The sequence below is a fragment of the Alteromonas sp. G4i35 genome, from assembly GCF_054960375.1.
Genome location: NZ_JBHNZD010000023.1, coordinates 1 through 98,627, shown reverse-complemented (window position 1 = coordinate 98,627; position 98,627 = coordinate 1). Strand labels below are relative to the sequence as shown.

The following is a 98,627-nucleotide window of genomic DNA, read 5'->3' as shown; positions in this document are numbered from 1 at the left end:
AACGGGATAAATCCATATCTTTGTATAGTGGCGCGACTTCGCTGTAGCCGTTGAACATTTGGGTGTCGATGCGATTTCTGGCAAGTAGCCCACCTGTGGTTATTCTACGCTCACTGGCTTGGCTCCACCTTGGGTGTGACACGTTTGGGTTCACATTAGCGTAAAAGCCATACTCGTTGGCGGCCAGTCGACTCCATGTGGTAGGAGGCTTCTTGTCGGTCAGGCGAATTCTCACAATAGACTTAATGCTTTTAAAACCATACTTCCACGGTACAACAAGCCTGATAGGCGCGCCGTTTTGAGGTGGCAAGGTCTTCCCGTAAAGACCAACCGACATGAGCGTTAACGGGTGCATAGCTTCATCAAGACGCAAACCCTCTACGTAAGGGTAATCAATACCACCACCGGTAAAGCGGCTTCGTTGACCGGGCATTTGCTCAGGGTCGTATAGGGTTTCAAATGCCACATATTTGGCTGACATTAATGGATCGGCTTGTTTTAACAACGCCCCCAACTCAAACCCAATCCAAGGCACCACCATCGACCATGCTTCCACACAGCGCAAGCGGTAAATGCGTTCTTCAAGGGGAAAACGCTTTGTCAAGGCATCGTGATCAAGCTCAATGGGGTTTTTAACCATCCCGTCAACTTTTAACGTCCATGGATTAGTTTGAAATTCAGTCGCATTTTTGGCTGGTGCATCTTTAGATGTGCCAAACTCATAGAAGTTGTTGTAGCTGGTCACTTTATCTTCAGGCGTTCGGGTTTCCGTTATTTGAAACTTAGGGGGCTGACTAAACTCCAGCGCCTTTCCCTTAAACACTGCCTTCTCTTCTTCATCTTCCCAAAACCAACCGGCAGCGCCTGCCGACTTCGCCAACAGCGTAGACGCTCCCACAAAGCCCATAGATTTGAGCAATGAACGGCGACTCTTGTAAACGTCTTCATTAGTTACGTCGTTATCAGTTAATTTTACTGAGGGTTTAAATGGTTTTGGCATTACGTCACCTAAATTATGATAAGACTATGAGAAATGGTCGTCACTTCGCCCAGTACATTTAGCTACGTTAATGTAACGAGTAAGTTCAACATAATAAAAAAGACCGAGAGTACGGTCTTTTTATTTCAATTAATTTGGAAAAACAAAACAATCTACATATGCAGACTATCTTGAATACCGCCTTGTTTAGGTGAAAAGATATTGCTGTATAGGCGAGATGCGAATTCATCGGTCATACCCGATATATAGTCAGCGAGAACGCGCATACCATTGCCGCTCTCACAGGCCTTACGCCAGCGAACTTGGGTGTTTTCGGGAAGTAAGCGGTCAGGATCTGATGCAAAGGCTTCAAAAAGCTCCATAACCACCAGCTGTCCTTTGTATTCAAGAAGCTGCACATCGGGGCGGCGTATTACTTTGTTAAACACAAAGCGTTTGAAAAGCTCCAAGGCTTGTGCAAAATGTTCAGGCATTACGGCGTTGAACGCCAGTAACGGGTGAGCGAAACCCTCAACGCCTTTTATTTCAATAGCTGTAATAAAGCTATTTACCAGCGCGCCTATGGCATTTTTTCTTTCGTGATGTGCAGCGCTAAATAGCTTATTGGTTAGCACTTCTATATTGTCTGACAGCCACGGTACATCTAGCGCTTTTAGCGGCGTGGTTACATCCTCGACAAAGTGATGCTTGTCGACCATATCCATTACAATGGCATCTTCTAAGTCGTGAATGCCATAGGCGATATCGTCAGACAGCTCCATAATTGAGCAGTCGAAGGATTTAAATTGCGTTTTACTGTGTGCATTCAGTTTTGCAGTAAACTGCATAAACCCATCTTTATCTTCATTGCTAAATGGCGCAAGTAGCCAGTCGAATAGGGGCTCATCGCAGCGAAACAGACCTTTTGGCGGATGCCAGTCGTGGGCCTTTACCTGACGAAGTGAAACAGGGCGCTCTGGCGTAGGTCCTTTACTATGAAGGGCATCGATAAAATTCGGATATTTAACCAAGCCTAACACGCTTCTTCTGCATAAATTCATGCCGTGTTCGGCGGTATAGGGCTCTAGCTGAGTGATGATCCTAAAAGTTTGTCCGTTTCCTTCAAACCCGCCGTATTGGTGCATCATGTAATTAAGCGCAATTTCACCACCATGGCCGAATGGGGGATGACCAATATCGTGAGCCAAGCAGAGGGTTTCGATTAACGTAGGATCAAGCGCCAACGTAGTGGCAATATCCGGAAATTTTCCGCAAAGCTGGGCGGTAATACCGGTGCCAATTTGGGCGGCTTCTAGAGAGTGGGTTAGTCGAGTGCGATAGAAGTCGCTCAGCCCCACACCGAGCACTTGGGTTTTTGCCTGCAATCTACGAAAGGCAGCGCTGTGAAGAACGCGCGCTTTATCACGTTGATACGGATTGCGATGATCGCCGTCTCTTGTTTCGCTACGGGGTAAACGACGCTCGTGTAATGCTAATTCCCAATCGCTTGTTGCCAAAAAAACCTCGCTGCCTTGCTGTGTATGCTACTTCTTTTCGTCAGTACAGTGATTTAAGCGCTGTTAATCGCCTCGCTCACATATCGTCTTGCGTAATTTCATCAAGACTTAAAGAAAAGCTTGGTACGTAACGCGTTAAGAAGTAGTCTACTTCTTCAGAATGATACTCTTTAAGGGTTTTATCTAATCGTTTTTTAGCCAGCTTAAACTCTTGGTTACCAGCAGCTAATTCTTCAAGCGTTTTTAGATAAGCGCAAAGTACGTCTGCTGCTTTCACAATAAAAGCTTCTTCTTCACTATGGTAGTGATGATCAATAAGCGCCGCATAGTCTTCTCGAAATGCCTCTGGTGCCATTTCAATTAGCTTGTTCTCTGCAATTTTTTCGATCTTTTTATATTCTTCTTTAATCGCAGGGTTAAAGTATTTCACTGGGGTAGGGAGGTCTGTACTAAATCTCATTTTACTCAAAGTGTACAAATTTGAAGTTTTATAAAATCGCTTTGTCACCCGTCCCATGTAGTGTAGGGTTGAGTTAGTCAGATTAATGTACACTTCTACCACAGATTGCACTCAAAATATTGAATATGTACGCTTATATACTACATTCATCCTACTACAGTGTACGTTAGAACTGAACACTTCCTTATTTTGCTATAAAAGCATTAACCTAACGTTCCCCAGAACTCATCATCAGCTACGCTGTAGTCAAACTTGCCGTCCAGTGTTTCGAGGATAAGTGAAGCGACTTTCACATAATGTTTGTATGTTGTTTCAAAATCCTCGTGGCCGATCTGTTCTTTAAGTATTTCGGCAACTGTTATATCAAACACATGATTTGATATCTGCTCTCGCGTTAAGTGACGAATTAAAAAGCGAGTAATGAACCATCCCCGCCCATCATGAAAAGTGAATTTGAAATTTTCTAAGTGCTTTTCCTTTTGTGCCCATGTAACCTGACTGATTTTTTTCGGAGTTACAGGTTCACCTTTCTTGGTTAAAAAGAATATTGAATTGATTGGCGGGCGTTCATGCTCTGGAAGAGTTTTACGGTACTCCAAAAACTTAACTTTTCGTTCATGGTAAAGTGGCAAATAATTTTCGCATATCGCTTTCCAAGCAGCGAGGTTCACTTGAACGGTGCGCTTTTTGCCTTTTTCTCTGATTGAAAACTCGAATGTTTTAGATGAGTTGGGTATGGTTGCTAAAATATCAGGATAAGTGCGTATGTGGGCGTTGTGCCCTGTACCAATATAAGGGAATTGACAAACTCCTTCTTCTCGCATGCCAGTAGCCAGGCTAAGCATTAAACAAGCGCCATAGACTGGGTCAGAGTAAGCGCCTAAAAGACTGGTAATATCTTCATTTGACATACAGTACAACTTACGGGTTCTTTGATATTTGTTTTTTTCCGTACTGATGTTTTCTAGCCCCGAATCTTGAGATACTTGTTGTGTTTTTCGTTTCTGCTTACTGTATTTTTTGAAATCTAAACGCCAGCTTTTGCTGTTACTTTTGTCGTTTAACGATTTCTTTTGAAATCTTACTGGTAGGTCGTTATCTGCTGCCCATGTATAAAATTCCATTACAAGCGAAGCTTGATTGTAAATAGTTTCATCTGACGGCGATGTCTTCTTGAGTTTGTCTCGGTTTCGGACCCGATAACGTTGCCATCGCTTTATGTACGTCGTTGAGGCGCTAAGCCAAAAGTCCGAAGAGTATCTAATTTCCTTAGGAAGTGTTTTATATAGATAGGTGAAAAAGTTCTTTAGATTATTGGCATAGTTTTCACTTGTTTTTAAACTACTTGTGCATTTTTCTTTCAAGTAGATATTAACGTAACTCAACAGGTGTTTTTCATTGCCCAAGTTTGCGATTAATATGTGGTGCTGAAAGGGGGCGTTATCGTAGTTGTAACTAATGAGCTCTTTAGTGATATGCATAAGCAACAGAAGATTATAGGCAAGTCAGAATTTAACTATAAAACACTGGTAATAATTTTGCTCGGATAAGCAGGTTACTAGTCAATCGAATCTACTGTTGATTTGGGTAGCAGTTCATATACTTCACATTTAAGTACGAACGCCAATCTGTATAGTAATTCGATAGAAATATTAGCTTTACCTCGTTCTATCCTACCCATATAACTTCTATCAACCTTTGCGAGCAGAGCAAAGGCTTCCTGAGTCATACCTGACTCAACTCTTTTCTCTTTAATTAAGCGTCCAACATCGTACCTAATACTGTTCATAGATATACTGAAAGTGATGTAAACGTCAGACTATCTAGTCTTGTTGCTTAATCGTCCACGGACTATAATCCTCATTAGGTGATTTAAAGTAAATCAATCGGGTACTTGGTTTTATAACGACTGGATAGCTAAGTGAACAATTCTTATGTAAACGAGAAAAATTATTCAGACAAAAATAATCTACCTATTTTCGCGTTGGTTGCAGCTAATGTATGTGGCAAAGATGTTAGCAACATCTCTTTAGCTGCTGATGAGTATGCAAACTTTATTGTTGAGCAGACAAGCCACCTTTTCATAAACAATCCACAAAATGACTGTATATCTTCAGCCATGGTGTGCCAGATCAGTGAAATTGTTACACCAGAATATGCCCTTAGTGCAGGCAATATCCATAGCTATAAGATGAGAGGTGTGGATCTAACATCCATAATTTCTAAAAAGCTGTCAGTATCTGTATGTAAATCTGTCAAATGTAGATTCATTTCAGATAGAGGGGACCTCACGCTTGTAAGCACGTCCGAACATGTGAACTATTTGGAAAACCAAATAAATTCCTTTGTCTATAAACAGTTAAGCTTCAATAGCAGACGTCAACTTATTGGTGTGATTTGTGTAGAGAATTCAATTCCACTCAAAGTTATCCCGACTTTGTCTGTTATTAATCATCTTGTGAAATTTGGACTGAAGTTGACGATTCCTTTATCAATAAGATATCCAGCAAAACTACCAGACATTTGGAAATGTATTAACCAAACAAAACCAAAGACATCGAGTGAGTTGGATAGATGTTTAGCTTCTCTGGCTAAACGAGTGTTGATGACTTCAACATTTCCTAATCTACCATCTAAATCTATTCATTTTTATCCTCAGTTGCCTGCAAATAGAGCGGTTCCTCCATTGTTTTATATTCGAACAGGAGTTAATGGAAATGGGAGTAAACTTGGATTTCAAGTGTCGATGACAACCTGCCGTCCTTTTGTGAATGGAAGTTCAGATGTTGTTGTTTTTAGGTTGACTAATGAATATTCTAATGACGCACAACGCTTTGAAAACAAAATCAAGTTCGCGTTAATGCAAAAGGGTATAACACCTATTGAAAGAAACTCAGATCACTACAGTCTTACTTATCATGAGTTAGTCATTGAGATTCTTGGCGTTGTTGATACACATGCTGAAATTTTGAATTCCGTCACTAGCTTTCACTTTAGCGACTCTCTAACGATATACTCGGCACCTCGGTTTGCGAAGGCACAAATCTTAAGTGACAAAAACCAATCTGGTAAGGTCCCACCTAAAAATGAGATAGATGTAGCACAAGTTATTGAGAGAAGTACATTTGACTGGCTACTAAAAATGTTAACTTATCATTCGGCAACATTTGGATATGATATTACCGTAAATAAAAAACGGGATAACTAATCATTATCCATATGTGTGGGACGTTAACATATCAATGTTGGTAGCTAGGGAAAAGTAAAGTGAGAGATTTAACCAGTGTGTTGCATCTATCGATTGAATTCATAGTGAGAATCGGACAGCCTGCAAGTAGTCTGATAATCTGGATTTAAGCTGGCTTTCGATCTACATAGGATTTTGATAACAAAGGAACAAGGATGAAATTACAGTCAATTCGACTTTCAAATTTTCAAAGTTTTGGTGCAGAACCAACAGAACTGACACTGGAAGATGTTACTTATCTGATTGGCCCCAACGGCTCAGGTAAGACTGCTGCACTCCAGGCTTTGTGCCGACTGTTCGCATTTGATCCAGCATTACGTCGTATTCAGCGCTCAGACTTCCATGTCCCGCACGATGAACAAGAAGCGCCAGAAGAAAGGCTGTTATGGATTGAGGCGGACTTCGTGTTTCCCGAGTTGGAGGGTGAAGAAGATAACTCAACCGTTGCTCCTCATTTCAGTCACATGCGCCTTGATGACCCTGATGGAATCCCGAGGGTACGGTATCGCCTAAGTGCCACTATGGGCCTAGATGGGGATATTGATGAGACTTTTGTGTATGTGCTTGAAGCTAACCCGGATGGTTCACCTCTAAATCCCGAAGCTGTACCCCGATCAGAACGAAATCACATACAAGTCCACTATCTTCCCGCAAGAAGAGATCCTACTGACCACATTGCATACGGAACGAGCGCGCTGCTTGGCCGATTGCTACGTGCCGTGAACTGGCAAAATGAACGAGAAGAGGTCAAAGGGTTCACTGACCAGATTAGCGAGAGTTTGGCTGCTAACCCATCGGTCAATGCTTTTAGTGCCCACTTGAAGAAAACATGGAGCACCCTTCATAAAGGTAGCTACTTTACAGATCCCAAGATTACTTTTGTGGCATCTGAGATCGAGGCGTTGCTTCGTCATTTGTCCGTTTCATTCTCGCCTGGACATGATGAAAACTTTGTCGATTTTTCTCGACTCAGTGACGGCCAGAAGTCAATGCTATATCTGTCATTGGTTCTTTCATCTCAAGCAATTGGGCGTTCTGTCCTTGCCGGTGAGGACGTCTCTTTTGACCCAGAAAAATTGCGTCCGCCAGTCTTCACTTTGATTGCCCTTGAGGAGCCAGAGAACAGCCTCTCGCCTCACTATTTGGGGCGGATTGTCAGCGCTCTGAGCGCCATGACGAGCAACGAGGATGCTCAGGCCCTAATCGCTACGCATGCTCCGTCAATGTTACGACGTGTTGATCCGGAACATATTCGATATCTTCGACTTACCGAAACCCGGCAATCAAGAATTAAGAAAATCCAATTACCCGCTAAAACCGATGAAGCGCACAAGTTTGTACGCGAGGCTGTCCAGGCATTCCCTGAAATCTACTTCTCGCGTTTGGTTGTGTTGGGTGAAGGGGATAGCGAAGAAATTGTACTACCGCGCCTTTTTCAAGCAAAAGGAGCCCCAGTTGATGAATCAGCGGTTACGATTGCTCCGCTTGGAGGTAGGCATGTAAACCATTTCTGGCGTCTGTTATCCGCACTGCAAATCCCATTTTTGACTCTTCTAGATTTAGATGTGGGCAGATATCAAGCGGGCTGGGGAAGAATAAAGTATGTAAATAACCAACTTGGTTTGTATCAACCTGAAAAGGTACTACCAACTACTTTTTCTTTATCAGATTGGAATGATGACAAAGTACCTGTTCGTACACATCATTTCTTTGAAAACGGCACTAAGAGTGTATTTTCAGAGCTGGAAACACGTGGTGTTTTTTTCTCATTTCCAATGGATTTAGATTTTTCAATGCTTCTTGCTTTCTCTAATGCGTACGGTGTTCAGCGGGAGGTTTCAGATGAGTCTACGATTAAAGCCGTTTTGGGCAAGAGCCATCATGGCTCATACCAATACAGCGGAGACGAGTTAAATCTTTTCTCTACGTATCACAAGCTTTTTAAACTGGGTAGTAAGCCCGCTGCGCATATAGATGCTCTTGCTCAACTGAGCAACGAGGAATTGCTGGCGAACATGCCAGGATCATTTGGACGACTTGCAGATGCAGTGATAGCCAAGCTTGCGGAGCTGCCCGAGTGATTGCTGTAGATGCATGGTTGCCTTCGGATGGGCTAACACTTGAACCTAATGCTCTGCTGGCTGCGAAGGAACAAGCGCGCTGTCTTGCACTGACAGCGGGTCCGGGAGCGGGCAAGACGGAAATGCTTGCACAGCGAGCTGACTTCCTCCTCCGAACCGGAACCAGCCGTTATCCTAAGAGAATACTCGCTATTTCTTTCAAAGTTGACGCCAGCAAAAACTTGAAGGAGCGAATCCAGCGACGCTGTGGACAAGAATTGGCTTCCCGTTTTGAGAGCTACACATTTCATGCGTTTGCAAAGCGTATTATTGATCGCTTCCGAGTAGTGCTTACTGGTAATGATGCTCTGGATATGGATTATTCGATTGGCGAAAGAAAAGTCACAAGAAGGCAAATTACATTTCATGATCTTGTGCCGCTAGCAATTCAAATTCTCAAGGCCTCTGCTGTCGCAAGAAATGCCATACGCCAAACTTACAGCGATGTTTTCTTGGATGAATTCCAAGATTGCACGGATCAGCAATATGAGCTCGTGAAGGTAGCCTTCCAAGGTACGAGCATTCGTCTCACTGCTGTCGGTGATACCAAGCAGAAAATCATGGGATGGGCAGGTGCTTTGGACGGAATTTTCCAAACGTTCGCTAGGGATTTTTCAGCGGTCCCATTAAACATGTACCGAAACTTTCGTTCAAAACCACGCCTGCTTAGGATGCAGAACGAGATTATTCGCGTGCTCGATCCGGCTTCCGTCATGCCAGCTCACCAACTTGCTGGTGAAGAGGGAGAGGTCTTCGCGTGGCAATTCGAGAATGCCCAGGGAGAAGCTGAGTACTTGGCCGATTTGATTGCCGGGTGGATAAGAAATGAACAGGTTCCGTTATCCGAAATCGCCGTATTAGTGTCCAAACAACTAGATCTTTACGCCAATCAACTGATGGTGGCATTGGAAGTTAGAGGGATACCGTACCGGAACGAGCAGGAGATGCAGGATATTACTGTCGAACCTGCCGCAAGGCTCGTTGTTGACTATTTGTCCTGCCTCTATGGCCAGCGAGAGCCCAAAGCCTGGATTCGACTGATGAATCAATTGATTCCCTTTGCCGATGATGAGGTGCAATCTAGCGCTAGGCAAAGCTTCCAACGCTTCTTCAAGGAGCAGAGAAAAATCATCGCCATGACCGAGCTGTTGGATGAGCCTTTTTCTGGATGGTGGGATTCTGTATGTAGCTTTCTGAATAAAATAGGTATGGAGACTCTTGTTGCTCTCTCGCCTGACTATGAGTCACATGCCAGGTTAGGTGAAGTTGTGAGAGATACCAAAGCGCGCATTGAAGAATTGCTTGAACTTGAGCCTGATTTACCCCAGGCATTGACTCGTTTCTCTGATGATCAGGCTATACGGATACTGACTATCCATAAGAGCAAAGGACTAGAGTTCGACTCAGCGATAATTATGGCCATTGAGAACGAAATTTTCTTTGGCGATCATGATGCTAATCGGTGTGCTTTCTTTGTTGGTGTATCGCGAGCTAAACGACGTTTGGTACTTACATATGCTATTGAAAGAGAAAGACCACACAATCATGGCGGTCGTTGGGTTGTGCGTCGAACTCCCCAGCAAGAATATATTAACTTTGCTCTGCCTTTTGTAAATGTTGTAAGTGGGAGTTAGTGTTAAATATAATTCTAACCACTAAACCATAATTCGCTGGTAGAAAGTTGAAATATAATGAGTATTAAAATGGAAAAACCGATGTCAACGTGGGAGCTGTTTGAGGATTTAGTAAAGCGAATTCTCGAAGCAAATGACTTTCAAATAACGCCCAACTTGACAAGGGGTGAAAAAGGATTTGATTTTCTAGGACAATTCGGTGGGGAGAGCTGGGCTATAGAGGTTAAGTACTATAGAACGGCAAAGGTTAGGTCATCTTTAATTGAATCCGCAGCATCGCGAGTAATCAATAACGGAATTGGCCTTAATACTGATAAAGGAATGTTGGTTGTATCAAGCTTCTTACCTAGCAATATAAGGCTTTTTCTTGAAGATAAATTTAAAATTATCTTTGTAGATCAAGTGGATCTAAGGAAGTTTGCGTCTGCGAAACCCTCCTTAATTGATGAGCTAGACGCACTTTTAGAGCTTGGGCCGGAATTTGTTGAAAAGAAAAGCTCAAGTAAATCTGATCTACGTGATTCTAGTGTCAAATTATCTGAGGCTACGAGTCCTCCTGTTGATAAAAAGGGAACGGATCTCTGCGAGGAACTCAGGTTGTTAAAAAGGGGAAAATCTACTTGGTCTAAATACGAAGATATCTGCGAAAGAATTCTCAAGTATCTCTTTCCAAATGATCTCCAAGGATGGCACAAACAAAAAAGTACAGATGGTGGAACTAATCGGTATGATTTTGTTTGTAGGGTTCGTCCGAATACAGAGTATTGGCGCTTTCTTGTAGATCACTTAAATAGCCGTTATGTAATATTTGAGTTTAAGAACTATTCAGAAAAGATTAAACAAGGCCAGGTGCTTACAACAGAGAAATATCTTCTTGAAAGAGGGTTAAGAAAGGTTGCGATAATGTTTACTCGCCTCGGAGCAGACAGAAATGCAATGAGTATGATGCAAGGAGCTATGCGAGAGCATGGAAAGTTGATCCTAGCCTTGGATGATGAGTCAGTATGCAAAATGTTGCATATGAAGGAGCAAGGGGAAGATCCGACAGATTTCTTGTTTGAGTTGACTGATGACTTCCTGTTGTCTCTGCCGCGCTAGATTCCAAACAATTGAGTCTTTATGGATATTCGCAAGCTTGTGCCTATTAATCGGCACTGGCTATCGGTTAAATTCAATATTGATTCCTCGATCCAACAAACATTACCGTCCAATAATGTCACAGAACCGCCCGTCGACTCTAACTCATAAATGTCCATTAACAAGCTAGAGCGGCCGTCTTCTTTACGTTCACAGCGGCCATTTTTAATTATTCAGTATCAACGGCTGCTATTGGCCCAAACTTACTGGCTGATTTAGTGCCACTCTATAATGAAAACTGTCAGATGAAGTTGTGTCTAGTTAACGTTAAAGCCTCATTTTCCACTTTGGTATATCAGTGCTGATGGACCGCTTTCCTCACTATATCACTAATCAATCCGCGTTAAGCTTTCGAGGATTGAAAATCATAATCCCATCGAACTTATCGTCACTACCAGCGAACTGTCTATGTTCGTATATGTCCTCCACAAGCTCTTGGGATATACCTAAGCGAGTCGACTTTAAGAAAAGCTTTGCCCTGCTGGCGCTGGAATCAGCTGCGATGTATATGCAAGGGAACTCAAGTAAATCAATAAAACTTTTTCGTTTTAAGGGGTTGATAATGTTTGTTTCCACAATGACAATATTGCCATCTCTCGGTACAAAGGGGAATTGCTCAAACTTACAGCTGAAGAAGGGTTGAAAAAATATGACCAGGCTAGGCTTTGTAAGCTGAATGTGTGTAATTGCCCTTTGCAATAAAGCATCTTCTGTCTCAACTAATAACTTTTTTAGCTCTTTAAGTGGATATGTTTGTTCACTGGCTTTGAGAAGCAACGAGTAATCGGCACTCAAGTGCTCAACTTTCGCACCGCTACCTAAGATAGTAGTATTTATCTTTAACTCTGCTAGTTCGAATTCGAGGTTAGAGTGTTTTCTAATCAATTCTTTGTTTTGGCTTATCAGCTCTCGGCTTTGTTTTCGAAGTTTATGCAGTTCAGCTTCGTCAGTAATTACTGAAAAATTATTCAGATCCGCTTTCATTAGGGTAGAAAACGTTTTATTTCGTTCTTTTTCGATAATGTCCTGTGTTTGCTTGTCTTTTTCTATCAATTGTTGTTTGAGTTGTCTTATTTTAGACTCAAGTTGCATCTGATCGCTGATAGATTCTGAATCTGGGAAGTCTTTTAAGACACTTTTTTTACCTTTTATGTAGTCAATGAGGTCAGAATAATCTTCGTAAATTGAAGACCGACTAACATGTGCCTCTCTGGCAACTTGAGTGATCCCAAACTTTGTTTCTCCAGTTTGTGCTTGAAGCAATTTGATCGTATTGATGATCTTATCGTGATTAGTGTTAGTGTTTTTCCGAGGGAGTAAGTGGCTATAGTGTTTGTTCAGTTTTCCTAATGAAATCCCTAATTCACTGGCGACTTTGGTTGAAGAAAAGCTGCGTTCGTTTTGCACTAACTCTATCATGGCCAATACAGTTTCTTCAGTTGGGAGATAGTCCTTCATCAATTAACCATTCTTTGCTTAACAAGGTTTTGCTCGATTGAAGTTGCCAGTGCAATGTTTTCTTCAATTTCACTTTGGTAATACCGGCGTAAGACTTCACTCGCCGTATCAGGTAAGTGATTCAATTTGACTCGATAGTAGTCAGCTTGTTTTCGAATATTTTCTGCGGATTCCTCCGAATGAAGTATGTTGGGGCAATTTTTGTAATCGCAGAATTTGGGCTGTGGAGTAAGCTGATCATTTTTCAGTGTACAGGGGAGTTGCTTATTTTTTAGTTCTCCCTCTGTCAGGCAAAACGCGCCGATTGGAAGTTTGCTCACATAGACTTGCACTCCGGATGATTGCAGGTCATCCAAGAAAGTTTCTAGTTTCGTATTTAGGATCTGGCCTTTAAAATGCTTGTTGTTAGCCCGAGAGTGTATTGATTTTTCGACGTTGCCAACTAACTCTCCTTCAAATATTTTGTCAAAAACCTCTAGGAGTTCTTCTGCATAATTGTGCTCTATTAGTTCAATTATATTGGACATCAATAGCTTATTGCTCAATATATAAGTCAATGTCATTTTGAAACTTTTGTGTCCAAAAAGCTGGCGGATTAAATCTATGTTTTTCTCATCCCTTGATATCAGAATCCAAGCGATTGATTTTCTTAGTTGATGTGGATGGCCGCATTCGGTTGAAAATTCGGTGGTAAAGCAGCGGATATCTTTAGTGATGGTTGCTATTTTGATCTTTTCATATCGTTTCTTCGTCAGCTTGTCACTAACGATTAGGTAGTTACTACACAGTTCGTCTCTTGTATGTTGAAAAAGCTTGTCTAATACGTTTATCGCGTCGGCGACTATTTTAGGAACAGGAATTATATCCTTACGCCCCTCACTAATAGGTTCATCCTCGGTCTTGAATCGCACAATATTTATCCACCAATATGTACCATCGTAGTGGGGTGTTTGATGCGGAAGTTCAGCAATTTCTCTTCTTCTTAAACCAGCAAAAAAAGCGATAATATAAATGCATGCCCGTTTTAGCTGAATGACTTGAGGCCGTATTTCATCAATGTTCAACCAGGTTCTGGGTTGAAATCCACTTGCATAACCTTTAGACCGAACCATTTTGCTATTTTCTTGTATCGCAAACAGCGGTTTTCCGTTTTCTCTTTGTTTTGGTATTTCAAGTTTTTGAAGTTTCTTGAAAGTGCCTTTAGTCATTCCGTCCTTTCTCACAAGAGTGAGTTTGCATTCTTTATCATTATGTCGAGGCCGATTTTTAATAATGTTATGAGCTTCAATAATATTTTTAGAATAGATTTCTACGTAGTCTTTTGCTTTATCAAAACAGCTCTTTAACGTATCGGGCTCCAATGGTAACCACGTTCCTTGTTCGTTGTCGCGCAGCTCGTATATTCTTTTGCGGTCTTTCTTATCTATGATTTCATGTGAACTGTAGGCTAGTTTGCACCAGGTAGGTAACATCCTATATTGACTAATTTTGTGCCAGTTGCTGAGCAGCCTGATAGTACTTTCTAAGAAGTAAAAGTTTCCATTTTTGGGGTTCAACTCGGCTAGACGTATCGAGTCACGAATTAGATCAATCCATTGCTGCTTAGCTATGTTTTCTAGCTGAGTTTTATTTGTAATTTGCTCGTGGTATAGAAACTTAATAACTAAATTTTTTACGGCAACGTAAAATGACTTTGTTGTTTTGTAGCTTTTTATCCTGTCGTTCAGTAGGTGGGGCATGAACGAATAAGTTAGGTTTTTATGGAGAGTTTTTAACGCTGGAAACCTGTTGATCGATACCCCTTGATCAATGTTGTAAGAAAAATTGAATAGCTCATGCTCACTCTGATTATATTGTATTCTCCAGTCATCTGACTTTTTAAAGAAGATTCCTGGTGCTATTTCAAAGTCATCTGCATCCGGCAAAGTAGCTAAATTTACTAATTCCACCTCAGTTTCCTTTTACCAAATGTAGCCAGATTAAAAACTTTCGGATATAACGGGAGGAAGCAAATAGCCTTCGACAAATGTCCTGTCCATAGCTTCCTGTATTTGGTCCTGATATGGCCATGACTCTATAACTTCTTTTGATGCTATAAACTCATCCTCGTAAAGTTTGCCGAATACATCTTCTCTTAAGGATGACCGCTGCTGCTTTAGATAGAGAAACCTATCTACAATAAATGGGATATTGTCTTCGAATACCGTTGCTTGACTACAGTTAAGGCACTTGTTGAACATATGACACGGCGTGTCAATTTTGCTGTCATTAGACCAATCGGGCTTATTGGGATCTTTACAGACTGAAAGCGGTGATTCGCCAGCATGTTCGGTAAAAATTGTTATGATTTGGTCTTGCAAAGTCTTTTTAGAGCGCAGCGGAACAAGAGTTGCTCGGAAGCTGTTATCCTTAATACTTCTCTCTATCGCGTTAAGCTCCTCTGCCAGCTTTTCTTTTCTGATTTGCTGAAAATGAGCATCATCTTTGTAATATTCATCTGTAAGCGATGAGTCTGAATGCCCAAGCAGGGCAACTTGCATTATGGGAGATAAACTCTTGTTCTTCTCAGTTAGGTATAAACTCGTCGGCTTCAATTGTCTTTCGTCAAAACTGAAGCCAAGCACTTTCTGTTGATACCGCTTCCTTGTTTCCGGACACTCACTATTAATAGCTTTTGGATGCATCGCTAACATTGTACTTTTGGCATTATTGAAATTTGAAAAATCATTCAAATAAATAAGGAAAGGGTCCGCTCCTATTTGATCAGTTATATTTTTGTAGTGGATGCCTTTACGAAGTCTGGAAGTGCGCTTAATCCAAAGCTTAATCAAATTGATTGCACTATTCAGGTTCTCTTTGTTGCTTGGCCATACAAGAGACTTATCAATTACATCGATGGCACTTTCAGATTGCTGTCCTTTACATTTGCGGCTATGTACTAGAGTTGTTTTGCTTGAATTGTTCGGAAACCATATTTCAAAGTCGTTGATATCAATATTTTTAACGATATCTGGTGTCCATGCGGCTTCTAATTCGATAGCCCAGCGAATGCAATAAGCTTCTGAAAAGCCTGGGTACAGGTAGTTTAAAACATCGTTAAACACCAAGTCTGGATGGTCAGGCAAAAAAGAAGAAGCATTTTTTAGTTTTTGTATTCCCATTCTCTTATAGATTGTGATGAAGGTATTGTACATTTCCTCACATTTAACATTCTTCACTCTCCCATAGTGTTTTCCTGGCAGTGTTTCCTCTGTATCTATAGAACCCGGAAAATCTGGAAATGCTGTATATAGAGTGTAAATCACGTTATTGATTGACTCTTGCCATGTGTAAAAGTACTTCTTGCTGGGAGATTTCCCGAAAAAGTCTGCTCCTGTCTCTTTGATGAGCTGACCGGACTTCAAGGCTTGCTGAACAGTTCGTTCCTTTTCGTAGATTAGATCTATCTCTGTATTCAGGTACTTTTGCAAAGTATCTCTTTTGCGCTGTTCTAAAACTTCAAAATGAGCAGGCGTTGGCTTTTGAGGGACAGGCCAGTACTCAGCGCGGTCGGCAAATTTTACATTTGATAGTTCATCGGTTTGTAATGCTATACAGATCCTACGTACTGCAACACTTTGGGTGTAAACAGCTTTATAGGGTTTGTGTTCCCTCAACCAGTTGAAATATTTTCTAAATTCTATGGCGCCAAAATAAATCGGAATATCAATACCCTTTGAAAGCTCTAGAAATTTAAGAAACCAACTCAGTGCAAGGTAATCAGGCTTTGACTTCTTTTTGTCAATAGTCGATATGAATTCTGATATAACCATCGAAAGAGATTTCATTTCCAAAACTCGGTCAGTTGAATACTTAATATACAGGTAGCATATGAATCTCAAGGTATCAATTTATTTGTCGGTAAGGGGCTGATTATATTGGATTTTGTTATATGTAACGCTCGGATTCTGAGGTAGATAAAGGTTCTAAATATAATTATATTTAAGTGTTACATATAACGTGTTTTACAGAGGATTTTTTAAAGCCAAAGGTGTTTTTAAGGGCCTGGACTGTAGGGTAAATAGGATGAGTTTTAATCAGTGGTTTAGTTTTTAGTATTGTCGAATTTCGATTGTGCTCGTAACCAAAAGTCACAAGATATTCCTGACAATGATTCTAGTTTTTTTGCTAAATCGTTTGTAATATGAAGCTCTTCACCGAGGAAATCAGTTAATTGCCTTTCAGTCAGAGATAAACGTCTAATGATGTCTTTTTCATTTGCACCGTTAACTATGGATTTAAGTAAAAAAAATTGCTCAAAATACCTAGCAGGATGCAACGCAACCTTATCATTTGGGACGCAAATGAAGTAACCACTTTGGTCGTCATCAATAGAATTAGAACCATCTATCAAAGCATCAACATTTAACTTCTGACAGTCTGACATTGTTACCCCTGGAATCAATCATCTTTGGTAGCTACCTTTGGAAAAGGTCAGAATAAATCACTCAAAATCTTCAGGGTTAAGTTCTTCTACACGACATAAATTGCCGTGAGCTTTAATTTGTTCATCATTTAAAGATTGATCTGAAAATTTTTCAAGCTTAATAGAGCGTTTATCTTTCATAAGTGTAAAAAGCAGGATGTCACCAATTTTCAATTTGTTTTCTGCACTGAAATCTTCGTCTGGTGGAAGGGGAATCGCCCCGTTTTTACCAACAGTTACAATCATATCTTAACCTGTTTTTATAGCGTTCAGCTTCTATTATATTGCAATTCCTATTTGTTTTAGAAAGTCTCGTTTTAATATATCGCCTACGCTATGTGGTTGCTTTTTTGTCTAACCTATTCAAGTTGTTTCGTATGTTAATTATATACTGCTTAGAACCCCATCAGTTATCAATTAAGCACAACTTCATGGTTGCTCCATAATCCATGATTAATAATTCTCACGATTGCTTATGCATTGCCAAATTGGCTCTTCATCTTCCCACCAGACCAAGCTCACAAACTGGTCGTCATGGTAATGAAAGGCATGTTCGTAAACCGTCGCATCATCTGCCCAACCTTCACGGCACCATACATTGCCATCTACCTCACCGGGGCCAGAACTTACGCCGTTGACAATCAAGTCATAGATCTTTGAACCCTCAGGAACTCTATCTCTTGGGTAAAAGCATCCAGGTAATTGACTGTTTTTATCAAACAGATACCTGCTTCCGTCTTTGCGGTATATGACAAAGCATCCCATATGGTGATCACTTTTAACCACGCGACGTAAGGTCATCATGAAGCTAGTGTCGAAAGTGGTTTTAACGGAACTCATCAAGTCTAGATTGAAACGACTTCCTGTCAGATGTTCCTTTAACAAATAGGAGGGGACCAATAGCTCGGACGCGTAGCTATTGGCCACATTTTCACGATTGCGTGATATTCCACTGGGGTTTTCCATATCTTTGTGGGTACATAAGTTGCCTACTTTTCCGCGATCTTTAAACCAATGGCCCAGCTCATGGCCGACAGAAAACCGTTTTCTTGGCGCGTCGCTTCCAGAGTTTACAGTAATCGTCGCTCTGTCACCTGCACCAATTATCATTGCTTCACAGCCGTTGAGTGGCTTCTCTAGAACAATAGCTTGTTGTTCAAATGCTATAGCTTCTATATCTATTTCTTTTGCATCTGATATCGCAAATTCGTCAATATATAACGATTCGACAAAATCCTTAATCGCCTTTATCGTCAACGTCGATTACTCCCATAGCTATAAGGTTTGCGATTATTTGATTCGCATCTTCATCCGTGAATTCTGTACCTTCTCTATGCGCGACAGTAAGGTTTTCTGGTAGCTTTTGCTGTTTGAGTAAATCAATCAGGATTGCTTTTGCGTCTTTCCCTTTTTTTGCTAAAAACGCTGCAACGTCCACGGCATCGTGCTTTTTCTTTTCCGCTTCTAATTGTACTCTGGCATCTTTCAATCTGTTCTTTTTTAGTTGTTGTTTGTGCTTTTTCACACTGTCTAGAAATCGAGATTGAGTGGTTTGGATCTCATCAGCCGTTATATTGTATTCAGCCATAAGCTCACTAACGGAAGCACTGGCAATTTTCTCGATCATGATGTCGTCGAGTAAATTGTTCATCTCTTTGTTAGCCATCATCCAGCCTCCTTAAGGTATTTTTGTCCGTTTCTTACGATGCGCCTACGCGTCGTATCATAGGCTTTTTCATCACCAGCAAATACTGACTCTACGATTTCTGACTTATGTTGGCCTTCTTGCGTGGCAGCCAAAAAACGTATCGCGACATCATCCTGACTGAAGTTATTCATCAATACTGTCCATCGTGGGTCGGCAATGCCGTCATCCTCAATGCTCTGGACGTTATCAACTTCTTCATATTCATCAATTGATTCTGCGTGTTTGAAAATCTTTTCTTGATTCCGTTCAGCCATTCCATTGCAGATACTCCGAATCACATTACAAATGGTAACTGTAAGGGGGATATCTTTTGGTACATGCCGATCATCTTCAAGAATTCGCAACAATGCTTCGTTAAACACTTCTTCAGCTTCGATTGCGAGTCCTGATTTTCTAACAATGCGTTTCGACCAGATAACTGCTTTTGTAAGCACATCGTCAGTGTTTGACTCTAACGCCTGCAAGATCTCATCGACCGTGTAGTAGTCGTAGTCCTTCATTTGCTACTCCCTTAGACGGACAAAAAATAATTTCTGGACATTGTCCAGTTTTTTAACTGAGTTCCGCCTTATTAGATATAGGGCAAAACTGCGCGTTTGGATGTTACCGAATTAAACAGGACAAAAGAAATTTTCTCAACAATGTCCAGTTTCTGACCAACGCTCGGCCTTAAATAATAAGGCCGAATTGAATAATTAGATATTACCGAATTAATAAGGATAAAAATATATGCCAAACGCCAAGACGCATATGTTGGTTGGTGCTGGAGTAGGTTTAACTGCCGCATTACTAGATAACAACAAGCATCCAGCCAGCCACAATGTTGCAGTTGCTCCTGCTTTAGGTGCCTTCATGGGAAGACTGCCCGATATTTTAGAACCTGCATTGCATCCCAATCATCGGCAGTTTTTCCACGGTATAGCTGTGTTGACGTTGCTTTCTGCTGGATTACTTAAAGCGTATCGGTGGTCGCCTGAAGATCCATTTGAAAAATTTCTCAGGGGGCTGATGTTAATTGGTGGCGGAGCTTACCTTAGCCACTTAATTTGTGATGCATCAACGCCAAAGGGTTTACCTTTAGTTGGTAAATTATGATGGAGTTAGGCTATGAGTTCACTATTTAGCAATGCCCGTGCTCTAAGCGAGCAGAAGAAATCCATGTTGGTGGAGATGTTGGACTCAGTGTTCGACAATCTCGACTTGACTAAAACCCAACGAGAGCGCATTGAAACGGCCTATAACGCCGTAGGTAGTTACTTAGCAAGTTGTGACCATCCGTTGCTGGAAGGAGCACAGATATACCCTCAGGGATCTATGCGACTTCGGACCACGAATAAGCCCTTGGGCCAAGAAGAGTTTGATGTTGATCTCATTCTGTTTTTGCCCAACGCAGCTTATGTAACACGGGACGAAATCGTCAGCGTGGTCAAACGGCATCTGTTGGACAACGATGTATATGAAGAGTTGGTAGAAGACCTGCCTAGAGGACTACGCATCAACTACAAAGGCGATTATCACTTAGATATCACGCCAGCAAAAGGGTATGACTTGCCGGGATTGCAAGGCCATCCGCTTTGGGTAGTAGATAAGCGGACTGGTTTTAAAGAGTCGAATCCTGAGGGTATGGCTCAGGGGTTTGATAAAGCCTGTTCCATGTTACCTGTCATACGCAAAGCGCATGTGTTTATGGAGGCATTGTCCAACCGCTCTGTAACCGAATTGCCAGACCAGTCAAAAAAGAAACCGCTTAATCGGATTACTCAAATTTTAAAACGTCATCGCGATGTTTGGTCTCAACAATACGACAACATACACGCCGATTTTCGTCCCATTTCGGTGATCATCACAATGCTTGCCAGTCTGGCCTATGTTGAAGTTGTAAAGTCCGGTAAGGCGTACGACAACGAGTTTGATTTGATCTTGGATGTTATCGAGCTGATGCCGCATCACATTGAGACCAATTTTGATGAAGTTCTCATCACAAACCCGACAATGAAACCCGAAAATTACGCTGAGAAGTGGAATCGAGTTGAAGGACAAGAGGGACAGAAATACCGCAACGCCTTTTACGCTTGGCATAGTGCAGCCGTTGACACGTTTGAGCATTTAGCGAGTGCAAACAATCAAGGTATAGATACCGTGTTCACTGCTTTGTCGGGAGCTTTTGGTGAACGTCCTGTCGTCGCCGCGAAAGACCGGATCATCGAAACGGTTAATGCGAATAGAAGCAACGGAAACTTAGGTGTCGCCCTTGGGACTGGCGCAATAACGACAGCCGTCGCCGGAAAAGCGAACGCTGCTTCACGTGTCGTCACCCCAGTGGTGCCAGTGAAAGGAAACCAATTCTATGGCGACTGACAGAGCGTTTTTGAAGCGTTTGGAAAATCCTGTAGTTGGGATACGCGACCAATATCTGGCTTTGAAGAAATATTGTCCGGGAAAAGTTGAGATCTTAGACAATGATAAAACGGTACAGTGGGAAGGAACTCTACAGCCGACCCCGGTTTCAAGAGAGTATCAGGTGGTCATTCGATATACGCTTAGCCATCCTCCTGTCTGCGTTGTTAAATCCCCTGATCTAACTGCTTTGGCTGAAGGCGAGAAAATACCTCACATCTACCAAAACCAAACGGGTATCAGAGGAACACATCTCTGCCTGTTTTTACCCGTTATCAAACAAAAAAACAAAGTCAGCGAATGGCAGCCCACCATGTTCTTGGCAGATACAATCTTACCGTGGGCGTCGATGTGGTTGCTTTATTTTGAGTTTTGGCTGGCGAGCGGCAAGTGGGACGGTGGCGGTGTCGAACATAATGAAAATGATGGGAGCGAAAGATGAAAAAAGCTATCAGTTACTTTATTGAAAAAGCCGCAGATTGGTTTTTTAGAAGGCGCTCATCTGCGCTGATTGTTTTCAGAACTGGCGGTGTGCTTTTGTCCATGACTCTATTTGGAAGCTGGGGCGTATCGCTATCTTACTCAGATGCTGCAAGAACTCTGGCATTTGGCTATCAATCATCGAGTACGACACAGCTCATCCTTAATATCGGTTTTGTTGTCGGAATTTTGCTGACGGTCCTAGGGACGGTGTGGGAGTACCAGCGTCATAGAGATGAAAAGAAACGGAATGAGAAAAAGAAGACCGTCGTTATTGAGCAACGAGGGTTGGTCGATACGTCTGATTCTCCGCTGAGTGAATTCATCAAAAATAAATGCACATGGCAAGTCGATTCAATCGTCCAAGATATACGTGAACGGGTTACCGAGAACGTGATCAGTAGACCTGATTTGGCGTTAGCCAAGGTTAATAATCTAAAGTTGAGCCTCGCTGAAAAAACGGCGCAGTCGGCAGCCTCAGATATCTCAATTGCTTATGGTGGTGTATTTCCGGTTCCCTTTACATTTTATACGGGCTACCTGCTAGATGATGAAAGTCGTATCACAATTCAAGACTGGGACCGCGATATCGGGGACTGGCGTGATTTAGATGAAATTGATGACGGTGAAAAATTCATCGTCGAACAGACGCCAGCAATCGGCAAGTCAGTTGTGCTGGCTGTATCAGTGTCATATCCCGTTGATAGACAGTCAATCGCCAGCGTTTTCGCTGGCCTACCAGTTCATTACTTATCTTTGCCTACACTCGACAGAAACAACCACTGGTCAAAAGCAAAACAAGATCGTCTTAGCGGAGAGTTCTTTGAATATTGTAAAAAGCTGCTGGCTCTGGACGTAGAGCACATACACCTAGTGTTAGCCTCACAAAATAGTATTGCCTTCAGATTCGGCCAGTCTTATGACAAGCGCAATCTGCCAAGCGTTTCAGTGCATCAGTATGAGCGACACCAAGCTGTCAGATATCCGTGGTGCGTTCAAATACCGCATGAAGATGGAAAGACCGTTGAAGTTGTTCAAACCGAATTCAAGCATGTTGCTTGATGTTAAATCGAAAAAGAAGGAGTCAATTATGACTAATAAGAAATAAAGCTCATCCACGTTGGCATCATTGGCTTCGTCTGTTTTGACGGATAGTGGCTCATCACAAATCCAGAAAACCTTAGCTGGTTCTGTTCTAAGTCAAGCCAGCTCTTCACATCAGACTGGCGCTGAAATGGAGGGGGTTGCCTCTGCTGTTATGCAAAGTGACAAGTACAGTGGTAAGACAAAGTCTCTGGCTGCGTCTTTGTTATATCAGTCAAATAAAAAACGGTAATAAAGTGGGACTGCGTAAGCCGTCTCATTTTTTCATCCTCTAAAAAATCGTCAAACATTGCGCTCTCAGGGAAGCGTAAGAAGTTGTTAATCATTGAAAGGAGAGTCGCGTGAATTTCCACGAAGCTAAATCGAAAGTATGGACTTACAAGATTATTGGTGTCCTCATTGCCTTACCGGCGATCACATCTACCATTATCTCAATGCTGAAAATGTTGTATTTCCGTTTGGAAGACGGCACTGCAATGGGATCTGCTATTGCGAGGCCGTTTAAACAGCTAGTCTCACTAGTATATGAGAATACCCAGGCCCTGGTCTTGTTTTGGCAACACTCTCCAACGCCTATATTGAACGATTTGATGAGCAGGCAGAATGCTTACTTTTTAGCTGTTTATCTTTTGTTTTTTGTTGGCCTGGCGTTTTACTCTTCTGGTGGCAGGTTAAATCGTCGCTTGAGAAAGATTAATCAAAAAATTGAAGATCAACTTATTGCTGAGTCAATAAGTGAAGGTGGAGGCCGAAATCGACAGCAAATCGAAGAGTCGATTGAAGTGCCGCCTTCGACCATCTTCTCACAATTTCACCAATTATACCTTGCTCCAATTGTTGTGGCTGTTGTTGGCGGTGTATTCCTGAAATTAGCGGGTGTTTGAGCCGCAATTGGGAAATTCAAAGTAAAAAAGAGCATAAGGGCAGTAGAAAAAGGTGTTAATTGCTCTTTATAAACATATTGTAACTATATTCAAAATAAGGAGAAATATCATGGCAAGATGTACTGCTCCGGTAAGAGGGCATAGTTCTGCGGCAGCCGCAGCAAGTTGTCCAGCATGCCGCTATAAGCATCGTGGGTACGGCGGCTATAGCAGTTATAGCCCGTCATATACGTCGTACTCTGGTACGACTAGTTCTTCATCTAATATTGGTGGAAGTAATTCCAGAAGTTCAAGGCCACGCTGGTCTAAATCGAGTTCTTCGGTTTCTTATACTTCGTCTCAAATTCAATCATTAACCCCGATTAGAGACGCAGTTGAAATTAAAGCTGCCGTAGAACCTGATATTCGAGATGCATTTTTATGTCATGCTTGGGCCGACAGGAAGGATTCGGCTAAGGAGTTGCACGATTTACTAGAAGCTGCCGGTGTAAAAGTCTGGTTCAGTGAAAAAGACCTTGGTCTGGGTGTTCCGATGATGAGAGCCATTGATAAGGGCTTAGCAAATTCAAAAGTAGGACTTGTTCTGGTTACTCCAGCAATGTTAGAGCGTCTTCCAAAAGAGAGCGTCGCTGATAAAGAACTATCTGCTTTACTAGCAGGGAATAGACTAGTTCCTATCGTCCACAACACAACCTACGAAGCTCTTCGCAATGTGAGTCCATTACTGGCGTCAAGATCTGGCTTAGACTCCTCTGAAGATTCAATGGCCGAGATAGCTGAAAAGGTCGCCGAGTTGGTAGCAATTTAATGTGGTGCAGTGCGTTTTTTAACTTCAAAATGGACTTGAATGAACCTCAAGCAAATAGATGCAAAAGAGCTCTTGAAGTTACAAACATCAATTGTGAAAGAGCTTAAAAGTGACGGAGTGGCTCGTGGCAAAAATTCTAGAAGTTGAGCTCGAAGCTGTTTCTAAAGCAGGCTATGATGACATGTTAACCCCACACGAAGTTGGGATATAATTATTAGTATGTATTAGGTTTGAAATTGGTGAATAAATGCCATCGCATAAGATCACAATTCGGTTCAATGTTGGAGACGCATCTCTTAGCATGGATGAGATAGATAATCGTCTTTATGAAGCAGGGTTTGATGATGGGTTTGTTACACACAATGGAAACAGCTTAGTATCCATTTCTGTTGAGAGAGATAGTAGCAGTAAGAGTGAACTTGAAGACTGTCTGAAAAAGATTCTAATTACGATATTTCCACGGGCTATCTGGCTCTAGTGTTGGAGTTGAATTTTCTTATTGGCCAAAATGAAAAGATGTCAGGGTATGATAAAGGAGAAAAGTGGTCTTCCTTTGGTCATGTGCAAAGCTTTGGGTTCAATATAGAGAACTTGGTGGTACTGTGGATCAGCAGTACCAGTATAGACTCATATACGATTTGACTGTTTTGGATTTTGATATAGACCAAATCAGACAGTCATCACTGATAGTATGAACTACCGTTTTAGACAAGGACGAACAGGCTGATATCACTGCGTTTCTGCCATGTGCCAGTTGGTTGGAGTCCTTGTTACTTATATTTGCTCCTAGCTTTCTTTCGGAGGGAAGAGGCCGAAACGACCATGTTTAGGGTTCTTGGTAAATACCGTCAGCCCGAGTTGCCCCTCAAAGGCTTCTGGAGGGTGCTCGTTTTCGACTATAATGACTTGACTATCAGAATGCTCTTCGATCAAATATTTATAGAATTTTTGCTTAAGTGCAGAGCCTTGAAGGCTATCGCCATCTCCCTCAGGCTTATAGTACGCGAGCAAAGGTGAATCAAGGACAACAATCCCCGGGTGAGGGAGAGCTCGCTCTTTACAAAACTCCAGTAATCCTAAAGTGGCGGCGGCGTGTGTAATTGCTCTGAGACCCTTGCCCCTGTTGCCGCGAAGCTTGCCATTGATAACAAAGTCCATTGTTGTTTCATCAAAATAAACACTACCTGTATCCGGGAAGTCCCACGCCTCAAGTATTCTTTCTACTGTTTTAGAAAAATCATGCAATACTTGCGTAGACAACTTCGTTGCAATTTTTTGTTCAACGCCTTCTCCTTCCTCTTTATCTCCAAATAGTTCTTCTCTTTGCGCAAGAAGTTTGTCTAACTTAGCAAAGAGCGAAAGGCACGAAACAACTTTGCTTCGGGTATCTACAAACTCGGAGTACTCATATTGTACATCTGACAATTCTTGAGCAATGGCGCTTTTAATTTCATTATCCACGCTGTTGAATTGGCCCTCGATCACAATCAATTCTTCAGATAGACGGCCTGACTCATCTCTCAATGCTGAAACTGTAGAATCAAGATCACTTGCAAGCCGCTTTATCTTTTCCATTTCTGCTACCGCAGCGATAACTATCGACTCAACATCACCATCGCACTCTTCGCCACTGTGTTGATTTTCGGGAGATGCGCCACAAAGCGGACAAGGTACTCGTTCTTGGTGCACAAAAAGTGAGCCGGATTCTTCAATAGCCATTAACCGATGCAAGTCGGTTATATACTGAATCCTTAGCAACGAAAATCGTTCCAGCATGTTGGCTATGTCATCTATCCTATCCTTAATGGATTCACGGTTGTTAACAATTTCCCGCCTTTGGGTCGTCATTTCACTGAGCTGAGACTGCGCCAATTGAAGCTGTTCTCTACTAGACAAAATCGACTTATTAAGCTTATCGAGTTGCTCCTCCAGCTCCTCACGCGCAAAACCATGCTCGGTAATTTCATCCTCTGCATCAGCTATCCATTCTTCGAGCAGCTCAGCTTTAGCTTGATCATTAGATTCTGAAGTCTTACGAGCATCGACGGACACTATGGCACTATCATCAGACCCCGTAAGCATGAATTTCAAAGTGGATTTTTCGGCAGTTTTGGAAACATATTGACCTGTTAAGAAAGGAGAATCCTGGCGGATAACTTCTTGCTCGTTCACTATAATTAGCCGGGCAACATCACGAAAACTTAAAGATCGACAATCACCATTTGCGTTCTTTCGAATATATTTGCTAAGCATACCTATAGCGCTAAGGAGCCAGCCAGAAATATTGTCCTCCTTGCCAGCTGCGTGTTTCATCTTTATCGTACCGCTTTCTCTAGCATCAGTCGCAGTTTCAATATTCCCTTCAAATATTCGATAGTTACCACCCTCTATACTACGTTCGAATGTCCAAAGGCCTTTTTCCGAGGATTCGATGGTAATACGGGCTTTGTCATATCCATTAAGCTCTGGAATTCCTCGTAGTTCCTTGCCTCCAAGCAGGAAATCGATAGCCTCTACAAGAAAGGATTTTCCAGTATCAGATGCGCCGCATACAACGCTGAGGCTTTGATCAAAAGAAATAAAAGCAGGATCTACCTTTGTACCCAAAAAGCATATATTTTTTATTAGAATTGATTCATTCATCTTGTTAGCTGCCTTCCAAACCTCGTGAATGATGGAATTGGGTCGTCCATTTATCAAAAAAGCTGCTAATTAAATAATGAAGCTCTTTTGTGTCGATATTGCCAAAGGCTGTAGCAACCCAATCTGCTCTATCTATCAATGAACGTATATATGGTGTAGCCAATGAGTCGACAAATGGCTTGGCGTAGTCACTGGCCTGATAAAAAATTCCTTCTACGCCTGCTATCCTGGAGACTAGCCCACGGCTCATCATCAAAGAAAGACCTGATTCAATAATCTTTCGCCTAACAAGAAGCTCTCCTTCTCTCATAGGAAGAGGAGGATGGAGACTCTCCGGCCCATCAACATCGCCCGAATGGACGACCAAATAGTCAAAGTCGACTAGGCGCTGCAAATCCAAAGCGGTGGGATAATTAGCGGTAAGAATGACCAGTGAGCGAATCCCCGTCTCAAGGGTACTGTTAAATACAGTGACATTTCGTTGGCGCTCGTCAATCATCGTGCTCACTCCAATTCAAGCGACTGTCATTTACAAGTTGGTGACACATCCCTTGTTTGTCCCGCGGGCGAGTAACACTGGCGAGTGGGCTTGAGTCAACATTAACACTAACGGCCTGACTCATCGTAGCGTTTAAACGATCCATACCACAGTCGTTCTGGGACTCACACACTTCCACAACGCCATCAAAAATATCGTCTTGGAGAGCTTCGTAAATTCCTGGTGGAACAGTATCTCGAGAAAAGTTGCGTAATGATTCCGCATGGTAAAAACGCTCGCGTTGCCTTCGAAAGTTTTTGCGCAAGGCATCATTATTGTCTAATAGAGAAAGATCGGGCGATTGCGGGCCTTGACCAATGGATTGCGCATATACGCTAAGAAGCTGCCTTACATAACGGTGATCCAGTGACACCGTATTCTCCGGTGGAATTTCTGGTTCGGGACGGACACCAAGCCCTCCACCAAACCTCACAGCATGAAAAGGAGTGGAAGCATGCTGTTCAACCATTTTAACTAAGGAAACTGAATCAAATATTGTGAAGTCAAAACCATCAAAGTGATCAAGAAGAGCACCCTCGAGTTTTATTTTTCCCGTGGAGGTTATGCCTTCCTCGCAATATTTCTCCCAATTCTTTCTGAGCTCTTCTTTCAAATTCGAAGCATTAGCAAGTAACTTGCCTAGTTTTGTACCAATTTGTTTCGGCGCAACAAAGTAGTATTTCCGTGGTGGTGTGTATTCACCGCTATAAGTAAAGTAAATAATCTTGGCGAACTCGACCCAGACATCGGAAGGCGCTAAAGGTTTATCATAAAACTTACACTGATAGTTATCCCACCCATCATTAAATTGGTTGGAAAAAATAAAACCCACAACGTCCAGCCCTTTGTCGCCAGCCCCGGCAAAGCGTTTAACGCTATGATATGAATTTTGAAGAGATGATGCCCATTCCTCAGTAAATTCCTCCCACTCTTCTGCACCAAATAACTGCACGCGCTGCGTTTTCGGGACAGGTATGCCTGAAATCACATGAGTAGAACTATATGACCCTTTCTGAGGATTGGGAGCGAGCTCTTTAAAATTATCTTCTTCCATTATTTTCCGAAATCAATGTTTGATTTAAACGTCCTTTAATTCTGTTTCAAACCCCGATAGCAGTTTAGCTAATTATGTCCGCTTTGATCCGAAAACTGACCTAAATTTAGATTATCAGACAAGTTCCAATATGTCTGCTTAACACAGCGGCCATTTTATTTATTCTGTTCCAACGGCTGCTACTGGCCTGAACTGACGAACCGATTTAGTGACGCTCTGTAAAGAATAGTGTCAGATGAAGTTGTGTCTGATCCACAGTACAAATCAGTACTAATTAACTGATTTTTGTTATGTGGCCATAGCAGTAATGTCAAGTATCTTGCTCTGTCAGTTCATCTACACTTGCCAAACAATTACGCTCAAAAGTATCCAGGAAATATCGAACTTCCGGCATATCTTGTTCGAATTCAGCCAACATTTTTGCAAGTCTATCTTTAACCGAGTTGAACTCGGCATTACCAAAGCGAATTTCATCGTTTGCTTTCAAATACGCTGAAATAATATCTGCTGCCTTAACTAAGCGTTTGTAGTCTGGATCGACGTCGTCTTGGACGAGCAATTTAGCAAATGGCTGTTGTAACTCTTTGGGTAATGACGCAAGACATTCTTGTTCTGAGATTTTTTCTAACTTTTTAAACTCTCTGGTTATTTCTGGGTTGTGATATTTGGTTACATGGTTAATGTCTTGCAATTTGGATTCAGATATCTCGTGATAGAGTGCAATGGTTGCTGCTTTCTCTGGTGAAAGTGAACCTCCGAAAACTTCTTTCTTTATTACTGCAAGTAGATGCGCAATTACTGCTACCTGATGAGAGTGTTCTGCAATGTTTTCACGCTTTACCGTATGCATCAATGCCCATCTTTTTATCAATGGCATACGTAAAATCCAAGCTAAGAAGGTACTTTGTTTCATAAACGCTCTACTAATAATTAATGGTGTACATTTTTTGTGGAATAAGAATTAACTGTTAAATGAACAGAACTTAACAAATAAGAATTAATCTCCGGTGAGTACCTCCGACACGTCGTGAAATATTGCCATGGTAGCAATACGATCAGGGTTTAGTGTGCCGCCAAAAAACTTATTTTTTATTAAAGCAAGTGCGTGGGCAACCATGGCCACCTGCAAACTGTGCTCCTGCACATTTTCTGTGCGCACGTTGTGCATTAGCGGCCAGCGATTAATAAGCTTTAAGCGCGCCAGGTGCGCAAAAAAGTGACTTTTATCAGACACATTACGCCCCTTGCTTATACGTTCTAAAGAAGTTGCCAATACGATGCAGAGCAGGCACCAATACATCGCTGTGCGGTAAAAATACTAATCTGAAATACGTGCCTTCAGTAAGGTTAAACGCGCGACCATGTACCAGCAGAATTTTTTCAGAGCTTAATAAGTCCAGCACCATTTGTTCGTCGTTTTGAATGTTAAATTTCTTCTCGTCCACTTTAGCGAAACAATACATGGCACCTTTAGGTTTAACGCACGAAATACCGTCAATGCCGTTTAGCATATCTGTAGTCACGTCGCGCTGAATGCGAAGACGCCCGTTTTCTTTCACCAAGTCGTCAATGCTTTGATAGCCGCCTAACGCAGTTTGAATAGCACTTTGACACGGTACGTTAGCGCACATCCGCATGGAAGACAGAATATTAAGCCCTTCAATATAGTCAGACGCTAATCGCTTATTGCCGCTGACTACAAGCCAGCCAGAGCGGAAGCCCGCCACACGGTAGTTTTTGCTTAAACCGCCAAAGGTAACAAAAAAAACATCGTCAGCCAGTGAAGCAATACTGGTGTGTTTTGCTTCATCGTAAAGAATTTTGTCGTAAATCTCGTCGCTAAATACAACAAGTCCGTGTTCGCGGGCGACTTCAACCACATCTTGTAAAAGGGCTTTGTCGTAAACTGCGCCGGTTGGGTTGTTAGGGTTGATCAGTACGATCGCGCGAGTTTTACTGGTGATTTTACTTTTTATGTCGTCAATATCTGGGAACCAGCCTGCTTGCTCGTCGCAGCGATAATGAACGGGTGAACCTGACGAGAGGCTAACTGCTGCTGTCCAAAGCGGGTAGTCAGGGCTTGGAATAAGCACTTCATCGCCATGATTAAGTAGCGCCTGCATTGCCATCATAATTAACTCAGATACGCCGTTACCAATATAAACGTCGTCTACACGGATGTCTTTAATGTTGCGCTGCTGGTAGTACTGCATCACGGCCACACGGGCAGCATAAATTCCTGTCGAGTCTGAATATCCTTGAGACGTAGGCAGGTTATGAATAACGTCTTTTACGATATCGTCAGGGGCTTCAAATCCAAATGGGGCAGGGTTACCGATATTCAGCTTTAATATGCGGTGTCCTTCGTCTTCCATTTTGCGTGCTTGCGCAGCGATTGGGCCTCTAATGTCGTAACAAACGTTATCTAATTTATGTGAGCGAGATACAGTTTTCATGGTCTATCTGGTTGATTTACATACCCTGAGAGTATCGCAATACAATGCCATATGCGATGGCCTTTTTGCAGTATTTCCGCTTTAAGTACGACTTTTTTCACCAAGTGGCTATTTATTGACCACATAACGAGATGAATGATCCGCTTGTCACTTAAGTATGAAATTTATGTTAATAGCTTGTGAACTTTTCATTCAGCGCCTATCGTAGTAGTAAGGCGTGTATAAAAAACGCGTTAGTAACAAACAGGCTAACAAGCAGAGGTGATAAGAATATGTCGCACCATTTCAAAGAAACACCAGAGAATGCAATCACGCAAAGTGGTATAGCACGCGTTATTCCCTGTAAAGAATTAGACGTTGGCGACCCTATAAAATGGTTGTCATTGGCATTACGAGACGCTATGCGCGCACCAGGTCTCACATTGTTTTATGGCGTTCTCTTCGCGGTTATTCCGTGGTTTATTATGTACTTGGTTGAAATGACAGGTTGGCACTTGGTCATTCTACCGGCCATTGTTTGCTTTATGTTGGTAGGTCCATTTCTAGCTGCTGGTCTTTATGATGTAAGCTGGGAAATGGAGAAAGGCCATAAGCCCACGTTACGCCATTCTTTACGCGCAATGCGCAGAAATGCGTTTAACGAGTGGGGCTTTGCCATTTTACTTATGGTGATGATGATATTCTGGTTGCGTGTTGCATCGCTAATCCATGCACTTTATCCGCCTTATATCGAAAACGATTTAGAAAGCTTATTACCATTTTTAGCGCTAGGCACAATTGTTGGTGCGGGTTTTACATTGGCCATGCTTTTCATTACGGCGTTTACCCAACCAATTTTGATGGAACGCAAAGTTGACCTTGCTACCGCCGTATTAACCAGCGTTAACGCAGTATGGCTTAATAAGGTTCCCATGCTTATTTGGGGGGCGATCATCTTTACCACCGTTGCGATTGGTTACGTAACCGGGTTTATTGGTTTTATCGTGTTAATGCCTATAATCGGCTACGCGTCATGGCATGCTTATATTGATGCCATTGAAACTAAGCGCGAACGCAGATATGAGTAATCGCTCACGCTTTCTGTAATTTAATTACGGAAATGGTGAGGTTTTCTGTACATTAGATGCGCTTTATCATTATATATTTTGTTAAAATTACAGTTTTAAGGCCCCAAAAGGGGCCTTTTTATACTTAACTCTTATATTTCTTTCTTCCTACAAGTTCCATCGCTAGATATATTAGTAATATGTAATCTAAATTAAACTCGATAAAACAGTGATTTAGCCTAGTAACAATGGTGTAACAAACTGATTTACCACACATTTACCCCCATTACACAATCATTCAACAGAAAAGTTTTGATTCTTGATACATAAATAAAGGGCGTTGAGCGAATTGTTGATTGTTCAGCTTTGTTCAACCAAAAACTAAGAGTTTGCCACAAACTTGATTAAAGCCTTTATCTACACATTGAGGAATTAAACATGAAACCAGTTAAATCGAAACTAGCCAACGCGGTAAAAGTGCTAGCTGTAACTGCAACCGTAGCATTTAGCGTTAACGCAACTGCCGCAGCACCACAAAAAGACATACGCTTTGTAGGCGAAACCCAATTCGCAGGGTTTTGTAAAGCTGTGATAAATGATGACGTTAGAGTACTTCGCTCTAGTCTTTCACGTAACGTAGGACGCATTGGTGCTAGTCAGCGTGAAGTGTTGCGTATGGTAACGTCTGAAGAAGGGTTGACGTGCAATGGCAGTAGTCTAATTGAGTTTTCAGTAGAGCGTCACGCTGATGCCGTACATGAATACTTAACGTCGCGTAGCTAAGGCGTTGATTGCGGTAACGATAAATCCAGAAAAAGCGGGCTAGCTTGCACTCATCGTCAATCACGTTGACGTAAATGGTGAAAACTAGACCCGCTTTTTGTCTTACTTTTTTTAAAGTATGCGCCTTAATTAGCGATTTTAATATACGTGGCTACACGCGCTTTACTGGTTTTAAACAAACGTTGCGTTTTAAACCTAAGCCTTAGTAGCAACACGTAAGCAAGTGGTACTAAGAACAAGCTGGTTAGTGTTGAGAACACCAGCCCACCAATGATTGCAATGGCCATTGGCGAGTAGGGAGGGCCGTCGCCGCCAATTCGAGTACTCCCCATCGCAAGTGGAATAAGCCCTAGAACTGTAGTGGCTACTGTCATCAGAATAGGCCTGATACGTGTCATACATCCTTCAATCACTGCGTCATACAGCGACAAACCTTCATTGATGAGCTGATTAATTCTGTCTACCAATACGATGCCATTGTTAACCACAATACCCATCAGAATCAGCATGCCAATCATCCCCATGATAGACATAGATGTGCCTGTAACCATGAATGCCCAAAAAACACCTGTGAAGGAAAACAGTAGTGACGTAATTACAGATGTTGGAAGAATTAGCGATTCAAACAGCGCGGCCATCACAACGTATATCATGCAAAGCGCTAATAGCATATTCATTTGCATTACGGCATTGGCTTCATCCTGGCGAGAGAAGCTGCCGTCTAGCGTCCACTTATAGCCTGTCGGCAATTCGATATTAGCTAATGCTTTTTCTATGCGCTCACGAGCTTGTTCGGTGGTGGTTTCACCCTCTAAGTTTGCACCAATAGCTAGCGCGGTTTGACGATAGTTGCGGTTAATTTGCGAAAGCTGTGGCACCACAGAGAAATCTGCAATCATGTTCAGCGTTACCGATTGACCCTGCGTAAACCCAATATTGATGTTCTTAAGTTCGCTTAGCGAGGCTTGAATATCGCTGCCAAACTTAAGCTGCACCGCCACTTCTCCGGCGTCACCATAGCGGAATGTACGTAAATTACTTCCGCGTAGTGCCGTCGAGATAAGTTTAGCCACATCGTTTACTTGTATGCCGAAGCGGTTTGCTTTCTCTCTGTCTATGCGTATTTGAACCTCATCGCGGGTAGATCCCGTGTCGGCTTTTACATCTTCCAACCCATCTATGGTGGAAAGAATAGGAATGATTTGCTCTGAAATAGTGAGCAAGGTTTCTGAAGATTCCCCCAACAGCGTTACTCTAACGCCACCACCGTTGCCGCTATCCCACTGGAAAGAGGGGCGAGCACGCACAAATGAAGGCATGTTTTCGCGAATATCCTCCTTGATTTTTCCTACACTTACGGGCAATTCATCATTAAGCGTGATACCACTTACCGCATGGCCGGCAGTAAAATAGGTATACACCTGCTTAATATGAAAGCGTTCTTGGTTTTCATAAAGATATGCTTCCATTTTATTTACGGTTTTTTCCACTTCATCCAAGGTGAAGTTTTGTGTCACATGGTAATTAAGCCAAATGCGCTCTTGGTTGTCGTTACCCTCATCGTCAGACGTTACCACCTGCATAGGCACAAAGGTCGACGCGAGAATAAGCAGAGCAATAACACAAGTTACACCCTGGTGTTTCAACATCCAGTTAAGCGCACGACCATAGCCTTTTATGTAGGACGGTGTTTGAGGCGTTTTTACAACAGGGATCTTTACCTTAGTTGTCAGCAAGGGAATAAGTGTTTTAGCAATGAAAAGCGACGCGAACAGAGATATACAGATAGCCACAGCAACGTGCTCTAAGAAAATAGTCACGTCTATTTTTACCCCAATAATATTAGGTAAAAACACTATTGCCGTGGTTGCTGTTCCGGCAATGACCGCAAGACTGACTTTGTTTACACCAATCTGGGTGGCTCGCTTAATGTCTCCCTCTTGTTGGCGTTCTTGAAATACGCTTTCAGTGATCACCACGGCGTTGTCTACCAGCATACCTACCGCTAGCATGAGGCCCATTAACGATAAGATGTTGAGTGTATAACCTAATAGATACATCACACCTAAGGTAATACAAATTGAGAATGGCACTGAAAGCACGACGATTAAGGTGGTGGTAAGCTGGCGCAAAAATAAGTACAGCACAATAACTGAAAGTAACGCACCTAAAAGGCCTGCGTTTAGCAAATCGCTCAGCGACGAAGTCACGCTTTTCGCGGTGTCGTCCATTACAAATAAACTAATGCCTGTAAACTCAGGGTCTTCCTTGGCTTTTTCGATAACCTTCATTACCGCGTCGGAAACTTCTACAAGATTGCTGCCCGATTCGCGAAATACGTTAAAGCCTACCGCAAAGGTGCGATCTAAATGACGTCCTTCATTGCGTTGAGGAAGCTCGTAAGTCACGCTGGCAATATCAGACAAGCGAACGCTGCGGGTAACCCACATATTTTTAAAGTCGTTTACATCGGTAAATTCGCCAGTTGGGTTAACCAGAATTTTTTCACCGTTATTGTACATATAGCCCGCGGTTAGCGAGAAGTTGGCGTTTTGAAGCTGCTGCTCTAAGCGTGTACCGTCTATTTGGTAGGCCGCCATTTTCTTAGGATCTAAGCGAATAGTAATTTGACGCTTCATGGTGCCGTATAGCTCAACTTTCGATACACCCGGAACACGCTCTAGCGGTCGCTTAAGGTTGCGTTCTAGCAAGTCGTAGGCATTTGATAAGTCGCGGTCGCTCGATACGCGAAGCTGAAATATAGGCATATCGTTGGTGTTAAATTTATACACCATGATCCGCTCTATATCGTCAGGAAGTTCGTGGCGAATAGCGTCAATCTTCTCCCGCGCTTCAATACTTTTGGCTTTAAGGTTTTCATCCCAATCGAACTCTACAATGACCTCAGCCATATTGTCGTACGACCGTGCCCTTAATCGCTTTATCCCCGACATGGTAGCAACGGCCTCTTCAACCGGGCGGGTGATCATGGTTTCAATCTCAACTGGCGTTGCATCAGGGTAGGGGATCTGCACTACCATTTCTGGAATATCAATCCCAGGGAATTTCTCTAAAGGCAATAAGCGGCCAGATACAATGCCGAACAGCAACATAGACAAAAACAGCATTCCGATGGTAACGGGCTTATTTAACGCAAAGCGTGCAAGCGAGGCGCCTAAACCTGCAATTTTTGAAAGGTGCGGCTGTGGAGCTATGTCTGTCTCGCGTTGATTCGGGTCACGTGTTTGGCGCTTGTCAGTGTGGGTTTCAGAACTGTTATTAGCGTTGTGAGAAGGTGTACTCATAGTACACCTCCTTTCGACATTGCTCCTTCGTCACCAAAGCCCGCATTAGTATTAACAGACGTTTTCTGCGCAACGTTTTTCTTCACGTCGAACAGGCTGTAAAGCACTGGCAGTAAAATGAGGGTGAGCAAGCTTGCAAACAGAAGGCCGTAAATGACAGTGATGGCCATTGGCGTGCGAATTTCAGCACCTTCACCAAAACCAAACGCCATAGGCAATAGACCCAACACCGTAGTAAGTGTAGTCATCACAATAGGGCGCAGGCGGGTCTTTGCAGCATCTAGAATAGCAGTGTCTTTATCTACTCCTTGGCGGCGTAACTGATTTATACGGTCAACTAATACAATAGCGTTATTCACTACAATACCGCACAGCATAATCAAACCGATAAATACCACCACGTTTAGCGGCGTATTGGTAAGCCACAACCCATACACAGAACCAGCACCGGCTAGCGGCACTGCGAACAAAATAAGCAGAGGGTGCAGCAACGACTCAAACTGTGACGCCATAACCAAATACACCATAAACACTGCAAGTGCCAGGGCAAACTGTAGCGAATGGAAGCTGCTTTGCATGTCTTCGCTCTGTCCGGTTACCTCTGCACTTAAAGATAGAGGAAGTTGGGTTTCAGCAATGACTTTATTAGCAACGGCAACTGCTTCATCAAGCTTACCCTTAGCTAAATTCGCAGATACCAGCGCTACACGTTGCTGTCCAACGCGGGTGATCTCGCTAGGACCTACACTCATGTATACGTCTGCAACGGCACTTAATGGAATAGGTTGCGCAGAGCCTGGATTAACAACAATGGCGCGCACGCTGGCGATGTTATCTCGCTGGTTTTCTTGGGTTCTTACCAGCACATCTACCTTTCTGTCTTCAACACTATACTGTGTCGCGACACGGCCACCTACTTTGGCCGCAATAAGCTGAGAAACGGTTGATGCATCAAGCTCAAGGCGAGCAAGTTTGGCGTGATGGAAGGCTATTTTAAGCTCTGGGTTTCCGTCACGAATGCTGGTCGTTACGTCTGCAAAATTATTAAAACTGGCTAGCTTGGTAGCAATGGCGTCGCCATACTGCTGTAATTGATTGAGGTCGTAACCCGCAATTTCAATTTGAATAGGCGATGCAAAGCTAAATAGCTCAGGCTCTGAAAACGTTGCCTGAACCTGAGGTTTAAAGGCTAGATGATCGCGAAGGGCACGCTTTACCGCGTCCATATCGGAAGCTGTCGCCGTAGGCTGCATGACAATGTTTAAGCGGCCCCAATGATCGCCACCCTGATTAGGCGCAGCGCTTATAAGGCTTCCCGTACCAGACATGGCATAGGTGCGAAGCACCTTGGTTTCGCCGCCATCATTGTTATTTACTGCAACCGCAGCAAGCTCGCTGATAATAGCGTCGGTACGCGCTAGTGGCGAGCCCGCAGGGAGGGTCACTTCTACCGAAAATTCTCCTTGTGACAGGGTAGGAATAAGTTCCATACCTAGTTTTGGTACAAGCATTATCGCGCCAGCAGCAAGAATAAAGGCAGTAGCTAACACCAGCGCTTTGGCTTTAAGACTTACGCGCAGCAGTTTTTCATAAGCAGAAGCGAGAAGGTCAAACCCTTTGTTAAATACCCAGATAAGTGGTTTAAAGGCAACGCTTAATAATTTGCTGACGATATGCCATGCACCTATCACCAAGGTGACCAAGGCTGCAGGTAAAAATACAAAGATAAGTCTGAATACCCAACGAACTGGCAGGGTAACGTAATACATAACTTTGCCAAACGTCGACGTAGGAGGGGTAGGCGCTGGTGTAGTAAACACATCTTCGTGGTCTAGCTGTTGCTTTTTCTTCTTATGTGCCATCGCAGGGATAAGTGTGAGCGCAACAACAAGCGATGCAGCTAAAGCGAACGACACGGTTAACGCTTGATCTTTAAACAGCTGACCTGCAATACCTTCTACAAATATTAGCGGCACAAACACGGCCATAGTGGTCAGTGTCGAAGCCACAATTGCGCCAGAGACTTCTTTTGTTCCTTCGCTAGCGGCAGATGCCTCAGTGTCTGTGGCTTCTGCCGTCGTTTTTTCATTAGCTGTAGCGTTATCACTCCCAGCCACTTTTAATTTTTTATGGCGATCGATATTTTCAAGCACAACAATGCTGTTATCTACTAATAATCCAACAGCCAGCGCGATACCACCTAAGCTCATCATGTTTAAGCTTATATCGTTGGCATACATTAGATTAAAGGTAGCAATTACTGATACCGGAATAGAAACCGAGATAATAACGGTAGCCCAGAAGTCTTTAAGAAAAAGATACAGCACTAACATGGCTAAAATACCGCCCATCACTGCCGCTGATTTTACGTTATCTATAGCTTGCTTAATGAACACGCTTTGGTCATAAATTTCGCTAAGCGTGTAGTTTGAAGGCAAGTTGTTGTTGACCTCATTTAACCGGCTAGCCACTTTTTGCGCTACGTTAACCGCATTAGCATCGCCTTCTTTATAAATGGCAATTTCAATGCCTTCATTGCCGTTAAAGCGCGTTACCACATCACGATCTTTATAAGCACTCTCAACCGTTGCCACGTCTTTAAGTTGAATGTTTCTGCCTTCAAAACGCCCAATGAAAAGGTTTTCGATATCACTCAGTGTTTCAAACTGATTCAGGGTTCTGACCAAAAACGCCTGGGCTGCGTTATCAATTCGACCGCCGGCCGCGTTTATGTTTTCGGCACTGACCCGGTCAATAATTCGGGTAATGGGAATAGACAGCTGACTGGCTTTCTGCTGGTCGATAAGAATGTGTATTTCGTTTTCTAAACCACCGCCAACGCGCACGGCTGCCACACCCTCTACTGATTCTAGAGCTCGTTTTACTTGCTGTTCGGCATACAAACGTAATCGCTTCATTTGCGCTACGCTTAAACTTGACGTATCGCTTTGTGCCGTCAGCCCCAGTTTAATTACTGGGTCTAAACTTGGGTTAAAACGAAGGAGCCTTGGCTTTTCTATATCAAGGGGAAGTTGTAATACATCAAGTTTCTCGCGTACTTCTAAGCTCGCGAAATCCATATCAGTACCCCATGCAAATGAAAGCACTACGTCAGACTGGCCTGCGCGCGATGTGGACGTAACTTTACGTACGCCTTTTACTACGCCAATGGCTTCTTCAATGGGTTTTGAAACCAGTTGCTCGACTTCGCCTGGCGCTGCACCGTCGTAGTCAGTACGAATGGTGAGAGTAGGGTAAGATAAGTCAGGCAGTAGGTTAACCGACAGTCTGCCTAACGACACCATACCAAATAGCAATACCGCAAAAGTGAACATACTAACGGCAACAGGGCGCTTTACAGCAATATCTACAATACGCATTGTGTGAGTTCCTTGTTGGGCCGAATTAGCTGTTTACTACTTCAACAGGGGCGCTGTCTTTCAAGTTTTGGTGGCCTGCGGTAACCACTTCTTCATTACCGTTTAAACCATTAATAACTTCAACGACTTCGTTGTTTTCAAAACCTGTAGAAATATCAACTTTTTTAACTTTGCCGTTGTCGACAACGAATACACTATGATTATTATCGATGGTAACAAGCGCTCTACGAGGCAACAACGTGGCGTTAGCATGTGTTGCGTACTCAAGTGACACATCGGTAAACATGCCGGCTTTAAGTTTGTTATCTTCGTTAGGTACTTTTAAGGTTACTTTGAACGTGCCTGTGGTCGCATCGATGACCGGGCTTATACGTTCAACACTCGCGGTGATACTCCTGTCGCCTAAAGCCGCCACGGTAAGCATTGCACCTTGTCCAATCACTACGTTAGGTAGCTCATTTTCAGGCAGATACACAATGCCTTGAAGATTACGTTGCTGAACGATATGGAACATTCTCTCCCGTTGGAACGATTCGGTTAAGTTACCTACTTTTGCGTTTCGCTCTGCAATGTATCCATCAATTGGGGCTGTGATCGTTGCTTCTTTCAAATCAAGTTCAGCCAAGCGTACAGATGCTTTTGCTGATTCAAATTGCGAAGTGAGCTTGTCGTAAGTGTCATCGCTGATAAGCTTTTTGGAATAGACTTTGTTGACCTTTTCTAGTTCGCTTTCAATGCCAGCTAAATCAGCCAAAGCTTTTGATAAGTTCAGCTCGTAGCGGCGTTTATCAAGCTGTGCTAGTACCTGGCCTTTTTCAACATAATCACCTTCTTCTACGAAGATTTCTTCGATAATTCCAGACGCTCGCGCAACCACAAATGCTTCTTCACGGGCCTCTAAAATAGCGGTTGTATCGTAAGTGGACGTAATGTCGCCAGTAACAATGGTTTGGGTTTCAACGGGAATAGCAAAAACGGTTTCTTCAACTTCGGTGGCGTTGGCTTGGTCATTAATGGCATCAGCATCAGAACATGCTGTCATCGAGAGAGAGAGGGCAACAATACCGCTTCCAACAAGTAATTTGAGTGATGTTGGCGAAAACGGTAATAAAGAATGTGATGGTGAAAAAGAGGTGTTGCTGTGCGTTGTAGTTTCCATGGTCAATAACCCTAACGTAGTTGTCGTTATATAATAATGACCATATACAGCAGCTAATATGCCAAAGATGTTAACTAATGTTAATTGTTAATAATATCAATCACTTATGAGTGTAACAAACAGTTTCAACGAAAAAGCCAACCCAAGTGGTTGGCCTTTTCTACTAATGCTTAGCGAGAATCGCTAAAAAGAGGCTGGTTCTACTATAGTTTATTAAACCAAAGTATAGCTTGTAGTGATCTCAACATTACCCGTTAGCATTAGCATGACGGAACAGTATTTTTCTGCAGAAAGCTGCACGGCGCGAGCAAGGGCCTTTTCACTAATGCCTTCACCTGACACTGTGTAATGCGCGTGAATTTTAGTAAATACACGAGGCGGCTCTTCAGCGCGTTCAGCTTCTAATTCACAGTTACAGGCTTCAATGTTAAAGCGCCCTTTTTTAAGAATATCTACCACGTCAATACTTGAACATGCACCAACTGCCAACAGCACTGATTCCATCGGAGATACAGCCTTACCGCTGCCGTCCATCACCGTTTTGTAACCGCTGTCTGTAGTTCCTGTAAAAGTTAAATCTTGATCCCAAGAAACACGTGCTTTCATTGTTTATCCTAATGTCATAAAAATAAAAAAGGAAGCTGCAAGACAGGCCAGTTTAGCGCTTCAATGCAGCTGTGACATGTGCGTTTATTTGTTAAGGCGAACAGCATCTGGGCTAAGCGTGATTTTCTTTTGCTTATATAACGCCCCTAACGCTTTTTTATACGCCGCTTTACTCACGTTAAAATGAGAGTAAATGGCTTCTGGCGCACTCTTATCTGTTAGCGTAGAAATGCCACCGTGGGCTTCTAAGTCATCCAAAATGGCTTGTTGAAGTGCATCACGGCCACCTTTGTCTACGCGCTGAAGGGCTACATCCACCTTGCCGTCGTCACGAATTGTTTTAATTACCCCTTCAGTAGCTTGCCCGACTTTAAGTGGCTTAAAGGCATCGCTATGGAAAATAAGACCTAAGCTTTTTTCATTGATAACGACCTTAAAACCTAAATCAGTTTTGGCATAAACCAAGCATTGCACTGTGTCGCCCTCGTTGAGATAGGCACTACTTTCCTTTAGAAAATAGTGAAGCTTGGTAGCACCTAAAATACGCTGGGTTTTATCATCAAAAAAGGTGTGAACAACATAGTACATACCTGGATTGACAGGTTGAGCTTGGTAGTCGTTGGGCATTAAAAGGTCGTTGTCTAAACCCCAGTCGAAAAATGCACCAAAGTTAGTGGCAGATACCGCTTTAAGTACCTTAGTTTCACCAACTTGAATCAAAGGTTTCTTCATGGTGGCATAGAGATCGCCGCGCTGATCTGTGGCTACAAATACGTCTATCTGTTGTCCTTCTGCGAGGGAAGTTTCTACTTCGTCAATCGCAAGGGTCACAGTTTGCAGCTCTTCAGCATCATCTATTTCTATTACGCAGTCGTTTTCGTCATTGTTTTCGACAAGTGGCGCTAAAGCGTAGCCAAAAGGGTATTGGGCTACCACGCGTAATGTATTAATTTTTCCAATATTTATCATCAGCACTGACTTTTTAAAAAGAACAGGTAACATGATACTGGAATGAACGTAAGAGCTAAACCATTATGAAGTTAAATTGCGATTTAGGTGAGAGTTTTGGCGCATGGTCTATGCCGGTGGAAGCGGCCATTATGGCAGAAATTGATCAGGCCAACATTGCTTGTGGTTTTCACGCTGGTGACCCATTAGTGATGAAGCAGGCTATTCGGTTAGCCAAACAACATGATGTGGACATAGGTGCCCATCCAGCCTATCCAGACTTACAGGGATTTGGTCGCAGAAGTATGGCGATTGCTGCTGATGAACTCAGCGCTATGATCCAATATCAAGCGAGTGCATTGAGTGGAATGGCAAAGGCTTGCGGGGCCAACGTAAGTTATGTGAAACCTCATGGTGCGCTTTACAATGACATGATGAAAGATACAGCTGTCATGCGCACAGTAATGCGAAGCATAGCTGAAATAAATATGCAGTCGTTAGATTCGCCCCTTGCGCTAATGGTACAGGCTACGTCGCAAAATGCAGCGCTTAAAGACGCTGCGCAAGAGTGGGGGCTGCCGTTGTATTTTGAAGCGTTTTCAGACAGGCGTTATACCGATGAAGGTTTACTGCAATCTCGCTTGATCGAAGGTGCCGTGTTAAGCGAGAGCGACGCATTGCTTCAAGCTAAACAACTTATATCATCGGGAACAGTAACGACAGCTTCGGGAGCAACACTTGCAATAGAAGCGGATTCTCTGTGTGTACATGGCGATACTAAAGGGGCGGTGAATATTGCAAAGAAAATCAGAACATTTCTATAAACCTGCCTCATAAAAAACACATTTTACAAGAACAATACAAGAGGCTGTTACCCATTGTTGTGCTGAGAGTGGTATATCTAAAACTAAGTACTCAGAACCAAGCACTGACAGCCGTTTAAATAACAAGGACAGTAGATGCAAGCTTTCGGTCGCATTAAGCGAATAGTTACAGCAAGTGCAGACGCCATTATTTTGTACTTTGATGGCGCAAACCTGGACGACGCGAATAATGCCTGTCATCACGTGCTGGCAGCGATAGATAGCAAAAAGGGAAGCGATTCGTGGGCTTGGCTGCGTGAGTGTGTGCCTTCCTATGACAGCCTGTTGATTATTTTTGATATGGCATTAATTGATAGCCACGGTGTATACCGTGCCATAAGTAATCTAAGCGCTGAAGACATGAGCCTGCAATCATTCTCTTTGCAAGCAAAAGAGAATGAAAGTAGCGCCGTGATTGAAATTCCTGTTTGGTACGGTGCGCCTAATGCAAGTGATTTAAGTGTAGTGAGTAAGAAAACGTCACTGTCTATTGAAGAGATTATCGAATTGCACACTAGCACGACTTATAAAGTATACGCAGTGGGTTTTTCTCCGGGCTTTGCCTATATGGGTGATATTCCAGAAGCGCTCAAATGTGCGCGACTAGGCACACCGCGCAAACGCGTACCTAAAGGTGCGGTTGCAATCGCTGACAGGCAAACTGCTGTCTACCCCAGTGAATCACCTGGAGGATGGAATTTATTGGGGCTTACGGCATTCGACATGCTCATTCATAAAAATGAGCAAAGTGAAGCGCGGTTAAAAGCAGGTGATGTGGTTAGGTTTGTTTCAGTTACTGAACAGGAATATAGAGCAGGATTGCAGGTTGAGCGATGAGAATTGAAGTACTCAGTAAAGGATTGTTTAGCCTTATCATAGATAACGGACGGGTAGGGCGACAACGGGATGGATTTTGTGAATCAGGCCCTATGGATAGTAACGCCTATGATTGGGCCAATTTTCTAGCCTTCAATTTAGACGGTACGCCATGCTTCGAAGCGATTGGTGAAATGCGATTACGGGTTGATGAAGATTGTATTATTGCTGTGACTGGCAGGGAACCGTCACTCGACGTAGATGGAAACGTTAAAGCAACATACCAGAGCCAACATGTACCGGCAGGTGCAACTATTACGTTTGGCAGCGCTCTACTTGGTAGCAAAGCCTATTTGGCAATAGGTGGAAATTGGCATGTGCCAAAAGCGGTAGGGAGTGCATGTACGGTAGTACGCGAACAACTTGGTGGGTTGGATGGTAAGGGATGCGCGTTAAAAGATGGCGATTGCATCGACATTTCAGCTAACAGCAGAATTAAAAGCACCGCTAGAATGCGCACTCTCTCGCGGCAGCACATAGACAACTATGGTTTTTTAGAGTCTATTCGGGTTATTCCCGGGTATCAGTTTTCGAGTTTTAGCGCTGTTGCTTTACGCACGTTTGAAACAAGCAGCTATACGGTTTCATCGGCTATCGATCGCATGGGCTTTAGGTTGACCGGTGAATCAGTTACAGCCGATATAGAAAACATGCGCTCAGAGGCAATTCATTTAGGTGCAATTCAAGTTCCCGGCGACGGGCAGCCTATTGTAATGATGCGCGACAGACAAACATTAGGGGGTTATCCAAAACTTGGCTGTGTAAGCCCCTGTGATATAAGTCGCTTGGCCCAAGCCGTGCCAGGCGAAAAAGTGAATTTTGTTTTTCAACATGAAGAAGAAGCAAGGGCAGACTGGCTACTGATGACAAGTAGGCGTCGCCGACTACAAGGAGAAATATTGTGACGATTGCGTTTTTAAACGGTGAGTATTTGCCTCTTTCTGAGGCTAAAATTTCTCCGATGGACAGAGGCTTCCTTTTTGGTGATGGTATTTATGAAGTCATTCCAACGTATTCTGGTAGCGCAGTAGGCTTCAAGGGGCACACATCGCGTATGGCGCAAGGCCTTAAAGCTATTGAAATCGCTAACCCTTATTCAGCAGAAGAATGGCAAGACATTTTGTCCAGCTTGGTCGAAAAAAACAAAGCGTTTATAGAAAGCGGAAACATTGGTGTTTATTTCCACGTAAGCCGTGGCACCGATACAAAACGTTTTCATGCATACCCTAAGAATATAGCACCCACTGTATTCGGGTTTGCTTTTGAAATAGCGCCACCACAGCCTACAGCAAAATCTGAAGCAAGGCCTTTCAAAGTTGCGCTTCAACAGGATAAAAGGTGGCAACGCTGCCATATTAAATCCACATCCTTGTTAGGCAATGTAATGCACTACCAAGCAGGTGTTGACGCAGGCGTTAACGAAACTATTTTGTACAACAGCGAAGGTATGATAACCGAGGCAAGTTCATGCAACGTGTTTATGGTGAAAGACGGATGTATATCTACGCCCCCCTTAAACCATGAACTTCTTCCCGGTATTACTCGCGCCATTGCAATTGAAGCATTTAAACAGGCAGGCCTGGTTGTTACTGAAACTTGGTTTAGCAAAGATGAGTTGCTGGAGGCAGATGAAGTATGGTTAACCTCTTCAAGCAAAGAAGTTGCCCCGGTAGTTGAAGTAGACGGGAAACCTATTGGCACAGGGGAAGTGGGTGACGTGTGGGAGAAAGCAATTAAGGCTTACCACGCATATAAGTTTAAAGCGTAACGAAAAAAGGCCCGCTTAAAGCGGGCCTTTTGCTAGAATAAAACTGTTACTTATTCAGGTAAGTTGTCGCAGTTACCGTCTGTACACTCACCGTATAAGTAAAGGCTGTGATGCGTTAGCTTCATCTTGTGTTGCTTTGCAATCATCTCTTGGCGTTCTTCGATAATGTCATCTTCAAACTCAATGACCTTGCCACACTTCAAACACACAAGGTGGTCGTGGTGATCTTTGTGACTGATTTCAAATACAGATTTTCCACCTTCGAAATGGTGGCGATTAAGAATGCCTGCATCATCAAATTGGTTTAACACGCGGTACACGGTAGCAAGACCAATTTCTTCACCCTGTTCGATAAGGATTTTGTAAACGTCTTCAGCGCTGATGTGTTGGTTTTCTGGCTCTTGCAGAATTTGTAAAATTTTAAGGCGAGGCAGAGTGACTTTTAGCCCTGCTTTTTTCAATTCTTTATTTTGATCCATTACAACCTACTAAGAACGAGTGAATAAGTATTTGGTGGTTATTATAGGTAAGTTGAAACAATTTAAAAGCAAAACCGTGGAAACTTTGTTTTCTCGCTGAAAATTTATCCATTGCACTGGTGCGATAAAAATTGTTACTTCGCTACAGCCCGCATGGTGTCTGGCCTGACCAGATTGTAAGTGCAAGATTTATCTAACAAATGTGCAAAATAAATAAAACTTTTGATGCATTGAATTAACATCCTGTTAAACTAAACTTAAAAAGGCGATACAACCCTTTTTATTTTTTGGCATGTTTTTTTGGTGGAAGTGCCCATGCAGTTAACAATTATAAATAAAATCACGTTAGGCTTTGGCTTATTCGGCTGCTTATTATTACTTACCAGTATTCTTTCCTATTTTGGTCTTAGCGGAATAAAAGATTCTGCACAAGACGTTGTAGAGCAAAAGATGCCAGTTCAGACCAGCATGGTAAAAGTAAAGACTGAGATCCTCTCTTTATCAGTGATTACTGCCAACGGATATCATGTCGAAAATAGAGAAGAGCTGGTCGCAAACAAAGAGACGTTTGATACTTTATCTTCCGCATTCTCTGACGACTTGTCTCGTTTAAACTCACTTATGCCAAATAACGCGGTAGCCAGTAACGCTGTCGACGTTAGTCTAGCCTACGTTAATAGTAGTAACGACATGTATACCGCTATCAACGAGCGAATGAATATCGAGAAGGCTCTTGCTGCACAGCTTGAAAAAGTCTTAATGACGGCCGATGAGGCTAGTGCGTTAATGCTAGATCTTTCCTATTTAGAGGGAAATAACCCCAGTATTGAAACGCTAATTGGTGCGGGTACTGCAATAGACAACAAATTGCTCACAATGAATGATTCATTCATTGAACTGGCTGAAACCGATAACGCTACGCAAAGTGCGAGTATTATTGAAGATTTAGAATACCAATTGAGTAATTTGCAGGTAGATAAAGACTATGTAAATCGTTTGGCCACAGGGGTTGATGATGGCGGTACGATAGCTTCTTTTAACGAACAGTATGATTTACTGATGGAAGCGGTAAACGGCACAAATGGATTAATTGCTTTGCAGCGACAAAAACTTTCTGAAGTAGACAAAGCTGCGAAAGCTCAGAAGGAAGCAAAAGAAGCGTTAGAAACCGCACTTGCCGACATTAATACTTTGTTTGACGCTGTCCAGAAGCAATCTCTTGATGGGCAGAACGCCATTCTTGAATCTGTTCAGGCCAACCTTGTGCGCAATATCATTGTCGCGGCACTGGGCTTGGTTGCTGCAATATTTTTAGCGGTTATTGTAACCCGTAGTATTTCCAAGCCCCTTGGCCGTATCAATAAAGGCTTAAGTCAGCTAAGTAAAGGGGATTTAAGCACCAAATTGCCTCAAGAGGGCAATGATGAGTTTTCTGCCCTTTCCGCAAAAGTGAACAGCCTAACCGATAGTTTACGAGAGCTAGTGGGCAATATATTAGAGCAAGAAAAACGCCTTATAGACATTACAAAAGAAAGCGTAGAGCTGGGTAATAAGAGCTTATCTGAGGTAGACAAGCAACGTGAGCAAGTAACGGTAACGTCTACGAATACAAAACATGTACAGGAAAAAAGCCGCAGCAACCTCGCCCAAATTAATGAAGCAATGGACGCCCTACGCGATATAACAAAGCAAAGTACAGACATTGGTCAATTGGTACAAAAAAGCAGTCAGCAGGTGGGTAATCAAGCCAAACAGGCGGAGTCTTCGGCGCAGATCATTAATCGTTTGGACGACAACTCTCGCAATATTGGCAGTATCTTAGACGTGATTAAAACGATTGCAGAGCAAACCAACTTGTTAGCATTGAATGCAGCCATTGAAGCTGCAAGAGCTGGTGAACAAGGTAGAGGCTTTGCGGTCGTTGCGGATGAAGTGCGAACGCTAGCCAACCGCACCCATGACTCTACGGAAGAAATTGAGCAGATGATTGGGAACTTACAAAAAGATGCTGCGCAGGCAGTAAAAGCAATTAATGCAGGGCGCGAACAAGCGCAAGAAGGGGTGGAAATTACCCAGCAAGTATCTCAACAAGTAGAGAGTATTAGAGAAATCATTGAGCGGTTAAGCGATATTAACGAACACATTGTGGCTGATACCGAACAACAAGATGTTTTACTTGGCGATGTTGCGAAAAGTTTGAACCGCATAGTTGCACTAGCCGACTCCAGTGCGCAAAGCACGCGCCAGTCGAACGAGTCGACAATGTTGTTGGACGCGCAAACTGAGAGCTTGAGAAAAGCAGTAGAGCGGTTTCACCTGTAATCGCTGAATTAGCGTAGCTGACAGCAGGCGCAGCTGATTAATTATCAAAAAAAACCGCTCATCAGAGCGGTTTTTTGTATTCTTTTTCGCGGCTGTGCTTAAGCAAGTTCTGCCAAGCAAAGTTCATCGTGAATTTGCTTGCACCACGCTTTAACGCGCGAGTCAGTTAGTTCTGGTTGACGGTCTTCGTCAATACCCAAGCCAACAAAGTGATTGTCGTCAGCCATGCCTTTAGACGCTTCAAAGTCGTAGCCTTCAGTTGACCATTGACCTACTAAAATCGCACCTTTGGCTTCAACGATGTCACGTATCATGCCCATCGCGTCTAGGAAGTACTCTGCATAGTCTTCCTGGTCTCCACAACCAAAAATAGCAACTAGCTTGTCGTTGAAGTCAATTTGCTCTAGTTCAGGAAAGAAATCATCCCAATCGCATTGCGCTTCACCGTAGTACCACGTTGGGATACCAAAGATAAGCAAATCAAATTCAGCGATGTCTTCTTTACTGCTCTTGGCAATGTCTTTAACATCAATTAGCTGTTTACCCAATTCCTTCTGGATCATTTTCGCAACATGTTCGGTATTACCCGTGTCACTTCCGAAAAATAGGCCAACGCTTGCCATATCTAACCTCTATTAATCGTTACTAATTAAACGCCTGTGCTTAGCCAAAACCATTCAATAATGCCCTTCGCAAGAAACCCTAATGCGCCTAAACCTAGCACACCGTACGTTACCACTCGTCCAATAAGTGGCACATCGTTCTTACGCAGTACATCGTGTACAGCAAAACCCATCAACCCAAAAAGGATAGATAAGCCGCCATACAGCATGATGGACTCAATGAGTTCGTAATTTTCTGCAAGCATAGTGTTGTTACTTAAAAAAATCTGACGCAACTATATCACAGTATATACGCCTGTAAGAGCCTAAAACGTTCAAAAATAGGTAATAATAGTCATTCTCATCTTAAATGATGATGAAAACCCTTCTTTAAGACGATTTATTGAGCGTTCTTTCTACAACGGCGTTAAAGACCGCTGGCTTTTCTGCATGTAACCAGTGGCCAGTACCTTCTATTACATGTGCTTTAGCCTTGGGAAAATAACGCGTTATTTCATCGCGATAGGCTGGCGTAATATAATCAGACTCACTGCCCTTGATGAATAAGGTTACGCCATCAAATGTTTGATTTGTTTGTTCCCAATCAATAATGTGTGAATAACTTGCAATTAATCCATCGACATTAAAACGCCATTTCCAATCGCCATTTTCATCTTGATATAGGCTCTTCAATAAGAATTGTCGAACGCCTGGCTCTTTCACATGTTTAGCCATTTCTTTTTCAGCATCTTTTCTACTTTGAATTGCATCTAAGGGAACGGCCTTGAGTCCATCAAATACGGTTTGGTGGCTATGGTCGTAAGATACTGGTGCAATATCGGCGACAATGAGGTGAGAAACAACGTCGCCGTGGTTTAAGGCTAATCTCATGGCTACTTTGCCGCCTAATGAGTGGCCTAAAACCGCGCTTTCTCCAATATTAAGCGATTGCATAATCTCGAACACCCCATTTGCAGCATCGTCGACAGAAAATGAAGATGTCCATGGGGATTCACCGTGGTCAGGTAGATCAATGCTGATCACGTTGTAATTAGACTCAAAGTGGCGCTTAATGCCGGCTAAATTATCGGCATTTCCAAATAGTCCATGAATGAGAATCAGCCAGGGAGAGGTAGAAGCGCACTCCGAAAGTTTGTAGTTCAACTTCACAATATACTTATCCGTTTCTGAACATGCTGTTCAAACAAAATAAGGCCTGTAAAAACAGGCCTTGTTTAATTCACAATTTCAATTAATTAATGGCGTAATCGTCGAGTGACTTACCACTATCTAGCGCTTCTTTATAAACGCGAGGCATGCGTCCAATACCTGTCCAAAGGTGTTCTTCACCTTTGCTATCAACAAGCTTGTATTTAACCGGACGTTTTTTGCCAACCTTTTTGTTTGTTTCTACATTTAATGCCTGTAGATCTTCAACATTTAAACCCGCTTCTTCCATTTGCTTTTTAATAGCAGCGAGCTTCTCTAATTTTTCTTTCTCAAGCTTTTCTTGTTCTACTAATTTTTCTTTTCTTTTCTCAATTATACCGCTAAGTTTTTCTTGAATTTGTTCAAGTTCTTCAATGCTTAATTCCTTAACAGCACCTTGTAAACGTCTTCCATGGGTTAAAATATCTAAAAAATCGCTCATTAATTAACCTTAATACGTTGTACTTAATTTCTATTGGATAATAAATAAAAGTAGCACAAAAAAAAAGCGAGCCAAGCTCGCTTTTTAAAAATATCCGTTAAATAGCAAATTAATACTTTAAATTACATGTTCGGGTAATTTGGTCCGCCGGCACCTTCCGGAACTACCCATTTAATATTTTGACTTGGGTCTTTTATGTCGCAGGTTTTACAGTGAACACAGTTTTGTGCATTAATTTGGAACCGTTTTTCACCTTCCTCTTCAATTACTTCATATACACCAGCAGGGCAGTAGCGCTGTGCTGGCTCTGCAAATTTAGGTAAATTAACCTGCAAAGGAATAGACGGATCTTTTAATTTTAAGTGGCAAGGCTGGTCTTCTTCGTGATTTGTATTAGATAAAAATACAGAAGACAATTTATCAAAGCTTAACACGCCATCTGGCTTAGGATATGAAATCTCTTTTGCATCTTTCGCTTCTTTAAGCTGTGCGTAGTCTTTATGTTCGTCTTTCATGGTGAAAAACAAATTACCATTAAAGATATTTTGCTCTAGCGTGTTAAATGCGCCACCCCAGAAATTTCCGAGTTTGTGGATAGCGGGGCCAAAGTTACGAGAGCGGAACAATTCGTCGTATAGCCACGATGATTTAAATTTCTCTGTAAAGCTTGTTAACTCTTTTACTGGTGCCTCAGCATTTTCTGAAATGGCTTCAAAAATACTCTCTGCTGCAAGCATGCCCGACTTCATGGCCGTGTGATTACCTTTAATTTTGGCAAAGTTTAGCGTTCCGGCTTCACAGCCGACGAGTAAACCACCTGGGAAGGTCATTTTAGGCAACGAGTTAAACCCACCTTTAGCGATAGCTCTTGCGCCATAAGAGACACGTTTACCGCCTTCAAGGTACTGTTTAAATACGGGGTGGTGCTTTAAACGTTGAAATTCATCAAACGGGCTTAGGTATGGATTGTCGTAGTTTAGGTCTACGATTAGGCCAACGAACACTTGGTTATCTTCAGCGTGGTATAAATAACTACCGCCTGTTGCATCGTCAAGTGGCCAGCCTGCACTGTGAACCACAAGCCCTGGCTGGTGCTTGGATGGGTCTATATCCCAAATCTCTTTAAAGCCAATAGCATAATGTTGCGGTGAACTGTCTTCGTCCAGCTTAAAGTGCGAAATGAGGTCTTTTCCTAAGTGACCGCGACAGCCTTCTGCAAACACTGTGTATTTAGCGCGTAGTTCCATACCTGGCATGTAGCCGTCTTTAGGTTCGCCGTTTTCACCCACGCCCATGTCGCCGGTAAGTACACCGCCAACACTGCCATCTTCATTGTAAATGACTTCAGAGGCCGCAAAGCCAGGGAATACTTCAACACCTAGTTGTTCAGCTTGTTCTGCCAACCAGCGACACACATTACCCATAGACACAATATAGTTGCCATCGTTGTGCATGGTTTTCGGGGTAATAGCGTTTGGTAACTTTTTCGCTGAAGTCTCATCATTAAGTAGGTAAATGTGGTCTTCAGTTACGGGTGTATTGAGAGGTGCGCCTTTTTCTTTCCAATCAGGGAAAAGTTCGTTTAGTGAGCGCGGCTCAAAAACGGCACCAGAAAGAATGTGTGCACCTACCTCGGAGCCTTTTTCGACCACACAAACCATTAGCTCTTGGTCTTTTTCATTTGCAAGCTGCATAAGCTTACAAGCCGTTGATAATCCAGCTGGGCCGGCACCGACGATGACTACGTCAAACTCCATCGATTCTCGTTCCACGGGAGGCTCCTTATGTTTGTATTTTTATAATGCACTATTGATGAAACAAATAATGCTTTGTGTCAAAAACATGTAAATTAATTGTCGTTTTGCAAGGTAATGCAGGTTGACGTTTACGTCAACAGTAAGTACATTGCAAAGCAGTTTACGTTAACGTTAACTGGCAGTGTATTATAACTGCTCGTAAACGTGGTGTTAACGGCGTTTTAAGGCTAGCCTTTAAAAAACGTACGTTCCACGGATTCTTTTTTAACGTAGAGCACATTGTTAAAGTTTCAAAAAGCGTGGTGAAGTAATACGTTTTTAATTATTAATAGTTAATTATTAATGAAACGTAATAGACACCGACGAACTCAACAATTGAGGTAAATATGAAAATACTCGTACCGGTCAAACGCGCGATCGACTACAACGTTAAGGTAAGAGTGAAGGCCGATGAGTCTGGCGTAGATCTTACCAACGCAAAAATGGCCATTAACCCTTTTTGCGAAATTGCTGTTGAAGAAGCCGTTCGATTAAAAGAAAAAGGTGTGGCCACTGAAATCGTTGTTGTTTCAATTGGTGATAAGAGCTGCCAAGAACAAATACGTACAGCATTAGCCCTAGGTGCTGACCGTGGTATTCAAATCGATACCGACCAAAATCTTGATTCACTTCAAGTGGCAAAGCTGTTATCTAAAGTAGTTGAAGAAGAGCAACCACAGCTTGTTATTCTTGGTAAGCAGAGTATCGACTCTGACAATAACCAAACAGGACAGATGCTTGCAGCACTTACTGGTATGCCGCAGGGGACTTTCGCGTCAGAAGTCGTTGTTGACGGCGAAAAAGTAAATGTAACCCGTGAAATTGATGGCGGTCTTCAAACTGTTGCACTTTCGCTTCCAGCGGTAGTAACCACAGATCTTCGCTTGAATGAGCCGCGTTATGCATCGCTTCCTAATATCATGAAAGCAAAGCGCAAACCGTTAGACGTTAAAGCGGCTGCGGATTTTGGTGTTTCACTTGACTCAAACGTTAAGGTGCTAAAAGTGACGCCTCCGCCTCAGCGCGAGGGTGGCATTAAAGTGGCAGATGTTGCTGAGTTGGTAGACAAGTTAAAAAATGAAGCAAAGGTGATCTCATGAGCGTACTCGTATATGCAGAACACGATAATGCAAGCTTAAAGACTGAAACGCATAAGCTTGTTAATGCCGCGCAGAAAATGGGTGGCGATATTCACGTGCTAGTCGCAGGTGAAGGTTGCCAAGCAGTAGCTGAAGCTGCGGCGCAAATTGACGGTGTTGCAAAAGTACTTGTTGCTGACAATGCTGCTTACAAGCATCAGCTTGCTGAGAATACGGCTGATCTAGTTGTAGAACTTGCTGCTGACTACAGCCACATTGTTGCTGCTGCAACCACGACAGGTAAGAACTTCATGCCTCGCGTAGCAGCTTTATTAGACGTAGCGCAAATCTCTGACATCATTGGTGTAGAGAGTGAAGACACGTTTGTACGCCCAATTTACGCAGGTAACGCTATTGCTACCGTACAATCATCTGACGCGAAAAAGGTGATTACTGTACGAGCTGCATCATTTGATGCTGCAACAACAGGCGGCAGCGCAGAAGTTACGTCTTTAGACGTTGTTAAGGGGAGCGAGAAGTCTGATTTCGTATCGGCAGAGCTGACTGAGTCTGAGCGACCTGAATTAACTGCAGCAGAAGTGGTAATTTCAGGTGGCCGTGGTATGCAAAACGGTGACAACTTCAAGCTTCTTGAGGGCATTGCTGACAAGCTAGGTGCTGCTATTGGTGCATCACGCGCCGCAGTAGATGCTGGGTTCGTTCCGAATGATATGCAGGTAGGTCAAACAGGTAAAATTGTTGCGCCTCAGCTTTATATCGCGGTAGGTATCTCGGGCGCTATTCAACACCTTGCAGGTATGAAAGACTCTAAAGTCATTGTTGCTATCAACAAAGATGAGGAAGCGCCAATTTTCCAGGTTGCAGACTACGGGTTAGTAGGCGACTTGTTTGATGTACTTCCAGAGCTGGAAAATTCGTTGTAAATCGAATTTTAAGGTTTAGCAAAATGAAGATAAAGGCTGCGTATACGCAGCCTTTTTTGTAGGGAATCGTTATAAAATACCTAGAGTAGTTACGGGTATGTTTTTTAATGGAACAATAATTTAAACGCGCACCACTGAGTTGTCTTCTATGCTCACAGGTGAGGGAATATAAGCATCTGCTTCCCAATCGTTTTCCCATTTTTCACCATCAATGAGATAGCGAAACTGGTACTCGTGATCCTTCTCTAAATCCACCGTTAACGTGAAGTCTCCACTTTTCAGTTTCTTCATCGTTAGTGGCTGTGATTTCCAGTCAGTAAAGTCACCACACAACGCTGCTTCTTTGGCGTCTTGCGCCGCTTCCGCATTTAGTCGAAATGTCACTTTGCACAGAGGTTTTGATTTAAGGTATTGTTTCTTAAGACTCATAATGTGTTTTCCCTTCAACGTAGCGAAATCATTCCCGAGGCTACTTCGCATTAAAGACTAAGCTCAAATAACAACCGCCGGTTAACTCATAACCAATGAGTGATTAAATAATCAACGAAAATCTGATAATTATCAATCTTACTTTGTATTCTTTTGATAATTTTTTATATTAGGGCGGCTGATTTTTATGTGTATTTTAAAAACAATTAACAGACACAAAATTTAACAATCTTAAGTGGGCACAATAACCACAAATCAGTACACTAGTGTTGAAACAATAATAATAGATTTTCGTGGGTTATCAGGTGGTATGTGAAAGTGCAATACATCGTTGCGTCCGTTTCACTCGCGTGGATTTCCTTCGTTCCTAGGGATAGTAAATGAAAAACTCCATCTTGATGAAAAGTGGCATTCCACTAATCATAGTTTTGGTCGCGTTTATCGCCGCGACAGTCATGATCAAATCACGTAAGCCACCAGAGCAAGTACCCGTGGAAATTCCAGCTTTTTTGGTTGAAGCGAAAGAAGCAACAGCAGAGGCCGTGAGCTTTATCGTAAAATCTCAGGGTAACGTTGTTCCACGAAATAAAACTGCGTTAAGTGCGCAGGTCAGTGGCCAAGTAGTGAGTTTGTCTGATGTATTTATAGCTGGCGGTACATTCAAAAAAGGGGATGTGCTGGCAACACTTGAACAAGATGATTATCGCACGGATCTTAAGCTTGCAGAGGCTGAATTAGCTCAAGCGCAAGCAGCGCTTCAAGAAGAAATAGCTCGCGGCAAAGTAGCAGAGCAAGAATGGCGATCGGTGAGTAGCGTTGCACCGCCTGAGTTGGGTTTACGTAAGCCGCAACTGGCAAAAGAACAAGCAAACGTTAAAGCTGCAGAAGCCAAACTAGAGCGTGCAAAACGCAACTTGGCAAGAACGCAAATTACAGCCCCTTATAATGGCATTGTGGTTGAACGTAATATTGACCTGGGTCAGTTTGTATCAATGGGCGCAGTACTTGGTACAGTGTACTCCACCGATACTGCAGAAGTCAGGCTGCCTATTACTGACAGCGATTTAATGTTTATCAATATTGCAGGACAGTCCAATGACGGCGCTCCGGTTTCGTTAACGGCCTCTGTGGGCGGTGTGAAACGTACTTGGGAAGGTAAACTGGTGCGTTCAGAAGGTATTTTAGATACAGGCAGCCGAGTAGTATATGCCATTGTGGAAGTACAAGATCCTTACAATCTGAAATCTTCACACAATGCCCCCCTTCGTTTTGGTCAGTTTGTAGAAGCAGAAATCACATCTCGTCAGAATGAAGAATTGGTGGTGTTGCCTCGTAGCATTTTACGTTTAGACAATACCGTACTGACTGTTAACGATAATCGTGAGATTGAAATAAAGCCTGTTGAGGTTGCGCGTACAACCGCTAAAGAAGTGTTTATTCGTTCTGGCATTGAGCATGGAAGCCTGGTAGTGAGAAGTGCCGTACCAAACCCGTATAATGGCATGAAGGTTCGTCTACCAGGTGATGAGCCAGTGCTATCTGATGCCGCTGAATCGGATGCTAGCGAAGATAACGATAAAGTAGAGAGCACGTCCACCGAAGGTGAAAGCGAATGAGCCGTATTGATACCAATAAAGGGCTTATTGCCTGGTTCGCGCGTAACAGCGTAGCTGCAAACCTTCTGATGTGGTTGCTTGTAGTTGGCGGATTATTTGGTGCCTTCAGTATTCAGAAGCAAGTATTTCCCAATTTCGAGATAGACGTTATTAATGTTCGCGTACCGTATTTGGGGGCAGCACCACAAGAAGTAGAAGAGGGCGTACTGCTTAAAATTGAAGAGTCAATTAAAGACTTAGAGGGTATTAAGCAGCTTAATTCCACAGCCGTTGAAGGTATGGGTACGGTAAGTATTCAGGTGGAAGAAGACTATGATGTTCAATCTTTACTTGATGAAGTAAAAGTACAAGTTGACGCTATTCCGAGCTTCCCCGCAGACACTGAAAAGCCCGTTATTTACCGTCAAAAAATACAACAAGACGTAATTTGGCTCTCGGTTTACGGTGACGCGTCTGAACGGGAGTTAAAAGAGTTTGCCAAAGATTTGCGCGACGACATTGCTAACCTACCTGGTATTTCAAGTGTTCAAGTTGTTGGGGCAAGGGACTATGAGATTTCCGTTGAGCTTTCGGAAGTCGATTTGCAAAAATACAACCTTACATTCGCCGATGTCGTTGCGCGTTTAAGTCAAACCAGCGTCGACTTACCTGGCGGCTCAATTCGCACTGAAAATGGCGATATTCTGCTTAGAACGAAAGGGCAAGCCTATACAGGATGGGATTTCTCGCAGATTGTATTAGTAACAAACGGTAACGGCACGCGTGTGACATTAGGCGATGTGGCGTATATCAACGATGGTTTTATTGAAAATAACCAATATGCACTATTCGACGATAAGCCCGCTGTTAGTTTGCGAGTGCGTGCGGTAGGTGATCAAAACGCATTAGAAATCTCTGAGCAAGTTAATACCTATATTGAGAGTCAGAAATCGGAATTTCCGGCGCATATTACAGCTGATACCTGGGGCGACAGTTCGTTTTACTTAGCTGACCGACTCAACATGATGCTGGAAAACATGTTCTTCGGCGCGCTTCTGGTATTCTTGGTACTTTCTTTATTTTTAAAAATTAAGCTCGCGTTTTGGGTTATTGTGGGCTTGCCGGTTTGTTTTCTTGGCACCTTGTTAGTTATGCCGCTAGATATGGTTGGTGTGTCTATCAACATGCTTAGCCTGTTCGCGTTTATTCTTGTGCTGGGTATTGTGGTTGACGACGCCATTATCATGGGGGAATCGGCGTATTCTGAAATAGACAAAAAAGGCCATAGCGCTGAAAACGTGATAGCGGGCGTCAAAAAGGTCGCTATGCCAGCAACATTTGGCGTGTTGACAACCATTGCCGCATTCTCGCCCATGCTGATGGTATCTGGGCCGTTTGGAATTATTTGGAAAACCATCGGTATGGTGGTTATCGTATGCCTTATTTTCTCGCTCATTGAGTCCAAACTAATATTGCCGGCTCACTTGGTACACATGAAGCTTAAGCCTTACGATCCTGAAAAGGCGAATAGATTTCAAAAGTTCCGAGATTTCTTCAGCGAAGGTATTAAGACGTTTATAAACAATAAATACGCGCCATTTTTGGCTACAGCTGTACGAAATCGCTACACCACGGTTGCTGTGTTTATGGCTATGCTGATCCTCACAGTAGGCCTGTTCGGTGGTGGTATTGTACGTTTTGTATTTTTCCCGAATATTCCTAGCGATTTTATGATTGCAAGTTTCGAGCTTGAGCCAGGCTCATCGCTTGAACAGCGTGATAATGTACTGACTACGCTTCGCGAGGCCATGCACCGCATGGACGACAAAGTAGCTGAAGAGTCGGGTGAAAACGTTATAAAGCACGCCATTGCCTTTGATAACGGCAATCTTGGGGGCGAGATTTTCGCAGAGCTCACCAAAGGTGAAACGCGAACGCTGACAGACTTTGAAATTCAAGACATGTGGCGTCAAGAGTTACCAGAAATCCCAGGTGTTAAGTCGTTTAATATTAGCTCTCCGGGTGGCCCAGGTGGTGGTTCAGACCTGAGCTTTGAATTTAGCTCAAGCGATATTAAGGCCCTTCGTTCGATAAGTGATGAACTTAAAGAAGCGTTGGATAAATACGAAGGTGTTACCGACATTAACGACACCTTCTCAGGCGGAAGCGAAGAAATTCAACTCGCGCTGAAACCTCAGGCTGATGCGCTAGGTATTTCTTTGCGTGATTTAGGTCAGCAGGTTCGCTTTGGTTTCTATGGTGCGGAAGTACAGCGTATCCAGCGTGACGATGAAGAAATCAAAGTGATGGTGCGTTATCCGAAAACGGAACGTAGCTCTATAGAGCATCTTGAAAACATGCGTATCCGCGCGCCAAATGGGCAAGAAATTCCGTTTGAGCAGGTGGCGACATTTACAGTTGGTCAGGGCTTTGATTCAATTATTCGTGTCGATGGTAAACGCTCGGTAACCGTAACTGGTGCAGTGGATAAAGCGTTGCTTGACCCGTCAGAAGTAACCAATGATGTGATTGAAAATCTGATGCCGGATCTATTAGCGCGGTATCCCAAGGTGGACTTCCAGCTTCAAGGTAACTCGAAAGAGCAGGCTGACGCTATGATCAGCCTAATGCAGGGGCTTCTATTTGCACTCTTTGCCATTTATACCTTGCTTGCTATTCCACTTAAATCGTACAGCCAGCCTTTCATCATTATGTCGGTTATACCTTTTGGTATCGTAGGCGCCATTGTGGGGCACTTGGTATTAGGTATGGCGGTAAGCGTACTTTCTATCTGCGGTATAATTGCGTTGTCTGGGGTTGTAGTTAACGACAGCTTGATCATGGTGGATTTCGTTAACCGTGCGCGCAAAGAAGGCATGTCGCTAATGGATGCTGCTATTAGCGCAGGTACTCAGCGTTTCAGAGCAATTATCCTCACGTCACTAACAACGTTTATGGGGCTTATGCCAATTGTTTTTGAGCGCAGTTTACAGGCTCAAGTTGTGATCCCAATGGCTATTTCATTGGCCTTCGGTATTTTGTTCGCCACGGTGATCACCTTGCTGCTTGTCCCAGCGCTGTACCTTATTTTAAATGACCTTAAAAGCGTGTTTAAAGGTCGAAAACATACGTAAGTTACGACAGAAAGCTAAATAGAAAATGCCGGTTGAAACCGGCATTTTTCGTTTAAGGAATAAAAATGAAGAAAAATCTAATATACGCTGCCATAGTAGCGGCATCAGCAGGTTTAACCTTGGCGTGTACAAGCTCGTATACCGAATCTACTAGTTCAGTGCAAGGTGAATCACAAAGCGGCGGCATGCCAAAAGTGTCTGACTATCCAGAAACCAAAACTGTGACTCAGCAAGACAACTATCATGGCACTGTAGTGAGCGACCCATACCGCTGGCTAGAAGAAGAAAAGAGCGAAGAGGTAAGTGCTTGGGTTGAGTCTCAAAACACCCTTGCTCGTCCTTATCTGGCTGAATTGCCCTCTAGAGAAAGATACAAAGAACGTCTAACAGCGCTGTGGGACTACGAAAAATATTCAACGCCTTATATGGTAAACGGCAAGCTGTTTTATTCTTATAACGACGGCTTGCAAAACCAGTATGTACTTTACATGGCTGACGGCGTTAACGGTGAGCCTGAAGTACTGATTGACCCAAATACATTGAGTGAAGATGGCACAGTGTCTATGGCGTCAACTGAACTAAGCCCTAAAGCCTCGTTCTTGGCCTACATGCTTTCTGACGGTGGTACAGACTGGAAAACTATTCACGTTCGTGACACCAGTAAGAAGTCGGATTTAACTGACACTATTAAAGGCATTAAGTTTTCAAATATCGCGTGGTTGCCCGATGAAAGCGGCTTTTTCTATTCACGTTACCCCCAAAATGAAGCTGGTAAGTATGATGATAGCCAAACCGTATCTATCTATTTTCACGCAATAGGTACAGCGCAAAGTGAAGACAAAAAGGTTTTTGCGTTTGACAATAAACCTACATGGAACCCTTATCCTTCGGTTGTTCAAGATGGCAAAACACTGCTCATTTCTGTGTTCGAGGGATATCAGGCGAATGGTGTTTATGCTAAATCGCTGGTAAATGATGACAGTGAGCTCGTTTCGGTTTTCGACAAATGGGATGGCCGTTACGACCTAATTGGCGAGCATGACGACGAGTTATTTTTCACATCTACAGCAAATGCCCCTACAGGTAAGGTTATTAAGGTTGATTTCGATGGTGGCGTTAAAGCAACGGAAACCGTAATTGAAAGTACATCTGATACCTTGTCGAGCGTTTCACTATTGGGTGAAAAACTTTTTGCTCAGTATCTAAGAGATGTAAAAGGGCAGGTAAGTGTATTTGATTTAAACGGCGAGAAAATAGATGAAATTGCGTTTACTGATATTGGAAGTGTAAGCGGGTTTTACGGAAGCAAAAATGCCGATACAACGTTCTATAAACTTACGGGATTCACAAATCCTGGCCAAGTATTTGCGTACGACGTAAAAAGCGGCGAGTCATCATTATTTAAATCCATCGATACCGGTGTTAATTATGATGATTACGAAACAAAGCAAATTTTTTACACCAGTAAAGATGGAACAAAAGTTCCCATGTTTATCGTGCATAAAAAAGGCTTGAAGTTAGATGGAAATAATAAAACGTTACTGTACGGGTATGGTGGTTTTAATATTTCACTGCTGCCCCGCTATTCAGTATCGCGCATGGTATGGGTAGAGCAGGGCAATGTACTGGCCATAGCTAACTTACGTGGTGGTGGTGAGTATGGGCAACAGTGGCACAAGGCTGGGACTAAGTTAGATAAGCAAAACGTATTTGATGACTTTATCGCAGCGGGCGAGTATTTGGTTGAAAGTGGCTACACCACGCCTGAGAAAATGGGTATTCAAGGTGGGTCGAATGGCGGTTTGCTTGTTGGTGCGACCTTAACACAGCGCCCGGATCTCTTTTCTGCAGCCTTACCTGCAGTTGGCGTGTTAGATATGCTTCGCTATCACACACCTAGTGCAAATGCGCGAGCATGGTCCTCTGATTATGGGTTAAGTGAAAACAAAGACGAATTTGAAGCGCTTTATGCTTATTCGCCACTTCACAACACCAAGCCGGGCACGTGCTACCCGGCTACATTAGTCACTACAGGTGATCACGACGACCGTGTTGTGCCGTGGCACAGCTATAAATTTGCAGCCCAACTACAGGCTGACCAAAGCTGCGATAACCCAATTCTACTTCGTGTTGAAACTCGAGCTGGTCACGGTGCGGGTACGCCAACATGGATGCAAATAGAGGGGTATGCTGACCAGTGGGCATTCCTAGAATCAGCCCTCAATTAAGCTTTTTGACAACGACTAAACAGGAGCCGCTTGAATAAGCGGCTTTTTTGTTTGCATTTTAAACAAATAACCATATACTGTATAAATATCAGTATGGTTTATTTTGAGTCTCATCTTGGTTCGCTGATTAGCGCAACATTTAGGAGATAGTTATGCAAACAGGTATTAAAGCGGTCGACCAGCTTATTTTAAAACATGGCATAATGGCTGATTTAGGTTCAGATACGTTTCAGCGCCGTAGTCGCTTAACTGGTGGCGATGAGCGTGCAAATGCACTGCCTTTCTGTATGTATCAAAAAGTGGCACATGCCCCTTTGTCTCATCAATTCACGGTGCATCACTTTTATATGCCGGGTAGTAAAGGGAAGCTGGCGAGCTTTCTGTTTAATGAAAAAGGGCAGTTGATCGAGCAGGTCTACTATCAGAAAGTAGCGCGATGGGTGAAGGTGTGTAGGAAATTACAGCAGCTTGTGCAAATGCCTACATCTGATATTCATATGGCGGCGTAACAGATAAAAAAAGCGGTAACGTTTCTCAACGTCACCGCTTTTCTACTAAATAGATAGGTAGCTACAATGGAAGAGAGTAGCTACTTAACTTTTCTTAGTAATATGTGTACTTAAACTCAACACCCCAAATACGAGGTTCGTTTACAATACCCGTTAAGTTTGCAAAGTCGATTGCACCTTTAACGTTGTCTTCGTCTGTTATGTTACGACCGAATAGCGCTACCGTGTAGTTGTGCGCAAAGTTCTCATAACCAATGCGTAGACCGCCTTCGAAATTGTCGTCTGTAGTAAACTCAACCGCTTCATATAGGAAGATGTTGGTTTCACCTTGGAACGCCCAATCAGTAAACACGAAGAACTCACCGTCATCACCCATAGGGATAGTGTAACGTGCAGTGAAGTTAAAGATTGATTCAGGTGCTTGCGGGAAAGGGTTTCCGTCAATGATTGCATTGAATCCATCTGGGCGCTCATCAGTTACTGTACAGTAGCCAGTGAAGCCATCAGATGCGCTTGTACCACAAGGTGCAACCGTTAGAGAATCATCTTTGATTTCAGTGTGGTTGTAGCTGTAGCCAGCAGTAAAGGTAAGTTCGTCAGTCGCTAGCCATTGAGCGTCTACTTCAAAACCATAAGCTTCACCTTCGTCAGCATTCACTAGCGCAGTAAAGTTGTTACCACCACCAATGGCCGAGAACTGCATGTCATCAACGGTATAGTAGAACGCAGCAGCGTTTAGACGTAGCGTGTCGTCGAATAGGTCTGACTTAATACCCACTTCAAAAGAGTTGATCGTTTCTGCGTCTGCAACTGAAGGTGCACCTTCAAATGCAACGTCACGACCTTGGATAGTTTGCGCTCTGAAACCATTAGCATAGCGAGCAAAAACAGACATGTCGTCAGTTACACGGTAGTTTGCACTTAGTTCAAAGCTTGTTTGACCGTCATCTACATTAATATCGTCATAATCTTGAACAGATGCAATACCTAGAACAACGGCAAACCCGTCAACGTTTTGTTCGCCAACAACAAGAGATTTCTTGTCGTGAGTGTAGCGGATACCACCAGTAACGTTTAGCTTGTCGTTAACTTGGTAAGATGACTGACCGAATACCGCCCATGTTTGGTTTTCATGGAATACCGTAGTCGCACCAAAGAAACCGTCGATGCTGGTTACGTTGAACGATGCATCGTAATAGAAAGCACCTACTTGCCAGTTCATTGGGTCGCTGGTGTTGCTCGCTAAACGAAATTCTTGCGTGTACTGCTCTAGATCGTCAAGGTTATCTTGAGTTACAAAGTTTTGTGAAGCAATTGCATCGCCGTCGATGTCGCCAAGGCTAGAACCTTCAGCGGTTTCAATTGCAGAGATTGAAGTAAAGGTTACATCGTCCATGTCGTATTCTAGTTTAAGTGATGCACCTAAACCTTCGTAAGACTGTGGGTTGTTATCTGTACCGTTACCTTCTAGATCGCCGTCGTAGCTTACTGTTTCGCGGTCGTAGCTATCGTTAAGGTCATTGCTGCCTTTATTAAAAACGTTTCCACGGAAAATTGAAGCAGTACCGTCTAAGTCGCGGCCGTGTACGTTGAGAAGTGCAGAGAAGTCCGCTGATGGCTCCCAAAGAAGCTGTAAGCGCCATGCTTTTTCGTCGAAGCCGCCTAATGCGTCGTTTTGACCTGTTGCTGCGTTGTCGATGTAATCATCACGCTCTTGTGACAATACCGAAAGACGGGCAGAAAGTTCGTCAGTAAGACCGCCGCTAATAGCGCCTTCGAAGTTCATTGTACCGTATGAACCGAAGCCTGCTTTCGCGTAACCTTCAACGTCTTGGGTTGGTTTTACTGTATCAAATTTAATGATACCAGCAGTGGTGTTACGACCAAATAGTGTACCTTGTGGACCACGAAGTACTTCAACTTGCTGAACGTCGAAAAGCGGGAAGCTTTTAAGTACCACGTTTTCCATTACCACTTCGTCCATGATAATAGAAACAGGTTGTGATGCAGCAAGGTCGAAGTCGGTGTTACCTAGACCACGAATATAAAAACGCGGGGCAACACGACCATTTGATGACTCAGCATAAAGGCCAGGTACGCGAACCGCTAGAGCAAGAATATCTTCACCGCCAGAGAATAGGCTTTCGAATTTCTCACCGCTTAGTGTCGCAACAGAAATAGGTACTTCCTGAATTGACTGAGTACGCTTTTGCGCAGTAACGGTAATCTGTTCAAGTGAGGCTTCTTTTTTTTCTGTCGTCGCGGCCTCTTGTGCAAGAACTGAAGAGCTGAACGCAGCACTAACGGCTAACGCTAGTGTGGCGATTTTGTGTGTTCTCATGTTTCCACCAAGATGATTTTAAATTTATACTTTTGTAGTGTTTTTAGCACAAAAAATAACAATCTATGCTTGGCGCTGCATTTTACACAAACTTTTACATAAAAACTTCAAATTTGTGCAAACCAAGGCGTTTTTCATCGAAAATGCACAATATTAGTTAGATTGAATATAACTAAAAAGCCTGTGTGCACAGGCATGGAACATCAAATTTGATAGAGAGGTATTTTTTGGTGCAAGTAGTCTACTAACCATCTAAATCAAATTAGCCTCGCTTGAATTTCGCTCTGTATTGAGAAGGTGATAAACCAGTCGTTTTTTTAAATAGTCGAGTAAAAGAGCTAAGGTCTTCATAGCCTACAGCGCTAATCACGCTCTCTAAGGGCATACTAGACGTTTCTAAGAGCTTTCTCGCGTGCTCAATGCGCAGCGACTGTAAATACTGACCTGGTGTAATATCACACGCGTTTTTAAATCGGCGTATAAGTGTGCGTTCGGTCATATTATGCCGTAGTGCTAATTCGTTAAGCGTGCATTTATTTTGTACGTTCTTTTCCAGAAAAGACTGTACCGCTTTAATGTCCTTGTCTGAGTGAAATCGTCGCTGACGACTGCTGGCATAAATAGTTTGGCTTGTTCTGGACACATCCAAAACGTGGGATTTTGCCGTATCGCTCGCAATCTGATGACCACAGTAGCGTTCTATCAATAAGATAGATAAATCAATCCACGCCATGCCGCCGCCTGCACAAAACACCGTATCGTCTTCAGTAACCATTTTCTCAGGTTGTAAGTTTACTGTAGGGTACATGGCCTTAAATTTATCTGCATATCCCCAATGAGTAGTGGCAATTTTATTGTCCAATAATTCGGATTGGGCCAAAAGGAAAGTACCGGTGCAATTGGCGGCAATGTCGGCCCCCATTTTCTGCAGACGCCTTATGTGTACAAGCAGAGGCGCTGTGCTTTCTAGCACTTCATCAATACCGCCACCAATGGTGGGAATTAACAAGACATCAGTGTGTGAGACTTCTTCGATGGCGATATTGGGCTGTAGAACAACTTGATTAGAGCAAAGAATAGGCTGCCCATGGTGACTGGCCAACTGTACTTTGAACTGTGGTTTGGTTGGTAAGTTGTGTATTCGCTGCCAACTAATACCTGCGAAAGCAAATACATCGAGGGCTCCTGTAATGGCAGATGCCAAGGCTTGGTTAAAGCCGAGTACGGTAACGGTGAACTTCGTGTCATTCATAAAAATAATTCGAGTTATAAAATAAGATAAAACTCAGTGATTGTTGGCGCGATTGACCATTATTGTGTCATTAATGACAATGATGGCACGATAACGAATATGACACAATGTGTTAACAAGTTTTCGTAGAGGACAGGACACCATGGCCGACCAACTTATTCCCCGCCGTGAAATGCAATTTCAGCTGTACGAAGTATTAAACACCGCAGCCTTATGTGAAAAAGCTCGCTTCGAAGAGCACAATGTAGAAACCTTCAACGCTGTTATTGATATGGCCGAGAAGATGGCAGAAGAGTTATTTCTTCCTCATAATGCCGTTGCTGATAAAAACGAGCCTACATTCGATGGCACTAAAGTCTCTATGATTGACGACGTAAAAGTGGCCTTCGATACTTATAGAGAATCGGGCTTTATCGCGGGTCACTTCGATTTTGAAGATGGCGGTATGCAGCTTCCTGTTACCGTTATGAATGCCTGTGCGGGCTACTTCTTGGCGGCTAACCCATCGTCAACTGCTTATCCTTTCTTAACTGCAGCGGCCGCCAATGTCATTAAGCATTTTGCCTCTGAGGATATCAAAAGTGCGTTTCTATCAAAAATGTTAGCGGGTGACTTCACTGGAACCATGGCGCTTACCGAGCCCCATGCCGGTTCGTCACTTGCAGATATTCGTACATCAGCAAGGCCGCAAGATGATGGTACGTATCGAATCAAAGGCAGCAAGATTTATATCTCAGGTGGTGAGCATGAGCTTTCCGACAACATCGTACATTTGGTGTTGGCGAAAATTCCAGGTGGTCCAGCTGGTGTAAAAGGTATTTCCTTATTTGCTGTCCCTAAATACCGCCTAGACTCTGAGGGCAATCCAGATGTGCGCAACGACGTTACCCTTGCTGGCCTTATCCATAAAATGGGCTACCGAGGTACAACTTCAACCGCACTAACCTTTGGCGAAAATGGTGACTGCCACGGCTACCTTATTGGCGAGCCGCACCAGGGTTTGCGCTACATGTTCATGATGATGAACGAAGCACGTATTGGCGTGGGCTATGGTGCTGCCATGATAGGGTATCGCGGGTACCGTTACTCACTAGAATACGCAAAAGATCGTACCCAAGGTCGCGCTGCGCCTAATCTTGCGCCAGAAGACGAGCCTACACCTATTATCAATCACGGTGACGTGCGACGTATGTTGCTAGCGCAAAAGGCCTACTGTGAAGGCGGTATGTCCCTCTGCTTGTACGGCAGCATGCTCATCGATGAGATGGAGACAGAAACTGACAGCGAAAAGCGCACCGAGCTTTCTCAGCTTTTAGATCTTTTAACACCCGTGTTCAAAGCATGGCCTTCGGAATTTGGCCCTAAAGCCAACGATTTGGCTATTCAAATACTAGGTGGTGCGGGCTACACCCGTGAATATCCTGTTGAGCAGTGCTGGCGCGATAACCGCTTAAACCCAATTCACGAGGGCACGAATGGTATTCAGGCGTTAGATCTGCTGGGAAGAAAGTTATGGCAGCACGACGGTAAAGGTCTTCAGGTGCTGCTTTCTCGTGTAACAGGCGATATGAAGCGCGCAGAAACGCCAAGAGCACAGGCGCTAGCTGCAAAATTAAAACCATACTTAGACCAGCTTGGCGGTTTAATACAACAAGCTGCGGCCGATCTGCGCTCTGATAAACAGCCTGTTTTACTAACTAACGCGAGCTGCTTTTTAAATATCTTTTCAAGTTGTGTGGTGAGCTGGATTTGGCTGCGCCAGGCAAATGTTGCCGAACAAGCACTCGCTAATGGTGCTGGCGAGCAAGACGTTGACTTTTATGAAGGTAAGTTATCAGCAGCTGAATACTTCTTAAATTGGGAGTTACCGCTAGTCAGTCGCGATATTGAGGTGCTTTCTTCACGCGAGGCGACGTGTAACAACGTAAAAGCGAGTTATTTTTAATCGTTCAAATCAAGAAGCATGCGCAGTGACCAAAATTAACGGCGTTGCGCTTGTTCACTAAATTGGAGTACAGCTAATGAATGTAGCTGCAAATGTTGAAAGTAAACATGTTCTTATTACTGGTGGAGGCTCGGGGATCGGCGCTGCATCGGCTCGCGTATTGAGTGCGCGTGGTGCAACAGTCGGTATTGCCGACTTAAACGAAGGTAATGCCAAAACATTGGCTGAAGAAATTGTTGCTGCAGGTGGCAAAGCCTATGCGGTGTCAGTGGATGTTACCGAACCGGCTCAGGTCAAAGCGATGTTCGACACGGCGCTTTCTCATAACGACAAGATTGACGTAATTATTAATAACGCGGGTATCGACCATTTTCCAGCTCCGCTAACTGAAGTCGATGACGCCATGTTTATGAAGAATATTCAGGTCAACTTAGCTGGCGTGTGGTATTGCATGAAAAACGCCCTCAAGCATATGACGACGACAGGCGGTGGTCACATCATCAATATTGCCTCTGTAGCTGGATTGCGGTCTGCGCCTATGATTAGTGCTTACAGCGCTTCAAAACATGGGGTAGTGGGGCTTACTAAATCGGCGGCAGTGGAATACGCAAGGGCGAACATACGCATTAACGCTGTTTGTCCAAGCTTTGTAGATACTCCTATGGTGCAAGGCGTTTTATCAAAATTGGATGAAAAAGGCCAAAAAGGGCTTATTGGCGCAAATCCAATGAAGCGTTTGGGTAAACCAGAAGAGATTGCTAATGCCATTGCTTGGTTGTGTAGTGATGAGTCGTCATTCATGACGGGTCAGTCCGTAGTACTCGACGGTGGTATGTTGGCCTAGAGCAGGCACCGCAACAAGCGTTAATAATAGAAATTAAGCACAAAGCACTTTATCAGCAAGAATTAAGGATATGACAATGAAGAACCTTTTTGATTTAACAGGAAAAGTGGCACTGGTTACAGGTGCAAGTCGCGGTATCGGTGAGTCTATTGCCCGTTTGCTTGCCCAGTATGGCGCGCATGTAATTGTATCAAGCCGCAAAATTGACGGCTGTGAAGCCGTTGCTTCTTCAATTCGTGACGCAGGTGGTAAGGCGACAGCGCTAGCGTGTCATGTGGGTGAAATGGAGCAAATTACAGAAGCCTTTAACGTCATTAAGCGCGATTTTGGAAAACTGGATATTCTAGTAAACAACGCGGCAGCCAATCCTTACTTTGGGCATATCTTAGATACTGATCTTGGCGCCTACAATAAAACTGTAGACGTCAATATTCGTGGCTACTTCTTCATGTCGATTGAAGCTGGAAAAATGATGAAAGAGCAGGGTGGTGGCGTCATTCTCAACACGGCATCGGTAAATGGTATAACACCGGGCGACATGCAGGGTATTTACTCTATTACGAAAGCTGCGGTCATCAGCATGACTAAGTCATTTGCGAAAGAGTGCGGTAGCTTGAACATTCGCGTAAACGCATTATTGCCAGGTTTAACCGATACTAAATTTGCGTCGGCGTTAACAACTAACGAGCAAATCTTGAAGCACGCGCTTAAAGTTATTCCACTAGGCCGTGTCGCTGACCCAGATGAAATGGCGGGCACGGTATTGTATTTAGTATCAGACGCTTCAACCTACACGACTGGCACGACAGTGGTGGTAGATGGTGGTATGCTAGCGTAATTAGATACAGTTACGAGATACGACCATGCATATATGGGTTGACGCCGACGCGTGCCCTGCAGTGATCAAAGACATTCTTTTTAAGGCAGCCAGACGTACCAAGCTGCCTTTGTCTTTGGTGGCTAACCATTCTATGTCTGTTCCACCAGACAAGCACATAACCTTAACGCAAGTGCCGTCAGGCTTCGATGCTGCTGACGATTATATAGTAGAGAAGTGTGAAGCCGGTGATTTGGTCATTACCAATGACATTCCATTGGCCGCTGATGTACTGGCAAAAAATGCGCTAGCGTTAAATAACCGTGGTGAAGAATACGACAAGTCGTCTATTAAGCAGATACTGGGCATGCGGGATTTCATGGAAACCATGCGCTCAAGTGGCGAACACACAGGCGGACCAAAAGCCTTCTCTCAACGTGACAAACAAAACTTCGCCAACGCACTAGACCGACTCCTCACCCAAGGCCTCCGCAACCTCAAATAAAATAATGGGGTCAGAGTACATTAATTTGGGGGTCAGAGTACTTTAAATACTGAAAAAAGTACTCTGACCCCCATTGGGTTTTAGCAATCTCCACCACCGCCATCACTGCTACAAGATGAGCTTGAGCTACTGCTTGGTGTGTATATCGTTGAGGCGCCATCGCTTTGAGAGCCTGGCGTACCGCCGCGAGTCTTGGAAATAAACGTAATTAGGAACATCAACGCACATAGCGAAATAATAGCGATAGATGCTTTCCATTCACCGGTTATAGCTCCGCTATAACACGAGTACGCAGCCACGGCTAAACTAACAAGCCTTATTAGTAACCTCATAACTATCTCCTTTTTACCGGAAGGCATTAGGGAGAAAATGTACTCTGCCCCCATTTTGCCACTTTTTTGGGGGCAGAAAAGTACTCTGACCCCATTATTTGGTGGTTATTTAACGATGGTCATCTCTTCGATGAGGTTTGTTGCACCGTCAACGTATTCCATTACCCATAACATGTAGCGGCTATCTACATGGATGGTACGGGTTGTTTTCGGATCAAAATCCCAATCAGAATTAACGCTCTCGAACGTACCGTCAAACAACAGACCGATAAGCTCTGCTTTTGCGTTAAGCGTTGCTGAGCCTGAGTTACCGCCGGTTGAATCTAAATCGGTAAGGAAGTTCACCGGCACGCTGTTAATAGCTTCTAACTTGTAAGGTCCATATTTCTTGTCCTCAATAAGCGTAAGCTGCTTTTTAGGAGAGTCGAAAGGTGTCTCGCCCGTGTCTTTTTCGGTAATACCTTCAAGACGAGTAAACGGCTCGTAAATTAGGCCGTCTTTTGGCGAGCCGCCCATTACGTTACCGTAAGTGACGCGCAGCGTACTGTTTGCATCTGGATAAGCAAGGCTGCCCAAAGATTTTTGCCACTCAATAATGGCACTCATGTATTTAGGGCGAAGCGCGGCAGCTTTACCGCTTAGCGTTTTGCTCTTATCTTCAATAGCCATCTCGGTATCGAACAGGGCAACCGCAAGTTTAATGAACGGGTCGTTGCTATTTTCGAAATCAGCGCGGCTTGCAGTTAACCATTTCAAACGTTCTTCAGTGTTAGTCAATGAAGTCTTGTCGTAAAACGCCTTTAACTTCTTCTGAAGTGTTTTTCCGTCAGTATCACTATCAATGCCTACTGCTTTATCGAACGCGGCTACTCGGTTTTCTTCAGGCTGTTCAAGGTACATACTAATCATTTTTTGCCAAACGGCCTGATCAACGGCCGGATCAAAGCGACGCTCAATGCGCTCTACGCCTTCTTTCAGGCGAATTTGATCGCGGTCCTGAAATCCAGATTCACGTTCTGCGTCCGGCTTTTCTTTTTCGATGGCATTGCGATACAGGGTTTGAGCTGACGACAAGAGTTGTGCACGACTTAGGTTGTTGTACCAGAAGTTTTGCTTGTTCATTTGCATTTGTTCAGCACTAACCGCATCAAGATCGGCTAGTGCTTGCTTCATTTCACTCTTACCGTTTTTATCAAGCCATGCAGCTAGTTGCTCTTCACGCTCAGCGCGACGTGGAACAAGTCCAACGCGTTTAGCTCCAGAAAGCTGGCCTAACGTATTTTTGTGGAAGTTGTTAAGACCCGCTAACAATGCTTCGTATTTGATACGCGCATCGCTGCCTTCTTCAGATGCACTTTCGATAGTCTTGATCCACGCGTCTACCAGTTCAAGGTAAGTGGGATATAACCAATCAAACGTGTACGACACTTGTGATAAACGCGCATAGCGATTAGTAGAGCCAGGGTAGCCAGCTGCCATAACAAAGTCGCCGTCTTCAAGTCCAGCTGCCGAAACTTTTAAGAAATGCTCAGGTTTAAACGGCACGTTCTCTTCACTGTAATCAGCGGGTTTACCGTCTTTACCCACATAAGCACGGTAAAAAGAGAAGTCGCCCGTATGACGAGGCCACATCCAGTTATCTACATCACCACCGTATTTACCAATTGAATCAGCAGGCGCGTAGGCAATGCGCACGTCACGAATTTCCATTTGCTTAATTAGCTTATACTCAAGGCCTTGGAAAAACGAAGGCACAGAGCAGCGGAAGCCCGCTTCAGACTCACATTCTGCAATTAATGCTTTGCGGTTCGCTTCAATGAGGTCGTAGCGCTCGCGTCCTTGAATGTCATCGCTGATACCGCCAATTACGTTGTCGGTTACATCAGAAAAATCGACCGTAACGAACATGCGTGTACCCGGCGCGGCCGGCAGTTCTTCACCAATTTCTTTTGCTAGGAAACCATCTTTTAAATAGTTGTTTTCTGGGGTGCTGTTATATTGAACAGAGCCGCGCGCACAGTGGTGATTAGTAACGGCCAAGCCTTTGTCAGAGACAAACGATGCTGAACAGCCACCTAATGAAACAATCGCGCCCATAGGAAACGCGGTTAGGTCGTTAATACTACTAGCAGGGATTGCTAAGCCTGTTTCTTTTAAATCGCCGGCAATTGAAGGGAGTTGTTCTGGCGTGAACATGCCTTCCTTAGCATTTACTTGCATTGCACTGCCAAGTAGCGCGGCAGAAAGACAAAATACACTTACTTTAGACATGGGTGATCCTTGTTCTTGTCGTTAATCTCATTGTTATAAGTCAGTCGTAATAAATACCAAGTTAACGTGTACGTCAACATTGTTACAGTGTAACGATTATATCCGGCTTGCCCTACTAAAAGGCGTATAGCGCACTGCGTGAATTTGTTAAAAAGTGTGACTAACCGCTACTGACAGCGTGGTTGGGGCGTTCATCGCAGAAATAGGAAGACGGGTAATTTGAAGGCAATAAAAAAGGCAGGGTGTGAACCCTGCCTTTCGAATCTTAAGAATCAATAGTTCGTACTTAAAGCACTGATACCAATGCTTTAGCAAGTGTTTCTACGTTTTCTTGGTTGATGCCCGCAATGTTCACGCGGCTAGAATCAACAAAATACACACTGTGCTTTTCACGCACTTCGCGCACTTGCTCTGGAGTAATACACAAGAACGAGAACATACCTTTTTGGTCGTTTACGAAGCTAAAGTCTTTAGGCGAGCCATTATCGTGAAGGTTTTGAACTAGCATTGCACGGAGTGATTTCATGCGATCGCGCATTTCGTTCACTTCAGATACCCACTCGTTGTTAAGGGCTTCGTCAGCTAGGATAATGTCTACCAACGCGCCGCCGTAGCTCGGTGGCATAGAGTAGATGCCACGTGCGATTGACTGAATTTGACCCTGAGCAATTTTACGGGTTGCTGAATCTTCAGTAATGATGGCAGCCAAACCAACACGTTCGCGATAAAGGCCAAAGTTCTTGGAGCAAGAAGCTGCAACGATAACCTCTGGTAGGTTTTCTACCAACAAACGCATGCCGTACGCGTCTTCTTCTAAACCTTCACCAAAACCTAGGTAAGCCACATCGATGAAAGGCAGGAATTCTCGCTCTTTCGCTACTTCTAGTACTTCATCCCATTGTGCATTAGTAAGATCAGCACCTGTAGGGTTGTGACAGCAACCGTGTAGAAGAACGATATCGCCTTTTTCAGTTTTGCGAAGGGTTTCCATCATAGCGTCAAAGCGAATGCTTGCTGACGCTTTATCGAAGTACGGGTAGGTTTCGATTTTAAGACCCGCAGAGCCGATAAGTGGAATGTGGTTCGCCCATGTTGGGTCGCTTACCCATACTTTAGCGTTGTCGTTACAACGGGCAAGTAGTTCTGAAAGAATACGCAATGCACCGCAACCACCTGGAGCTTGAACCGCTGCAACGCGGTCTGCTAATAGAACGGGGCTAGTCTTACCTAATAGCAAAGACAACATACCGTCGATAAAACCTTGGTTGCCCTGAGGCGTGATGTAGGTTTTGCTAGTTTCGGTATCTAAAAGCACTTTTTGCGCTTTTGCGACACTTGAAAGAATAGGGGTATTACCTTGCTCATCTTTATATACGCCAACACCTAAATCGATTTTGTTTGGGTTGGTGTCTTCACGAAAAGCAGCTGACAGGCCAAGAATTGGATCTGGGGCGAGATGGGGTAATACTTCAAACACGATATGTCCTCACGTTACGTTGGTATGCAAAAGATAGCAGGCTGGCATTATGCCACCGATGGTAGAAAAAACGACCCCTAAAGGTTGAAAATATTTCAATTAGTCGAGGAAAGAAAACGTAAACGAAAGTTTCATTTCAAAAACACCCTAAATTGAAAAAGAAAAAGCGCGGGTTTCTTGTACTTCGCCTTTGTCTGAAAAGCGTCGTTCTTTCCAGGTCAGCGTATTGTTTTTATCTACTAATAGCAGTGTAGAGGTACGCGTTCCGTATTTTTCGGATTGAATAAAAATGGAAGACAACGCCTTTTCCCACTCATAGCCTACGCCCGTGTCGGGTAACAAGGCATCGTCAGCTTTATTGTCGTAACGTAAAATATCAAATAAGTCTTCATCATTAATGATGTTTTGTTTGGTGACATAATTGTTCAATGCGGTAACGCCCTGCGTGACTTTTGGCCAAGGTGTGGCAATATCCGCGTTAGACAAACCGTAGACACCAGTGTCGATAATGTGGGTCGAATTGTTTACGTTGTTGTAAACCTTAAGCGAATTTATATCTCCGAATAACAGGTTGTAGCCGTTGTATCGGTGGCGCGTTTTTTCTAGCGTTGCCAAGTATTGTGATTGTGCAACAGACTTCATTTCGACTGAGTCGTGCTTCAGCCAGTTGGCGACTAATTCACCTCGCGATACCGCATTTTTATTGATGTTGTGTGGGTCCCTTACATTAGTAAGTGCCGCCACATATCCGTTACGCGTAACACCCATCCAGGTTCCATTAGCTTCTAAGTCTTGTCCGGCGAGCAAATGCGGGTGGCTTTTCCAGAATGAAGACGGCGCGGTTGGTCGTGCGTAAAACTCATCCCGATTCGCAGCGATGATAAGCGGGTAGTCATCTCGCATATTGTTTGCGATAAATAAAATACACATAGCTATATTAAGCCCATATTCTCTAAGAATTCAAAACGCTGCATTGTTAACAATTGCGTTACAAACCCATTTTGATTACTCTTCGCCAAACTGCGCACACTCCAACGGTTTACTCTGCTAATTAATATGAGGGTACAATATGGAAAGTAAAGCGCTTTTCGTTACGGCATTCCACTTCGAAGCCTCAGAAAATAAATTAGCAAATAGATAACCTAAGTGTAGTAAGCAGAGCATAATAATAATGACAGAAACCTCACACCCTCAAACCCACTCTCAACGGGCCAATAGTGTCAACGTTGGAGAGCATGTCCCTCGCAAGTGGCCCAACTGGTTGTCGTCGTTCGCAGCTTGGGTGCTGACAAAAAGGGGCTGGCGTGTAGAAGGTGAACTAATCAATCAGAAAAAAGCCATTTTAGCGGTAGCACCGCATACATCGAACTGGGACTTCTTTATTGGCTTGTTCGTGGTTTTTTCCTTTAAGCTAAACATTAATTTTTTCGGAAAGCACACCATCTTTGCGCCCCCTTTGGGCGCTATTGTTAAAAGGCTAGGCGGCATTCCTATAGAGAGAAGTAAAGCGCATGGGGTGGTCACGTCTATTGCAAATAAGATAAAGGAAGCCGATCAATTAATACTCGCGTTAGCGCCAGAGGGTACACGGAGCCCCATTTATCCATGGAAAACAGGCTTTATGCACATTGCACGAGAAGCCGAAATTCCTATACAAGTCATTGGGTTGGACTACACCAGAAAAATGATCGTGTTGGGGCCAATTATTCAGAAAGTGACTAACATAGATGAACAAATGCAAACTATTTATACGTTTTATGATAATGTTTGCGCAAAATATCCTAAAAACTGCATTACAAAGCCATAATCATTTCTATTGAAGTGGTAAGTACGCAACCGTATCAACTCAGAGTACTGGTGCGCACTCGGCTCGGTCGCAAACATCTATTTTCGGAGCTTCACCCGTGACAAAATTGGGATTCACAACCCGTCAGGTTCATTCTGATCGCATGCTAAATACGCCTGAACATGGTGGTGTTCACAGCAGCACGTCTAATTCAGTTCTTTTCGAGTTTAAAGATGCGCAGGGCATCATCGATGCGTTTCAAGGTAAACGAGCTGCTCATGTTTATTCTCGTTCATCGTCACCTTCTGTGGCGGCATTGCAAAATATGCTTAATGATCTGGAAGGCGGTGTAGGTACTTTGTGTTACTCAACCGGAATGGCGGCGATAAGCAGCTCGTTATTTGCTTTACTCAAAGCCGGCGACCATTTAATTGTAAGCCAATACCTATTTGGTAATACGCGAAGCTTTTTTGAAACCATTAAAGATTTTGGTGTGCAGGTTACCTACACAGATGTGACCGACATTCAGCAAGTCAAAGAAGCTTACCAGCCAAACACAAAAGGCGTTTACACCGAAACCGTAGCTAACCCTGTGACACAGGTGGCCGACCTTCACGCCATTGGTCAATTCTGTGAAGAGAAGCACATGCTGTTTATGGTTGATAACACCATGACGCCACCCCCTGTTTTTTACGCTAAAGATGTTAAAGCGTCGTTAGTGTTTTGCTCGCTGACAAAATACATTGCAGGTCACGGTAACGTTTTAGGTGGTGCTGTCATTGATACGGGTAACTATGACTGGACTAAGTTTAGTAATCTAAAACCAGCTTATCAGGTTGCAGATACTGCACAGTGGGGCATTACGCAAATTAAAAAGAAAGGTTTACGCGATTTAGGCGCTACATTGGCACCGCAATCAGCGACGGCCATTGCCCTAGGCATGGAAACCTTAGATTTACGTTTATCACGAAGTCAGCATAATGCTATGCAGTTGGCGACGTTCCTAGATAATCACCCCAAGGTATCTAAAGTCTTTTATCCAGGTCTTGCCGACCACCCTCAGCATTTCATGGCACGGGAATACCTAAACGACGGCTATGGCGCAATTTTGAGTTTTGACCTTATCGACGGTGCTGATCCAGTGGCGTTTTTAAACGAAATGAAGTTAGTTATTTGCGCCACGCACTTAGGGGATAATCGCACCTTAGCGCTACCAGTTGCGCCTACTATTTATTTTGAGAACACGGCAGACGAGCGTGAGTTAATGGGTATTTCCGATACCATGCTGCGTATTTCGGTAGGTATTGAAGACACTCAGGATCTGATTGCAGATTTCGACACGGCGCTAAATACCATATAGATAAAATCTTCTTGTCGAGAAACACAAAAAAGGGGCGTTTGCCCCTTTTTTTATTTTAGATTAATTGGGTCTCAATATAATTGAAACACAATGGGTTCAGCTATTTTTGACTAGTCAAAACCTAGCGTAATTTGTCCACGAATTTCTCCGCTTGGGAATGCATCTGAGTGGAAGTTAGTGTAAAGACCTCCGTCTGCCATAACATTCATTTGCTCAGTGGTTAATGTAGTATTAGCTGGCACAGACCACATACCGCTGGTACCGGCAGTAAGTCCAATTAGAACGTCTCCATTTACGCCCATTTCACCCTCGTGAATGTGAGCCATGTTTGCTGTCATACCGGTAATGGTTACGCTGCCTGACAGTGCACCTGTAGATGTATTCAAAGTAAATGCACCAGCGCCGCTTGCTGTCGTAGTTACTGCAGGCACTTCTTGTAGGCCGTTGGCAATGATGCCGTACACTTCAATATTATCAGGTGTGATTTGGCCGCGAATTTCACCACCAGTATTAGCTGCTGTATGCACATTCACATAATGACCACCTGCCAGTAGTTGCGTAGCTGTAGCTTCATCTAGTGCTATGCTTCCGTCTGTCATCCAAACGCCAGCGGTGCTTTCACTTTCCACAAGTCCTACAAGCACGTCACCATTTTCACCAGCAAACCCAGTATGAATGTGCGCCATAGTCGCATTTTCAATAGTGGTTACCGCCACAAGAGAAACGTTGTTGTTTGTGGTGTCGAAGAGCGCATAGCCAGACCCCATTGCCATGGTGTCAACTGCTGGTACCTCTTGGCTGCCGCTTAGTGAGAATGTTACTACCGCAGTTGTATCGGGAACAATCTGACCACGCACTTCGCCATTAGGGTTAGCGGTAGTGTGAACATTTAAATACCACTCACCGCTAGTTAGCGCGTCTAAATTGCTAGGTGAAATATTAGTTTCAGCGAGAACATAAGTTCCATTACCAGCATCTGTCAGTGGGAAAGCAACCGGCCCATTCATACCAATGCCGCCATCGTGTACGTGTACACCAGTAACATCCGTTAAGCCTGATACGTCAACACTTACGCTAAACGCCGGTAAGTCTTCGTCAATTTCGACCACTGCAGTTGCCATAGACATAGTAGTTACGGCAGGCACTTCTTGTGACCCACTTAAGTTTACATTGTAAGTCATGTCAGCATTAAAAGCTGGTGGAGGTGGTGCTAGGCCATCAAGCAACGCCAATTGAGGTAAATCACCTTCCATCGCGCCATCTAGTGCGATAGCAGTGTAAATCTCACCATTCTCAAGCGTTAAAACGCCGGTTTCTATCGCTACTGTTTTGGTACCTGTTGGTGTAACCGTAACTACGTAGTCACCTTCTGCAAGACTTACGTAACCTGTTTCAACAAGCTCGCCAGTCTCATAGGCAATATCGGCAAATGCCGGGTCAACCGCATCAATTTCGCCATCTGCGGTTACGTAAATATCGACGTTACCCGCTGAAGGTGAAGCATGTACAATACGCACTTTCGCTTCAGTCGCTACCGAGCGGGGCATATCAACAAGCACATCAAGTTCTGGTGCAGCCAAAACGTTGTTTGCAATAGCGGTATAAGACATACCTACTTCTAGCGTCAACTCAGCATCGTCAATTGCCACAACACTGTTGTCGCTATCGGCTACAACGTCAATGAGATAGTCACCGGCTGCAACAGACAAATAGTCTGTGGTGCGCGGGAACTGTATTCCGTCCACCAATACTATTTCGTTATTTGCTACAACATCGACCGCTGGTGCGTCGCTGATACCGTGCACAACGCGGATAGCAGCACCTGCTTCTGCATCCCATATCTTGAAGCTTCCATCACCGTCCGCGGCCAGTAATGTTACTGGTGAATCGCCTGTACCTACGTTATTAGTAGCAGCGATAAGCAAATCGGCACCGTCTGCAAGGTTTACCGTACCAGAGTCGTATACAACCGTTGTCTCACCGGCCGGTGTAATACGAATTTGATAATCGCCCGCGGGTACTTGAATCAAATCTGTCGCGTCAGTAAATTCAGCAGTAACAAGCGGCTGCTCGGCAGTGATATCTGTATCTGGTGCCGTAACATAAATATCAACCATAGGAGCCATTGATGCTGCATGTACAATCTGTACTTGAGCATTACCCGCGTCAACTGCGGTTTCCATACTGGTCACTGTTAAAAGCGATAACGACTCATCGCCAACATTACCTACGGCAAAAATATCGTAGTTCATGTCAGCTTCTAAAGTAACGTCAGCTTGCAGCACTTCAGCGTTTTCACCTGGAAGAATGCCTGTAACACCAATATCGTACATGCCTGTCTCGACTTCGAAGCGAGATGAAGCAACTTGGTAATCAACGCTTTCAAGATCGTTGAGTATGGCGTCATTAGCAGTGATATTTACCATTGGTGCGTCTGATGCTGCGTGAACAACTCGAACGTTTGCGTATTCTGGGGCGGGTGTGGGCTCTTGTACGACATCGTCGTCATCCGAGCAGCCAATTAAAAACAGTGGTAATATTGAACATGCAAGGAGCGCTTTGGTCCTTCTCATATTTTGTATCCTCTTAATTGTGTTGTGGCAAACTCGGTTACGCTGAGCAAATAAGAGAAGATCAACCTCCTTGCAACATTAACGTAATGTAATGTTTTCAATAATTTCACATTTATTCTTTTCCTAGGCAGTTTGTTCTACAAAATAGAACGAAGCCTTCATGTTTTTGATATTTTCATCCCACCCGATTGCCGTAGTATAGCCATATATTATCGAAACAACGAATATTGGAGTTCGGCATGAAAAAAGTACTGGCTATATTTTCCAGCCTAAATGGCAACCAAGGTAATTCTTCAAAGCTTGCAAACGAGTACCTTTCAAAAATTGAGAATGACGGTTCTGTGCACATTAACCGCGTGGATGTTGCCTCTCTAGCACTGCCTCATTTAACAGGTGAAGAAATGCAAGCGTGGATGACTGAGGCGTCTGAGCGAAATGAATCACAACAGGCATTGGCAAAAGTCTCTGATGACATTGTTGAAGCAGTAAAAGCGGCTGACGAAATTGTGCTAGCCGTGCCAATGTACAACTTTGGCATCCCATCGAGCTTAAAAGCTTACTTCGACCGTATTGCAAGAGCTGGTATAACATTTAAGTATACCGAGACAGGTCCTGTCGGATTGCTAGAAAATAAATCAGCGACTGTTTTTGCCGCGCGTGGTGGTGTGTATGCAGGTTCAGACTTTGATACGCAAACGCCGTATTTAAAACACTTTTTAAATTTTGTTGGTATCAGTGACGTTAAATTCGTTTACGCTGAAGGACTTAACATGGGCGAAGAGCAAGCAAACAAGGCTTTTTCTGAAGCAAGCGAAAAAATTATTGAACTAACCAACAACTAAACACACTAAATTAATGCAGTTAGCTAAAACGTAGGAAGTATGTTTTCAGCTAAAAGTGTGTTCCAAGTTGAGTGTGCTTGATTGCCCCGCGTGTTACGCGGGGCTTTTTTATGCGCGGCTTTTAGATTCTAGTTTGGTGTGACCTATAAGCAGCGTTGATATTCGCGGTTTTATTCGCTTTTGAGGAGTGCCTCTATGTCAGCGATAAAAGCCGGATCAGTAGGCTTTGTTGAACTAGGGTAGTGGGTTATTTGCTTACCGGAGCTGTCAATAAGGTACTTATTAAAGTTCCATGATGGCGCTTTGCCGGTGGCGGTTTTTAGCATTCTATACATAGGATCGGCGTCTTCACCTTTTACCGATATCGGTTCAAACATCGGAAACTTTACGCCATAAGTCAATTCACACAGTTCTGCCGTTTTGCCTTCATCATTATCTTCTTGGTTAAAATCGTGCGACGGGAAGCCAAGTACTACAAAATCTTTGTCTTTGTAGTCACTATAAAGGGCTTCTAAACCTTCAAATTGTGGCGTGTAGCCGCAATAGCTGGCTGTGTTCACCACTAAAAGGGTCTTTCCGGCATATTCGTTACACAAATTCACTGTTTCTTGTGAGTTGAGCTTACGCTTCATGAACTTTAGTACGCTGGGGCACTCGCTCGCAAAGCTAGGAGTCGTGAAAAAGCTGAGCGCAAGCAACGCAGGTACAAAACCTTTCGCTTTCATAGTGTTTTACCTCATCAGTGAATTTTTGTTATTTTGTTCAGGCCGACAGACCAGTTTCACAACCATAAACGCAGATGGTTTACGTTTGGTTCACTATCTCAATCGATGAACGTTGGCGCATTGGTAACTGCTCTGCGTATAATGTTAACGTTTTTTACATAACAACGACTTAAAATAATGAAAAAATACTCTTCTTTACTCATCGCGGCTAGCGTTACTTTTGCGTTGGGCGGATGTGCAAGCACGACTAACGAACCATCTAGCCAAACAGCGTCTACATCGCTTCCTGCTGCCACTGTCCAGCAAACCGTTACACCAGATGTCGCGCCTCAGAACAGCGCTAAAAATGGTGAAATTACTTTAAAGCAAATAATGTCAGACCCTCAATGGATGGGCGCGCTACCCGAAGGTATGGGGTGGTCGGTCAATGGCGATAAAATTGTTTTTGAAAAAGAAAGACAGAATAGCGCGTTAACAGATGTTTATGTTGCTGAACTCTCAAACCCTGCAAATGCCGTAAAAGCACCGTTGTCAGATTTGCACAAGTATCGTTTTGACGAACGTGTAGTAAGAAATGATGGAGTAATTGCTTATTCATTTGAAGACAGTGTTTATGTGCAATTTACCAACGGTGAAACCGTGCGTATCGCGCGTGGCGGGAATGCGCTGTCAACGCTTTCATTTATGACTGATGGCCGCTTAATGGCGTTAAGCGGTAACAAATTTATTGCTATAGACCTATCAAACGGCACCCGCGAAGAATTATTGAGCTGGGAGTTTAGCGACGAGCCTAAAGCGGTTGAGCCGCCTAAAGATTATATTGCCGGGCAGCAGCAGTCGCTGGTGGAATACATCAAACTACAGCGCAAAAACAGGCAAGAAAAAGACGACGCGCATAAAGCGTTGGCCAAAGAAAACAGCAGTGTAGCACCTACGCCTTTTTACTTTGATAAGTCACATCGACTAGCGGGTATTAGCGTATCACCTGCGGGTAACTTTGCAGTAGTCGCCACCACGGAAAGTAAGCCGACTCGTGATGACAGCGACATCATGCCGCATTATATCCAAGAAGACAGCCGCATTGCCGCGAAGCCGGTACGCCAACGTGTTGCAGATGCAGAATCGGTAAATCATGAACTGTGGCTGCTTAATTTGAAAACTGGCGAGAAGAGTGAACTTAAATACTTTAATTTGCCTGGCTACAATGACGACGTACTTGCTGACGTAAAAGCAGAAAACGCGAAGGCAAAAGGCGAGACCTATGAAGTTAATCGTTTGCCGCGCGACATTACCTTACTGCAAAGCTGGTATTGGACTAAGCCTTCGATTCGCTGGCACAAAAACGGTAACGCTGTTGCCGTCATGCTAGAAGCGTGGGACAACAAAGACCGCTGGATTGCAACGGTCGACTTAGCGAATAAAACGCTAGAAAACCAACATAGGCTTCATGACGATGCGTGGGTAAACTACCGTTTCAACGCGTTTGATTGGCTAAATGACAGCGAAACACTTTACTATCAGTCTGAGCATACTGGTTATTCTCACTTATACGTTCAAAAGCCTGGCGAGAAGCCTGTCGCGCTAACCAGCGGCCGTTTTATTGTTGACGATTTAACGCTTTCTAGCGATGACAATTATATCTACTTTAAAGCTAACATGGAGCACCCGGGGCTTTACGAAGTTTATCGTGCTGATTTAAGTGACAATACCATCGATACCATGACTGATTTGAATGGTATGACAGACTATTCACTTAGCCCTGATGGTAAAAATTTGTTGCTAAGCCATAGCAAGGTGAATCAACCACAAGAGCTTTACGTTAAGCCAGCAAACGAAACAACAGCGGCAAAGCAAATCACGCAAAGCACCAGTGCTGATTTTAATGCACTTCCATGGGCGGTGCCTAACATCGTTGCTATTGAATCGTCGCATACCGATGCACCTATTTACGCACGAGTATATTTACCGGAAAATTACGACAAGACGGCACCAAATAAAGCGGTAGTGTTTAATCACGGTGCAGGCTACTTGCAAAACGCCCACATGGGGTGGTCTGGTTACTTCCGAGAATACATGTTCCATAGCATGCTCGTGCAGCAAGGCTATGTCGTACTAGATATGGACTATCGCGCTAGTGCTGGCTACGGACGTGATTGGCGAACCGCTATTTATCGTCAAATGGGTACGCCTGAAGTGCAAGATTTGCGTGATGGTGTTAACTGGCTTGTTGAAAATGCAAATGTAGATCGTGAGCGTATTGGCACATACGGCGGTTCATACGGCGGCTTCTTAACCTTTATGTCTATGTTTACCGCGCCAGATCTGTTTGCGGCAGGTGCAGCACTTCGTCCAGTAACCGATTGGGCCCATTACAACACGCCATATACGGCAAACATACTGAATACGCCTGATATCGATCCCATCGCTTTTGAGCGTAGCTCGCCGATTTATTTTGCCGATGGACTAGAAAAGCCTTTGCTTATCAATGCGCCAATGGTTGATGACAACGTGTTTTTCCACGACACCGTGCGATTGGTACAGCGCCTTATCGAGCTTGAGAAAGAAGATTTTGAAACGGCCATTTATCCGGTAGAGCCACATGGCTTTGTGCAGCCAAGCTCTTGGCTTGATGAATACCGTCGTATATACAAGCTATTCGAAGAAAACTTATAGGCAAAACTGCGAGTGCAACCCAGTGATTAAGAGCCACTGAGTTGCTCACAGCGCGGTAGCTATTAAGGACGGAAAAAGCTTACAAAAAAGGCCCAAATTCAATGAATTAGGGCCTTTTTTTAAATCTTCTTTTTTGCTTCAGCACGTTAATCTGTTTTAACAAATCAAAATGCGCAAAAAGAGTGACGCTATATCGCTCGAGTTTCTATTTTCTTTTCGCCGTAATAAACATAAGTAAAAAGATTGCGATACCCGTAAGCGCACCAAATAAATGGGCGTCTACGGCAACTTTGGCGTCAATCAGGTTTGCAACTTGTTCGCTACTACCGTCAATTTGTTCGTATCCCACCTTGATGGCTAGACCTATAAGCAATAACCAACCCGACTTCATTTTCTCTTTTATATCAACACAGGCGCCCCATGCGAAAATACCGTGTAATGCGCCAGACAACCCCGCGTACCATATTAGATCTGGAGAGAAGAAATAAAGCCCGACACTGGTTCCTAAGCAGCACCATACAAAAACTTTTAAGTACAAACCAATGCGATAATGTTCACCGTGTAGGGCCCACAATAGCGCCAGACCTGCTAAATTTAAAAGTAGGTGGTAGCCATTGGTATGCACGATATTGCCGCTGACTATTCGCCAAGTTTCCAGGCCTTGAATGGCGTACCTGTCGTAAGCCAAATAATTGCCAGACATAGGCTCAAAGAAAAACGCGACAACGGAGCATAGCGCAATAAATAAAGGACCAGCGCTATACTTAAGCGAAAACGGCAGTGACATCATCAGTGTTAGTTATTTTTGAAATTAGAATTTGCTGGCTATGATACAGAAATTGCCTACAGGGTGAAAACTGAAGTACGCCCAAAACAAAAAGACGACAGTAAAGGAGTAATTATGTCTTACATTATTACCGAAACAATTCAGCAATGCTTAACCATTACACTTAACCGAACCGATAAGAAAAATGCGTTAACACGCGACATGTATCAAGAAATGGCGAATGCCATATTAGGTGTTAAAAACGATGGCTCAACCAAAGTGGTGGTTATTAAAGGCGCGGGCGATTGTTTTACTGCAGGAAATGACATTGGAGACTTCGCACAGCAACAAGATCACGCTCAGGTGCCAGAAACAGCTGCCTTTATGCGAGCTTTGGCGGCATGTAATTTACCGGTTATTGCACAAGTTCACGGATTAGCAGTGGGCATAGGCACAACGCTTTTACTTCATTGCGATTTTGTTTACGCCACTCCAGATACCCGATTTGTTCTACCATTCATCAACTTAGGGCTTGTTCCTGAATATGCATCAAGTTATCTTTTGCCTAAGGTTGCGGGTCATATAAAGGCGGCAGAGTGGCTAATGCTGGGCGAACCCTTTACCTCTGCTGATGCTTATCAATTTGGTATTCTGACAAAAATTGTCGACGCTCACGAAATAGATCAAACGGTTCAAACTACGGTAGAGAAACTCGTCGCCAAGCCTTCATTTTCGCTTAAACAAACAAAAGCGCTATTAAAAGGTGACGGAGAGCGAACAAACCAACAAATGAACGAAGAGTTTGATATATTTTTAGAAGCGTTGGGCACAACCGCAGCTCAAGAAGCGTTTGATGCGTTTCTTAAAAAACGCCCAATAAACCCCGAAAAATTTAAATAAGAGGAAGTATTATTTTGAGACGCAGTGCTTTTTTCAGAGCTTCAGTGGTAACTCTTGCATTATCTAGCTGTTTTATTTTTGGTGCGAACGCGAAGCAAACACGTGAAGTCGGAGAACCAGAAGCGGCAACAGGCTACATAGAGAAAAAGGCATTTGAAGCCGAAGATTATATGGTTGTAGCGGCAAATCCCTATGCGTCTTGGGCGGGAAAGAATATTTTAGAAAAGGGCGGAAGTGCGATCGATGCAGCGGTAGCTGTGCAATCGATGCTTTCGCTGGTTGAACCACAATCGTCAGGTATTGGTGGTGGTGCGTTTATCCTTTATTGGGATAATAAGAACAAAGTACTTCACACCTTTGACGGCCGTGAAACAGCACCGAAAGCTGTCAATTCTCATTGGTTTATTGAAGGTAATAAACCAATGCGCTGGTTAGATGCCGTAGTAGGCGGTAAGTCAGTTGGCGTGCCTGGAGCAGTAAAAGCGCTAGAAATCGCTCAGGGCGAGTTCGGCAAGCTGCCTTGGAATACGCTGTTCGACGATACAATCAAAACAGCTGAAGACGGCTTTAAAGTATCGCCGCGTTTAGCCAAACTTGTTGCATTAGACTATCACCCTGGCCTGAAAACTTTTCCTGCAAGCTCTACTTACTTCTTCCCGGCAGGCCTGCCGTTAAAAGAAGGCACGGTAAAGAAAAATAAGAAGCTGGCTAAAACCTTAAGAGGTATTGCTGAAAAAGGCAGCGATTATTTACTGAAAGGCGAAGTTGCCGAAAAAATAGTGGAAGCGGTTAATAATGCGGAGATTAACCCTGGCCAAATGTCGTTGGAAGACTTAGCAAGCTACGAACCAGTAAAACGTGAACCCGTATGTGGCCTGTACCACGAAAAACGCATTTGCGGTATGGCACCACCTAGCTCAGGTGGCGTAAACGTTTATCAAATTCTAAAAATGTTAGAAGGTTTTAACCTTAGTCAATACGCACCGGATTCAGTAGAGTTTGCCAACCTATATACGCAAGCTAGTGCGCTTTCATATGCCGACCGCGAGAAGTTCATTGCGGATAGCGATTTTACTAACTTGCCGTTTGCGGCCATGATTAATACCGCTTATCTTCAGCGCCGAGCCGAGAGTATTGCTGTTGATAAAGAGTGGCGCCGCAAACGCGCGGGCAATCCCTACGCCGATGCGAATGTAGCACTTGGTACGTCAATGGAGCTGCCCAATACCTCACACGTTTCTATAGTAGACAAAGAGGGCAATGCAGTATCAATGACTACCAGCATTGAATTTATGTTTGGTTCTGGGATTATGGTAGAAGGCTTCCTGCTTAATAATCAGCTTACCGACTTTTCATTTTCGCCAACCAAAAACCGTTTTCCAGTACCAAATCGCGTAGAGCCTGGTAAGCGTCCTAGAAGTGCTATGAGCCCTACAATGGTGTTCGACAAAGAAGGGAATTTAGAGGTGGTTGTAGGCTCGCCGGGCGGCTCTAGAATTGTAAGCTACGTCGCTCAAACCCTAATTGGAGTTTTAGACTTTGGCTTGGATATTCAGCAAGCCATCAATCTTCCTAAAATTACTAATCGAAACGACTACACTGCGTTAGAGAAGGGCACACCAATAGCTGAGCTTGAAGAGCCGTTAAAGGCACTCGGCCATAACGTTAAAGTAGTGGATTTAAACAGCGGTCTTCATGGCATTCAGTTTAAATCAGGTAAATTAATTGGCGGCGCAGATCCTCGCAGAGAGGGCATTGCAGTAGGGCGCTAATATTACATTTGCCTAGTTAAAACTAGATGCAGCAATGTGCTGTTGGGTGAGTGAAAGCGGAAGGTTAGATATCTTCCGCTTTTTTGTTTGAGGCGGGCAGCAACACTCGAGAGAAGAGTTCTCTTTTATCGACTAGTTCGTGTAAGGCAATCAACCATCAAATATTAATATAACCTTCAAGGTAAGACACCGCTTGGCCAGAAATAAGCACGCGGTCACCTGCCACCTCACATTTTAATGTGCCGCCTCGTTTAGATGCCTGATAAGCCATAAGTTTTGATCGTCCAAATACTTTTGCCCAATAAGGCGCTAGCCCAGTGTGGATTGAACCGGTAACCGAGTCTTCATCACCGCCATTCGCAGGCCAAAAATAACGCGAAACAAAATCAAATTGCGTACCAGGCGCTGTCACTACCACATCATAAGGCGCTAGTGTTTTTAGTTGTTCGCTGTCTTGAATTACGCTTAAAACGTCGTCTTCGTTAGAATAAACAGCAAAGTAGGCTTGGTTATTTTTTAAAATGCTTTTGGGCTTGATAGAGAGCCCTTTTAGTAACGCTTCAGGCACTTCACCGACAGGGCTGGGCATTCTATTAGGGAAATCCATCTGAATAAATCCGTCGCTCTTTTTAACGACTTTCATCATCCCAACCGACTTGGCGAATAGAGAAATGTGCGGTAATTGGTAATTTTCGCTAAAGATTACGAACGCGGATGCCAGCGTTGCATGACCACAAAAATCGATTTCCGTCACAGGGGAAAACCAACGTATAGCGAATACGCCATTATCATCTTCAACTAAAAAGGCGGTTTCTGAAAGGTTATTTTCAGCAGCGATTTCTTGCATTTTTTCATCGCTAAGCCATTTACCCGTTATAACTACTGCAGCAGGATTGCCCTTAAACCTTACATTGGTAAATGCATCGACAACGTTAATCTTAATTTTCATTCGAACGCGCTTTTTTTATGATCGTATTTAAGTCTGGTTTAATTGGCATTGCCTTAAATGGGCTAACGTTAGCGCCACCTGTATTTCCATGAGGTACTAGCCCAAATACAGTTTTTGTGGCAGCGCCCGCAATTCTGAAAAGTTGACCAAAAAACTCACCAATATTGCCTTGTCTCACTGCCCATAAAAGCATTTGAACGTGTACTTTAACGTGTAGCCTTGTAGAGGCTTGACCAAGAACGTGGGCATTTTCCAAATGAGCGAAGGCTTCAGCCTTATTTCCGTAATTTTGCTCATTGCGGGCTAATGCCAACTCATCTTCTACATAAGGGCGAATATTGCGCGTAAAGCCTTTTGCTTTGAACATGGTGTAAGTACCTTTATTGAGGTTGATTTAAACCAAGCTCTTTTTGCATTTTCTTGGTTAACCCTAACGATACTAGTTTATAAGATGCGCTTAAATAGTATTTTAACGCTTCATCTTCATCACTCTCGCAATTGTACTGTTGTATCCATTTCATTCCACGACTAGCGAGATAGGGCGCAGGCCTATAGCCAGGCTTTTCTTCCAGAAAATAATAGTTTTGCTCAGATGTTTTAAAGGTAAAAGCAGGGTGTCCGTCCTTGCTAATGCTCCCTATAGCAAAGACTTTACCACCTACTTTCCATACTTCTGAACTCCCCCACTGAACGACGTGAGTAGTGTGGGGGAGTGCTTTGCAATAGTGATTGAATTCATCAATGGTCATATGATTCTATTTATTGAAGAAGCTGACTAGTGGTTATTGTGATTAGTAAGCATCTTAATAAAGGTTTGGTTCATATCGCTACCCTCTTTTAAGAACTCGTAGTTAAGCAAGTGGTCTGCCCCTTGGTAGTTTATGTGCTTACACTTATGTTTAGTGCGCGCATTCATTTTTTCACAAACTGTTTCAGCCATAGTAGGCGAGGGCCAAATTTCATCGTTTTCGCCAGTCATTAACACAACATCGGCGCTGATTTTCTGTACAGGAATATTAGCTTTACCGTTGTCTGCTCGATTTTCTAAAGATTGCGTATAGAGATCTAGCAAACCATTAACTTCACCCGACGGGTTGAAAGGAACAAACGCTAAGTCTTGCCCGTCGTAAGTCCAGCTGGAACCAGGCACTTTACTCCAATCTTTCAAAATACCTGCCCAAACAACAGAGCTAGGCGCAATAGCAACCACATTTGAAATACTTGGTTCTTTTGACGCTAGAAGAAGTGACAGTTCAGCGCCTTTCGACCAGCCAACTACAATAATGTCGTCCGGCGTGGTTTCTGGTTGTGATTTTAACCACGACATAGCCTGAATTACATATTCAAGAGGTATTCTCTCTAACTCTGGTGGTAAGCCTTCTTCCTTAAAATAAGCTAAAGCTAGGGTAGGGAATCCCGCTTCAACGATTGGACTAGCGAGCTTTTCTGGCACGCCGCCTTCGGATCCTCCAAGCACTAAAACGCCAACTTTACGTTCTTGTGACTCTGAAGAGTAATACGTAGCAACAAAACCATCATCTTCTATTTTTAGCGAACGCGTAGAGGCTTCACACGAGAAAGAGACTAGCAAGGAAAAGAAAAAATAGATAAGTAAGGTTTGTGTTTTCATTTTTTTACCCGTTTTTTTAACATGAAATTAAGGTTGAGTACTCAACTGAAATAGCGCGCTCGATTATTCAATGGTCTTATGATTTTGTATATCGTTGCATATTTCGCAATGGATCCGCTTTTTAAAATTGTAAATGCGGCGAGCTGCAAATATAGAAATAGATATAAAAGCCCATGTAACCCCGAATTCAAGAGAGTAGGAAAAAGACTGGCCTTTAAAGTATTGAACACTGGCAAAAATAGTGGCCAGCAAGGGATATGCGACTAGGTATTGTAAAGTCCATTTTTTTATAGGCATTGTCGTTCCTTCGTAAATCTTCAAAATATAGATTTAGACTATCACTAGTGTTCATCTACATATAAGCGTTGATAAAATGCGTGTCAATTTTCACCTTAAGATTGCTCATACATTTTAATAGGCATTCCATTTTCATTTCTGAGTATTCTTTTTGATTTTTTTCTTTCTAACTCAGCTTTCCATTCTGGCTTAATCACAAGATAGTAATAAACGATAAAGCCTAGCCATGATAATAAAAACGACATCAAGAACCAGATGACCTTGTTATTACCAGAAGCCTTTTTAGATATAAGTGCTAGAACCCAAGGTAGGATATTTATTGTGAAAAAAGAGATAAAAAGTACAAGTAAAAACGATAAGTTCATAAAATATCCTTTCTTATTAAACTATCTAATAGAGAACACGGCAGCCATCTAAGATGTGAAACTCGTGTGCGAAAATTAGAATCTACGTGTCGGGATCCGTGATTACGTATTTCAACGGCCAGTTCGAGCTCCTTACTAGTTTGCCTTCTGACCTTGGAAACATCAATGATTCTCCAATTCAGGCTTGGGGTAACTACTTTTAAAACTAAATGCATCCTGAGATTCTCCATTTTCCCGAAGATGGTCTAATTTAGTGATAGCTTCCTGAAGGGTTGGAATATGACCCTTCGGTATCCACCAAAGCACATAAGATGCTTCGCTTAAGGGCAAAAACCACTCTTTTTTACGCTTAAGGAAATCAATGTGATGCGTCTTGAACATGAAGTTCTTAAGGGACTCTACGCTTTCCCAAACAGACATGTTAACAATGATATCTGGGTTATTTTCTACCTCTATATTAGTGGCATCACCTGATTCGTCTTTCAAACGCCAGATAAATCCTGGACTTTGTTCAGCAATGGCGTTGATAGGGTCTAAGTTATTTACAAAGTCCGCCATTTCGGGGGACTCCAAGTTAAACCTGACTTTTCCAATACTCAATTGAGCGAGATGCATATTGTCTCCTTGACTTTTAACTTAGAGAACGCGTTTTATAAAGTTAGACTAGGTCTAGTACTTTGAAGTGTCTGTCTTGGAATTACTTTACGCATTTTCCAAATAACTTACTTTTGAATGGAGAAAACGGATAGTTAGCTCCAATTTTAAAACAGTTGCTTGAGCAGTCTGCTCAGATGCCTGTTCAGCACATTGGCACCCAAAGAATCGGTGTAGGCCATCTTTAAAAGAATAAATAGGTTAACTGGTTCTTTTGAAAGGGGCGCTCGATTCATTATTTACCTTGATGCATAACGCCTAGCTAAACTGGCGCAAAATAGCAGGCTAAAATTAGCGACGAAGGAGCGCAAGCCTGCTGTTTTTCGTCCCTTGGTTAAAGCGTTTGTTATGTTTAAAACACTCTTAATTGTAAGGTTCAAGCTTAACATCTAACTCAGGCACACCAGTTAGAATTGGGGTTAATCGCCAACCATTTCTCAGATTACCGTGAGCCTCAGGGAAAAATAGAACACCAGACTTTTTAATCGCTTTATTGGATATAAAACGTTTTAATTTTTTAAAGACATCTTTAGAGCGCTGAGTTTCACAAAAGCCATCAATCGTACTTTGTAAAATTGTACTTCCCTCAACCTTATCTAAACCACTACCCTAGGTGGTTTACCATGAAAGTCCAAGTACAGTTTTTTGAGATTATCTGGTACCAGAGGCCAGCCACGTTCAATACCTTCTTTGGTACCTTTCCAGAATAAGTGCTCTGTATAATAAACATCTATGTACTCGAATTCTGCTTCGGTTGCAGTATCTAGTTTCTCGCTCATGTACTGCAACTGCTCAAGTGCTTCTTCTAAGTCGCCTTGGTTCAACAAAATAGTCGTCAAATTTGCAAACTCTCCCATTAGAAATGTAAGCGCCCAACTCTCATGTTTTTCCATAAGAGGAACAACGTCAGGAAACTTAGTGCGGATCTCTTTTAAGAATCGTCTTATTTCTGATTTAGCCATTGATTTCCCAGAAGCTTCTAACATTAAGCTAAGAGGCGCAAATGCGCTGAGCATAATGGCGAAGCCGCCCCGCGTGTATGCGTCACAGTGAAGGTAGTGAGTGAGTTTATTGGGTTGTTAGCTACCACAGTTTAAAAAAACTGCATGGCTAAACACGTTTTTTGCTTTTTCAATCTCACTCTCTAGATGCTTAGGTTGCACCCAGACATCAGTTGCGTTGCTGGTGTTTTGAAAGAGGCTTAATCTATTACCGTGAACCTCAATTTTTACAACGCTCTCAATTGGAATAGTTTTCTTGCTTGCTAGAGTAAACTGAAGCTTATTAGTTCGATTAATCAGTACCTCGTTTCCAATAAGCTCAAAAAGTTCTCTGTTTCGATTCCTGAAGTGCAAGATAAAATAATTGGACGCTAATGCAATCAATAGAATTAAAGATAGATTTTGCATTAAAAAAGAGAACGATTCTTCCATAATTTTCTCTGGTAGCTAACTTTTAAATAAGGGGCGCAGGCATGTGGGCTAAAATCCGAACGAAGTGAGCAGCCCACATGTTTGCGTCCCAGCCTGCGCAGTAGGCGAGCTTGATTTTTTTGTTATGTTTTGTTTTTAAAAACAACATACCGAAATATTAAAGTCTGAACCGAAGCAATTACGCCAAGTATCCAAGGGCCGTTAGTAGTGCCACTTACCAGTGAAAAGGTAACTGGTAAAACCATGTAAAACAAATAGTTTGTTTTTTTGTACTTACAAGCCAGCCAGTGAACTGGAAACCCGATAATTAACCAGCCTGCTATAGATACCAGTAGGAAAACTCCAATATAGAGCGAAAAAGTTGCTATTAATCCAGGGATTTCGGAACTTTGTAAGTTATCTGCGCCGATAAGAAAGATCGCTGGCAACAGTAAACTAGATGTCAGCAAGCTCCTTACTATTGCTTTATCCCAATCACCTAAGTACACCTGTTCCCCTGAAAAACATAACGCCTGCATAAGCGGCAAGTAACACTTGGCTAAACTAAGCGAGGTACGAGCGCGAGCCAAGTGTTACGCGTCCGCCCTTAATGCACTTGTTAGCATTCAGTTCGCAGATTATCCATAATTGTGGCAGCAGAATTAAAGTAATATTCGCAATCCTTACTGACCATTTTTGTCGAATAAGAAGCTTTAGGCTGTTCACGCTTTTCAAAGTCTAACTTGAAATTTAGTGAATTATAATATTGTGAATCCATATAAACTTCCGCTGGACTATGTTCTTTCGCACGAATTTTTGCTCGAGCAGTATGCTCTATGTCCATTAATTGAGCGAATGGAATTCCTAAGCTATTTAGAGATATATGATTTTTTGAATCTGATATATGAAGTAGATTGTCATCATAATAAGAGTTTTGCCCTTGTGTAATGACAGAATAGGTTGGCAAACCTAAACACTCTTGATAAATAGTCGATATTTCTGCTGACAACTTAACAAAAAGCTCAGGCTCGTAACTATAAGTAACATCATTATCATGCGCACCTACAGACCAATTGCTTTTCAAAAGTAAGCTATCCGCAAAGGATATAAATGATACTGATGGATACTCACTTGCTAGTGCATCGATACGATCCCTCAATGAACAGAGCATTGCTGTAGTGAGTTTATCTTCTTCCAAATACTGTTTTACTCCTATGGCGTCAACCATAGCGAAAACAGAAAAAGAACGAGCATAAAGGCTATTTAACCAGTCTCCATTAACGAAGATAATTGGTTTCTCACCATACTGCCAGCACCCGATGCAACGTACAAAATTTTCTTTTGTTAAGATAATCGAAACTTCATGAAATCGATCTGAGACATTTGCATACCAGGATAACTCTACAGAGTTAGCTAGAATTTTTCTTGCCGCTACAAAGCTAACGTATCCAACAGGTTCGTAATCATTATTTTGTGGGTTACTCAAAAAATGACTCATCATCTTTTCATATTCATTCAGAAATTTTTCGTCCATTAAATATAGGTCTTGCTCTAATGGGATTTCTTCAAATGGATAATGATCAAACTTTTCATGATCAAACAATGTTTGATACCTCTATGAATGCTAACTTTTCAATAACGGGCGCAGACATGTGGGGCATAATGGCGAAGCCGCCCCGCGTGTATGCGTCCCAGCGAACGAAGTGAGCGAGTTTATTGAGTTGTTATATTTCATCGCTTGTACAACCTGAATTCACTGGATTCAGCCACTTCACAAAGCCCTTTTAACATGCCGTATAATCTTGCTATGCAACCTGTGAGAGTTTTACTATGTAAGTTTTCACGAACAGAAACAGTTGCAACAAAGTTATGTATGCGCTGTTCTATTTTTTCATTAGGAAGGTTATGGGCGAGCTTGTTTCTTACTGCATTTAACTCTTTTATCTGTGTCCAAAGCCATTTGGGCTCTTCATTCGCTAGGCACATGCTTTCCGCAATAGTAATACACGATAATGCGTTTATTTGTGATTTTTCAAACGGTTCTGGATTAACTAACCTACTAGAAATGAATCTTCTAACTAATTTCTCTATGAGGAGGTGACCTTTAAGAACAATCAACGCAGGATCGTGTTCTTCAGACGGGAGGTGTATGATTAAGTCATTAATTGCATCTAAGCTTTGTTCGTCTTCTTTTTCCAATAAGTCTTCTAAAAAGGCGATTTCAGTATTAAAGCTGTGCTCTTTGTGTTCCCCACTATCAGACAGTTTACGTAGTTGTGATAGCTTTGTTCTCAAATCATCCTTTCTACTCATAACCCTTCCCTGAAATATAACGCCCGCATAAAGGGCAGTAACACATGGGCAATAATTAGAGCGAAGCGACAGTGCCCATGTGTTACTGTCCCAGCGAGCTTGCGAGCGATTTAATGCGTTTGTTAGCTGCAGGCTACTCGATTTTATATATTTCTACACTTCCAACTTTTTTACCTTCCGCGCTACCACCGTGGTGATGGTATGGACGACGAAAAAAGAACTCTACGTTTGTATTTTTTGTGATAAATGCGTATTCAATTTTTGCACGCTTAAAAGTAGAAATCGCAGCTTTTATAGCAGCCTCATGTGTATCAAACACCTGATCATCTTTTTGTAAATTTCCACTTTGTCGTAGCACTCGTAAAAGGTATTTCCCACCACTCTGAAGTGTTGATGTTGCAACTAGTTGGTCGAGATAGACCACACTATCGTCATTCGGATCGTCAAGCTGCTGTTCACGTTTGGAAATAGTCGCCCATGTAATTATTGCCATAATTACACCAAGTATTAATCCTACAATTGTATTGGTTTGTTCATCCATGTTTCACCTGCAGCTAACTTTTCAATAACGGGCGCAGGCACGTGGGGCATAATGGCAAAGCCGCCCCACGTGTATGCGTCCCAGCGAACGAAGTGAGCGAGTTAATTGAGTTGTTATACGAATAGCCAGCTAATTCATAGAAAGGAGGCTACGAGGTTTAAGCTCTAAATTGCTTTCCAGCCTCTCTATTTTTGACAGAAGTTCCTGATTAGCTTTACTTGTTTTGTCGATTTGATGCTGAAGCTTGTCTACTTTGACCTGTAAAGTCTGTTTGGCCTGATTTTGTTGATACATGATGTATGATTGCAAGCTAATTACAGTTGCAAAAGCGATAGTTGATAAAGCTACTTTTGTATGACTTTTCATAGAACTTCCTTATTTCAATTGAACATTAAGACTACCAGTGATTTTTTAGTTTTTCACTTATTCGTATAACTTTCCAATAACGGGCGCAGACATGTGGGGCATAATGGCGCAGCCGCTCCGCGTGTATGCGTCCCAGCGAACGTAGTGAGTGTGTTGATTGGGTTGTTAGTACCCGTAAACCCGATACTACCTAGCAACATTATTTAATTTTATTTCTATTTTTGATTATTTCACGGTAACTGAAATAGGTAAAAAACGGCGATAGCAAATAAAATGCTAAGAACACGTCTAAGGCAAAAAGCGGGTAAATTAATTCTGCTTGTCCAATAGACCCGCAAAAGTCCCATGAAAAGATAGAGATACATTCATACACTGAAGTTGACCAGACATATGCAGTAAAACCGAATAAAACGCTAATTATTAGAAGACTTCTCAGCATTTTAAGGTATAGCTTTTTGGATGGTTTTACTTTCAAGCTTCCTGCTCCGAGGGTACTAACTTCCAAATATGGGGCGCAGACATGTGTGCGAAAATGGCGAAGCCGCCCCGCATGTTTGCGTCCCAGCGAACGAAATGAGTGACTTATTTTTTTTGTTAGGTGCGAGCTTATTCATAGACCCCTTGCTTTGTAATCAAACATTTAGGGCAAAAAGCCTTTCCTTTTAATGCCAATTCATTACAGCCAGCACATTGACAATTATTAGTTGAATAACCATTGAACTTTTTAAGTAACGCACTTATGTGTTTCCTCAATAGATGATCTTTGCTGACATCAGTCGGAGAGTCAATTTTCACAGCAAATAGTGACTGCACTTTGTCGAAATGATCAACTAGCCAATGTTGAGAACAAGTTGAACATTTGAGAATAGATTGCCAACCATTCCCATAACTTTGCATCTCAGGCATTGAATTGAAGTAACTATCATTTCTCCAGCCAGTAACTCTTATATCCATGCTTTGACACTGACATTTCACTTGTAGCACCTAACTTTCCAATAACGGGCGCAGACATGTGGGGCATAATGGCGAAGCCGCCCCGCGTGTATGCGTCCCAGCGAACGAAGTGAGTGTGTTTATTGGCTTGTTATGGGGCATGCTTATTCGAAGAAAGAATGCTAGCAGTAGCCAATACACTACCAATAAAGATACCCGTGATACTGAAGGTTAGACCGGCTTCTAAACCCGATAACACACCTGATTGTAATTGAGAGTAAACAGGAGATAGACCGAAGTAAGCGCCGACAGCACAGCCAATAAAGCTGAATGACAAACCAATTTTAGTTCCTAGTTAAAAATCCTTCTTATCTTGATTTACCTTTGACACATAACTTTAAGCTAAGGGGCGATTGCGCGTGGGGCACAATAACGAAGTTGCCCCGCGTGTAAGCGTCCCAGTGACCGAAGGGAACGACTTGAGCGTTTTGTTAGAAGCAGAGCCTGTTTCGTTGGCCTTTTTAAAAGGTAATGCAGCCAGCATACGATTGATTATTAACACAAACAAGTAAAACGACAGCGTGGTAATGTTTTTGATTTGACTGAAGTAAGCCGCCATTTGAACTAAGAAACGCATTGGCGCTTGCTGACTGAGAATAAGAACTTGGCGATAAAGCGCCTAATGCGCAACCTTTGAAGTTAATGCGGCGATATTAAAACTACCAAAAGCTAAAGCGATGCTGGTAAAAACAGGTGAGGGTAGTTGGACTGAGATTTTTACAAAGCCAAACGTAGTTTAGGCTGACGCCTTCTAACTTCCAAATAAGGGGCGCAGACGCGGGGCTATAATCGCGCAGCGGCCCAGTGCGCGCCAGCGCATGACTTAATTTGTTTGTTATAAATGATTTAAGGTAAAAGCTGCAAGTAAAAAGAGTGCGGCTGTCAATTTGCTTTTTATGTTTTTAACAACCAGCCATGGCGCGTACTGAGCGAAAGCGATGTTTAAAAGAGTTTTGCCGTCACAAGTAACCGCTGATGTAGCAACTGTAGAACTGGAAACAGCCTTTCACGTACTTGGTCGTAGCCGTTTTTGAATTATCTGCGAAGAAAGGCCGAAAAGAGTGGGTTGTTTACGCAGTCGAATGGTTGAGGGTAAACGCTGTTAATTGAAAAGAAAAACTAGAAGTTTATGACTACTGAAAAAAGAGTCTAAGCCCAGATTCCGCCATGGTTTATAACTTTCCAATAACGGGCGCAGGCATGTGGGGCATAATGGCGAAGCCGCCCCGCATGTATGCGTCCCAGCGAACGCAGTGAGTGTGTTGATTGGGTTGTTAGTACCCGTAAACTCAATACTACCTAGCAACATTATTTAATTTTATTCCTATTTTTGAT

85 protein-coding genes and 2 pseudogenes are annotated in these 98,627 nt (G+C 43.2%); 33 read left to right on the top strand and 54 right to left on the bottom strand.

Translation table 11 applies throughout. The features are described from left to right. The 5 genes and pseudogenes from msrP to ACFI6L_RS15405 form a co-directional block, all read right to left on the bottom strand. Positions 1–1,000: protein-methionine-sulfoxide reductase catalytic subunit MsrP (msrP, locus tag ACFI6L_RS15425; RefSeq protein ID WP_462574375.1), on the bottom strand; the 1,000-nt coding region annotated here is incomplete at its 3' end. A gap of 152 nt (positions 1,001–1,152) precedes the next feature. Beyond that, entirely contained in the window at positions 1,153–2,496 is a 1,344-nt protein-coding gene (locus tag ACFI6L_RS15420; protein WP_462557568.1) for an anti-phage deoxyguanosine triphosphatase, read from the bottom strand. A gap of 76 nt (positions 2,497–2,572) precedes the next feature. After that, positions 2,573–2,941, bottom strand: a pseudogene (gene yfbR, locus ACFI6L_RS15415) (5'-deoxynucleotidase); the annotation flags it as partial. Positions 2,942–3,159: 218 nt separating this feature from the next. Beyond that, positions 3,160–4,080 (bottom strand): site-specific integrase, encoded by a 921-nt coding sequence (locus ACFI6L_RS15410; RefSeq protein WP_462574374.1) that lies wholly within the window; start codon positions 4,078–4,080, stop codon positions 3,160–3,162. Positions 4,081–4,514: 434 nt separating this feature from the next. After that, positions 4,515–4,745 (bottom strand): helix-turn-helix domain-containing protein, encoded by a 231-nt coding sequence (locus ACFI6L_RS15405; protein WP_462574373.1) that lies wholly within the window; start codon positions 4,743–4,745, stop codon positions 4,515–4,517. A 132-nt stretch (positions 4,746–4,877) separates the two neighbouring features. Between ACFI6L_RS15405 and ACFI6L_RS15400 the strand changes: the two genes are divergently transcribed. The 4 genes from ACFI6L_RS15400 (at position 4,878) to ACFI6L_RS15385 (ending at position 11,055) form a co-directional block, all read left to right on the top strand. Further along, complete coding sequence (locus tag ACFI6L_RS15400) at positions 4,878–6,164, top strand: hypothetical protein (RefSeq protein WP_462574372.1); 1,287 nt, start codon at positions 4,878–4,880, stop codon at positions 6,162–6,164. A gap of 194 nt (positions 6,165–6,358) precedes the next feature. After that, on the top strand, positions 6,359–8,284 hold the full coding sequence (locus tag ACFI6L_RS15395; protein ID WP_462574371.1) for an ATP-dependent nuclease: 1,926 nt from the start codon (positions 6,359–6,361) through the stop codon (positions 8,282–8,284). Continuing rightward, a complete protein-coding gene (locus ACFI6L_RS15390; protein WP_462574370.1) occupies positions 8,281–9,957 on the top strand; it encodes a UvrD-helicase domain-containing protein in 1,677 nt (558 codons plus the stop codon). The genes ACFI6L_RS15395 and ACFI6L_RS15390 overlap by 4 nt, the downstream gene beginning before the upstream one ends. Before the next feature lie 69 nt (positions 9,958–10,026). Beyond that, positions 10,027–11,055 carry a restriction endonuclease gene (locus ACFI6L_RS15385; protein WP_462574369.1) on the top strand — a complete coding sequence of 343 codons (1,029 nt, stop codon included), beginning with the start codon at positions 10,027–10,029 and terminating at the stop codon, positions 11,053–11,055. Between the two features lie 372 nt (positions 11,056–11,427). Here ACFI6L_RS15385 and ACFI6L_RS15380 read toward each other — a convergent pair whose 3' ends face one another. The 8 genes from ACFI6L_RS15380 to ACFI6L_RS15345 all read right to left on the bottom strand — a co-directional run bounded on the left by ACFI6L_RS15380 (position 11,428) and on the right by ACFI6L_RS15345 (position 19,225). Beyond that, positions 11,428–12,552: a hypothetical protein gene (locus tag ACFI6L_RS15380; protein WP_462574368.1), complete on the bottom strand. Its 1,125-nt coding sequence runs from the start codon at positions 12,550–12,552 to the stop codon at positions 11,428–11,430. After that, the gene (locus tag ACFI6L_RS15375) at positions 12,552–14,501 is read right to left on the bottom strand and encodes a tyrosine-type recombinase/integrase (RefSeq protein ID WP_462574367.1); all 1,950 of its coding nucleotides are present in this window, start codon (positions 14,499–14,501) and stop codon (positions 12,552–12,554) included. The genes ACFI6L_RS15380 and ACFI6L_RS15375 overlap by 1 nt, the downstream gene beginning before the upstream one ends. 30 nt (positions 14,502–14,531) lie before the next feature. Continuing rightward, positions 14,532–16,379, bottom strand: a complete 1,848-nt coding sequence (locus tag ACFI6L_RS15370; RefSeq protein WP_462574366.1) for a hypothetical protein — start codon at positions 16,377–16,379, stop codon at positions 14,532–14,534. A 257-nt stretch (positions 16,380–16,636) separates the two neighbouring features. Next, positions 16,637–16,978 carry a hypothetical protein gene (locus tag ACFI6L_RS15365; protein ID WP_462574365.1) on the bottom strand — a complete coding sequence of 114 codons (342 nt, stop codon included), beginning with the start codon at positions 16,976–16,978 and terminating at the stop codon, positions 16,637–16,639. Positions 16,979–17,035: 57 nt separating this feature from the next. After that, positions 17,036–17,263 (bottom strand): hypothetical protein, encoded by a 228-nt coding sequence (locus ACFI6L_RS15360; RefSeq protein WP_462574363.1) that lies wholly within the window; start codon positions 17,261–17,263, stop codon positions 17,036–17,038. Positions 17,264–17,470: 207 nt separating this feature from the next. After that, on the bottom strand, positions 17,471–18,274 hold the full coding sequence (locus ACFI6L_RS15355) for an ImmA/IrrE family metallo-endopeptidase (protein ID WP_462574362.1): 804 nt from the start codon (positions 18,272–18,274) through the stop codon (positions 17,471–17,473). Beyond that, complete coding sequence (locus tag ACFI6L_RS15350; protein WP_462574361.1) at positions 18,255–18,686, bottom strand: hypothetical protein; 432 nt, start codon at positions 18,684–18,686, stop codon at positions 18,255–18,257. Before ACFI6L_RS15350 ends, ACFI6L_RS15355 begins: the two co-directional genes overlap by 20 nt. Continuing rightward, positions 18,683–19,225 (bottom strand): hypothetical protein, encoded by a 543-nt coding sequence (locus ACFI6L_RS15345; RefSeq protein WP_423088869.1) that lies wholly within the window; start codon positions 19,223–19,225, stop codon positions 18,683–18,685. The genes ACFI6L_RS15350 and ACFI6L_RS15345 overlap by 4 nt, the downstream gene beginning before the upstream one ends. A 229-nt stretch (positions 19,226–19,454) precedes the next feature. Here ACFI6L_RS15345 and ACFI6L_RS15340 point away from each other — a divergent pair, with 229 nt between their 5' ends. The 6 genes from ACFI6L_RS15340 to ACFI6L_RS15315 all read left to right on the top strand — a co-directional run bounded on the left by ACFI6L_RS15340 (position 19,455) and on the right by ACFI6L_RS15315 (position 24,398). Further along, positions 19,455–19,820, top strand: a complete 366-nt coding sequence (locus ACFI6L_RS15340; protein WP_423088868.1) for a metal-dependent hydrolase — start codon at positions 19,455–19,457, stop codon at positions 19,818–19,820. A gap of 12 nt (positions 19,821–19,832) precedes the next feature. Then, positions 19,833–21,083, top strand: coding sequence for a nucleotidyltransferase domain-containing protein (locus ACFI6L_RS15335; RefSeq protein ID WP_462574360.1), 1,251 nt, complete (start codon positions 19,833–19,835; stop codon positions 21,081–21,083). Next, positions 21,073–21,564, top strand: a complete 492-nt coding sequence (locus ACFI6L_RS15330) for a hypothetical protein (protein WP_462574359.1) — start codon at positions 21,073–21,075, stop codon at positions 21,562–21,564. The genes ACFI6L_RS15335 and ACFI6L_RS15330 overlap by 11 nt, the downstream gene beginning before the upstream one ends. Further along, a complete protein-coding gene (locus ACFI6L_RS15325; RefSeq protein WP_462574358.1) occupies positions 21,561–22,664 on the top strand; it encodes an SAVED domain-containing protein in 1,104 nt (367 codons plus the stop codon). Before ACFI6L_RS15330 ends, ACFI6L_RS15325 begins: the two co-directional genes overlap by 4 nt. A gap of 383 nt (positions 22,665–23,047) precedes the next feature. After that, on the top strand, positions 23,048–23,590 hold the full coding sequence (locus tag ACFI6L_RS15320; protein ID WP_462574357.1) for a YniB family protein: 543 nt from the start codon (positions 23,048–23,050) through the stop codon (positions 23,588–23,590). A 109-nt stretch (positions 23,591–23,699) separates the two neighbouring features. After that, a complete protein-coding gene (locus ACFI6L_RS15315; protein WP_462574356.1) occupies positions 23,700–24,398 on the top strand; it encodes a toll/interleukin-1 receptor domain-containing protein in 699 nt (232 codons plus the stop codon). 786 nt (positions 24,399–25,184) lie between these two features. Here ACFI6L_RS15315 and ACFI6L_RS15310 read toward each other — a convergent pair. The 6 genes and pseudogenes from ACFI6L_RS15310 to ACFI6L_RS15285 form a co-directional block, all read right to left on the bottom strand. Further along, positions 25,185–27,041 (bottom strand): hypothetical protein, encoded by a 1,857-nt coding sequence (locus ACFI6L_RS15310; protein ID WP_462574355.1) that lies wholly within the window; start codon positions 27,039–27,041, stop codon positions 25,185–25,187. Between the two features lie 4 nt (positions 27,042–27,045). Beyond that, positions 27,046–27,540, bottom strand: a complete 495-nt coding sequence (locus ACFI6L_RS15305) for an ABC-three component system middle component 2 (RefSeq protein ID WP_462574376.1) — start codon at positions 27,538–27,540, stop codon at positions 27,046–27,048. Beyond that, a complete protein-coding gene (locus ACFI6L_RS15300; RefSeq protein WP_462574353.1) occupies positions 27,533–28,633 on the bottom strand; it encodes an ABC-three component system protein in 1,101 nt (366 codons plus the stop codon). Before ACFI6L_RS15300 ends, ACFI6L_RS15305 begins: the two co-directional genes overlap by 8 nt. A 310-nt stretch (positions 28,634–28,943) precedes the next feature. Then, positions 28,944–29,546, bottom strand: a complete 603-nt coding sequence (gene yfbR / locus ACFI6L_RS15295) for a 5'-deoxynucleotidase (RefSeq protein ID WP_462574351.1) — start codon at positions 29,544–29,546, stop codon at positions 28,944–28,946. Between the two features lie 87 nt (positions 29,547–29,633). After that, a pseudogene (yfbR, locus tag ACFI6L_RS15290) lies at positions 29,634–29,867 on the bottom strand (5'-deoxynucleotidase); the annotation flags it as partial. A 1-nt stretch (position 29,868) separates the two neighbouring features. Further along, positions 29,869–31,089, bottom strand: coding sequence for a pyridoxal phosphate-dependent aminotransferase (locus ACFI6L_RS15285; RefSeq protein WP_014976750.1), 1,221 nt, complete (start codon positions 31,087–31,089; stop codon positions 29,869–29,871). Between the two features lie 272 nt (positions 31,090–31,361). Here ACFI6L_RS15285 and ACFI6L_RS15280 point away from each other — a divergent pair, with 272 nt between their 5' ends. Further along, a complete protein-coding gene (locus ACFI6L_RS15280) occupies positions 31,362–32,156 on the top strand; it encodes a DUF2189 domain-containing protein (RefSeq protein ID WP_462557565.1) in 795 nt (264 codons plus the stop codon). 417 nt (positions 32,157–32,573) lie between these two features. Next, positions 32,574–32,918 carry a DUF3718 domain-containing protein gene (locus ACFI6L_RS15275; protein WP_014976749.1) on the top strand — a complete coding sequence of 115 codons (345 nt, stop codon included), beginning with the start codon at positions 32,574–32,576 and terminating at the stop codon, positions 32,916–32,918. Positions 32,919–33,043: 125 nt separating this feature from the next. Here the strand turns inward: ACFI6L_RS15275 and ACFI6L_RS15270 are convergent, their stop codons facing one another. The 5 genes from ACFI6L_RS15270 to ACFI6L_RS15250 all read right to left on the bottom strand — a co-directional run bounded on the left by ACFI6L_RS15270 (position 33,044) and on the right by ACFI6L_RS15250 (position 42,337). Continuing rightward, the gene (locus tag ACFI6L_RS15270; RefSeq protein ID WP_462557563.1) at positions 33,044–36,223 is read right to left on the bottom strand and encodes an efflux RND transporter permease subunit; all 3,180 of its coding nucleotides are present in this window, start codon (positions 36,221–36,223) and stop codon (positions 33,044–33,046) included. After that, a complete protein-coding gene (locus ACFI6L_RS15265) occupies positions 36,220–39,603 on the bottom strand; it encodes an efflux RND transporter permease subunit (RefSeq protein ID WP_462557561.1) in 3,384 nt (1,127 codons plus the stop codon). Before ACFI6L_RS15265 ends, ACFI6L_RS15270 begins: the two co-directional genes overlap by 4 nt. Before the next feature lie 25 nt (positions 39,604–39,628). Continuing rightward, positions 39,629–40,762, bottom strand: a complete 1,134-nt coding sequence (locus ACFI6L_RS15260) for an efflux RND transporter periplasmic adaptor subunit (RefSeq protein ID WP_039225481.1) — start codon at positions 40,760–40,762, stop codon at positions 39,629–39,631. Between the two features lie 213 nt (positions 40,763–40,975). Continuing rightward, entirely contained in the window at positions 40,976–41,368 is a 393-nt protein-coding gene (locus ACFI6L_RS15255) for an OsmC family protein (RefSeq protein WP_014949747.1), read from the bottom strand. A gap of 84 nt (positions 41,369–41,452) precedes the next feature. Then, entirely contained in the window at positions 41,453–42,337 is an 885-nt protein-coding gene (locus ACFI6L_RS15250; RefSeq protein WP_014949746.1) for a CvfB family protein, read from the bottom strand. 65 nt (positions 42,338–42,402) lie between these two features. Between ACFI6L_RS15250 and ACFI6L_RS15245 the strand changes: the two genes are divergently transcribed. The 4 genes from ACFI6L_RS15245 (at position 42,403) to ACFI6L_RS15230 (ending at position 45,823) form a co-directional block, all read left to right on the top strand. Then, positions 42,403–43,140, top strand: a complete 738-nt coding sequence (locus tag ACFI6L_RS15245) for a 5-oxoprolinase subunit PxpA (protein ID WP_462557557.1) — start codon at positions 42,403–42,405, stop codon at positions 43,138–43,140. Positions 43,141–43,275: 135 nt separating this feature from the next. Continuing rightward, positions 43,276–44,016, top strand: a complete 741-nt coding sequence (gene pxpB / locus ACFI6L_RS15240) for a 5-oxoprolinase subunit PxpB (protein WP_239240657.1) — start codon at positions 43,276–43,278, stop codon at positions 44,014–44,016. Then, complete coding sequence (locus tag ACFI6L_RS15235) at positions 44,013–44,960, top strand: 5-oxoprolinase subunit C family protein (RefSeq protein ID WP_039225493.1); 948 nt, start codon at positions 44,013–44,015, stop codon at positions 44,958–44,960. The genes pxpB and ACFI6L_RS15235 overlap by 4 nt, the downstream gene beginning before the upstream one ends. Then, positions 44,957–45,823, top strand: a complete 867-nt coding sequence (locus ACFI6L_RS15230) for a D-amino acid aminotransferase (RefSeq protein ID WP_462557554.1) — start codon at positions 44,957–44,959, stop codon at positions 45,821–45,823. The genes ACFI6L_RS15235 and ACFI6L_RS15230 overlap by 4 nt, the downstream gene beginning before the upstream one ends. A gap of 50 nt (positions 45,824–45,873) precedes the next feature. Here the strand turns inward: ACFI6L_RS15230 and fur are convergent, their stop codons facing one another. After that, positions 45,874–46,302 carry a ferric iron uptake transcriptional regulator gene (gene fur, locus ACFI6L_RS15225; RefSeq protein ID WP_014949741.1) on the bottom strand — a complete coding sequence of 143 codons (429 nt, stop codon included), beginning with the start codon at positions 46,300–46,302 and terminating at the stop codon, positions 45,874–45,876. A gap of 315 nt (positions 46,303–46,617) precedes the next feature. Here fur and ACFI6L_RS15220 point away from each other — a divergent pair, with 315 nt between their 5' ends. Continuing rightward, on the top strand, positions 46,618–48,624 hold the full coding sequence (locus ACFI6L_RS15220) for a methyl-accepting chemotaxis protein (RefSeq protein ID WP_014949740.1): 2,007 nt from the start codon (positions 46,618–46,620) through the stop codon (positions 48,622–48,624). A 98-nt stretch (positions 48,625–48,722) separates the two neighbouring features. Here the strand turns inward: ACFI6L_RS15220 and fldA are convergent, their stop codons facing one another. The 5 genes from fldA to ACFI6L_RS15195 all read right to left on the bottom strand — a co-directional run bounded on the left by fldA (position 48,723) and on the right by ACFI6L_RS15195 (position 52,649). Continuing rightward, positions 48,723–49,247, bottom strand: coding sequence for a flavodoxin FldA (gene fldA / locus ACFI6L_RS15215; protein WP_462557551.1), 525 nt, complete (start codon positions 49,245–49,247; stop codon positions 48,723–48,725). A 26-nt stretch (positions 49,248–49,273) separates the two neighbouring features. Beyond that, a complete protein-coding gene (locus ACFI6L_RS15210; protein WP_012519093.1) occupies positions 49,274–49,492 on the bottom strand; it encodes a DUF2788 domain-containing protein in 219 nt (72 codons plus the stop codon). A 124-nt stretch (positions 49,493–49,616) separates the two neighbouring features. Next, on the bottom strand, positions 49,617–50,396 hold the full coding sequence (locus tag ACFI6L_RS15205) for an alpha/beta fold hydrolase (RefSeq protein ID WP_039236069.1): 780 nt from the start codon (positions 50,394–50,396) through the stop codon (positions 49,617–49,619). Between the two features lie 82 nt (positions 50,397–50,478). Further along, positions 50,479–50,877 carry an H-NS histone family protein gene (locus ACFI6L_RS15200; RefSeq protein WP_061485992.1) on the bottom strand — a complete coding sequence of 133 codons (399 nt, stop codon included), beginning with the start codon at positions 50,875–50,877 and terminating at the stop codon, positions 50,479–50,481. Positions 50,878–50,999: 122 nt separating this feature from the next. Beyond that, positions 51,000–52,649: an electron transfer flavoprotein-ubiquinone oxidoreductase gene (locus tag ACFI6L_RS15195; protein ID WP_014976739.1), complete on the bottom strand. Its 1,650-nt coding sequence runs from the start codon at positions 52,647–52,649 to the stop codon at positions 51,000–51,002. Between the two features lie 371 nt (positions 52,650–53,020). Here ACFI6L_RS15195 and ACFI6L_RS15190 point away from each other — a divergent pair, with 371 nt between their 5' ends. After that, entirely contained in the window at positions 53,021–53,773 is a 753-nt protein-coding gene (locus ACFI6L_RS15190; RefSeq protein WP_014949735.1) for an electron transfer flavoprotein subunit beta/FixA family protein, read from the top strand. Then, positions 53,770–54,696, top strand: coding sequence for an electron transfer flavoprotein subunit alpha/FixB family protein (locus ACFI6L_RS15185; RefSeq protein ID WP_061095228.1), 927 nt, complete (start codon positions 53,770–53,772; stop codon positions 54,694–54,696). Before ACFI6L_RS15190 ends, ACFI6L_RS15185 begins: the two co-directional genes overlap by 4 nt. A gap of 120 nt (positions 54,697–54,816) precedes the next feature. Here the strand turns inward: ACFI6L_RS15185 and ACFI6L_RS15180 are convergent, their stop codons facing one another. Beyond that, the gene (locus ACFI6L_RS15180) at positions 54,817–55,125 is read right to left on the bottom strand and encodes an isoamylase early set domain-containing protein (protein ID WP_014949733.1); all 309 of its coding nucleotides are present in this window, start codon (positions 55,123–55,125) and stop codon (positions 54,817–54,819) included. Positions 55,126–55,505: 380 nt separating this feature from the next. Between ACFI6L_RS15180 and ACFI6L_RS15175 the strand changes: the two genes are divergently transcribed. From ACFI6L_RS15175 to ACFI6L_RS15160, 4 genes are all read left to right on the top strand, one after another. Next, entirely contained in the window at positions 55,506–56,741 is a 1,236-nt protein-coding gene (locus tag ACFI6L_RS15175; RefSeq protein ID WP_039236077.1) for an efflux RND transporter periplasmic adaptor subunit, read from the top strand. Beyond that, a complete protein-coding gene (locus ACFI6L_RS15170) occupies positions 56,738–59,854 on the top strand; it encodes an efflux RND transporter permease subunit (RefSeq protein WP_462574350.1) in 3,117 nt (1,038 codons plus the stop codon). Before ACFI6L_RS15175 ends, ACFI6L_RS15170 begins: the two co-directional genes overlap by 4 nt. 65 nt (positions 59,855–59,919) lie before the next feature. Further along, complete coding sequence (locus ACFI6L_RS15165) at positions 59,920–62,082, top strand: prolyl oligopeptidase family serine peptidase (protein WP_462557945.1); 2,163 nt, start codon at positions 59,920–59,922, stop codon at positions 62,080–62,082. Positions 62,083–62,234: 152 nt separating this feature from the next. Continuing rightward, positions 62,235–62,591: a hypothetical protein gene (locus ACFI6L_RS15160; RefSeq protein ID WP_014949730.1), complete on the top strand. Its 357-nt coding sequence runs from the start codon at positions 62,235–62,237 to the stop codon at positions 62,589–62,591. A gap of 94 nt (positions 62,592–62,685) precedes the next feature. On the opposite strand, the gene ACFI6L_RS15155 is transcribed toward ACFI6L_RS15160, so the two are convergent. Together ACFI6L_RS15155 and ACFI6L_RS15150 are read right to left on the bottom strand one after the other, a co-directional pair. After that, positions 62,686–64,932 carry a TonB-dependent receptor gene (locus ACFI6L_RS15155; protein ID WP_014949729.1) on the bottom strand — a complete coding sequence of 749 codons (2,247 nt, stop codon included), beginning with the start codon at positions 64,930–64,932 and terminating at the stop codon, positions 62,686–62,688. A 262-nt stretch (positions 64,933–65,194) separates the two neighbouring features. Continuing rightward, a complete protein-coding gene (locus ACFI6L_RS15150; RefSeq protein WP_462574349.1) occupies positions 65,195–66,184 on the bottom strand; it encodes a GlxA family transcriptional regulator in 990 nt (329 codons plus the stop codon). A 142-nt stretch (positions 66,185–66,326) separates the two neighbouring features. On the opposite strand from ACFI6L_RS15150, the gene ACFI6L_RS15145 reads away from it, so the two are divergent. From ACFI6L_RS15145 to ACFI6L_RS15130, 4 genes are all read left to right on the top strand, one after another. Next, the gene (locus tag ACFI6L_RS15145) at positions 66,327–68,129 is read left to right on the top strand and encodes an acyl-CoA dehydrogenase (protein ID WP_377948536.1); all 1,803 of its coding nucleotides are present in this window, start codon (positions 66,327–66,329) and stop codon (positions 68,127–68,129) included. A gap of 76 nt (positions 68,130–68,205) precedes the next feature. Next, positions 68,206–68,973: an SDR family NAD(P)-dependent oxidoreductase gene (locus ACFI6L_RS15140; RefSeq protein WP_462574348.1), complete on the top strand. Its 768-nt coding sequence runs from the start codon at positions 68,206–68,208 to the stop codon at positions 68,971–68,973. Positions 68,974–69,049: 76 nt separating this feature from the next. Next, positions 69,050–69,811, top strand: a complete 762-nt coding sequence (locus tag ACFI6L_RS15135) for an SDR family oxidoreductase (protein ID WP_039216437.1) — start codon at positions 69,050–69,052, stop codon at positions 69,809–69,811. Positions 69,812–69,836: 25 nt separating this feature from the next. Then, on the top strand, positions 69,837–70,295 hold the full coding sequence (locus ACFI6L_RS15130) for a YaiI/YqxD family protein (protein ID WP_014949724.1): 459 nt from the start codon (positions 69,837–69,839) through the stop codon (positions 70,293–70,295). Between the two features lie 80 nt (positions 70,296–70,375). Here ACFI6L_RS15130 and ACFI6L_RS15125 read toward each other — a convergent pair whose 3' ends face one another. The 4 genes from ACFI6L_RS15125 to ACFI6L_RS15110 form a co-directional block, all read right to left on the bottom strand. Beyond that, the gene (locus ACFI6L_RS15125) at positions 70,376–70,627 is read right to left on the bottom strand and encodes a hypothetical protein (protein ID WP_462574347.1); all 252 of its coding nucleotides are present in this window, start codon (positions 70,625–70,627) and stop codon (positions 70,376–70,378) included. A 105-nt stretch (positions 70,628–70,732) separates the two neighbouring features. Further along, positions 70,733–72,898 carry a S46 family peptidase gene (locus ACFI6L_RS15120; RefSeq protein ID WP_462557938.1) on the bottom strand — a complete coding sequence of 722 codons (2,166 nt, stop codon included), beginning with the start codon at positions 72,896–72,898 and terminating at the stop codon, positions 70,733–70,735. Between the two features lie 286 nt (positions 72,899–73,184). Continuing rightward, a complete protein-coding gene (locus ACFI6L_RS15115; RefSeq protein WP_014949721.1) occupies positions 73,185–74,375 on the bottom strand; it encodes an amino acid aminotransferase in 1,191 nt (396 codons plus the stop codon). Between the two features lie 147 nt (positions 74,376–74,522). Beyond that, positions 74,523–75,305 (bottom strand): NRDE family protein, encoded by a 783-nt coding sequence (locus ACFI6L_RS15110; RefSeq protein WP_462574346.1) that lies wholly within the window; start codon positions 75,303–75,305, stop codon positions 74,523–74,525. Between the two features lie 241 nt (positions 75,306–75,546). Between ACFI6L_RS15110 and ACFI6L_RS15105 the strand changes: the two genes are divergently transcribed. Together ACFI6L_RS15105 and ACFI6L_RS15100 are read left to right on the top strand one after the other, a co-directional pair. Beyond that, entirely contained in the window at positions 75,547–76,182 is a 636-nt protein-coding gene (locus ACFI6L_RS15105; protein WP_462574345.1) for a 1-acyl-sn-glycerol-3-phosphate acyltransferase, read from the top strand. Positions 76,183–76,279: 97 nt separating this feature from the next. Beyond that, a complete protein-coding gene (locus ACFI6L_RS15100) occupies positions 76,280–77,521 on the top strand; it encodes a cystathionine gamma-synthase family protein (RefSeq protein ID WP_081106090.1) in 1,242 nt (413 codons plus the stop codon). A gap of 110 nt (positions 77,522–77,631) precedes the next feature. On the opposite strand, the gene ACFI6L_RS15095 is transcribed toward ACFI6L_RS15100, so the two are convergent. Continuing rightward, the gene (locus tag ACFI6L_RS15095; RefSeq protein ID WP_462574344.1) at positions 77,632–80,094 is read right to left on the bottom strand and encodes a CHRD domain-containing protein; all 2,463 of its coding nucleotides are present in this window, start codon (positions 80,092–80,094) and stop codon (positions 77,632–77,634) included. A gap of 239 nt (positions 80,095–80,333) precedes the next feature. Here ACFI6L_RS15095 and ACFI6L_RS15090 point away from each other — a divergent pair, with 239 nt between their 5' ends. Beyond that, entirely contained in the window at positions 80,334–80,936 is a 603-nt protein-coding gene (locus ACFI6L_RS15090; protein ID WP_014949716.1) for an FMN-dependent NADH-azoreductase, read from the top strand. Positions 80,937–81,106: 170 nt separating this feature from the next. Here the strand turns inward: ACFI6L_RS15090 and ACFI6L_RS15085 are convergent, their stop codons facing one another. Further along, positions 81,107–81,661, bottom strand: coding sequence for a glutathione peroxidase (locus tag ACFI6L_RS15085; RefSeq protein WP_014949715.1), 555 nt, complete (start codon positions 81,659–81,661; stop codon positions 81,107–81,109). A 177-nt stretch (positions 81,662–81,838) separates the two neighbouring features. Here ACFI6L_RS15085 and ACFI6L_RS15080 point away from each other — a divergent pair, with 177 nt between their 5' ends. Continuing rightward, entirely contained in the window at positions 81,839–84,334 is a 2,496-nt protein-coding gene (locus ACFI6L_RS15080; protein WP_462574342.1) for a S9 family peptidase, read from the top strand. A gap of 205 nt (positions 84,335–84,539) precedes the next feature. On the opposite strand, the gene rrtA is transcribed toward ACFI6L_RS15080, so the two are convergent. Further along, positions 84,540–85,124, bottom strand: a complete 585-nt coding sequence (gene rrtA, locus ACFI6L_RS15075) for a rhombosortase (protein ID WP_014949713.1) — start codon at positions 85,122–85,124, stop codon at positions 84,540–84,542. A gap of 111 nt (positions 85,125–85,235) precedes the next feature. Between rrtA and ACFI6L_RS15070 the strand changes: the two genes are divergently transcribed. Next, on the top strand, positions 85,236–86,000 hold the full coding sequence (locus ACFI6L_RS15070) for an enoyl-CoA hydratase (RefSeq protein WP_278711968.1): 765 nt from the start codon (positions 85,236–85,238) through the stop codon (positions 85,998–86,000). A 14-nt stretch (positions 86,001–86,014) separates the two neighbouring features. Then, complete coding sequence (ggt, locus tag ACFI6L_RS15065) at positions 86,015–87,772, top strand: gamma-glutamyltransferase (RefSeq protein ID WP_462574340.1); 1,758 nt, start codon at positions 86,015–86,017, stop codon at positions 87,770–87,772. 157 nt (positions 87,773–87,929) lie between these two features. Here the strand turns inward: ggt and ACFI6L_RS15060 are convergent, their stop codons facing one another. From ACFI6L_RS15060 to ACFI6L_RS14995, 14 genes are all read right to left on the bottom strand, one after another. Continuing rightward, positions 87,930–88,721: a PhzF family phenazine biosynthesis protein gene (locus tag ACFI6L_RS15060; protein WP_462574339.1), complete on the bottom strand. Its 792-nt coding sequence runs from the start codon at positions 88,719–88,721 to the stop codon at positions 87,930–87,932. Further along, a complete protein-coding gene (locus ACFI6L_RS15055; RefSeq protein ID WP_462574338.1) occupies positions 88,711–89,088 on the bottom strand; it encodes a DUF3703 domain-containing protein in 378 nt (125 codons plus the stop codon). Before ACFI6L_RS15055 ends, ACFI6L_RS15060 begins: the two co-directional genes overlap by 11 nt. A 13-nt stretch (positions 89,089–89,101) precedes the next feature. Then, entirely contained in the window at positions 89,102–89,470 is a 369-nt protein-coding gene (locus ACFI6L_RS15050) for an MmcQ/YjbR family DNA-binding protein (RefSeq protein WP_156078441.1), read from the bottom strand. Positions 89,471–89,496: 26 nt separating this feature from the next. Then, positions 89,497–90,351, bottom strand: coding sequence for an acyl-CoA thioester hydrolase/BAAT C-terminal domain-containing protein (locus ACFI6L_RS15045; protein WP_014949707.1), 855 nt, complete (start codon positions 90,349–90,351; stop codon positions 89,497–89,499). 392 nt (positions 90,352–90,743) lie between these two features. Next, entirely contained in the window at positions 90,744–91,013 is a 270-nt protein-coding gene (locus ACFI6L_RS15040; RefSeq protein ID WP_014949705.1) for a hypothetical protein, read from the bottom strand. Between the two features lie 162 nt (positions 91,014–91,175). After that, a complete protein-coding gene (locus ACFI6L_RS15035; protein WP_462574336.1) occupies positions 91,176–91,628 on the bottom strand; it encodes a DUF3291 domain-containing protein in 453 nt (150 codons plus the stop codon). A 635-nt stretch (positions 91,629–92,263) separates the two neighbouring features. After that, a complete protein-coding gene (locus ACFI6L_RS15030; protein ID WP_156078439.1) occupies positions 92,264–92,629 on the bottom strand; it encodes a DUF7674 family protein in 366 nt (121 codons plus the stop codon). 117 nt (positions 92,630–92,746) lie between these two features. Then, positions 92,747–93,100, bottom strand: coding sequence for a hypothetical protein (locus ACFI6L_RS15025; protein ID WP_131138440.1), 354 nt, complete (start codon positions 93,098–93,100; stop codon positions 92,747–92,749). Positions 93,101–93,222: 122 nt separating this feature from the next. Next, positions 93,223–93,669 carry a hypothetical protein gene (locus ACFI6L_RS15020; RefSeq protein WP_342326355.1) on the bottom strand — a complete coding sequence of 149 codons (447 nt, stop codon included), beginning with the start codon at positions 93,667–93,669 and terminating at the stop codon, positions 93,223–93,225. Positions 93,670–93,698: 29 nt separating this feature from the next. After that, a complete protein-coding gene (locus ACFI6L_RS15015) occupies positions 93,699–94,682 on the bottom strand; it encodes a hypothetical protein (protein WP_462574334.1) in 984 nt (327 codons plus the stop codon). 128 nt (positions 94,683–94,810) lie between these two features. Continuing rightward, positions 94,811–95,392 (bottom strand): hypothetical protein, encoded by a 582-nt coding sequence (locus ACFI6L_RS15010; RefSeq protein WP_462574333.1) that lies wholly within the window; start codon positions 95,390–95,392, stop codon positions 94,811–94,813. A 133-nt stretch (positions 95,393–95,525) separates the two neighbouring features. After that, a complete protein-coding gene (locus tag ACFI6L_RS15005; protein WP_462574331.1) occupies positions 95,526–95,933 on the bottom strand; it encodes a hypothetical protein in 408 nt (135 codons plus the stop codon). A 129-nt stretch (positions 95,934–96,062) separates the two neighbouring features. Further along, positions 96,063–96,299, bottom strand: coding sequence for a hypothetical protein (locus ACFI6L_RS15000; RefSeq protein WP_342326357.1), 237 nt, complete (start codon positions 96,297–96,299; stop codon positions 96,063–96,065). 1,084 nt (positions 96,300–97,383) lie between these two features. Further along, on the bottom strand, positions 97,384–97,569 hold the full coding sequence (locus tag ACFI6L_RS14995) for a hypothetical protein (protein ID WP_462574330.1): 186 nt from the start codon (positions 97,567–97,569) through the stop codon (positions 97,384–97,386). Between the last annotated feature and the right edge of the window lie 1,058 nt (positions 97,570–98,627).

Bases quoted from the DNA above. Each gene is read 5' to 3' on its own strand.
- ACFI6L_RS15410 (WP_462574374.1), bottom strand. From the start codon at position 4,080: ATGGAATTTTATACATGGGCAGCAGATAACGACCTACCAGTAAGATTT.
- ACFI6L_RS15405 (WP_462574373.1), bottom strand. From the start codon at position 4,745: ATGAACAGTATTAGGTACGATGTTGGACGCTTAATTAAAGAGAAAAGA.
- ACFI6L_RS15395 (WP_462574371.1), top strand. From the start codon at position 6,359: ATGAAATTACAGTCAATTCGACTTTCAAATTTTCAAAGTTTTGGTGCA.
- ACFI6L_RS15385 (WP_462574369.1), top strand. From the start codon at position 10,027: ATGGAAAAACCGATGTCAACGTGGGAGCTGTTTGAGGATTTAGTAAAG.
- ACFI6L_RS15380 (WP_462574368.1), bottom strand. From the start codon at position 12,552: ATGAAGGACTATCTCCCAACTGAAGAAACTGTATTGGCCATGATAGAG.
- ACFI6L_RS15370 (WP_462574366.1), bottom strand. From the start codon at position 16,379: ATGAAATCTCTTTCGATGGTTATATCAGAATTCATATCGACTATTGAC.
- ACFI6L_RS15365 (WP_462574365.1), bottom strand. From the start codon at position 16,978: ATGTCAGACTGTCAGAAGTTAAATGTTGATGCTTTGATAGATGGTTCT.
- ACFI6L_RS15360 (WP_462574363.1), bottom strand. From the start codon at position 17,263: ATGATTGTAACTGTTGGTAAAAACGGGGCGATTCCCCTTCCACCAGAC.
- ACFI6L_RS15350 (WP_462574361.1), bottom strand. From the start codon at position 18,686: ATGATGGCTAACAAAGAGATGAACAATTTACTCGACGACATCATGATC.
- ACFI6L_RS15345 (WP_423088869.1), bottom strand. From the start codon at position 19,225: ATGAAGGACTACGACTACTACACGGTCGATGAGATCTTGCAGGCGTTA.
- ACFI6L_RS15340 (WP_423088868.1), top strand. From the start codon at position 19,455: ATGCCAAACGCCAAGACGCATATGTTGGTTGGTGCTGGAGTAGGTTTA.
- ACFI6L_RS15335 (WP_462574360.1), top strand. From the start codon at position 19,833: ATGAGTTCACTATTTAGCAATGCCCGTGCTCTAAGCGAGCAGAAGAAA.
- ACFI6L_RS15330 (WP_462574359.1), top strand. From the start codon at position 21,073: ATGGCGACTGACAGAGCGTTTTTGAAGCGTTTGGAAAATCCTGTAGTT.
- ACFI6L_RS15325 (WP_462574358.1), top strand. From the start codon at position 21,561: ATGAAAAAAGCTATCAGTTACTTTATTGAAAAAGCCGCAGATTGGTTT.
- ACFI6L_RS15315 (WP_462574356.1), top strand. From the start codon at position 23,700: ATGGCAAGATGTACTGCTCCGGTAAGAGGGCATAGTTCTGCGGCAGCC.
- ACFI6L_RS15310 (WP_462574355.1), bottom strand. From the start codon at position 27,041: ATGAATGAATCAATTCTAATAAAAAATATATGCTTTTTGGGTACAAAG.
- ACFI6L_RS15305 (WP_462574376.1), bottom strand. From the start codon at position 27,540: ATGATTGACGAGCGCCAACGAAATGTCACTGTATTTAACAGTACCCTT.
- ACFI6L_RS15300 (WP_462574353.1), bottom strand. From the start codon at position 28,633: ATGGAAGAAGATAATTTTAAAGAGCTCGCTCCCAATCCTCAGAAAGGG.
- yfbR (WP_462574351.1), bottom strand. From the start codon at position 29,546: ATGAAACAAAGTACCTTCTTAGCTTGGATTTTACGTATGCCATTGATA.
- ACFI6L_RS15285 (WP_014976750.1), bottom strand. From the start codon at position 31,089: ATGAAAACTGTATCTCGCTCACATAAATTAGATAACGTTTGTTACGAC.
- ACFI6L_RS15280 (WP_462557565.1), top strand. From the start codon at position 31,362: ATGTCGCACCATTTCAAAGAAACACCAGAGAATGCAATCACGCAAAGT.
- ACFI6L_RS15275 (WP_014976749.1), top strand. From the start codon at position 32,574: ATGAAACCAGTTAAATCGAAACTAGCCAACGCGGTAAAAGTGCTAGCT.
- ACFI6L_RS15270 (WP_462557563.1), bottom strand. From the start codon at position 36,223: ATGAGTACACCTTCTCACAACGCTAATAACAGTTCTGAAACCCACACT.
- ACFI6L_RS15265 (WP_462557561.1), bottom strand. From the start codon at position 39,603: ATGCGTATTGTAGATATTGCTGTAAAGCGCCCTGTTGCCGTTAGTATG.
- ACFI6L_RS15260 (WP_039225481.1), bottom strand. From the start codon at position 40,762: ATGGAAACTACAACGCACAGCAACACCTCTTTTTCACCATCACATTCT.
- ACFI6L_RS15255 (WP_014949747.1), bottom strand. From the start codon at position 41,368: ATGAAAGCACGTGTTTCTTGGGATCAAGATTTAACTTTTACAGGAACT.
- ACFI6L_RS15250 (WP_014949746.1), bottom strand. From the start codon at position 42,337: ATGATAAATATTGGAAAAATTAATACATTACGCGTGGTAGCCCAATAC.
- ACFI6L_RS15245 (WP_462557557.1), top strand. From the start codon at position 42,403: ATGAAGTTAAATTGCGATTTAGGTGAGAGTTTTGGCGCATGGTCTATG.
- pxpB (WP_239240657.1), top strand. From the start codon at position 43,276: ATGCAAGCTTTCGGTCGCATTAAGCGAATAGTTACAGCAAGTGCAGAC.
- ACFI6L_RS15235 (WP_039225493.1), top strand. From the start codon at position 44,013: ATGAGAATTGAAGTACTCAGTAAAGGATTGTTTAGCCTTATCATAGAT.
- fur (WP_014949741.1), bottom strand. From the start codon at position 46,302: ATGGATCAAAATAAAGAATTGAAAAAAGCAGGGCTAAAAGTCACTCTG.
- ACFI6L_RS15220 (WP_014949740.1), top strand. From the start codon at position 46,618: ATGCAGTTAACAATTATAAATAAAATCACGTTAGGCTTTGGCTTATTC.
- fldA (WP_462557551.1), bottom strand. From the start codon at position 49,247: ATGGCAAGCGTTGGCCTATTTTTCGGAAGTGACACGGGTAATACCGAA.
- ACFI6L_RS15210 (WP_012519093.1), bottom strand. From the start codon at position 49,492: ATGCTTGCAGAAAATTACGAACTCATTGAGTCCATCATGCTGTATGGC.
- ACFI6L_RS15200 (WP_061485992.1), bottom strand. From the start codon at position 50,877: ATGAGCGATTTTTTAGATATTTTAACCCATGGAAGACGTTTACAAGGT.
- ACFI6L_RS15190 (WP_014949735.1), top strand. From the start codon at position 53,021: ATGAAAATACTCGTACCGGTCAAACGCGCGATCGACTACAACGTTAAG.
- ACFI6L_RS15185 (WP_061095228.1), top strand. From the start codon at position 53,770: ATGAGCGTACTCGTATATGCAGAACACGATAATGCAAGCTTAAAGACT.
- ACFI6L_RS15180 (WP_014949733.1), bottom strand. From the start codon at position 55,125: ATGAGTCTTAAGAAACAATACCTTAAATCAAAACCTCTGTGCAAAGTG.
- ACFI6L_RS15175 (WP_039236077.1), top strand. From the start codon at position 55,506: ATGAAAAACTCCATCTTGATGAAAAGTGGCATTCCACTAATCATAGTT.
- ACFI6L_RS15170 (WP_462574350.1), top strand. From the start codon at position 56,738: ATGAGCCGTATTGATACCAATAAAGGGCTTATTGCCTGGTTCGCGCGT.
- ACFI6L_RS15165 (WP_462557945.1), top strand. From the start codon at position 59,920: ATGAAGAAAAATCTAATATACGCTGCCATAGTAGCGGCATCAGCAGGT.
- ACFI6L_RS15160 (WP_014949730.1), top strand. From the start codon at position 62,235: ATGCAAACAGGTATTAAAGCGGTCGACCAGCTTATTTTAAAACATGGC.
- ACFI6L_RS15155 (WP_014949729.1), bottom strand. From the start codon at position 64,932: ATGAGAACACACAAAATCGCCACACTAGCGTTAGCCGTTAGTGCTGCG.
- ACFI6L_RS15150 (WP_462574349.1), bottom strand. From the start codon at position 66,184: ATGAATGACACGAAGTTCACCGTTACCGTACTCGGCTTTAACCAAGCC.
- ACFI6L_RS15145 (WP_377948536.1), top strand. From the start codon at position 66,327: ATGGCCGACCAACTTATTCCCCGCCGTGAAATGCAATTTCAGCTGTAC.
- ACFI6L_RS15140 (WP_462574348.1), top strand. From the start codon at position 68,206: ATGAATGTAGCTGCAAATGTTGAAAGTAAACATGTTCTTATTACTGGT.
- ACFI6L_RS15135 (WP_039216437.1), top strand. From the start codon at position 69,050: ATGAAGAACCTTTTTGATTTAACAGGAAAAGTGGCACTGGTTACAGGT.
- ACFI6L_RS15130 (WP_014949724.1), top strand. From the start codon at position 69,837: ATGCATATATGGGTTGACGCCGACGCGTGCCCTGCAGTGATCAAAGAC.
- ACFI6L_RS15125 (WP_462574347.1), bottom strand. From the start codon at position 70,627: ATGAGGTTACTAATAAGGCTTGTTAGTTTAGCCGTGGCTGCGTACTCG.
- ACFI6L_RS15120 (WP_462557938.1), bottom strand. From the start codon at position 72,898: ATGTCTAAAGTAAGTGTATTTTGTCTTTCTGCCGCGCTACTTGGCAGT.
- ACFI6L_RS15110 (WP_462574346.1), bottom strand. From the start codon at position 75,305: ATGTGTATTTTATTTATCGCAAACAATATGCGAGATGACTACCCGCTT.
- ACFI6L_RS15105 (WP_462574345.1), top strand. From the start codon at position 75,547: ATGACAGAAACCTCACACCCTCAAACCCACTCTCAACGGGCCAATAGT.
- ACFI6L_RS15095 (WP_462574344.1), bottom strand. From the start codon at position 80,094: ATGAGAAGGACCAAAGCGCTCCTTGCATGTTCAATATTACCACTGTTT.
- ACFI6L_RS15090 (WP_014949716.1), top strand. From the start codon at position 80,334: ATGAAAAAAGTACTGGCTATATTTTCCAGCCTAAATGGCAACCAAGGT.
- ACFI6L_RS15085 (WP_014949715.1), bottom strand. From the start codon at position 81,661: ATGAAAGCGAAAGGTTTTGTACCTGCGTTGCTTGCGCTCAGCTTTTTC.
- ACFI6L_RS15080 (WP_462574342.1), top strand. From the start codon at position 81,839: ATGAAAAAATACTCTTCTTTACTCATCGCGGCTAGCGTTACTTTTGCG.
- rrtA (WP_014949713.1), bottom strand. From the start codon at position 85,124: ATGATGTCACTGCCGTTTTCGCTTAAGTATAGCGCTGGTCCTTTATTT.
- ACFI6L_RS15070 (WP_278711968.1), top strand. From the start codon at position 85,236: ATGTCTTACATTATTACCGAAACAATTCAGCAATGCTTAACCATTACA.
- ACFI6L_RS15060 (WP_462574339.1), bottom strand. From the start codon at position 88,721: ATGAAAATTAAGATTAACGTTGTCGATGCATTTACCAATGTAAGGTTT.
- ACFI6L_RS15055 (WP_462574338.1), bottom strand. From the start codon at position 89,088: ATGTTCAAAGCAAAAGGCTTTACGCGCAATATTCGCCCTTATGTAGAA.
- ACFI6L_RS15050 (WP_156078441.1), bottom strand. From the start codon at position 89,470: ATGACCATTGATGAATTCAATCACTATTGCAAAGCACTCCCCCACACT.
- ACFI6L_RS15045 (WP_014949707.1), bottom strand. From the start codon at position 90,351: ATGAAAACACAAACCTTACTTATCTATTTTTTCTTTTCCTTGCTAGTC.
- ACFI6L_RS15040 (WP_014949705.1), bottom strand. From the start codon at position 91,013: ATGAACTTATCGTTTTTACTTGTACTTTTTATCTCTTTTTTCACAATA.
- ACFI6L_RS15035 (WP_462574336.1), bottom strand. From the start codon at position 91,628: ATGCATCTCGCTCAATTGAGTATTGGAAAAGTCAGGTTTAACTTGGAG.
- ACFI6L_RS15030 (WP_156078439.1), bottom strand. From the start codon at position 92,629: ATGGCTAAATCAGAAATAAGACGATTCTTAAAAGAGATCCGCACTAAG.
- ACFI6L_RS15025 (WP_131138440.1), bottom strand. From the start codon at position 93,100: ATGGAAGAATCGTTCTCTTTTTTAATGCAAAATCTATCTTTAATTCTA.
- ACFI6L_RS15010 (WP_462574333.1), bottom strand. From the start codon at position 95,392: ATGAGTAGAAAGGATGATTTGAGAACAAAGCTATCACAACTACGTAAA.
- ACFI6L_RS15005 (WP_462574331.1), bottom strand. From the start codon at position 95,933: ATGGATGAACAAACCAATACAATTGTAGGATTAATACTTGGTGTAATT.
- ACFI6L_RS15000 (WP_342326357.1), bottom strand. From the start codon at position 96,299: ATGAAAAGTCATACAAAAGTAGCTTTATCAACTATCGCTTTTGCAACT.